Here is a 114,129-nt window from a genome sequence, read left to right as displayed (position 1 = left end):
AGCTACCACTACCTCGGATACGTGCCTCTCGCTGGGGCACAACTGCGATATCTGGTAGAAGCCGACTGTGGCTTTGTGTCTGCACTCTCCTTTGGTGCGTCGGCCTGGAAGTGCGCTCCTCGTGACACCCATATCGGCTGGGACGACAAGACTCGTCGTTCCCGGCTGCACCTCGTGGTGGGCAACGCGCGCTTTCTCATCCTGCCTTATATCCAGGTTCCCAACCTCGCCTCCAAGATCCTCGCCAAAGTTACCCGACGCCTGCGTGATGACTGGCAGGTCGCCTATGGCTATGCCCCGGTGCTCGTCGAGACCTTTGTCGAGACTGGTCGCTTTGCTGGTACCAGCTACCGAGCAGCCAATTGGATCCAAGTCGGCAAGACCCAAGGTCGCGGCAAGCTAGACCGCACCCATGCCAAAGCACTACCGGTGAAGGACGTCTATCTTTACCCGCTGCACCGAGCTTACAAAACCATTCTCAGCACTCAGACCAGCATGTGAGATCGCCCCGTCAACGTTACGAATCAAACCCTCTTCGGACGGGATCTCCGAATGTGTACGCTTGGTCAATCACATCCAACCAGGTGTGAGTGCATTTGTCGATAGGCAACTGGCGGCCCTTTGAATGAAGATCATGGGTTCCTTTAGCTAAGGTTGACTGCAGTGGCCGTTGTCTCGAGAGGGTTATCCGCCTGCGCAAAAGATCGGTCAGTCTGCCAGAGTGTTGGCATTTCATCGATCAGAGCCTCATCAACCAGCTGTTGCTGAATTTTGACTATTCTTTTCCCACGTTTTGTCGACCATATTGGGTAATTGTCTGAGAATCAATCTAAACCTTGACGAGTCTGAATCTTTTAGAAAATTAACTATTCTTCGTAAGCACTGGAACCGTAAGCACTGGAACCGTAACCACTGGAACCGTAACCACGTGTATTACCGATTGGTTTCATATTCGCGGCGCTACCACTATGACCACTTAGGAACTAGATAATCGTTGACAGTCCGACGATAGATGGAGCACCGAAACCAAGTGTAGCCAAGAACTCTTCGCGAGATACTTCAAGCTCTACTACTTCAAACTTTAATTTTTGTCACTGACGTGCATTCCGTTGTGATCAAACTCCTCTCCGGGAAGCCCACCAGAAAGACGATAGAGTCCTTTGACATCAAGTCCAGCACGTTTGCGTTCATTGACATAGCTTTGAAAAATTCTGATACCGCTATCGAAATCATCTTCAAAAGTACTGAGATGTAATTTTAATTCCCCGAGGCAAATGTTTAGGTTTGAGTATCTAAACCGCCAGCCTCGGCAAGAGAATTCGTACTTGATCTTTGTGAGCAGTTCGTCATCCGTCTGGTATTGCCCATAGGGATCGTTCATGCTTACCCCCCCCTCGTATGGGCCTCACGGGACCCATGTGACGCTGAATTGTTAAATAGTTTATCACAGTCAATGGAGTTTTAGAAAAGTGAAACTCTTTGGAAAGTTCGCAAGCCCAAGAAGAGTATCGCTTGCTACCTGTTTTGGCCTAAAGATGCACAGTCACTGCTTGTCTTGTGAGGGTCATTCTTCATTGCGATAGCCTTTGAAGAAAGTAAAGCGCGTATGGTTTACGTCGTATGATCTAAAATAAGCTTTAATTCAGTTTGTTTGTTCTTTGGGTTGGTAGTTGGTTCTTGATCAGAGTCATCGGTAGGAATTAATTTACAGGCTATGTAGCTTTCTGGTGATAATCTAAGAATTGACAATAGACGTGATGCCATAGCTTGTGCATCTTTTATTGCTTCAGCAATTGTATCACCGGGAGCGTCGCAGATAATAGATAAATCTTCTTTGTTTTCTATTGTGCCACAGGCTCGCCCCATCTCTTGACTAATACGATTATGTAGTTGTGGGTGTTGAACTGTTCCTTTTGGAAATCGAACTGTGATCATCGCTCCCCAGTTAGGCACGGGTGATTTTGGACTTATAGAGGCTGGAGAAGGTTTCCATATCTGAAGGTCTTTATCAGTAAAGTCAATGTGCTCGTTAAGACCTCTTTTGTTGAGAGGATTACTTTCGGATGGATCATGATAAATTTCCATGATGCCTAATGTTCCCTGATAACGATAATCTTGATAAAATTACTCTTGATATAATCATAAGGTTGTAGTTTCACTGATGTCATTATATACCTCATACTTACGATTATGCAAGTAACTAAGGGTACCGTCACTTATAATCGAGCTCGACGACATGGATTGGTCGACATGCAAAGCTCATAATATAGCAGAGATACCAACAAGTTGCAAATATTAGACCCAGTGGGTGGAGATTAACTTAGGTGTGGAAAAGTCGGACCGAGGAATACCGTCAGACGTTGGTAGTTGTCGGGACGTTGAAGAAGAAAATACCGCCACCACAGACAGCGGGGTGGCGACCGAAATTATCGTTGCTTGAACGGTTTGAACAATATTCAACCCGGTCTTTGGGCCAGAACAATCAACGTGGACAGTACACTTGACAAGCCAGTCTTCGCTGATATGTCTTGCAAGTAATAGAATGTTTTTATGACCACACCTACTGAGGGCAAAGAAGTCGTCCTTCTTGGGGCAGGATTTTCCCGGAATGTAAATAACGCCATGCCATTGGAACGTTGCCTCGGAAAGATGGTAAGTGAATACATCAGCAATAACAGCCAAAGTACTGGTGTTGTAACGCTCCCTAGTGTGGTCGAAAAGGGAAGACGGGGAGCAGAGTACGCAGCAGTCACCAGAGCATTGGTGGAAGTCCTACAAGAAGCTCAAATCAGTACCCTGAAAAACCCATTGCCGCGCTGGCTTGAGGAGTTTGTGGTTTTGATGCACCGAAGACAAACTACCCTAGTCACCCTCAACAACGACACTCTCTTCGAAACAGCGTTAGAAAGCGCTGGTGTGCCGACCGAAAGTGGCTCGGTTACCGCAAATAGTTGTTTTGGTGGATTGCCACCAACTGCTGAATCATCCAACGCAAATACATACCAAAATTTGAGAGTCAATGGTCAAAATATATCGTCCACCCCTGCTGTATCTAATAGTGTCAATACACTGAAGCTCCTCAAGCTTCACGGTTCCCTTGATTGGTATTGGGTGCCAGGAGATCTCACTGGCACCAGCCTCCTCCGTTATCCTATACTAACTCACTTTGGTCAGCCCACTCCGGACGATAACTCAGAGGATCGTCGAAGTGCAATACCCGGAAGAGAGCCATTCGTCGTACCGCCGCTCATGGCCAAGTCACGTTTTTTTACTAATGCCGTGATGCGCCAACTCTGGCAAGACGCAGCATCAGCTTTGTCAAAAGCTACGCGGATAGTGATCATTGGCTATTCTCTCCCCGAAGGTGATCTTGCTATCAGAAGTTTGCTCGCTGATACGCTTGCCGAGAAAGATGTCGACGTAGTTGTCGTCGATCCAAATTCTAAGGATATTGTATGTCGACTAAAGAAGCTCGGGCTTATGAACGTGTCTGCATTCGAACCAACGGGTGACAATGTTCTAAACGACTTCGTCGATAGAGAACGCGATTCAGCGACAGTCGCATTTGCTAGAGATTTAGCTTGTCGACCTCAAAATGAGCTCATAGACAACCACGTAAGAATCTCGATTATGTGCCCTGGTTACAAACGTTCATCAAACTCAGTCAACAACCGCTGCACCTCATGGATTGTTCAGGGCGCTGTTTGGACGCAAGGTGACCATACAATCCGTCTTCAAGTTGATGAATCTGTGTCACAGCTTTTAAATCCGATAAAATTTTCTCTTGCGCAGCTGTATGAAAAACTGAATAGCGCATCAGAGAATGGGGGAGGGTTTCAACTCGTGGTCCAAACCAAAAGTGGTAAACGAGTGCCGGTTATCGGGGGAGATCTTGAACAACTGAAGTACGAACCGTATAGACACCCGCATGGCCTGGACCTTCTAGCCAGTCACTGCTGTGTAACTCATGATTCCTCAACGTAGTATGAGATGGTTTCGTAGTTGAAACATCTTGGACATAGTGAGTTACTTCAGCTACTCACTCGGTTTCGTAACTCAACTCCCGCTTTTTTCAAGGCTCGTCGAATCGTCGATGCCCCTACTCTTAGTTCGAATGCAATACTTTCACATGACTGACCGAGTGTATAAAGACGTACGGCCTTTTCAATTTCGATCTGATTCATTCGCGAACGTCGCCGTGGTATTTGTTTGTACTTGAGGTGTCGGAGAACTGTCGTTCGATGGATGCCGAATGTTTCAACTAGGTCCAGAATGGTGGATCCATCTTGATAGTCTGCCACAAGCTCAGTAATCTGCTCAAAAGTCAGTCGATTTTGTACTTGTTGATTTGGACCTTCGGTCTTATAATTTGATGCAGGAGATCGAACAGGCCACTCTTTAACCATTTGCAGCTCTACGAACAGGGAAGATTGGGTTGACAAAGGGTTTGAAAGATGTCCTACAAGGTCCCCCCCAAGATCTGAGTTTATTTGAGGCTTGGTTACCCCTATGGTACGCCAGCTGTAAATTTAAATCAATAGTTTGTGTCCCATTTTATTGCACATGTGTCCCAAGACGTGTTACCATATGAGCATGAAGGAACAAATGCAAAAAAAAGACATACTAAATCTAATAAAATTCCATGCTGAGCATAACGAAGCTGGCTTTAGAAATGAAGCATACAGCATAGCTAGGTTCTTTGACCAAAGTGGAGATCCTCAATTGGCAGAATACATAATGGCGCTGCTGTCGGGCACTAATACTTTTGTGCCGCAGAGTAGTGATTACGATTTACCATTTTTTAGCAAGATTAGCTTGGTTGGTGATGCCCTGCCGTTGCCTACGCTAATCAAGAATGACGTGCTGGGTATAATCAACTCAATAAGCCATAACGCCGGCATCAACAAATTCTTGTTTGAAGGTGAGCCTGGGACCGGCAAGACGGAAACCGTTAAGCAGATTGCGCGCATTCTGGAACGTGATTTATACTCTATCGATTTTGACAGTGTTATTGATAGTAAACTTGGACAGACATCTAAAAATATAGCAGCAGTGTTCCAGGAGATACGTGCACTTCCTGACCCGAGCAAAGTAGTAATTTCATTTGATGAGATAGACGCAATAGCGCTGGACAGAGTTAACTCAAATGACCTTCGAGAAATGGGTAGAGTTACGTCTTCTGTTCTTAAGGGTCTGGACGGTCTTACTGATGGTGTAGTCCTTATAGCGACCACTAATCTTTTCGGTAAGTTTGATAAGGCTCTAACCCGGCGGTTTGACTCAATAATTAACTTTAACCGTTACAGTAGAGACGAGCTTATCGATGTAGCAGAATCAATTCTTAATGAGTTACTGTCTAAGTTTACGTTTGCTGGCCGTAATAAGCGTTTGTTCAGGAAAATAGTCGCGATTATGGATCACATACCCTATCCTGGTGACTTAAAAAACATCATTAAAACATCAATTGCTTTCAGCGATTCATCGAGTGAATATGATTATCTGAGGAAGTTCTATGAAGCCGTAAAGTCAGACACTGATGACCTAAAGAAACTTCAAGATGAAGGCTTTTCGGTGCGCGAAATTGAAATATTAACCGGTGTATCCAAGAGTCAAGTATCCCGAGAGCTAAAGGCGTAGATAAATGAACGATGTCCTGCAGTTACGAGGCACTTTTCAACAACGACCAAATGGTAACCGTCCAGGCTCGCGCAATGTGCCCAAAAATTCGCAGTCAGTTACTTCTGATCACCTAAAACAGCTGATAAAAGACCTGCAAGACCTCAGCAAGTACTGGGACAATCAGAAGCTCATTACAGGTGCGTTGATAGATGTGAACTATATACGCGTGGTTGCGAAGAGTAACAGAATTAGCGGCTATTTTACCAAGGGCACTGTTAAACCAAACGATTTGGTGCGAGGCGCTCGCTTTACCACTAGCGGTGACAAGAAGCACATTATCACCCACTACGTAAGTGACGGGCTTATTAAAGACACTATAGAGAAGGTAGAAAACACCGCCAAGATACTCGACAGTATTTTTAGCGGTACAGTGAGCAATGCCGACATTGAGAATATAGACGCGAAAGGAATAAAGTTTGCGGATTACGGTCTGAGCAAATCGGTGTTCCTTAACATCATTGTCGATTCATATTACGTTCAAAGCTTCAGTGTGCCAGACAACACTGCAAATGCAACAAACAATCAGATAGTCACTATTTATAAGACCGACGAAGACACGATTGCCATTATGAAAAATATTGGCATCAATATTACTCCCGACAAAATTATTGATAACACCACATTTTTGCTTTATCCGGACGAAATAAATTTACTGAAATCAAAAGCTCCGTATCTAATTGCCATGGCGGTGGAAGATATAACGAAGCTTAGTCTCGACGATATCGTAACGAAAGATGGTGATAAAGAACATATACCTGCAAAGATTGACTCACCTACAAATGAGCCTACCATAGGTGTTATAGATACCTTATTTGATGATAGGGTCTACTTCGCTGAGTGGGTTGATTTTCGCAATATGGTCGATCCAAATATTCCAGTAGATCAAGACGATTTTCGGCATGGTACGGCGGTATCATCAATAATTGTAGATGGTCATGTCATTAATCCTGATTTAGATGATGGTTGCGGTCGTTTCAGGGTCCGTCATTTTGGAGTTGCAACTAATAAACCGTTTAGCTCCTTTACTGTTGTAAAGCAAATTAAGCAAATTGTTGATTCAAACCCTGATTTAAGAGTGTGGAATCTATCGTTGGGTTCAGAGCGAGAAATAAATCAGAATTTTATATCACCTGAAGCTGCTATGTTGGATGAAATCCAATTCAACAACGACGTTATTTTTGTTATCGCCGGAACGAATAACAATACTAAAACAGAAAGGTTGATAGGCTCTCCGGCAGATTCCATAAACTCAATAGTGGTTAACTCGGTTAATAAGACTGGAAATCGCGCCTCTTACTCTAGGAAGGGTGTGGTATTGTCCTTCTTTAATAAGCCGGATGTCAGTGCATTAGGCGGAGATGGCAAAGACAGGATACGTGTATGCGAGCCTACTGGGGAGGCATTTATGGCCGGTACGTCGTTCGCGGCACCATGGGTAAGTCGAAAAGTAGCCTATTTGATGGAAGTCTTAGGCCTAAGTCGTGAGGTTGCAAAGGCACTTATAGTCGATGCCGCCGCCGACTGGAATGATACCGGTAATGATCCGGCGCTAGCGCCATTTGTTGGTCATGGCGCCGTACCTGTGCGTATCGAAGATATCGTTAGATCAAAAGACGATGAGATAAAATTTATTATGAGTGGGGTATCAGAACAGTATGATACATATACTTATAATCTGCCCGTACCACTGAATAAAGATAAGCATCCTTTTGTAACGAAGGCTACGCTGTGTTATTTCCCCAACTGCTCTATCAACCAAGGAGTTGACTACACAAACACAGAGTTAGATATATCCATAGGGAGGATGACCAACAAAGGCATAAAGCCTATCGATAAAAATATGCAAAGCGTTAATGACGGTAAGAGCCACTATATTTACGAATCTGATGCTAGAAGTCTGTATCGTAAATGGGACAACACTAAACACATACGAGAGAAGTATGGTGACCGCCTAACTGCTAGAAAGGCGTATAAAGATGGCCTATGGGGCGTGAGTGTGAAGACTAAGGAACGTCTGTCGAAACGAGATGGCAACGGGATTAAGTTTGGACTAGTCGTTACCCTGAAAGAAACAAGTGGCATCAACAGAATCAACGATTTTATTAGACAGGCGCAGATCCGTGGTTGGCTTGTAAATAGAATTGATGTTAACGCTCAGGTTGACATTTACAATAAATTGCAAGAGCAGATAACTTTTGATTCTTAAGTTTCAATCACCTCTTTGCATATCTTCAGGGGGCAGTTGAGCGGTTGTGTTAACCAACAATGATGCACTCCACTTACAATCACAACTGCACTCTAAAACTGCACTCCGTACCGTTAAAAGTGCACTACCGTTTGTTGCTAGGTCTGATTATCTGTAACCTTCCAGAGGCCTGCATACTAAAGCGAGTGGGTGCTAGCAAGATTGTTACAGGCATTACTTGATGTTACTTTAGAGATGCGTCAGCTTTTCAATGACCAGCAGTTTTCTCATACGGACGACGTTTCGCCCTGGGTCCCTGCATTATCCATCCATTCAACTGAGAATCTTGCCCGGCTTGTTCTGTGTCGGCAACTCGAAGGGCGACTTGTGCCGTTTGAGGACGAGTTGGCCATCGGGACATTTGCGCGAACTCTGGCGACTACTCAAGACTGGAGTTCTACATATTTGGAGGGAGCAATTGAAGAGGTTAAGGCTCTCTTGCGTTCGGTTGTTCGGGAGTAATTGTCCGGGAGTTAATTCAGACCTTGGCAACTATTCATAATCCAGAGAATTATTTATTCTCCGTAAGCGCTGGAACTGTAACCACGTGCGCGACCAACGGATTTCGTACTCACAGTACTACCGCTATGACCAGTCAAGAACTTGATTATTGAAGACAGTCCAATAATCGATAGGGCACCGAAGCCAAGAGTAGCCAAGAACTCTTTGCGAGATACTTCAAGCTCTAGTAGCTGGTGTAAGGGTGTTTGTTGTTTCATTGTTTGTTTGGCTTTACTTTATTTATTATCTACTTCTAAGCATAAGTCTTACTAATAAATGAGTCAATAGGTGCCTGTGGATAAGTGGAATGTAAGCTGAGTTTTTGAACACCGTAGCTTGACACGAACAGGTATGACGCTGTTTGTTGTTTACAACTGAGAACTGATTTAATATCAGGTAAGGAATCTTGCATGGTTGTTATGGCCACAAGTTTCTGGCTTAAATAATTAAGGTCTGGCTAAAGTTCGTGGAATAGTTATCGGTCGCCTCTTAACGAAATCAAAATCTGTAACTACTTGCCGTCGGGCTGGCTGCAGTGCAACCACTGGTCGGCGAGCTTGTCGATAGTTGTATCTTGCATCTGGAATACTGGGATTTGAGACTGCTTGTTGTCTTCGTTTCTCCTGTTTAGCACGGTCCTCTTCAAGAAGTGTTTGAATGTGCTTAGGACGATGTGGCTTTCGGTTAGTCCACCACACGAAGCCAATTCCTATTTGGTAGGCAAAAATCATTGGTCCAGCAATGACTAGCTGATCGATGATATTGACAGTAGGAGCCATCAACATAGCGATAATGAAAGCACCAGCTATCACCCAACGCTCAGCTCTAAACAAATGACGGGGTGACAAAGGTTTAATCCTGTTAATAATGACCAGTATTAGCGGTAGCTGAAACAGTAATGCCGAACCAGCCAGGTAAATCGTCACAAATGACATGTACTCAGATATAGTAAAGAGCGGTGCAATCTGGGTGGTAGTAAACTGGTGGCCCAGGAAATGCAATGCTAGTGGTAAACCCAGTTGATAGCCAAAAGCAACTCCTAGAGCACCAAGTATTGCTGAGATCATGGTTGAGCGAAAGATTAAGCGACGAGTCTGCACATCTAGCAGTGGTTCGAGGAAACGAAGCAGTTGATAAACAATAACCGGCAGGCTTAAAACTAAACCTACATCAACACAGACTTCGAATAAGAACGTAATACCTCCACCAGGCGATGTATAAATGAAACGTTGACCACGAGCTGGTCTAAGCAAGAGATTAACAATTGACTGCTGTACAAAATAAGCGAGCGTACCAAAAGTAAGTATAGAAATAGCTACGTAAATAGCTCGTTTACGTAGTTCGTGGAGATGTTCGATAAACGGTCGTCGTTCATCGACAGGTTTAGGCTGCCACGTCCTTGTCTTTGGGTTCGGTTTTTTCTTTCTTCTCATCTTTGTGATCGTCTTTTATGTCGCCACTGAGGCCTTTGCGCAGTTCACGCATTGACTCGCCTAGGCTACGAGACAGTTCTGGCAGCTTCTTGCCACCAAACAGTAGAAGTAAAATTGCTAGAATAACAACTAACTCTGGGGCTCCTAGATCAAGAAACGCAAATCGACCGAATAAATAATGAAGCATAATTACCTTCTTGTTACTTTATACAATTAAATGTATCATACTTGTATAATGCAAGTAAATAACAATAAGTTGAGTATCAAGTTATGGACCAACTAAGTGGATTAATTATCTTCGCAAATGTTTATGGTGGTAACCAATATGGCAGTAGTGCCTATTCAGCAACCGGTACTAATACCAATAGTAATAGTGGAACATCCTCACCGATCGGTAGTTCAACATCACCAGGAACAACTTCATCAGTAAACAGTCAGTCAGTTCCAACTACACAGTCAGCGGGAAGTCAAACTGCACCTACTCCTATCAATTCGCCACGTCCCGGAGGTATAAGCGCTGGTCTGTGGATTGCAATCATTCTGACGGTTATTGCTTTAATTTGTTTGTTGGCATTAATAATACGGATTTTAATTCGTAATAAACGTAATAAGTTAAATAGTCAGGTAATAAGTAATCAGCCAACAAGTGGTCAATCAACTAACAATATTAATCCAAGCACTATTAATCAACCGGTTACTTATCAGCCAACAAGTGGTCAATCGACTAATAGTATTGGTCAACCAGTAGATAGTCAATCGAACTACAGTGATCCCAAATTTAGTTGATCATACTTTGGAAAACTTAAGCAACATGACACAGTCAAGACTGACTAAATCCGTTTATTAAAAAGAAGACTTTAGTTTCCTATCCATACCCATGTAGGTGCTACTGAATAAGTAAGGGTGATCATCTCTCCGGCTGCAACGAACACCGATCCAGCCGTAAGGCCTGTCGTAGTTCCTCCTACTGCAATAGCTGTCACAGTACCGCCTGAAGTGTAAACATTGCAGTCGAATGGGAAAGGATTTGTTAGAGCGGTTCCTGATGCTGGAACTGTTGGAGCGGTTTGTGGGCCAGTGGGGTTGTAGCCGAGGTTGCCAGCAAACCTTACCCCAACGCCAAGAGGGAAACTACCAAATGGATCAACCGCTTGCGAGAAGTCATTATCAAGGACGCGTGTATATTCCAACACTGACCCGGTTCCAAACGTCGCATTAAACCCATACGTTAGAGCAGGGGGTGTTCCCCGATCATCCCTGTAGGTATTCCCCGAAATGGTGATGTTGCGGGAAGGTGCCGCGGTTCCGGTGTCCACCTGGACAACCGCCTGCTCAACACTAGTTCCACCAGTGTTGATGTTTTCAACGATATTTCCGCTGATGATACAGTTTTCCGTGAGAGTAACATCTATCCCGCCTCTTGGTACGTTGCGGATGTAATTATTACAGATCGAAATATCACGCATGGGGGTAGAGGCTGAGTTGTAAACATGAATCGCCGCATTAGCTGTTGAAGTAGACGGGATGGTGTCAATGATGTTTCCATCAATAATCACCCCACGAGACGGAGTAGTCGTGCAGTACAGATAGATGCCCGTATATGCCCCGTTGTTGATGACGTTGCCACGAATGTTCACGGAGTAATTGTACGCACCCCCGTTAATTGCGATTGAGTTGCCATTTACAAAAACGTTATCGTTAATGTCCAAGAACGAGCTTCCGTTAAAATCCATGTCCACCTCGTGGCTTCCGGAAAATAGGTTCCCCGAAATTTTTGAGTTGGTAACAGCGTCAATAACTGCGACTGGCCCTGCGTTCCTAGCACAGTTGGTGAAGTAGTTATCAACGATCCTGACAGATCCCATCAACGTGGGTGGCGCCGTATATATGAATAGGGCTGGACCCGAGGAATTAGAAAACGTCATTCCCTTAATGTCAGTCAGTTCCGGTGTCGCGTTGTGCATAACTAGCAGACTGTTCCCACCTGTCATAGCTGAACCGTCTATCCCTAACCCAAAGAACCCTACGTACCCGCTGAGGTTTACACCCACATAGACCAAAAAGTTTACGGATGAATCTTGCGGGAGGAGCGTTGCACCATAGCCGGAGAAGATCATGTTTGCCGCGAAAACTAGAGCCCCCGCACATAAATACTTACCGGGAGGAAAGAAAATGGTTCCAAACACTGTACTCGCCGCATTAATAGCCGCCTGAATCGCTGCCGTATCATCAGTAACTCCATCGCCCTTAGCTCCATAAGCCTTGACATTGAAGACTTGACCGCCTTTGTCCTCAAATCCGACAATCGGGCCAGTCATTGTTCCACCGGTAAGTGGAAGCTTGGTTGCCTCAGCAGTCTCAGCTCGCGTAGTTTCTGTGTCGAGATTGGTTTGCACAGTAGCGGCGGCGCCAGACGCATCAGCTCCTACATCGGCTGCCGTCAGACTGACAGCACCAGTCTGGCTATTGACTGATTGAACTGGAGCTGTCGGAACATTAGCGAGTTGACTCCTCGGAACATTAGCGCTCGCATCTAAGGCTGCATAACCACTTGGTTTACCTTTGTTGGCGGTTTGTTCAGCTCCAGCAGCAGCCACAGCTGATGGGATCAGCGAACCATCTTGGTTATGAGAAACATCAAGAAAACTATTGAGGATAGTTCCCCACGTACCATCATCACTACCAGGAATAGGGAGACGTGCCATTAGCAAATCTCTTTGAGAGTTTCACTCTTTTCTGATTGTGTGTGCTGATATTGGTTTGATTTATTTCTATACATCAAATATGCGCTTTTATATATTTAGCTATAAATATGAAGCATGAGCGCGAATAAGTCAATAGAGACTTAGAGCCAGTGGGTGGAGATCGGTATGGGTGTGGAAAAGTCGGAGAAGTGAATATGGCCAAACACTAGGCAACTTGTCTCAGCACGTAAGGAACTACAGGCTGCCCCATTGCTCTAATATCGCCACAATGAGATAATTTAAGTATGTTTGTCAACGCGTTGCCGGTGGAGCCGAGAAAAGGTATGACAGCTGTTCAAGGAATCTGCGAAGCCCAGCAGCACTCGGACACTGGTACGGTCAGTCAGTTTGTTAGGCCCGAGCTGAGAGTTGCTGCTTAGCCTCTCGGGGGGTCCATTGGGCAATTTCCTCTAATACGTCGCTATCCAAAGTCAATTGAGTATCATCTGTCGACTCAGTCATACCGTACTGAAACGCGATTTGACGAATTGCAGCGAGACGCCGTGCTGGAATTTTCCCCCAAACGTTCGAATATCGAGAGTCTGGATCAACGGTAACGTAAGTGTACAATACGTCCAGTAAGTACTGCCTTAAATCCAGTTTCGTTAGCATCTCTTCGTCTGCATTTCTCACAAAAGTATGGGCTGCTCTGACGAAAGAAGTTACCTCTTTGAACGAAGGCGACCGAGTGCCACTCACTTTTTCGTCAAGAGCGCTGAGGATCTTCTGTACATCAAGTCCTTGAAATTCCTTGCTTATCTGATTAGATGCTTGAGCAAGAATTTTCTGCTTATCGCTTTGAAGTTTGTTATCCCCTAGAGAATGCACGAGACGATTGCGCCAGACGATTGCGGCTGATAATAAATACGGAGCGGGACTGAGATCCTGGTTGGTATCGTGAGCGACGATCATTACGTTCGACTCCAGGGGCTTCTTTCCATCATACCGGTTGCATGTTGCCTGACTCATTATCCTCGGGCTACGCCGTGCAAGATGTAAATAGGTATCCACTGCATCCACCGTCCAAGCAAGCGTTGCCTTAAGAGCAAAGGAGCGACTTCGCATTGCCGATACTTTGGGATCGTGTGGATTCCAGGTGGTGGAAAATGTTTGGCTGAGTTTGGCGTTACCTTCTGCCACGGCATCGAGGCCAACGAGAAGTGTAATCAGAAAGTGGTTAGTCTGACCGAGTAGATTCTTGAATTCACGTCGTGCTGGACTTACGCCCATTTGCAGATCCATCGGGCGACCGGTGTGATTCGAACACACACCTCCTGCTTTTAGGTGCCCCAGGGCTACGAGGGCTTTTGAAGGCAGGCGTCTTAGCCACTGACCTCGGGCGCCATGCCCACTGTAGTACACGACTTGCATTCGCGTTCCAAATATGACCGGGACCTTAAGAATAGGCTAACGGTTCAGACATGGAAGAGTTCGTCGAACTCCTATGCCCAACTCCTGAAATGACCGGAGCGCCCGGCGAGCAATCGAAGCGCGTGGACCATTCGCCCTTTATGGTCCAACAATTGCAAGACTAGTCGTTTCCCTTCCCGGGAACTGTGACTTGATGGCTGGAGAGCGGGATATGACAACTGCAACGACCTAGACACTATTTTGATAGTTTGTCGCTAAACACTACAAAGTTGGTATAATAATACTGATACGTTGAGCTGGGTATCGCCTGGTTGGGTATCGCTACTTCTGGTGACGGCCACACTCGTTATTGTCCGCTATTTGAGCAACAGCGCAAAGAGCAAAACAAGAGCTGAGGAGGTACACTACATGAAAAATAGAAGCAACAAGCGACACAGTTTGCAACTGTTTGTGGAAGCAGCAACTGAGACCCTTTGGGCGATTGGGTGCAGCGCAGTCACCGGTGGGGCGCTGCCCAGCTGAACGTACCAAATAAGCGAACTTTAACGATGCAAATTAGCAATGAGTCACTTCTCATCTAACCCAGAATTAATACTTGCATGACGGGAGTCCTTGCGTCTTTTCATTAGCTTTGAGGCCGCCTAATTATCGATTGTCGCTGGGTTTCTAGTTATCATTTCCGATCTTAGAACCGGGATTTCCGACCAGTTGCCGGGACTGGGCTCTATTCTATTCAGCTTGGTTGGTCGAATTGGAGATCCCGAAGCCGCAGAAGCTGATGTAGCACAGGTATCGAACCTTTCAGACGTCTGGGTGGAACAGGTAATGGAGATCGAGCCATACGCTTCAGCACGGAGAGTCTTTTGGGTGGTCGGTAACGGCAGTAGCCATCGTGGCAATAAGTCAGTCGAGCGGCTTCGTGACCGCTGGCCAAGCTAATGGAGCGCTTCAGCACCAAGCCCGACTGTCAAGTGGACTAATGCTCAAGGAATACCTGATCGAAATTACGATCTAGAGTACTTAGTGAGGGCTTTATAAGAGTGGCAATTCGTCAACAATTGCATCCGTTATGCGAGTTAGTCGGGTAACCGTATCGATTTCTACACTGTTACTCGGGAAATTGGTCGTCAGAATCTGGCTTTTTGCGCGCCTTTTCGTTCCTCGCTGCTTCAGTGGCTTTCTCAATAATTTCATCAAGATCTACGTTGTCACCGGATTCTAACAACTTATCGAGTAGTGTTTCCCGAAACACATCTATAATCTCGCTATGTGTGCGATGGTATGCAAGCACCTCATCGAGTGCGATATGCAACAGTCTCGTATCTTCTGGTGAGGAGGGTTCGAAAGGGTAGTCAAATGTCTCGGCGGATTCAAAGACAATCTCACCTCCGACTGGTGTGACAAAGCGTGCGTTATCGATCCAATCGTCAATTTCTCGCGCACTGAGTTTGAATTTTGGCAACTCCCCTGGCTCTTGGTGTAGTTCCTCGTGATTTTTCATATGATATTCATTAATCCTCTAAAAGGATACACATAGCGTTCTCTTTTAATAGCCACCATTATATACCTTATTGGCTGACGAAACTGAGAGATTTATCACACCACCCTCCTCTATCAATTTTTGATTTTTCGAAAAGTGGCAATATTATGTCGACATATCAGTGCAAGCTTGACGCCGATATATATGCCCAGACCCGCTAGCACCGTCATTATACCCTGCAGCACCCAAAGTAGTGGCTTTGGTACTGGTGAAAACGCATCGGCGACCACGAGCAGTAGAGCAGAAGCATACGCAACACCTCCCGAAGCCAGAAGCCCAACCCTAGAGGAAAGCGGTGCAGTAACGAGGTCGCGTTTCTCGAACGTCGGTTGAAGCCAGAATGCGGCCGTTGCAGGGAGGGCGACAACTAGACCAGCAATCGCCGGTTGGCCGGATGGTGCCGCAACCAACCAGTGGAAGACAATCGTCAGGACAAGGAGTGCGAAGGCAGTGATAGACGAGATTATTGTGACGGTTCCAATACTCCCGGGTGGAATCTCGTAGAAGATTACTCGCGCGAACAGAGGTTCATGGTCAACCTTGTGAAGACCGTGTATATAGATGTGGGCATAGATCGTTGGGTGTGCGGTAGTGCTCCGATACTGGACTCGCTTATGTGGGGGTTCCCATTCCTCAAGATGATGGACCGGGTTCCCGTCTGGCCCGGTTAGAGCAGTACCGCTACGAGCTAGCACACGCTGTACCGCGCAATAACAGTTCGGCGGAGCATCCATACGAAAGTGGTAACTCTGAGCATTAAAAGCTAGTGGTATGCGGAAGCGTAGACTGTAGGGGCTTTGTCCCAAGAGCATTCTCATTCGAGAGATAAGGTTGGGGGTTTCGAAATCATCGCGATATTGGGCATCATCGCGATATTTTGAATCGTATGAATATTTAATAAGGACTTTTTCTAGCGGCCCAGCAGTCACTTCTGCCGTCGTGAGAAAGCTATAGACGAAGAACTCCGCAAGTTTTCGCAGGTCAGTCATATTGTCGTCCGTTATACCAATCATCTTGAGCTGATCCGTATTTCCGAAGTACTTGTCAAATATGATTTTAGCTATTGGCGGTTCCATGTACGGAATATTCGAGATTGTCTGTCCAATTTTCCATACGGTATCAAAGTTGGGTTCGAGGTTTCCAATGTTTGCTGGAACAATCTTACGAAACTGAGTTTCCAACATTAGAGAGGCGAGGAGTTTATTTTCCTCCTGGGCGAGTACGCTCAGTGAGGTACCAGAAGCTGATGTAACGTTGAGGTTGTCGAAGAGTCGGCCTCGCCGACCACGCATCAGCGGAACAAGTGACAATGAGGATCGACTACGCCGAGGTTCACCCGTCTTTGCATTTGGTTCTGGGAGATCATCTGGAATTGTGAGGTCAACACTAAGAGAGCGATTTACCGTGTCACCATTGATCTGTACCGTATCTGTGATGCGATGAATGTAGTCAGGTCCGTGCTGAACGAGCTCGAGATAACGGTGTACCAGCGACTCGTGATAGCGGTCCACAAGATAATTTATCGTCATGAATTAACTCCGCCATTGGGACGCGGCGGACCCCTTTTAGAAAGGATAGTCTAAGGAGATAAAAGCGTTGTTCACTGAAGACCAGATTGGTTTCCATTTTCCAGCTAAATAGGTCTAAACCTCATGATCAACAATGTAGACAGCGTGTGCGGGTGTGTAATCCCTAGGCACCATTCGAGTAGCAGTTGATGCCTACCAATGACTAATCGTCTCAGTGAGCTGGACTGCTGATTGCCATCAGTCATCACAGTTATCTAACGCTGATACACCAGTCAAGTATCATCAAACTGGGAGGCAATAGCTTGGAGAAAATTGTCCTAAATGAGATAATTGGATTGTTATGAAGTGGACTGCAAACGAGATCGCGCTAATAGGAACTGCAACGACAGTTGTTGTAGCGATTTTGTCTGCCCTCATTGCTTACATGGTGGCGAAGCGAGAGCGACGGCGTACCCTTTACAGCGAGGCGATTCAAGCAATTGTTGCTTGGAAGGAAATGCTCTACCGTGTCCGTCGCCGAAGTGGGAATCAGGTATACGACCTTGTTGCCGCGTTTCATGATCTGCAAGACAAACTGAGCTATTACGAAGCATGGATTGGAAGCGAGTCTAAGTACATGAGTCGTAGCTACAAGCGTCTTGTTAAGGCAGTCAAATCTAAGACCGATTTTCTGATCCGTGATGCCTGGAAAGAGTCGATCCGCGATCCCGCAGAGTACTCGCTTCCCAGCGATGACCATCCCGATCTAGCTCCGAACGTGGAGGCGTTCCTCAACGACGTGAGATCGCATCTGTCGCCATACTTCTGGCGGCGCATCGCTCTAGCATATCGGAACCGTGAGGTGAAATGATGAGCGTTGATCTTGGTGCATACTTCAATCAGTTTCTTCAGAATATTTCGCTCGGTGAACCCCAAATAAGTCGCATGAACAGTGCTGCTGAGGCAATATCACGGTTTCTCGTTCAGCAGTACGGCGTACCCTCAGCCAATGTCTTTGTCCAGGGTTCATACGCGAACAATACGGTGGTTGAACCAGTCGATGGCGGCGAATACGATATCGACCTTGTTGCAGTCTGTGTTGGTCCGAATGTGTCTAGTGACAAAGCGCTTGATGAACTTGAAACAGCCTTTCGTTCCACCGCACTCTTCAGTGACCGAGTGACTCGCAAGCAGCCGTGTGTCCGCCTCGAGTACGCGCACGATCATGTCGGCTCCTTCCACGTGGACGTTGTTCCTGTGCGATGGAGCGGTCAAGCCACGCCGCCGTTGGAAGCTCCTCGCCGAGAGGATGGTTGGCACGGCACGGCACCTGCTGAATACACGCAGTGGTGCCGAAATCAGGGGCCACTATACATCCGAACCGTGATGGCGATGAAACGCTGGCGAGACGAACAACAGCCAGTCCGTAATGCGGTCAAATCGATTGTTTTGCAGGTGCTCGTGTCTCAGTACATGCCCCAAACCGGAGATGATGCGTCTCGCATGGCTGAAACGTTCAAGGTGCTCCATTCCGATCTCAGTCGACTCAGAGTTCCGCCTGTCGTTCCCAATCCAGTATTGCCAAGTGAAAACTTGGCCAAGCGATGGACCGCTGAGAGCTTTAATAATTTTGTGGTCGAGTTGAAGGAAGCGGTGGAGTGGGCCACGACTATACAAAATACTACAGATATAATGGAGGCAGCAGATGCTTGTCGGGAGCTTCTTGGTAACGATTTCCCTGTACTTAGTCCGAAGGATGTCAGGCTGGAGTTACTTGATTACAGCCATGCGCAAACCCCAGCCCAAATGGGATGGCTTGAGGCTTACGATTCGCGCTATCAGATATCGATCAAGGCAGTTGTGCAGCGTGGCAAGCGAGGCCAGACTAGGCGACCACTTCTTCATGATGGCGAGCTGTTGCTTCAAGGCCATAACCTGCATTTCAAAGCAGACCTCGTTGCGCCGAACCATGTAGATGTATGGTGGCAAGTCGCCAATACTGGCGGTCACGCACGTAGCGTTAATGAGCTTCGTGGAGAAATCTTCAAAGGTAAAAACTTGCAGGGGAAACTGATTGCTGAAGACGAGAACTGGGAGAGTACGGCGTACACGGGAAGCCATCTCATTCGTTCGCTTCTGGTACGGGAGAATCGCGTCCTGGCTGTGAGTCCGTGGTTTCAGGTCAACATCTACGCCAAGGGGCAGCCGTTTCGGCGGTAGCGCGTCGGGCATTGTTATTTGGATGCTGGCAGACGTCTGATGAAGGAGTGCTTGTGCGAGAGCACGGGAATGCGAATTTGCCCGTCGCCTACTGCATAAGGGAACTCGGGACGTACCGATTGTAAATTAGTCCATCGTTGCATTCGTACTTGTTTGCTCGCATGGCCATGTGTGACGTTAGTAATATGGTAGCAATGCGTATCGATGACTTTTTTGAGGACAAGCCAGATTGGACAGGTGATCTAACAGGTAGAGGTGCTTTTAAAGAAGACTTTGTACGTTCATTCCTCAGTGGACCCGGGGATGGAATATCCGACGTTGAGGTGGCAATACCGCTTGCTAATCTGGTTCACGAAAATCTTATCTCGTGTGGGACGGACGGGATCGTATCAGTCCAGCAGGATGAAATTAAAGTCGCTATACGAGTACTTAAGGCTGTCCTTAACCGGCTCAGAGTCATAGTTGACATTCCCTTCCATGATTACAGTAGCTTTAAGGCATACTGGTTGAGAAATGGCTGCTCCGGTAGTTGGGCTGCTAGGCGAGCTATTTTGTCCCAGATCTTTGACCCAATCCATGAGTTTCTTGCTCAACTTGATGTTGAAACGCCTGCTGGTCCCACGTCTTCAATCCGTAATGAAGCAACAACAGGGTGGCCAACTGTAGACGAAGAGTTGCGAGAGCTTCGTCGAGCGTTTGCCAGTGCGACGACACCACAAAACTATGCGGCCATAGGTCTTCAATGCGTACGTGTTATCGGGGCTCTAGCAGATTCCGTATACGACCCGAGTGTCCATGTTCGGATAGGCGAGGAAGCACTTTCTTATGACAAAACTGATCTACGCATTGCCCGGTTTATTGAGGATGCACTGCCGGGTAGGGTTAATGAGAATTTGCGTGGGCTTGCCAAGAAGGCAACGGCGTTTGCTCACGAGGTAAAGCATTCGACGAATCCTGATGTGAACGAGACGGCTATTGTAGCAGACTCCGTCATCTTGCTTTGTGGCATTCTACGGAGTGTCCAGTGTCTTGCGTAGAATTGCGCCGAGATTAGCTCCGCTGACCCAACTTGATGCCTCGTCCCTTGAGATGCTGGCTTACCGTGTACCGATGGACGCCAAATTGGCGCGCAATTTCATAGGTGGTGGATCCTCCGACGTAGGCAGTCACAACTTTATCAACGTCCGCACATGTTAGTCGTTTCTGACGTTGTCGGATCTCGAAGGCTGTCTTGTAGTCCGCGCCTAGAGTGGGCTGATAGTCAGGTGCCAATAGTTGTGAATCTGTTGATAATAGGCTCGTTATGAGGATCCATTTTTCTGCATTAGCCTCTGATAGTTCCACCAGGTCAGAGGAGATATAGCCAATGCGTGTTAGGATTAATGTAACAAAAATCCAAAATTCATGTGCATCTTTTCGAAGTGCTCTCGCCGTGATTCGAGGAGTTTGTCGCCTCATTTGTTTATCCAGCCATCACCACCGAAGCGGAATCTTGGATTTGAGGATTTTGGCATTCTCTCGCAACCCTTGCGAGTCAAGAAGTAGCTCTATCGCACGCTCGGCTTCATCGCCCAGATTCGTCGGGCCAATCCATATTTCGCGAATCCTGCTTTTATCTCTTTTTCCTAATTCGATCGTTGTGTAGGGAATCACGCCGAGTCTTGGTGTTGATCGGAAATCGATCTGGTCCGGCTTGTCTGCCCATTTAGCAATCCGCCATTCATTTTCGTTGCTAAATGCAGCATTTTTGAAGCTAACTAGTTCACCAATTGCTTTGGTGATCAGATTGTCAAATTCGGATTCGTCCGGAGTTTCGTTCTGGAACTGCGAATTTTCGATCTTGCCCGATAGAAATTTGGCCGCCAAAGACCTCAACTTCTTTAGTTGAGCTTCATGCTTGTAAATGACCGATCTGAGAATCCCCGATGCTGGCTTTAGCCCGTCTATTGAAATTCCTACGCAGTAACCGCTTTCATGACCATATGTAATCCATTGTGTGAGTAGATCAGGTTTACTACACAGGCTGGCGACGAACCAAGGGAATGGTCCGGCTATCTGATGGAAATCTTTTACTCGCTTGATCCACTCCTCTCCAATTTCTACCGCTCGGTCTGAGTCAGGCCATTTTTCCTTTACTAAGGTGCGGACATCTGACTCGTGTTCTTCTAGGATATGGTCGCCGCGTGATACTTCGGAGCTATCATTAAGAAACTGTCGGTGAGTAGCCCAAAGTTGACCAGATTGGATGATCCCAATTAGGCCGCTCGCGGTTGTGTAGTGGTAGAGCATGTCTGGATATTTATCCATGTGTGTTTCCTTTTCTGGTGGACCCAATCCTTTGCACAGCCTGATATGGCCCCTGTTTATTAGACCACAGTCGTGTGAGTGTAAACGGGTTCCTCTCCGATTCTAGAGCTGTCAGGAATCCGGGGTCCACTCCAACCGTTACAGCCCGAGGTTGATCGGGATACCACGATTAAGCGGGATATCTTTCAATGAAAGCTCCGATCCCCACTATCATTGAGCTGACTGCGGAACGATCAAATGTGCTGTCCTCACCATGTGCTGCGTCGTTGCGAATTAGCCAGGCCGCAACTTGTTTAGCTTCGTAACTTTTTATGATGGATTTTGAGTAAAGGCTGGTTCGCATGAGTTCGGCTTTTATCCGTCTGCCGTCTGAGTTGACTATCGGTATGCTTTCCTTTTCACAAAGCTGACGAAGATGAGTTTCGAGTGCACAGCCAGCTATGACGGCAGCCGCACTTGTGAACGATTTGTTGAGGAGCTCTTCTGATTGCGAAAGAAAATCATGGAAGGTATCGCCGTGTGCAAGCGCTTCAATCGACTCGAACCATCCAGTCTTCATATCTTCATGAATTGCAAGTGCGACTGCGTAGAGAGTTCTTACCCGACTTACTAAGTAAGAATCTGGATCAATATTGTCGGCATTTCGCCGATAAGGAGAGTCAGTTGGAGCAATACGTTCTATTGCCGCCTGAAGTCGTACTAACAGAGTTTCCGCCATCTCCCATATAAATTGCTCGTGACCATTCTCGTCGAGCCAGAAAAGCTTCTGAAAGTCCTGTATGAGGATATCAAGGTGCTGCATGTGAGGTTTAGGATCAAGCATTCTTATCGAGATATTATCGCATTTGAAAGCTAAACGAGTGCGATCTTGTTATCCATGCTACGGGATGTCCTGGATGAACGACAATGTCTAATCCCAGAATTGTGCTTTCAGGTGGAATACCATGATGGGGAGTTATCAGTTGCTCTGAATACTTTCAAGAAGCAGCATTTTGATACCGAAGATATTGTGTTCCACGCTCAGGAGATGACTCATCCGCAAAGCGCCCATAGCGACCTTTACATGAGATTTTTAGACAGTGACTTTCGCCATGCGTTCTATCAGGATTTTGAGGTTTTTCTGAAACGTAGCAAGATCAGCATTGTGGCCTGTGTCATTATGAAAAGCAAATATTTTGCCAATTATGGACTCGAAGCCAAAGATTCGTATCTTCTTAGTTTTGATAATTTGGTGAACCGTTTGGTGTTTGATCTTTCAGATAATCAAAAAGAATGCATTGTAGCCGAGAGCAGAAATAGCGTTTTAGATAATCAGCTAGAGATTGCTTACCTCGCCGCCAGAGTTGAAGGCACTAACAAGGTTCAGCCCGCTGAGATTAAATTGAAACTTGACAGTGCTATTCAATTTCGGCAAAAATCTGACAATATAGCAGGTCTGCAAATAGCTGATATGGTAGCTTCGCCAATTGCTCGACATTACTTAAATAAGCCGGAACGAGCTGGGCATCAATTAAGTTATGACAGTGTCTTTTCAAAAGTTAGAAATATAAATGGACGCTGGGAGAATATCGGTATCACAATTTTGCCAAGAAAATAGACTGAAATAAAAATGGGGCCCGCATCCGCAGTCCCCATTTCATACTCTAAATAACTAGTCGATATTAATAAAGATGTCAACGATTACTTCGAGTTACGTCTCTCCCGTGACAATCTCTCATGTTCACACCTTCTCGCCTTAGTGTTCGCCAGATTGTGCTCGCATCCACTCCGAGCAAATCACCAATCATCTTGGAAGAGCTTCCAGCCTGATAAGCCTTGATCGCGTATTCTATCTGTTCAGGAGCGAGTGGACGATACCGTTTTGGAACCCCACGTCGTTCAAGTATCTTTGATACAGTTGTATGGTAGATTTGGAACTGGACAGCGAGTTCTTTGATGGTATTTCCTGATTGGTAGGCAACAACAAGATCATTGATTTGTTTCGGATCTAGGCGAGTCTGGCTCTGTTTGGGTACGTACTCTTTGACATGGATTTTCCCATTTGAAGATCCTTGGTGACTCTCTTCTCTTGTTTTCCATTCCATAATTAGCTTCTGACTAGGGTGAAGTGGGTTGGAAAGACCTCTTATCACCTCCACTCGTAATCTAACTAAAAACATTCCCCCTGTTAGACGCGCCATCTCTATTTCTGCTCGCGCTCATACCTAAACTTATTAGCTCCTAGGGAGGGACGAGTATCGCGCCTAACGGTTGCTATCGAATCTTCACAGAAGCGCCACTTTATTTGACAAATCCTAAAAACCCTTGGCTTCTAAACCCTATACGTTGCGGACTAACCACATCTGGGAAGTGAATCTCAAATTCGTGAGATCCTGGCTCAACTACCTTGAATGGAACATTTGAAAACCGGTGATTGCTACTGTGTGGTCGAGACCAAAAGCTTGAAAGCCCATTGGTCGATACCGTAAAAACACCATATCAAAAGGGCATGCGAGAGGTAAGGCCGGACTCTAGGGATCATTTGCGAGTTGAGGATTCTCTTCGGCTTCAAGCTCAAAAGACATATAGTTCTACTTGTGGCGGGAGATAAATCGAGAAGTTGGAAGAGGTGATATCAGTTTGCAAAACCTACCCGCAAGGCGTCCCGTCAACCTTGCGGTTGACGGGACGCTCACAAAAACGAATGCTAGAGGAAGTCCGGTCGTATCCTCGCGAGCTACGTGAGGCTTCTGGGATTGCCCATATCGCGTCTCACCGATCGACCATGGCGACATCAAACGCCTGCAGATCGACGCACTACGCAAATATGTCGAGGTGGTCGGTGGCAGAAAGTCGAGGTGAAAATTAGCGACGAATGTTTTTTGATCGCGTAATTTTCTACATAAGCAATCACCCAGACCGGATCCAACTGGGTTAGACGACGTTCTATCTTTGGCAAACGGTGGTAATTCTGCAGAAACGTGGTCACAATTGCTGGTGACGCCGTACGCGATTTTAGAGCCTAGAATCGCTCATGCCAAAGATTAACCCCAGTTCATCGGGCAGATTTGACTTAAGATTTGAGTAGATTCCTACTTTATCCACAATCATACGTTATTCACGATGAAGCCCACTTGCGGCTTCCGAACAATTCTTCTCATTCGCCAAGGATTCCGGATTTTATACTAACGGCTTCATACAAGATTATCACTCATCTTCAAGGTTTGTCACCTCAGGGTTCGCCAGATTGTGCTTTTATCCGCACCATTTACTTCGCCGATCATCTTCGAAGAGCATCGTCTTAAAATACTTTGATCGAATTTTCTGAGACCTCGAATCGACCTTCAGATGAGCTTCTTTGCCACGGTCACGCCACGAAACAGAGGCTCCGAATATATCCTCTGTTAAAAAAGAGAGCTCAAGGAACCGATCACGACCGGTCCTTGGGCTCTCTTAGTCCACTTGAATTGTCTAGCTAAAGCTCTGCCCCGCAAGGATAACGCTTTGATTCAGTCATGGAACCAAAATAATCAGTGATCACTACTAGAGGTCTTGCTCTTATCTACAGATGTCAAAACCTTAGGTTGACTCTCTGTGAGATGTGCGTTGATCACAGCATCATTGGCTTGTGCTACGGTAACGGCATATTCGTGCCCATTCCCACCAATTACATTGACATCAAAAACAGGTATATGCGATGAGCCTTCGGTATCCGGCTCAGTTTTTATAATTTGAACAGATCCTGCACCTGGTGCGTTAGCATTTACCCAACTTGTCGCTGCCTGGTCCGCTCCCGAAATTGTAGATAGCAAACTTGGCGCAACTGTAGAGCTAGTTGGCGCAACTGTAGAGCTAGTTGGCGCAACTGTAGAGCTAGTTGGCGCAACTGTAGAGCTAGTTGGCGCAACTGTAGAGCTAGTTGGCGCAACTGTAGAGCTAGTTGGCGCAACTGTAGAGCTAGTTGGCGCAACTGTAGAGCTAGTTGGCGCAACTGTAGAGCTAGTTGGCGATATCGAATTTTCAGCCAGATGCGCCGACAATATAGCATCGTTGGATGCCTGAACGGTAATTGAATATGTGTTTGCGTTGGCCGCAATCAATTTCACATCAAAGACCGGTGTGTTTAATGCCCCTTCGGTATCTGACTCGGTCTTTACAATAACGACCTGCCCTGTCCCAGGGGCATTGGTATTAGCCCAGTTAGTTGCAGCTTGGTCGGCGGCGACATTGGGAGTTAGCGAAGAAGTTCCGACAGTTGTAGCTGTCGAAGAAGCGAGCTGTATCCCAATGGTTGGTCCCGCAAAAAGGCCAACTGCTCCTAAAGCAGCTCCACCTACTAGAAAAACAAATGGCCGTCGCTTCATGGAGCTTCCAAGCCGATTAAAGCCGTGCGCTCTGGGCGCTTGTCCGTTTTTCATATCTTTCATTTATCAAACCTCTATCCACACAGGGGTCTAGGTCACAAAGACGAATCGATCCTCAAAAGATTCGATTGGCAAATTTCCTAGCCACTCTCATTATGCTCGCCCTAACAGTAAGAGACAGTGAACGACGTGTGAGAATCAATTTAGATTTGAAGTTATCATTTACTACCGGGTCCAGGCAAACACCAAAAACAATTAAGGATATAGAACCTTAAAAGCTTATCCATGGACTACATGCGGGCGAGTCCACTAAATTTCTACGTAATTTTATCTCTTCCAGCCATAGATAAAATTGCCAACGGCTCTCTCCAAAGGAAGAATCAACGTATTCCAAAGATAAATATTGCACCTAATGTCACATTGATCTCTTCTAAATGGAAGTTTCAACCCAAGCCATGAACCTTGTCCATCTTGGAGTAACTCAAAGTCTCAGTACATCCATGAACCGGACCAACCAAATTTGATACTCAAATTCTGCGCGCTTTCGGTCCAAAAATTACCGCGTCATTGGATGGTGAAAGCAATCTTCGATAGTCGTGAACGCAGCACAGGGCATCGTGGGACAGGACCGGACAACGTTATTTGTGCCCCCCATGCGAGTAGAATGCCCAACGAACTACAGCCATTTGGAAGAATCTATCTTTTCGCGATACATAAAAAATTACAAATCGAAATATCCCCGCAATAATCATTACGATTTCACCGAGGTAATGCGATAACGCTAACCAATCATGGGGTGAATTATGTAAAAATCACAGACTACCGATCCTCCTTTTGAAACAAGTCACGGCCATATTCATCGATGATCCATCGCTAAATGAGGATCGCTCCGAACAGGAAGAAGATAGGAAATTACAAATACCAACGACGGATATGGCCTACGAGAAGGAACAGCGGTCGCGGTAGCCGTTGCTTAGTCGAATGAAATTGAAAAGCAAACTGGAAACTACGTCTAACCTTGAACATTCATTATATAGGAACTGTGATTCACACAACTTACCTTGCGTCCCTAAATGTCTATCAAACAAATACGGCTCACAAGACATAGCTGAAAGGACTATCCGTCTCGCACAACCGGAGTGCAAGCAACTACTTCAACTGGAGAAGTAACCCTAGCAAATCAAGTATTGAGAAAGCTAGAAAGGTTATCCCAAACCTGAATAAAACCGCGCAGAACTAACTTAAGAGCACCCGAAGAGCACGAGGGAGCGGAAACTGGATCTCACCGACAACATTTCACTCTTCTCAGAAGGCTAACCCTCATTATTCATTGTTGCAGCGGGGAGACTCATCTAAATCATTGCGACAACGGGAAAAGATTCACTAAAACAAAGTGAAGAAACCTTAATAAGGGACGAATTGCGCGCCCGGAGGGATTCGAACCCCCAACCGTCTGATCCGAAGTCAGATGCTCTATCCGTTAAGCTACAGGCGCGTCAGACAACATCATAGCTGATTTACCCGGTGAATCCCGCTCACATGACATCTAAGAGACAAAGACGCAGCTATCAAAACGACTATTCAAATTGCCCCGAGAGCCTCAATCACCTCGGCGTTGGATATCTTTGGCAAGGAATTGATCCTATGTGTCATAACGATTATCATCACCTTAGAGCCTCTTATGCTTCAGATCTTCCCGAGTGAGATTTGCCTGCTCCTAGGGTACGATGGTTGGGTAAGATGGCACAATTTCTCGTCAACTCCCGAACTTGCTACCTCCTCGAAGCCAGACAATGAAGTCAACGGGAGGGCGAAGGTGTCTAAGGGAACGATAACATATCTCCACTTTGTCTCGAGATGCCTGCTTTGCAATCGCAATCTCTATTACAGGGCCAAAGCGTGCTTGCTCATTATGGGGTCACTAGCAGGAGTGTCAAATCCAAAGGGACAAGTACGACCGCTATGGCATTCGAGACATTGCCTCCAAAAGGTCCTGCCGAATTCTACGCTGAGTGACAACCCTTCGAGAGCAGATTTAGAGCAGTGGAAATCCTAAACTGGCTAAATGCTTATACTGGTAATCTCTCGATGTTGCCGAGCATATATCCATCACGTCGTTTAAAGATTATGCCAATGGTAGCATTTTTACCATAATACTTACCCCATTCTGAGTATCGACAAATCAATTAATCAAATCGTTGGCTGCCAAAACAACGCTGTGAAATTAAAATTACAAATGCGACTAACAGCCCAAACCCGAGCTCATCACCACGGACAGTTATTGATCCAGCCAAAGGAGCGGCAGCATTTCTATTGTAAACGAGATTAGAAGATTCGACTCGAGCAAGTTCTCACCAGGAACTGGACTTAGAGCAGCAGTTGGGATGGCTATTCCACTGGCCGTCGCAATATTAACTAAACATGTGCTTGGCGGCGTAACAATGGCTATTGGCGCACTAATTGCCGGAATGGCCTCGCTGCAAGGCACCTACCGCAGTCGAATTAACGTAATGCTTGCAGTAAGTCTGGGTATGGCAATAGTTGCATTCCTAGGTTCGACAATTGGTCGAACTGTAGGTATCGACCTCTTGGTTATTGCTTTACTGGGTCTTCTAGCAGGACTACTTAGTGCACTTGGTGCAAGCGCGACCACCGTTGGCGTACAATCAATTGTCGGCTTCGCCCTCTTTAGCCAAATTGTGCTAACTCCAAAAGCCGCCCTAATGCAATCGTTATGGATCTTTTCTGGTGGAGTTCTTCAGGCGGTCCTTGTCGCAATTATTTGGCCAGTTTCGCGCTTTCCGGTAGAACGAAAAGCATTGTCTGATGTCTTCAACTCGTTATCAAAATACTCCAGCGATCTTGGTGCTACACCAATTACAATGAACAGACTGCAACTCTCAACCGATATTCGAGCGATCCTAACTGATCCCAAGCCCTTTGGTGGGCGATCAGAGATGGCAGCCTATCGACAACTAGCAGATGTAACAGATCGCCTTCGAACCGAGCTCACAAGTCTGGCCCGTGCTCGAATAAGGTTAGATGACCTCGAGGGCGAAGCCGCTTCAGCCCTGGTGGGTGAACTTCTAGAAATTGTTGGCTCCATTCTCTCTGTGATCTCAGGTGCGATTGCCCAGGCTCGATCACCAGAATTACCTCGTGGGCGAATCGGAAGAATCATGGAAAAGCTAGACGAGTCTCTGGCTGCAAGTCAACAACCCTGGCTAAACGCTCAAATTAGCGAATCCATCAGAATCGCGAACTCGCTTACCGGCCAAGTTAGGCGTTCTGTAAGATTGGCCAAAGCAGCCTCTGGAATGACCTTGATCCCCTATAGCCCTGTCGGAAAAGCACCAACTTCGCCCAGCCCTCGATGGCTAAGAGCTAGTACCGTCTCCCTCTTATCCTCACTCTCCACTCTGCGTGCCAATTTAACACCGACATCTGGCCCACTGAGACATGGCGTCCGTCTCGCCGGAGCATTAGTAATAGCGCAGTCGCTTTCTCACATCTCCCCAATTGGTCATGGCTATTGGTTAATAGTTACGCTAGCACTCGTTCTAAAATCTGACTTCTATACAACTGTCACCTATGGTATTTCAAGAAGTCTAGGAACGGTTCTGGGGGTGACTTTACTAACCCTTTTGATTGCGCTCACTTCGCCATCACCTAGTGAGCTAGCCCTCATATCAGTGATTCTATATGCACTTTCAGTTAGTGTACTTGGCGCAAATTATACGCTATTTAGCGGATTAATGGGAGCACTGATCGTTTCTCTTTTATCTTTTACAGGGCAGCCGGACACGGCACTCGCTGGCGAAAGAGCGCTTTACACCCTCGGAGGCGTTGTGATAGCAATAATTGTCTATCTCGTCTTTCCCACCTGGGAGCGCGATTTCGTCCCTGAAATGTTAGCAACTGTTCTATCCAGCCACGGAATATACCTTCAACGGGTCCTAAATTACTGGCAAAGGGCCTCGGATGAAGATCGAGGAGCGATTCAAAGCGCTCGACTAGAGGCACGACTGTCCCGATCCAATGCAGATGCCTCTATGGAGCGCTGGCTCTTCGAACCAAAAAAACCAGCTCAGATCCAACCAAATATCGCAGCGAGTATCATCTCTGGTGCAGATCAGCTCGCATGGAGTTCTCTGGCGCTACGCGTCAGCGCTCCCAATTCAGATCTCAATCTCCCTACCCTTTTGGAACTCGCGAACGCAATAGATGAAGCACTTGGGATAATTATCGCGCGCATAAGAGATCAAAACGCAGCCACAGTCGTCTTCCCCGACCTCAGGTCCATTCAAATCGCGCTGTTTAGCGACCTAGAAAAAACAAGGAGAAACAGGAAGGACCTCGCAAAGATCGACTCACCAATTGCCGTACTATTGAGCGAAACAGACGTTATAGTCGACACCATCGATACAATCGCACATCTACTCAAATCTTGAAATCGGGCCAATTCTCCCTTGAATCAATAGTGACCCACTAAGTGCAATAAACCGCTTCCAACGCCAAATGGGCAGGCTCAACTATTCAAGCTCCACCGAGTACGACCAACCAACCTTTATCGGCCGCCCGCTAGACGCGATCTTTCAAGCAGCTCAGAAAATCATAGCCCGACCTCCTAAAAACTCAAGTACCAAAAATGTCGTCTTCCCCTTTTCAAATTCATAGGGAGGTCAGCAAAAGATCTCGATGTTGGCACCTGTTAATGGGCCACCGACAACGCAATAAAAGAATGATTTAGCCACATTAAAAGATATCGAGCGACACTACACCTTGTATCTCTTGCGATTGGCATAGAAATTAGTCCTTTGAATCAGCCTGCTTGTTCAATCGCACCTCTTCAAAATCTATTTTCAACTGCCGATTGTCCTAAATCAAATAGAATCCTCACGGTCTTTAGCCGCAATGTTAAGCACCAATTTTTCGGTTCTGACTCCCCCTCACCTTCCATGAAATCAAAAAACCAATCCCTAAATTCATAGGAATCTTAACTTGAATAATCGATCCAGCAAACCAGAAGAGCAAAAAGGCGGCCTTATAATTAGAGAATTACCCAAATAATCATCCCTAAGTTCAAGGGGGATACGATATCGGTCGACTACTTCAATTGTTGGACCCTTTTGAGCAGCTTTTACCCCTCGAGAGGTCCCAACTAGGAGAGCTTTATCGACTTGAAAGAATTATCAACCCAAATAGTCATAGGTGATTCGAGTCGCAATCGCTGAGCCATGGAGGAGGCATTTTGACAACAGACCTGATAGTAAGCGAGCGCGAATCAATGACTTGGCGCGCATTCATGAGAGCCAATCTTCTGCTTGACGCCTACATAGATGCCGGCCTGCAAGCAGCATCGGGAATAACTCACAGCGGATTCATCGTAATCTCCCTATTGGCTGAATCCAACGGATCTGGCAAGAGTATGACCGAGTTAGCAGCACATACCCAATTTTCAAGGAGTCGGCTGAGCCATCTTATTGGACGTCTCGAAACCTCTGGATGGGTGGAGCGTAAATCGTCGTCAAATGACCGCAGGTCACAAATCGCAGTTCTAACCGAAAGAGGGATGGCCATCTACGAAAACACGTCGCCCCTTTATAACTCCATAGTCAAGGAACTCTTTATCGATAAAGTGCCCTACGAAGGAGTGGAGCTTCTACAGCGGATCTTCATCAATATCGTAAACACCACTGGTCCAAAAGTAAGTGAAATAGACCGAGACCGGCCAACTTTTGAGATGGAACTCGGATGACTCTAGATCGATCTAAATGCCCATAAGTGCCAAACTTTAATTTACAAATCAAGGCGTGCGCCAAAGTAGTAATAGGGCTGATCTAATCATCCTAAATAAATCACGGAGACCAGGTCAAGAAGCTATAAGGTATCTATCCTTGCCGACAAGGTCACGCTCGATTCTCACAGATCGAAAACCAGCGCGATTGGCCAACGAGCAAGCAAGCTCCCCTTGTGATTCCCCAATCTCAAGAATTAAGATCCCATCTGGAGCCAGAAATTGAGGGGCACCGGCGACGATTGTCTCTATTTCAACCATTCCGGTACCACCTCCATCCAGCGCAAGGTGGGGTTCCATTCTCACCCGTGGATCTAAAAGATCCAACTCTGAAGTCGCGATATAGGGTGGATTAGAGACAATCATGTCGAATCGTTCGAACTCCCGGCCACTTAGCGCCTCGTACCAAGAGCCTTGTTCGAAGGCGACGCTGGCTCGAATCAATTCTCGATTCAGTTCCAAATTTTCCCGAGCGAGCTCAAGCGCATCATTGGAATAATCGACCAATACAACCTCTTCGCATCTGCCTGAGGCTCCAAGAGCCAGTCCGATCGCTCCAGTACCCGTGCCCAGATCTAAAACTGAATGAATTAATTTTGGCAGAAAACGATCCAATATCACCTCAAGGAGATATTCGGTCTCAGGCCGTGGAATCAAGGCCCGTCGATCACATTTAAGTTCAAGAGATCCAAATGGCCACGATCCAATCACGTATTGCAGAGGTTCGCCGCCGACATAGCGCGCTGAACGGTCTCTAACTTCTTTCTCTATTGCGCCATTCGACTCGATCTCACCAGAAACAACATCTTCGTATTGAATATGTGCCACTGCAGAGATAACCCATATAGAAGGCGTCAATCCATCAAAGAGATCGCTGTAGTGCCGCGCTAGATCAATCAATTTCAAAACATTCACCTAGCAGCTAAGGCCCATCGATAAGGTATAGGGATCAACGATACCGAGGAGGATTACTACCCCTCATTACCCGAAAGTTGCTTAGAGCGTTCGTCGATAAGAAGAGCATCAGAGACTTCGTCCAATTCACCAAGCAAGATCCTATCCAACTTGTACAAGGTCAGCCCAATACGGTGATCGGTTACCCTATTCTCCTTGAAGTTGTAGGTGCGGATCTTCTCACTTCGACCACCACCGCCAACTTGACTCTTTCTGGCACTTGAAAGCGCCTCAGCTTGCTTGTCTTGCTCCATCTTCAGCAGTCGAGCACGCAACACCTGGAGGGCCTTAGCGCGATTTTGAATCTGGCTCTTCTCATCCTGCATGGCAACCACCATTCCAGAAGGAAGGTGAGTAATTCGAACTGCAGAATCGGTTGTATTGACGCTCTGTCCACCAGGACCGGTTGAACGATAGACATCGATTCTCAGGTCATTTGGATCAATATGGACATCGACCTCATCGGCCTCTGGGAGAACTGTAACTGTCGCCGATGAAGTGTGGATCCTGCCTTGGGACTCGGTAACTGGCACCCTTTGCACTCGGTGCGGGCCACCTTCATGCTTTAGTCGGCGCCAAGCATCTTCACCTTTGACCAAAAGCGCTGCCTCGTTATACCCTCCACGCTCAGACGGGTCAGCCCCTAGCACTTCCACCTTCCAACCCATGCGATCAGAAAATCGGAGATACATATCGAGGAGATCCTTTGCGAAGAGGTTTGCCTCTTCGCCTCCTTCAGCTCCGCGAATCTCTAAAATAACGTTCTTGCCATCGTTGGCATCTCTAGGCAAGAGTAAGAGCTCAAGCTCCTCCTCTAGATTTCGTTGTTGGCCTTCGAGGTTTTTCAACTCGTCTTCCATGGCGCTAAGCTCGTCGGCCTCTGAGATCTGAATTATCTCTCGTGCTGAATCGATATCTTCCTTTATGGAGTTGAGCTTTCTATAGGTAAGGACTATCGCCTCTAGCTCTTTGTGGCGACGGCTCAACTCTTTGAAGCGCTTCTGATCTCCATAGACAGAGGGATCGCCAAGCTCTACTACGACGTTCTCATATTCTCGTTCGAGGCTCGCAACCCGATCACTGTATTCCAAAATCCACCACTTCCACTTCAAGCTTCTCTCGCCAAGAAGCCAAGATTTGCCAAAGTGTTACCTTCACCTTGGATAATTTTAATAAGTCAAAGAAGACGCCAACCTTAACTAACTCTACAGTTACGACAAGGTTAAGGCTCAAATCGCCATATAAAGAGCGAATCGAAGCGGCCGCTTGAAGCAGCTTGGCAAGAACAGATATGTCCATCGACGCGCTAATCGCAAATAGTTCAGCGTCTCCTTGGGCATTGACTCCGACTAAAAAATCTACAGGATCCCGACCCTGGCCAAAAAACCCCGACTTGATAGCTTCCAAGTCGCCAAACGGGTCCACGCCTTCGTGGCCTGCTAGATGAAAGTCAATTCGTCGAAACGAGACCATTGCAAAATCGCTCGGTTCCGAACACATACGAGATGCCAGCCACCGCGAACTTAGAGCTGTCGCAACTTCTCTAAAACCACCAGAGCGCCGGTCTCGTGCAATTACATCACGGCATGAACTCAATATTCGGTTCAAATTCCAATCATAGTTATTGACCTCTTCGATCAATTGAGCCTCTGCAAAGGAGACTCCTGGATAGATCTCGTTAGTTATTGCATCTATCCTGGCATAAGGGATACCCTCAAACTCTAGGTATCTCTCGCCAAAACGAATCGAGACGTCCCTGCGAAAGTCCTCTGGGACAAATGACAGCTCTAAGTCGGTAAAGTCTCGTGCTTCCAGCAGTGTAAGGCAATCGATCGGGTGAATAGATTCGATCGATCTGCCTTGATAAAATTGCACATCTAGGTCAAAGCCACTCATCTGAGCACGAAGCGAACCCGCCGCAAGTGTGATAGTCTGGCGATCAAAACGTTGAGCCCCAAGATCTAAAAATACTATCTCTAGCCGTCGAACAAAGCTTCTATGCGATGCGACCACCAAAGCGGTGGCATCAAATTTAATACGGCCACCCACTACAATAACCAAGGAGTCGCCACTGGCGACTCCGGCTATCTTTGAACTATTAATAAATTGCGATACATCGCCCGTGATACTTGAATAGCCAAGCTTGTTGGCCACAGATCGTGCAATGGATGCAAGGGCCAAGGCCGAAACATTGTTACCTTGCACGATGGACTTATCTCCCTTGAGCGCAATTTGACCCTAATAAAGAGTCACTTACTCAGCTGTAACAGGTGTCTGACCCCGACGAACACCATATCGACGCTGGAAGCGCTCTACGCGGCCTCCGGTGTCTACAAGCTTCTGCTTGCCCGTATAAAACGGGTGGCATTCATTGCAGAGTTCAACGTGCATTGAATCTTTGGTTGACTTAGTTGTAAAGGTGTTGCCGCATGAACACACAACCTGTGCGTCAGCGTAATGAGGGTGTATTTCCGGTTTCATAGCCTTAAGGAGTATAGTGGGAGAAATCAAAAAACCTTAGCTTTAGGGTCCAGGACTTCATTACCAACAAAAGTGACTCCTCCTATGCCCCTGGACTCTTAGCGATCTCAGCCAGAAAGTCGTTATTCGACTTGGTTTGCTTGATCTTGTCGATTAGCAATTCAAGGCCCGGAGCACTCGATCCTTCAGATGAAAGAGCATTGAGAACTCGGCGCAGCTTCCAGACTTGATTTAGTTGATCTCGCTGAAAGAGGAGTTCCTCATGACGCGTCGAAGATGAAATTACATCAATTGCTGGATATATTCGCCGTTCTGCCAAGCGGCGATCCAAACGTAGCTCCATATTACCGGTCCCTTTGAACTCCTCAAAGATAACTTCGTCCATCCTGGATCCGGTCTCCACTAAAGCAGTCGCCAAGATGGTGAGACTTCCACCCTCTTCAACATTTCTTGCCGCACCAAAAAACTTCTTCGGAGGATAGATCGCACCTGAGTCAACTCCACCTGACATTATACGACCGGTCGCAGGAAGAGCAAGGTTGTAGGCTCGGGTGAGCCTAGTTATACCATCCAAAATGATAACGACATCGCGCTTCATTTCAACCATTCGCTTAGCCTTCTCAATGGCTAATTCGACTACGGCTACGTGTTCCTCTGATGGTCTATCAAAGGTAGAGGAGACGACCTCACCACGCACAGATCGACGCATATCAGTGACCTCTTCAGGCCTCTCGTCAACGAGTAGAACCATTAGATATACGTCAGGATTATTCGCCTCGATACAATGGGCGATCTCCTTCATTATCGTAGTCTTGCCGGCCTTTGGAGGGGAGACTATCAGCCCTCTTTGACCCTTGCCGATAGGCGCTATGAGATCAATAATCCGAGCAGTAACATTGAGGGGGTCAATCGAGGATTCAAGTTTTAGCCGATCATCTGGAAAGAGAGGGGTAAGTTCTTCAAACTTTGCCCTCAGCTTCGCCTCATCTGGATCAAGACGATTTACCGTATCGAGGCGAACTAGAGCTGGATACTTTTCAGATCCTATCGCGCTTCGAGCACCACCTTCGAGCATGTCACCTCGCCTGAGGGAGTACTTTCGAACTAGGTTTACAGAGACATAGACGTCCTTTGGCGAAGGTAGGTAGCCATTAGCCCGGATAAACCCGAAACCTTCGTCGCGCAAGTCTAACAAACCAGAAAAATCGGTTAACTCTGCATTCGAAGCATCAACAGACCCCCTGGTCTCGCCATCTCGCCCTTCTTGTCTCGGGTTAGTCCTGCCATTGCGACGCTTTTCGCGACGCCTGGTTGAATTGGCATCAATGTCCCGATCGCCGCCACGGTCTGAATCCATCGAGCGATTTGAATCGTTCCTCTGACCATCATTTCTATTTTGGTTATCGCGGCTTTGGTTATCGCGGCTTTGGTTATCGCGGCTTTGGTTATCGCGGCTTTGGTTATCGCGGCTTTGGTTATCGCGGCTTTGGTTATCGCGGCTTTGGTTATCGCGGCTTTGGTTATCGCGCGAAAAACCCTCTCGAGCAAAACTCTCGCGGCCATTGGACTCCCTTTGGCTCTCACGTGGTGCCACTTCACCAAGGACGACCTCCTCGAGCGGTGAATTGCTTTCACTATCACCTTCGTTGGCCGACCGATCTTGACCACTTGTGCGATTATCGTTTCCACGGCGGCGAGGCTGCTGAGGATTCGAGTTAGTGCGATTGTGGTTACGTGACGGAGCGGTAGCTGGATCAAGCTCAACCACGATTGGAGGTAGAATCGCGACTGGTTCGAACTTTACCAGAGGCGATACAGTCGTCTTTACGAGATCGTCGTTCCAAACTGGAGCCGTCTCCACTACTGCATTCGCCGGTCGTTTCGAGCGAATTAGTCGTGCATTACGACTTTGATCCACAGAATCCTCTGAATCACCTACAACTGATGTCGTCGACGCCTTCTCTTGCTTTGGCTCAGTAGAAGAAAACAGATCGCCATCAGATAATTCAGCAACCGGGGCCCTCCTGCTTGCCATACCCGCTCGGGGCCTCGCAGGCCTATTAGCCTGTTCCTGGGGCGACTGTGAGGTGGAACCTTGATCAGATGAGGGAGAACCTACCGGCTGGGAGACAACTACCGTCGACACTATTAGCTCAACCAATTCAGCCTTTTTGCTTCTTGGAGATGGAGAAAGTCCCAACGAATTCGCTATTCCGATGAGCTCATCATTTTTCTTCTTCTCCAAAACGGCCTTATCGGAGATAGTAGGGGTTGTCATATATGAAACCTCAATTCACATTCGTCAGGCAAGAGATATTTGTCGTATTAGTTCTCTTAGCTCTGACGTCTAAACATAAAAAGTGCGTGTTCCAATGTCGCTTGAAAAACCAATTGAACTGTCCGTTTAGGACAAAGGAGCTTAGTGACTGATTCGACAGCCGCCAAAGACGGCTCGGTAAAACCGGGAGTCGTTCCAAATCAGGAACACTTACTATTTATTGAATATAACACAGTTTCTGAAAAAACCATCTTCTGGGAGGAAAAGTGGGGAATATTTTTAGTTCATCCGAGCACCCTGGCTCTGCGAAACAAACGAACAATTCAAAATTCTATCATTTGGAAAAGGTTTTCATTGGTCAGAGATAGGTTGCTTTGCTTAGATGCAACAGTTTGTGCGAAGGTTGAATAAGAGGCAAAGACCTGACAGCATTTACTTTCCACCGACAAGGAGTGTACGAATGTGTGAAGCTGTACAAGCAAGTCAAATAAAAACACAACACGCTATGGTCACCTTCGTCAAGTTGACCATAACTTTGGTCGCTCCATCGTGTCGCGAGAGGTAAATGTTATAAGCGATTGGCGCATCTGTTCAGTCTCTCGGTTGATGGTCTTTGGTGCCTTAGCACCACCAGAATCGGAGCAATTTCGCTATTTTGGATTGAACACTCCTGAGACCCCACAATTTAGACAACTAATTGACGATATGTCTCCTTCGTGGCCATAGTGAAGATAGATAGCAAATCGTCACCATTTAATCAAGGAAGACCCACCGAGTCCAACCCCTATGGCAAATATCCCGAAATCTTATTGGTTTACCACTTCAGCTGTACTCCTAAGTGACAGTGGGGCCTTCTTGGTCGATCAGTCTTTTAATCTTTGACTAGGTCTTCATGGGAAAAACTCAGTTCAAGAATACTAGATACCTACAGCTTCTGAAATTGCCTCAATAGTTGCATCCAATGCTGTAGGTACCTGAATTTGTGAGATCGCAGTATCGGGATCCTTCAAACCATTTCCGGTCAGAACACAAACAACCCTGGCACCCGCTGGCACCTTAGACTTCAATAGACCAGCTACCGATGCAGCGGAGGCTGGTTCGCAAAAGATGGATTCGCGACTGGCCAAAAGGCGATATGCAGCAAGTATCTCCTCGTCGGTGGCGGCAAAAATATCTCCGCCAGATTCATCGCGGGCAGCAAGAGCCTGCTCCCATGAGGCTGGATTTCCAATTCGAATCGCAGTGGCTATGGTATTGGGCTCCAAAACTGGATGGCCTAGAACGATTGGCGCAGCGCCTGCAGCCTGCACGCCAATCATCTTAGGCAACGAGTGACTTAGGCCAGCCTTTTCATACTCTTTATAGCCACGCCAATATGCAGTTATATTGCCAGCATTTCCTACGGGTATGAAATGATAGTCCGGGGCAAAACCAAGTTGATCGATCACTTCAAAGGCGCCGGTCTTTTGGCCCTCAATTCGAAATGGATTGATCGAGTTCACGACAGTTATCGCCTTAGTCTCGCCAAGTTCTCGAACGATCTCGAGCGCTCGATCAAAGTTCCCTTTAATCTGGATCACCTTTGCTCCATAGATCAAGGCCTGAGCGAGTTTTCCAAGGGCAATGTAGCCAGCTGGAATAAGGACAAGACAAGACATATCAGCTTTGGCAGCATAAGCAGCCGCCGAGGCGGAAGTATTGCCAGTCGAGGCACATACGACTGCCTTCGATCCAGCTTCTTTGGCCTTAGTAATAGCCATTGTCATTCCGCGATCCTTGAATGACCCAGTTGGATTGGCTCCCTCAAATTTAAGATAGACACTTGCATTTGTCATCCCCGAGAGAACTGGCGCATAAATCAGCGGAGTTGCCCCCTCTCCAAGGGTAACCACCTCTACATCTGGAGCAACCGGAAGAAAGTGCCGATATTCATTTATCAGCCCTCTCCAATTGAGAGAAGATGAGGACAATTTTCCCGTCGAACTTTGCATTTCACACCCTTTTGGCCTTCGCCATCGATCAAATTAAGTTTTAGAAGCTTACTGGCTACCTAGCTAGGATCAAAGACTCGAATAAACCCTGCAACCCGACGTACCGAATCCAGGCTCCTAATTCCTTCTAACGTCGCATTTATAGCGCTCTCTGGAGCCATATGAGTAATAAAGACCAGTCTTGCTTCTTCGTTCATATCTAGCTGCTCCATAGAACGAATTGAGACGTTGTTCTCTCCAAAGAGGGAAGCAACCCCAGCTAAAACGCCTGGCTTGTCCACAACATCCACAGCTATATAAAAACGATTCTCCATCTCATGAATAGAGACGAGATGTGCTGGTTCTCTATCGAGTTGCCTTTCAGTAACGCCGTATCGTAAATTATGGGCCGCATCGATCACATCGCCTAAAACCGCGCTTGCAGTTGGAAGCCCTCCGGCTCCTCGGCCATAAAACATCAGCTCGCCAACCGCTTCTCCGGTGACAAATACCGCGTTGAACGAATCTCTGACCAGTGCAAGGGGGTGATCCTTAGGAACGAGGGAAGGATGGACTCGAACTGCAATCTTTTGCGATGAGTCGCCAGGCTGATCCAGCACCTCACAGATAGCCAAAAGCTTGATCTCAAAACCATGTCGCTTAGCAAAGTCGATATCCATAGAGGTTATCTTGGTAATTCCCTCTCGATACACATCCTCAAAGCGAACCAGCCGACCAAACGCCACAGTCGCTAAAATTGCCGCTTTGGCCCGAGCGTCGTCACCTTCGACGTCAGCAGATGGATCAGCCTCTGCATATCCAGCCTCCATCGCCAGCGCCAATGCATCTTCATAACTCAAGTCAGAGTCAGACATCGCTGAAAGAATGAAGTTTGTAGTGCCATTGACAATTCCAGCGATACGTCTAACTCGCTCGCCAGCCAAGCTGACTCTAAGCGAGCGTATCAGAGGAATTCCGCCAGCTACCGCTGCTTCAAAAAAGATATCTCGACCTACACTATTTGCGATCTGTGTGAGTTCAGCTCCAACCACTGCCAAAAGCGCCTTATTGGCAGTCACAACCGTCTTGCCACTCAAAAGTGCCTTTTCAATCAACTCTCTCGTAGGAGAGATTCCCCCCATAACTTCGACAACGATATCCACATCACTGGAGGCGACTACGTCCTCAGGACGATCTGTAAGCAGTTCACGATCGACGTAATCGGGACGTGGCCGATTTAAGTCCCGAACGGCCACGGCAGTAACAACGAATCGTTCACCTGTTTGAGAGTGAATCAATTCACTATCTCTGGTAAGCAACTTCAGAAGCTCTGCTCCAACGTTTCCACAGCCAAGAAGACCTATACGTACTGGAATTTGACTCACCGCCTGATCGATGAAATTTTATTAATTAGCAACAATTTCGCTCCTACTGGTGAAAAATCATAATCGCCAAAGCTCTAGAGCATGGTTAGCCTTCTCCTAAGAGCGATACCCAACGGGCCAAAATCGATCTCTAGGCATAGTGACAAGTAACGCCCAAGAAGATAGGAGCTTCCCTCCGAGTAACAAAACTAAATCTCGAGTCGAAGCAGATCCTCGTAGGTCTCTCCGCGAATTGCAAGTCGCGGGCCATCGCTATCGACAAAGACGACTGGGGGGCGTGGAACTCTATTGTAATTTGAAGCCATGGAATATCCATATGCGCCAGTAACAGGAGTTGCGATGATATCGCCTTCCGCCAAAGTCCTTGGCAACCAGGCATTCCTAATCAAGACATCACCGCTCTCACAATGCTTTCCGACGATGGTTACGCAGCTATCCCTGATAGCGCTCCCATAGCCTGGCATAAATGCTTCATATCCGCTGTCATACAGGACAGGGCGAGGGTTATCACTCATTCCGCCATCCACAGATACATATGTTCTAAGACCAGGCAAAACCTTGATCGTTCCGACCCGATATAGGGTTAGGGCCGAGGATGCGATCAAAGAACGGCCGGGCTCAACGATTATCTGCGTCTTTGAATCAACCCTAAGATCGCTCAAGGCGCCATAGAGGACCCTCGCCCACTCGTCAAATGTCGGTGTTAGTTCATCACCAAGGTACGCGACACCGAGGCCACCACCTAGATTCACTGTAGCGGGTTGGTAGCGTTCGATGATCCCCGAGAGCGCCTCCACCTCTTTGTAGTACGAATCCAGTAAAAATATCTGAGACCCAATGTGTGCATGGATTCCAACAAAGTCAAGAAAGTCAGATCGGATCGACCTCTCGATCGCTTGTTCGGCCTCTCCTGATTTGAGAGAGAAGCCAAATTTGGTATCTTCCTGACCAGTCATGACGAATTCATGGGTGTGTGCCTCTACTCCAGGGGTTATGCGAATCAGGATCCGCGCCACAACACCCCGGCTTCGACAAATTGACTCGAGTCGCTCAAGCTCCGTCATGGAATCGACCACGACCAACCCAACTCCGTAGTCAATTGCCTCGCTCAGTTCCAACTGCGACTTATTGTTGCCATGAAATATAATTCGCCCTGGATCGAGACCTCCAGAGATGACCACCGCGAGTTCGCCTCCCGAGGCCACATCCATCGACAAGCCCATTCGATCCAAGACTCTCACGAGCTCTCGACATAGAAATGCCTTAGAGGCATAAGCTACAGTCCAAGGAGCAGCACCCCTAGCTTCATTCGCGCGAGCTTTGATGTGATCTAAGTCGTAGACAAAGCAAGGGGTACCAAACTCCTTGGCTATATCTAGGAGCGCCACACCATGCATCTCCACCCTTCCATCTTCACGAATCGAACAGCCTGAAGGCAAGAGATGCGGTGAGATCGCGGTCGAATTGGTCATCAGACTCTATCCATTCAAATTAATTTCAAACCATATATATTTGGCCATCGCCAATAAAAGTAACTTCGCCAGATTGGACCAAGGCACCTTTAGAATCTAGCTACATCCGCTCCAGAGCCTCGACTCCAACTAATGAAAGAGCTACCTTGATAGCGACCTGAGCGCCCCGCACCATGCATAGGCGTGCTTGAGTCAACTCCGGCCCGTCCCCCAAGACAGAGCAATCGTGATAGAAGCCGTGGAAGGCTCCTGCGAAGTCCCGCAGCCAAGTTACAATCTTGTAGGGAGCTCGCTCTGTAGCAGCTATCGAGACCACTTCATCTAGGCGAGATTGTATCTTGAGAAGCTCCAACTCTCGGGGGTGCACTAATAACGAAAGATCGACATCTTCTATCTGTGGCTCTGGAATCTCTCGCTCAATGCGCATCCTCTCTATCGCAGCCATTCGAGCATGCGCATATTGGATGTAGTAGACAGGGTTGTCCATTGACTTAGAGGTCACCACTGCCAAATCAACTACGCTAGAGCGATCGATTGAAGTCTGTAACGACAAAAGCCGCATCGCGCTAGCGCCAATCTCTTTGGTCACCTCTTGAAGATCCACAACGTTACCTTTTCGCTTTGAAAACTTGACAACCTCATCCCCTCTTTGGAGAGAGACCATCTGACCAAGGAGTATTTCAAGGCGCGACGACTCACAACCTAACGCACTCATCGCCCCAAGGAGACTCGGGACTTGGCCCTGATGGTCAGCTCCAAAGATATCAATCGCATAGTCAAAGCCTCGGCGGACAAGTTTGTCATAGTGATAAGCAATATCGCCAGCTAAATAGGTATAGTCTCCGTTTGCCTTTGTCAAGAATCGATCACGATTGTCTCCATAACGAGTCGCCATAAAGACCGACTTACCATCTTGAATCTCTATGGCGCCATTTGCCTTCAAAAGCTCAACTACTTCGCCAACAGCTCCAGACTCTTCAATCGAGGCCTGGGAATACCAGGTATCAAAGGTAATCCCCAAATCCGACAAACTCTCTTTGATCATTACTAGGATCTTGTCGGATGCGAACTTACCAGCGGCAGTGACATCATTGAGGTCGCCATCGTAACCTCTAGCCAATGTGGAGACGTACTCCCCGCTATATCCCCCCTCGGGAACCGCCTCCCCTTTTGCGAGCGCCAACAGAGATTCACCCAGTGCGCGAATCTGTCCCCCTGTGTCATTTACGTAATACTCAGTCGATACGTCATAGTTCACGAAGGCAAGGAGTCGTCCCAAAGAGTCTCCATAGGAAGCCCACCACCCGTTTCCAAGATGAAGTGGCCCCGTTGGGTTAGCCGATACAAACTCTAGGAGAAGTCTTTTACCCTTGCCGATATCGCTTCGTCCATAGCCATCAACCCCCATAGATAAAGCAGCGCTCACGTCCTCATAGAGCCAGCTGTTGTTGAGTCGAAAATTGACAAAACCTGGTCCCGCTAGTTCAGCTCCCTTTAGATATGGGCTTGATGAGTTGAGAATCTGTTCCACAAGTCTGCTGGCTAAATCTCGGGGGTTGGTTCCCAATACCTTGGCGCCCACCATGGCTGCATTAGTGGCGAACTCTCCAAATTCCGCCCGAGCGGGTTCTGTGACATCAAAATTTACGGTGGAAAGGTCGACTCCGAGGTCGCCCAACGCCTGAACAACGAGTCCTCTTAGATGGTCTTTAATCCTTAACAAAGCGGTCTTCTCCTAAACATCTAAAAAATCATCCTATTAGGAAATTGCCTCTTTTACGAAGATCGGACCCCGATGACAAAAAAGCGTTATTTGTCGAGGTGCATCCGGTGACCACACTTGGATGTTATCCTTGTAAAAAAGCAAAAGGCGGTAACTTATTTGTTAAATGACTGGGATTCAAAGACCTACTCGACCCTAGAACTACCCCATTTGAATTGGGGCAAAAAAGCTATAGGCCACCTCGACTTAGCTGGGAATGAGACCATTGCAGACCTAGGAGCCGGGACTGGTCGAGATTCATTTGCCCTAGCCAAACTTCTACCAAAGGGAAAAGTCATAATGGTCGAGCGATCCCGGGCGATGCTAGCGACCCTAAGAGAGCAGCTAAAGGACCACCCTGGCACCTTTGAAGTTATTGAGGCCGACCTATTGTCGCCATTTGGACTGCCAAATAGCTGCGATGGAGCAATTAGCGTTGCTGCATTTCACTGGATTCACGATCATCTCACTCTTTTTAAAAATATCGCCGCGATCCTAAAAGACGATTGCCCTCTAGTGGCTGACTGTGGTGGGGAGACAAATATCGCTCAAGTCATAGCTTGCTATGAAGAGGTCTCTAAAACGAGCGCAGATGCAAAAGAGATTTGGAACTTTTCGTCAGTGGCTGATGCTAAAGAAAATCTCCAAGCCGCTGGTCTTTCTCCGGAATCTGTAGTTCTGGAGGAAGATCCACTTTATCTAAAGAACAAGGACGAGCTCGAAACCTTTCTTCGAACAATTGTATTAAAAGATCAGATTGCCAAATACGAATCAATAGATCAAAAAAAGATTATCCAAGAAGTGGCTGAGAAGTTACCAAACAAATCTATCGACTACGTGCGCCTCAAGATAATCGCCAAAAAACTAGGATCCTAGCGAGAATTTTGGTCCTATCTCAACCAAATGGCACAACCCTAAATGCCTCTTGAAGCAGATCAATATCAAAACAAGTCGTTGATCTGGTCTTTAAGATCTCTACGGGAGATTGCAAAAAGGCTCAAGTCCAAGTCACGAAGCCATTAGGATTGAAAAGAGATACTCCAAGGACTATTACGATTGCCCTCGTAGCTCAGGGGATAGAGCACCGGCCTCCGGAGCCGGTGGCGCAGGTTCGAATCCTGCCGAGGGCGCACTCTCATCCATTAAGTCAATTGCGCCAATTTACTTAGTAGAGCTCCACAAATTAAAATCAGCAATTTTTCAATTCATAAATCAATTCCAACCATTCCACTCCGCTATTGGCCTCTTGCCCTGATCTTCACAAAATAAATCGAAGAGTCCCCTATTTGTAGGCAAGTCGTTGTTTTAAAAGCCAGATTTACAGATGGAGAAACGATCCTTGCCAAATTGCGATCAAGATATAAAAAATATACACCATTGCTTGAGTGAACTCCGACCTAAGCAACACCTTGCCATCAATTTCAACCTCTATCGTATTTTTATTTGGACTCTCAGCTAAGCGCTATATCAGATTCACCTGGCCTTTGATGAAATTGACGCTCCTGAGTAATTACCCTTATGACAACCGACTCGGCCCGTCCACGCGTAACACCGACTTCCAACAAGATCTCCCCAGCGAGCGAGGTCCCCTGAATAATTAGTCCAAGCGACAGATGCTCCGTGACGATCCAATCGTGGCCCAGTCCTCTCGCAGCGCGTGCGGTCAGCTCAAGAACCTTTTTCGCCTTAGTTGTAGATGCAGGCCTATCAGGCGCCTCACCATCTCGGTCATCATCAAAAACAGACACAACCAGTGAATTAATAGTTACCCGCTTCTCTGAGATAAAACAACTACATATTGTCTTAGCCAAAAAGTCAACCATTGATTGTTTTTACTGGAGAACTATCTTCGAAGCCGCATTAGCCTTTTGAATCGGCAAAGAAATCTCCATGCGAACTTGAAATTTAGCCATCGTCGCCTTTACAGCCAACCATCGCCCAAAGGTCGATCGCTGGCTATAAAGAACTCTCTCTCAATGAAAAGTCAAGCCATAACCGCTCAGAATTATCGGCAGTTCAGACTCTATTAGAGACCAAAGGCAGCCAAATCCCTTGACAAAAGAAGATAGACCCAAATCCTCCAACACGAAAATGGGCTAACCTTAGAACGGCCCGGCCGCCCTCACACAGAAAGAACTAGGTACGCTCTCTATCTAAAGCGCCTAGTCCATGTGAAATGTGCCATCTAAAAAACAAACCATATTGCTCGCAGAAAATGAGCTATGCCCATTGTGCGGATGACGGAGATTTAACTCTTGTCTGGCTTCATCAATTCTCTTAACCTGGTAACAAATAATCATCCACCGCCACGAATCCTTGTACCGCATTTCTATGACGGCCTTGCCTAAAGGTCAATGCCTTGACTTTTAGGCAAGACTCTAGAGGTGAAGAAAACATCGATTCTTCAATAAGGAACAGTTGGCATTACAATAAATTTGGGGTCTTATTTGTCACAACAAATATGGGAAGACAAAAGAGCTTGACCCTGTGAGACAAACCCTTCCACCCCTAATACTTATGCGACTGCTAATTAGGCTTCCTTTGTGGATCCACGAAAAATCATCTATCAACTTATGGAAAAATTGCGACTCGCCACCAAGCACATCCACCTATCGATGGGCTTTTATCGATAAAGAGAGCCAATAGCATCAAAAAAATGGACGAAATAGCCACTTATGCGAATCGAATCCATCATATAAGTCTCAAATGACGAGATTTTCAGCTAATTTTAAATTCAGACAATAGGCTAGATTGAAGTATAAGCTTGATCTAGTCGGAAGCGCAATAAGTGGCAATTCTACTCTCCGAAATAGCAGCTCTGATTGATGGAGCAAGACTTATCGGTAGTGATCAGGTCGTGCATGGGATATCACACGATTCACGCAAGGTCGAACCAGGCTTTGTTTTCGCTGCGATGAAAGGTTCAAACCAAAACGGCTATAACTTTATCCAAACCGCACTGAACATGGGGGCGGTTGGAATAGTCATCGCACAGGCAAATCTAGATACGATCTCTTTACTTGAGGAGATCTCAATCCTCATAGTTCCATCGGTTCGCCAAAACCTAGGTATTATCTCCTGTGCAATCTATGACAACCCATCCAAAAAGATCAACTTGGTTGGGATTACTGGTACTAACGGTAAGACAACAACATCTTTCCTTTTAGATTCAGCGCTATCGGCAAGCGGAATCCGCACTGGGGTAATCGGCACCATAGAAGTTCGATCGGCAAATAAGCGCTATGGCTCCACCTACACAACACCAGAGGCCCCTGATCTACAGGCGGTCTTGGCCGAAATGGTTGAAAACGATGTAGAAACCGTATCCATGGAGGTCTCTTCGCATGGCATTGACCAAATGCGCATCGAAGGCACGTCGTTTCGAATAGGAATCTTCACCAACCTATCCCCCGAGCACCTTGACTACCACGGAACGATGGAGCAATATTACTATGCAAAGTCCAGGCTCTTTGAAGCAAACCGTTGCGGCTTTGTGATCATAAACATCGACGACACATGGGGACGCCGCCTAGCTCACCAGGTCCAAGTGCCGAGGGTAACTTTTGGCACTTCAGCCGATGCTGACTATCGAATAGAAAACACCAAAGTAAGCACCGATGGCACTAAATTTTCATTGATCCATAAGGACTCAATCTTCGATCTCTCAACCCATATCGTTGGTTCAATAAATGCCCTAAATGCTACAGCCGCCTTCATCGCCGCCACCGAACTTGGCGCTCCTGCGGAGGTAGTCATCCAAGGAATCTCACAATGTTCTTCTGTCGATGGTCGATTCCAATTGGTTGAGGCCGGCCAACCCTCAATGGTCGTCGTTGACTACGCTCACACCCCAGACTCCATAGCAAATCTGATCTCAACGGTGCGCTCGCTCCTTCCACCCAATGGCAAGGTCTTTGCGGTTGGAGGCGCCAGAGGTGGCAGAGATCGCCTAAAACGACCAAGTCTCGGTGCTGCCCTAGCAAGTGCCGATTGCGCCATACTAACCACAGATAACCCAGGCAATGAAGACCCAGAAGCGATCATCACACAACTACTTCTTGGAACTCTCGATATGCCCCCACAAAAGGTCCACATCGAACTCTCACGGTCCAGCGCAATCGAATATGCCGTCATGAATGCATGCGAAAGCGACGGAGTAGTAATTGTGGGACGCGGCCACGAGACAACGATCAGAATCGGCGAAACCACCTCTCACCTCGACGACCGAGAAGAGGTGGCAAGGGCAGCTAGGTTGCTTGCCGCAAAAAACAAGAGCGACTTCAATTCAACATCGCAGCTCTCACAAAGCGACAACTGCGCTCATGCCTAATCCAGCCAGCGATCAAGAATCTATATCGGCCATAGTGACCTCCTATAATTCAAAAGGAACGATCGGCCCAGCAATTGAGTCAGTCCTAGCTCAGAGCTTCAAGCCCCAAGAGATTATTGTCGTAGATGACGGTTCAAGCGACGGCTCAAAAGAGATAATAAATAGCTATTCTGGCGAAATTCAAATTGCTTTTCGTGAAAATGGTGGACCCTCCAAAGCACGAAATCATGGGATAGAACTAGCCAGTGAAAGTTGGTTAGCCTTTCTAGATGGCGATGACATCTGGCACCCAAAAAAACTCGAATTACAGATAGAGGCATCCAGACAAAATCCCGATCTTCAAATAATTGCAACTGATTGGTCTAGAGAGATATCCAAGCTCGACGACCATATCAAATCACAAAGAAGATATTTTGCAGAAGATATTGCAATTCTAAATCGATTCCAGACCTCCACTGTAATGATGAAAAGAGAACTCGCTAGGTCAATCAATGGCTTCGATTCAGAACTGGACTCCGCCGAAGATTGGGACATGTGGCTTAGAGCTACTAAAGATAGATACTCTCTTGTCCTCGGAGCACCGTTGGTCTTTTACAGGGATAGCCCCCAAGGTGTATCAAAAGACCTTCGCAAACTGGCGCGCAAGGCAGATCAGATAATGCTCAGGGAATCTCAAAGCCAAGATCTAGATCCACAGTTGCTGAGAGAACTTCGAATCTGGCATCAACACCGCCTAATAATAGGTCAATTGCTATCAGAGCACCCCTTAGAAGCTTTAGGGATGATTCCCAATTCGATTCGGGCCGGTAGGCCCATGGACCAGATCGCCGCATTTAGACGATATACAGTTCCATTTCTGATGGAGCGGCTAAAGCGACGAACTAAACCAAAATCATAGATAACAAAACCCCAATGAGCGAGTGCAACCAGTCCACAACCTCTCTTGTAATCAACCCTGTGGGCTAAGATTGAAGAGTTATGAGCGACTACGAAGATAGAATTGGCCGAACAATCCGCCTGGAGCTATCAGACCCTGATCTATTGGAGTTCGAGGCCAAGGTGCTCCAAGCAACTCCAGAAGGTATAGTACTTGATCGTTCCGCTTTTTATCCCGGCGGTGGTGGACAACCTCCAGACGAGGGCACGCTAACCTTCGAGGACAAGACCACTTCAATAATCGGCGTCCAAAAAGAGAACGACCTCAGATTGATCCCAGCCCTAGGGGACCCCTTACCACAAGTCAACATGACAGTGACCGCTCGCATCAATGCTCCACGTCGGTTAGCTCTTATGCGCACTCACTCAGCGTTACACCTACTGTCAGGCGTCATCTTCCGTGACTTTGGAGCCTTGGTAACTGGTGGCAACATGGAACCACTATCGGCTCGCGCCGACTTTAATTTAACTGAAATACCTACGGGCTTCAAGGAGACGCTAGAGGAGACATGTAGTCGCGAAATTCTTGAGGACCACCAGATTCTAACCTCACGCCAACCCCGCGAAATCGCTCTTTCGATTCCCAACATCATAAGGACAGCCACCAACTTGCTACCGCCGGAGCTAGAGATCATTCGGATAGTAGATATTGTCGGTCTAGACACCCAAGCCGACGGAGGAACCCACGTAACCTCCACCTCCAAAATTGGCCAAATGACGATAACCAAGATCGAAAACAAAGGCAAGGGTTTCAGACGCGTGCGCTTCACATTGAGCTAACGGCGCCATCGAAGGCACTCCAAAATCACACCAAACGTACCTCAAAGGAGATGTCGACCAAGAACAGAAATCTAAGATATACCCTCTATCTGCTCAACTCTCCTTCGCCGAAGCCGCCTATTCCGCCTCGCTAGATCTCTCTTCGCCATCGTCTGGCCGACCGACGAAAATGGCTTCGGCCCCCAGCATTTTCCTGCCAACGCGCCGCTTTAGCAGGTAAGCAACGACCAAAATCACTAGTATCAAGGCCATGAGGACATAACCCGCAATCCCTGAAATCGATTGTACGCGATGAAAACTCGCTCCCGCTAAATATCCAGCTAGCGAAAATAAGATAGCCCAAGTAGCTCCGCCTAAGACATTAAAGATCGCGAAGGTCTTATAGCGCATACCCGTCATTCCAGCTAGACCAGGAACTATCGCTCGAAGCGTGGCAGCATATCGACCAATAAATATGCTCAGTCCTCCCCTGCGGGCGATAAAGTCTTCGGCCAGTTTAATATGGCGAGCTTTTACAAACCGACCGTATTTCGAAGCCAGGATTCGTCGTCCAAACTTCCTGCCAACGAAGTATCCAATTGAATCACCGATTATCGCTCCCATGACCGAGGCTAATAGTGCAGCCCATAGAGAGATATGGTGCTCATAAGCCAAGACACCACCGACTAGTACTGCTGTCTCCCCTGGAACGATAAAACCAAGAAATACCGAAGACTCCAATGCCGGCAAAAGAAAGATCAATGCAATGGCAGTCCAGCCGCTCAAGGTCAAAAGGTTATTTGTAATAAAAGACACATAGTAATGATAACCTAAAACAACTTTGAATATGATGAGAGGCTAAGGACGTATGTCCTTAGCCTCTCACTTGTCAATCGCCCAATCAAAAGGCGGACATAAAAGAAAAACCTAAAAGCCCGTGAGCAATCTCCAGTTAGGGCTACACTAGCCCGCCCCGCCTTGACTCAAGCACGACCGAGGTAGCTGCAAAGATCAAGAGCGCTCCACCTATAACTAGGGTCCAGGCTCCAAAGGCCAAGGATAGTGCACTAAAAAAGACACCCATACCGAGCACAAATGGCCAAATCGTATGACCTGGAAAGGTTCCGATAGTTCCTTGGCTCTCGGCGATCGTAGCATCCTTAGAATCCTCAGGACGAGGATCCATCCGCTTCCGCCACCAACCCATATAAAGGGCTGGCATAATTCCTAGACCTGCGGTGCCAAACAGCATGGTGGCACCACCATATTCTCTAGCCCAAAAGAGATAGATGGTAGTTATTACGAGGACAAAAAGCCCAATCCCTAGGTAAATTCGAAATTCTACCTTCATTGCTTCTTCGTCCTTTCTGAAGACTTCGAACCCTTGGGGTCGTGACTTTCGAGATAATCGGCATACTCGGGATGATTAGCATCCCAAACCGGCCTCTGGGATCGAATCGGAGGGATTGAGGTGAAGTTATGATGTGCCGGCGGAGAAGTTGTTGCCCACTCAAGAGTGTGGCCATCCCATGGGTTTCCACTCGCCTTCACCGGCTTTTTCCAGGAGACATAGAGATTTACCAACCACACAACGAAGGAGAGAAAGGTAATGGCCGCCCCAAAGGTCGAGACCCGATTAAGAAAGGTTACATGATCGCTAACTAGATAGACAGGTACGCGTCGTGGCATTCCCCGCAGTCCGATCAGATATTGCGGTATAAATGTAAGTCCAAACCCAATAAAGGCTAGCCAAAATTGGGCTTTGCCCAGTCTCTCGCGAAGCATACGCCCCGTCAGCTTTGGATACCAATAATAAAAACCAGCAAAACCGGCAAAGACCGCTGTGCCTGCAAGAACCTGATGGAAGTGGGCAACCACAAAATAGGTATCGTGAACTGCAAAGTCAATCGGCGGAGATGCGAGCATGACTCCAGTAATTCCACCCATTACGAAAGTTACGATAAATCCAATAACCCATAACATAGGAGTATCAAAGGCAATATTTCCACCCCACATTGTTCCGAGCCAGGTAAAGACCTTTATACCCGTGGGCACCGCAATCAAAAGAGACAACGCCGAGAAGAAGGGGAGCAGAACCGTACCCGTAGTGAACATATGGTGTGCCCATACCCCTGTGGAGAGAGCAGCTATAGATAAAGTCGCAAAGACAAGTCCTTTGTAGCCAAAGACAGGCTTACGAGAAAAGACGGGAATAATCTCAGATACGATTCCAAAATAAGGCAGCGCTAAGATGTAAACCTCCGGATGGCCAAAGAACCAAAACAAGTTCTGCCACATAACAGGAGATCCTCCGCCAGCCACCGTGAAGAAGTGAGTACCAAGGTGACGGTCAGCATAGAGCATTATCATTGCTGCGGTCAAAATCGGAAAAGCGATAAGAATCAGCATTCCGGTCACGATCATATTCCAAGTGAAGATAGGCAGACGAAACATCGTCATACCCGGCGCTCGAAGATAGAACGCGGTAGTGATCAGATTGACTGCAGTGAAGATACCAGAAAAACCCGTAAGCGCAATCGCTATAATCCAGAGATCCGGGCCAACTCCTGGAGCGTTAGTATAACTCGAAAGAGGAGCATATGCCACCCACCCAAAGGCAGCAGCACCACCAGCTGTAAAGAACCCCAGCAACATCGTCGTTCCACCGGTCAGATACAGCCAGTAAGAGAGAGCATTCAATCGTGGAAATGCCATATCTGGTGCACCTATTTGCAGTGGGAGTATGAAGTTTGCAAATCCACCAAAGGCAAAAGGACCCGCAAATAGATAGAGCATTATCGAGCCGTGAATCGTAAACAACTCGTTGTAGGCCTGTTGGGAGATAAAGTGGTTGTTTGGTCCGGTGAGCTGAATGCGAATCAACATCGCCATAGAACCCGCGATCAAAAGAAAGACCAACGAAGTATACATATAGCTCTTACCAATGACCTTGTGGTCAGTGGATGTCAGCCATTGATAGATGCCTCTGGGCTCGTTATGGCCATGGTCATCGGAGCCATGATCAACTCTTTTTTCCTCAGCTATCGTCATGCCGTTGCCGCCTTCTGCTGTGTAAGCCAACTTTGGAACTGAGCGGGAGTTACAACCCGCACACTAAATAACATCTCGCCGTGGTACAGACCACAAAGCTGGGAACAGCGTCCCACAAATGTCCCTGTCGTCGTCGGATTGAAGTCAAAATAATTCGTAACCCCTGGTAGCGCATAGCGCGAGAAATTAAATGCTGGAATATAAAATCCATGCACCACGTCCTGGGAGACCAGAGTGATCTTGGTAGTCTCAGTTTCGGGTAAAACCAATTGCGGATAGTTCGCACCTTGCGAGACGATACTTACACCATTTGCATATGTAAATCGCCATCCCCATTGAAAAGCCGTCACCTTCACAGAGACATTCGGCGTAGAACTCACCGCTGTGATCTTATTCTCGGATCGAACTGTAAAGACAAAAAGGGCAATCACGATCAATGTCGGTATGACAGTATAGATCACTTCAATTGGAACGTTCGAATGGCGTTGGTGTGGAATTGTATCGGTCCTGCGTCTAAAGCGTAAAACGACATACAAAAGGCCGGAAAAAGTAATTGCGCCAACGGCAATAGCAGTGTAGAAAAACCCTTGGTACAGATGGAACATACTCTGACCCTGGGTGGTAGCACCTCGAAAGGCACCAAAAGTTGGACCACACGCACTAAGAATCAACCCGCCCAAAGCCAACGTGCCAAGCGTTCGCGTACGTTTTAATGGTACCCCAGAACCATCCAAAGCCTCTGACGTCTCATCGAACGCTGATTCTCTCTTATAAGAATTCACAGTTCAAACCAAACCCTTTTATATTCATTTCGCAACTTATAATTCACTATTCATAGCATCTCAGCGTCCATAGTTCTAGAGTTGTTAAATCGAAAAGCTAAATTTAGCAACTCTAGAACGAATGTCCGTAGTCTCTTATTCTCTTTTATCTCGCCTAGAAATGCGCCCTCGGGGGTCGCCCGTTCCACCCCTTGGAGTTCGAGGAATCTGATAGACTCCCGTCCCACCGCTTTGTAGCGGTCCAAGGTCGACATCGTTTGTGGAGATCGTTGATCCTCCAGAAGGGGCACCAACGGCAATCGCCGAAGCCAACTCTTCATGACCGTCTTTGATGGCGTGATACCTAATCTCTTCAGGAAGTTCCTCTATAACTTCCTCGTGCATTGGAGCTCTTAGCGCAGTCTCAGTAGTGGAAAACTCACCCTCAGACGAACGAGAGATAATGAGTATCCGTTTGCGTCGACCCGTAGTCGATACCGCACCCGTTTCGGAGGCAACCTTGTATGCGACAAATGCCGCCAGAGGAGGAACCACGAACAACAGGACTCTAAAGGCCCACAGGACAAAGTTCAGCGAGAGGCTGTAGCTATTAGCCAAGACGTCTGTGGAGCTAGCAAAGAATAGCACTACGTAAAAGGCCAATATTCCAACTCCAAGCGACGTCCGCCACGGCACATCTCTCGGATTGTCGAGCAAATGGTGCTCTTCATAGTCCTTGGTGATCTTGCGCTCAATCATCGGCCACGCACCAAGAAGTGTGAAAGTAATACCCGGCAATAGAACCGCTGGGAAAAAGACATTAGGGATCATATGGCCAAAGGCCTGTATCTCCCAAGAAGGCATCAGTCGCAAAGCGCCATCCAACCAACCCATGTACCAGTCTGGCTGAACCGCATATGAGACCCGATAGGGAACGTACTGCCCGTAGAGCCAAATCGGATTAATCTGGACCAATCCACCCAGCGCAGCAATGACCGCCGCAGTTACAAAGAAAAATCCACCAGCTTGAAATGCATATGCAGGCCACATCGCCACACCTACAACATTTCGATTGGTCTTTCCTTTACCCTTGAACTGAGTGTGCTTTTGATGCCACATAATAGCCAAGTGTGCCGTCAGCAGTCCAATGATCAATCCCGGAATAATTAGAATATGCAATGTATAAAAGCGTGGGATGATGGCATTACCAGGGAATGTCCCACCAAACAAGAAGAATCCCAAGTAACTTCCGACCACCGGAACGCTCAAAACAATCGAATAGGCGATTCTAAGGCCAGTTCCAGAGATCAAATCATCCGGCAAAGAGTAGCCGAGGAATCCATTGACAATTGCCAATACCAATAGTCCCGTTCCAACGAACCAGTTGATCTCTCGAGGCTTTCGGAAGGCACCCGTGAAAAAGATACGACATACGTGCACGATTATCGCAGCTATAAATACGTTGGCGGCCCAGTGGTGCATCTGGCGCATTACCAATCCCGCTCTAACCGAGAATGAGATATTCAAAGTTGAAGCAAATGCCTCCGAGACTTTGTGGCCTCGATCTGGGAGATAGGCGCCATGGTAGGTAATCAGCTTGCTAGAGGGTACAAAGAAGAAGGTGAGGAATACCCCTGTGAATAGCAATATCACAAAGGAGTACATCGCGATCTCACCGAGCATGAACGACCAGTGGTCAGGGAAGATCTTATTTAGAGATTTCCTCGTGAACTTAGCAATTCCTAAACGCTCATCAAACCAATCTGTAGTTTGAGTAATCATGGGCGCTCCCAATATCCGGGGCCTACAGGTTGGTCATAACCAGCCTGTGCGTGCATATTACCGTTTGAATCAAAATAAATCGGAAGCTGAGGAAGCGGACGTGGGGCGGGCCCAAAGACTGGAGTTGCTCCAGTTAAAACGTCAAACAACGACTGATGGCAGGGACAGAGCAACTGCTGTGTCAATTCCTCATATAGTCCTACGGGACAACCAGCATGAGTACATACCTTGGAAAAGGCCAGATATCCCAGTGGCCCCCAGGTCTCGCGCCCCGGTCTTGTGGTCCAGTTTGCCGTGCCCACTCTGATCAAGACGGTTTGTGAGATGGCCCCACCTACGTCATTTGATGGAAAGACAGTCATAACGCCACCGACCTCAAGGGTAGAAGAGGTAACTTGCTTTCCGTCTGGGCCAACTACTGCCGACCCTTTCCTCCAAGGTGTAGTCGTCAAAGCTTTCTTAGGTACGGGACCCAGTGATCGCAGAAAAGGAAACAGGTTTATCAGCCCAAAGAGGGCTATCGAAGCTCCCATGAGTTTTCCAAGGAAGGGTCGACGCCCGACCGCCTTGGAACCTCGATCAAGACTTTCCAAGAGAGCTTGACGCTCCAAGATCTCGCTCTTGATGGTATCGCGTTCCTGGACATATGGTCCTTGTGGAACTAGATACTTTCCCCAAGCAACCATTCCAACGCCTATTCCACCAAGTGTGGCAAATAAAAGTCCACCTTCAACTTGGGGTTGTCCACCAAGCCAGTAGGTAACAGCTAAACCAACGGTTGCCAAAACCGAGATCACAAAACACACCGCCACTAAGATCTCAATCGATCTTGTTGAGCGCTCTGGCACCTGTGAATTGGCAACCTCAGGGGGAGTAGGGGATTCGTTATCGACCTTGCTCATTTGTTCTTTCCTCCGATCCAAAAACCTGCGAGCATGATAGAGCCAAGTCCAACAAGGATTCCAACAAAACCTTCGGTAACAGGGCCAACATGCCCTAGTGCAATTCCGCCTCGATCATTAGGATGTTGGAGGTAACCAACATACTTTGCTAGATCGGCAACCTGTTGGTTGGACAGAGTTAAAGGACCAAAGCGAGGCATGTTTCCTGGACCAGTTCGAATGGCTTCAGCGATCTGAGTAGGAGTTGCGACCGAGAGGCTTGGGGCGTAAACCCCAGAAGCTAGCGCATCCCCAGCTCCAGTAATGGTATGACAGGCGGCACAGTTCGTAGAGAACAACGTTGCGCCCGCGGACTCACTGGCAAGAGATAGATTTACGTTGGGTATCAGCGGACCACCACTCGATAGTGAAGCTACGTATGCGTCGATGGCGAGAGTTTGACTCCGTGAAAACCGAGAGGGTTTCTGAACAGCTTGTATAGTAGGATCAGCTAAGGGCATACGCCCCGTTGAGACCCAAAAATCGACAGTCGCTGCACCTAGGCCTTGAAGGTTAGGCGCCCTGGAACTTCCCTGGGCTTGAGTGCCATGGCAGCTCGAGCAGTTCTCCAGAAAGAGCGACTTCCCCAATGGAATCGAGGAGGCGCTTAGAGTCAAATTAGTGATGGCAGCACTATTGGATGATCCGCCACCTGTCTTAGAACCATAGATATACGAACCGGTATAACCGTAGTTTGAAGCGTTATTTGAAAGATGAGAAGTGTTATTTGATTGAGCTGAACTAGCTTGAGGATAAAGGGCCAAAATGCTCCCACCCACAGTCAAGGTCCCAACAGCAATTGGAATCAAACCTGCTCTTTTCAGCAACGTCTTAGAGGTCTTGCGTATTGACATTCGCCACTCCTAATGAGTCAAGAAAAGCACGGCATATAGAGCAATCCATACGATGTCTACAAAGTGCCAATAGTAACTGAGCGACTGGATAACAGGCAGAGCGCCTGGATCGTCTGTTCGACCAGCCAATCTGCCAATCAAAAAGATCATTGCCACTAGACCTAGAATGACGTGGAGACCATGAAGGCCGGTCATCACGAAAAACAAAGATCCAAAGGAGTTCGTGGATGCGCTAAAGGCAACGTGCGTCCACTCAACAACTTGGTTGGCCACGAATGAACCGCCCATGGTGATCGTCAATACGATCCACCAAATAGCGGACTTTCTGCGACCATGCTCGGCCTCAAATACAGCCTTTTGCATCGTCACCGAAGACATAACCAAAATTATTGTAAAGATACCCGACTGAATGACATCCAATTTGATGCCACCAGGAGGCCATGGTCCCGTTGCGTTGGAGCGCAAGGTGAAATATGCAGCGAACAGACCCGAAAAGAACATCAATTCTGACGACAACCATACCATCGTGCCAATTCCAAGCATCGATGGACGATTAAAGCGAATTGGTTCGCTTTCAGCGCCACTGCGCGTAGCGATAGTTTGAGACATATACCCCATTCTTACCCGTAAAATACGTTCAAACTGACCTAGACGGCCACAGTCACCCCTAAAGCTGACATTTTGTTCAGTATTGCAGAATCTAGACTAACCCGAAAGTCAGGATCTCTGTTCTATAAAATAAAATCGTACTAAATCAATCAAACCTCTTTATGCCTATCAAATCTTACAAATAATTTCATATCGACCTGATCAGAGCAGCCTTTCAGTTAACTTCCAATAATCTTCCATTCCAACAATTTCGATCTCTCGTATTCGCCATAGATAATCGTTAACCTCTTGGTGGCACGAGTTATCGCTGTAAAGAGGGCGGCTTTCGCCGATGCCTCATCTTTGACCAAACAAGTGGGCTCAACTATCACGACACAATCGAATTCAAGACCTTTGGCATAATCGAGTTCCCTAATCTCAATTAAAGCTGACTCTTGGTGATCTTGCATCCATAGAGCTCTGCAATTTTCCAAATCTTCATATAGCTCAAAATTGGAGGGAACCACTACTCCAACTAGTCCACTACCAATCTCAGTGGCGGCAGCTTCAACCCAACGCCAGATCGATTCACTTTCAACTTTGCCAGATATCTCTATGATCTTGGGCTCAACACCTGTAGAGCGAATCGACACCGTGGGCGCGAGACCCATGGAAGTTGGATCAAAGAGGCGATAGGCGAGGTCCGAGATCTCGATGGGAGTGCGATAGTTTATACTGAGCTCGTTATAGTTCCACTTTGAAATTGCGCCGCACAGCGGCGCTACTATCAAATTCCAATCCCGTTGACCATAGATTGATGTCGTCTGAGATAGATCACCTACCAAAGTAATAGAAGAGCTAATTGATCGACGCGCAAGAACGCGCGCCTCCATGTATGAAAGTTCCTGCGCCTCGTCGACGACTATATGGCCATAACGATTGACCTCAGACTGATGGCCCTTTCGTTTCAAAACTGGACCCAGATGCACATAAGCTTCGTCCGCCAGGGCAAGATCAAACCTCGAGAAGTAGCCTCTTTTGTGAGAAGAGGTCAAGACCTCAACCTCTTTCTCGTTTAGGACTCCTCTTGATGCCAAACGGGTCAATGCAGGGTGAGCAAAAAGGTCGTTCACCAATTCAAGCGAGGTCAGACGCGGCCAAATTCGGGTAACGATTCTAATAAATTCCGACTCAGATTTTATGGATCCTACGACCTCTGCTATCACGGCCTCGTCGTCTTCTTCGGGATCGACTGCCTCAATAATCAGGTCTTGATGCTCCTGGTCGTATGCTTGAGATTCTTCGTTAAACTTTGCTAGTTCATCTCTTTGAAACCTTGTTGTAAGCTCTATATAGATCTTGGCCAGCTGACGGGAGAGTACTGCCTCGACAATCTTTGCCCTCTCGTTGTGGCTTCCCGTTCTCCTTCTGGCCTGGCGTATAGCCTTCATCGACATCTCTCTGGTAACCCAAAGCTGAACCGAACCAAGATAAAAAGATAGATCCTTAGAGAGCGGGCGCTCTCGATCTAAAACTGCTTTAGAAATTACCGAAACCATCCTTTGGTCCGATTTAATCAGGGCCTCTTGATCGTTTGCCCGACGAAGCTCCACATTCAAGTCAATAAGATTCGCGATCGTTGTAATCTCTACACCAGTTTCACCAAGCGAAGGCAAGACGCGCTCGATATAACGCGCAAATGTGGCATTTGGAGCTACTACGAGAACCCCCTGATTTTCAAGCCTCGCGCGATAGGTATACAAAAGATAGGCTGCACGGTGCAGTGCGACTGCCGTCTTTCCAGTACCTGGGCCACCCTGAACGACAAGAACTCCAGGAAGTGGGGCACGAATAATCTCATCCTGCTCAGCCTGGATCGTAGCAACGATATCTCCCATTTGGCCAGTTCGAACACGGTCCATGGCGCTAAAGAGCGCACCTGCCCCCGAAAGTTCCACCCCTTGGCCACCAGAACTATCAAGATCACCTAGAAGTTCATCTTCTATCGCGATCAGCTCTCGATCCTTAATTTCAAAGTGGCGCCTTAGGGAAATACCCATAGGATTTCGAGCAGTTGCTCTATAAAAAGGTTCCGCGACCGGCGCCCGCCAATCGATTACCAAGGGCTCCATGTCAGAATCAGCGACAGCGACTCGCCCAAGATAAAAACTTTCAGATGGGCCAATGATATCTTTATCCCTGTCAATCCGGCCAAAGCACAGCGCCAAGATGCCAAATTCTAGATGTTCTAGGCGATCGAGTGTCGCTCGTACGACCATGTCTCGCTCCGTACGAGCCTGATGGGTTCCACCGCGCTCTTGCTCAAAAGCATCCGAAAGAGTGCTATTGAGGCCGGCACGGATCTCGTCCAAACGCTCATAGGCCCTTTTTATGTAGTCTCGCTCACGTGCGAGATCGGGATGAGTATTCAAACGAATTGATCCTCTCATGGGTCTTAAAGCCAAAACTCAAGCTGCAACCGATTTTCAAATAAATGCCCCGCGCTAAAAGAGGAGAGATGACCTCTTTGAAACCCCTTCAACAACACCGTCATAATTGCGCCATTAAAGGCTAGTTGAGCATTTAAAGTATCAGTCACTGACTTCTAGATGGCAAGGCCAGGCCGATAAGAGCAACTACAGGAATAGGCAAACAAAATGTCATGGATCATTTATCACTTGTTGGGCCTTGCCATCTAGAATATTGAAGATGGTTCTAAATGGCCAGGATCTCTTCGAAGATAGATAATTTAAAGACGTAGAAATCGAAGGCGCTCTTCAAAACTTTCTGATGGCACTCGCTCTCTAGAGGGTGTTTTGAATTTCGACCACCAATTTCCCATAAAAGGCAAGATACAGATGGATTCAACCAGCCAAATGGCTGACTTTAGCGAGTCAAACTTTATTCAGGCACTTAGCCTTGGCAAAACAGAAAAAACTCCCGTATGGTTCATGCGTCAAGCAGGACGTTCCCTACCTGAGTATCGAGCAATTCGGGGAGTAGGTTCGATCTTAGATGCAGTCGCAAACCCATCGCTCGCCGCCGAGATCACCATGCAACCGGTAAAAAGATACGGGGTAGACGCAGCAATATTGTATTCGGACATTATCGTTCCGGTCCATGCCTGCGGATTCGGTATCGATATTATTCCAGGTACCGGCCCAACTACCGATCGACCTTTTGAAGGCGAATCAGATCTAAAGCGCCTAGCCAATTTTGATGCCAAAACCGATACCGGGTATGTCCTTTCGACGATTGAGATTCTAAAAAAAGAGCTTGAAGTCCCGCTAATCGGCTTCGCCGGAGGTCCATTTACTGTAGCCAGTTACCTTATCGAGGGAAAGCCAAGTCGAAATTTCATAAAGACAAAGCAGATGATGTACACCCAACCAAAGCTCTTTGAATCACTCCTTTGGCGTTTGACAGAGATTACCGTGGACTTTCTCAGCGCCCAAGCTCAATCCGGAGTAAATGCAATTCAGCTCTTTGACTCTTGGGTGGGCGCCCTCTCTCCTAGAGAGTATCGTCGATTTATTACCCCCTGTGCCTCAGAGATATTCTCATCACTCTCAAAGTTCAACATTCCCATGATTTCATTTGGAACCAATACCTCTGAACTGCTCGGACTCTTCGTAGAGGCTGGGGCAAGTGCAGTTGGCCTCGACTCTAATACCGAAATTACAACTGCAACCAAACGCCTCGGCGACAAGGTGGCGATTCAAGGTAACCTCGATCCAGTAGTCTGTCTGACTTCAGTCGATAATATTATCTCACAGGCACGCCAAGTGCTTATGGATTCAGCGTTCGCACCTGGATATGTCTTCAACCTTGGCCATGGTGTGCTTCCAGAAACAGACCCCACAAAACTTGTTGAACTTGTGGACTTTCTCCATCAAAACGGAGAAGAGATTCGAAAAAACGAAAGGGCTAGCGCAACTTTAGCCAACAGGGAGGAACACATCAAGTGAACTACCTTGTAGTTGGCGCCGGAATCACCGGCATAGCAGCATCGATAGAGCTAATCTCTTTGGGAGTCGACCCTACCAAAATTACCCTAATAGAGGCTCAAGATCGCTGTGGTGGAAAGATCCGATCAAAGATGATCGCGGGCATTTCCATCGACGTTGGCCCCGATTCTTTCCTCACCCGAAGCCAGGCCGGAATCGACCTCGCCAAGAAACTTAATATCCTCGATCAAGTCGTTCGACCCAGCACTTTCTCAGCAACCATCTTCGCCAAAGGGCGTCTTCATGATGTGCCCTCGGGCATCATGTTGGGTGTTCCAGTCGATATCAGGGCCTTTCTGGGTAGCGCATCGATGCTCAGCTTAAAAGGTCGACTTCGCGCAGGGTTGGACTTTGTACTCCCTAAGACAAAGATCGGTGATGACGCCACAATATCTCATCTAATCCGTGCTCGCTTTGGCCACGAAGTTGACGAACTATTGGTCGACCCCATGGTGGGTGGGATCAACGCCGGCTCCACCAAGTATTTGGGACTCGCCTCAGTAGCGCCTGCATTTTTAAAGTCTTATAACAGCCAAAGTGGACGTTCGCTAGCAAAATCGCTAATAAAGATCGCACCGCCTAAACCTTCGGCCGATGGGACAAAGAGTGAGATACCCTTCGCATCATTTGGAGGCGGCCTTGAAACTTTAGTTCAAGGAGGTGTCGCCCATCTTCTCAAAGAGGGAGCGACCATAATGACGTCTACTCAAGCTATAGCTCTGGCTAGCGATGGCATTAAATTTCACGTTAGAACCAAATCAACGGCAATTGCAACCGAGAACGACTCAGAGATAGCACAAGAGTTGAGCGCCGATGCTCTAATCCTTGCGCTGCCAGCCCCTCAAGCCACCACACTTCTTGGTGGAGTATCTCAAGCGGTCGCAGAACTAATTGGGAGAATCGACTACTCACAAGTGGGAATCGTCCTATTGGCCTACAAGAAGGGAAGCTTCAAAGCCCCTCTCAAAGGAAGTGGCGTCCTAGTTCCCAAGATAAACAATAGGCTCATCACGGCAATCACATTTGCAAGTCGAAAGTGGAGCCACCTCGATAATTCAGGCCTTGAGATACTAAAGGTCTCGATTGGACGCCACCGAGATACTAGGTTCGAATCGATGAGCGATGAAGATCTCACTAGAGCTGTCAGCCAAGAAGTTGGGGAGGTCTTAGGTGCCACAGTTGCACCGATAGAATCGGTCGTCTTTAGGTGGAAGGATGCACTTGCGCAATATCGTCCTTTTCACTCCCAGCTAGTCGCCTCAGCGAGAGAAGAGCTTTCCAAAGTCGGAGCTATCGAAATTTGTGGAGCTGCATACGACGGCGTCGGTCTTCCGTCTTGCATTGAGTCAGGCCAAAAAGCAGCACAACGCCTTCATGCAACGGTCGGGGCCAATGACCTCTAGCTCCCTGAAAGTAAATCGCTAATGGACTTTATTGCTAATGGACTTTGGGGTCCTCGCCAGCAAAGATGTCGACCACAGCTCTAGCCCAGATCTGACTAACTCCTGGTATCTCTACCAAATCTTCAACCGAGGCTTCAGCAAGACTTCTCCCGGCGGGAAAGCCATCTAAAATGGCATATCGAACCGAAACGGGTAGCTCTTGGGCTTTTGCCATAACTCTCATTCCTCGTCCCGAGACCTGGCTCTCTTCGAGCCTGTGGTCGCGACGATCGAAGTTACCCCAGACCTTTGCGCACAGCGATATCCCAAGAAGGCCTTTGGCTACCTTTTCAAGAATCAAGAGATCGTCGGTCTCCATTGATCCCAAAAACTCTATTACCATATCGGCCTCAGTAGTAGAACAAGCACCCATATAGTCTTCGATAACCGCCCGATAGTTAAGCTCAAAACCACTTGAAAGTTCATTGAGTTGGAGCGAGACTAAGCGCCCATCGACACCAAGCTCGACGAGGGATGTCTCAATCTCCTCTGCAATCCGTCGAACCATCTCGTACCTTTGTAAGACAAGGACCACATCTCGAAAATGAACTTGGTTGGTATATTCCGATTGATCCAGTCGTGCCAATACCTCATCTAGGCGTTGTCCATAGCGTTCCAAGGTTGCTAGTGCTTGATTCGATTTCGAGAGCAGAGCCCCTATTGAGGCCAGAGAATGGCGCTTATCACCACGATATGCTGTTATTACCGACTGCTCCTCTGAGACGGATAATACCGGGATTGAAAGGCTTCTAGCGACTCTTTCAGCTGTGCGGTGGCGCGTTCCTGTCTCAGAGGTTACAACCTTTGGATCCGGCATCAAATGGACATTGGCCCGAGCGATACGGCGCGCATCCCCCGATAAAATTATGGCTCCGTCCATCTTGGCAAGCTCATAGAGACGCTGAGGGGAATACTCGGTGTCTAAGAGAAATCCGCCCGTACAAATCGAAAGAACGTCAGCGCTATCTCCAACGACGACCAAAGCTCCCATGCGGGCTTGCAGAATTCTATCCAAACCATCACGAAGAGGAGCACCTGGCGATACAAGTGCCAGCGTAGATGATATTTCGGGCCCCGTCTTAGAAAACATGTACAAGTATTCTAATGGTTTGTGGAGCTTTTATTCTTGATTAGAGAGAGCGACGCTAAGGCTTCATTCAGGGTTGTTACAGATCTTGCCCCACGGCTCGCCTCAGCGAGTCTCGGCACTATCGATCGATCAAAGCCGTGGCGCTGTAGTTCTGTAATACGCTCGGCGTCGCCGCTCACCCGCCGAACTTCACCCGTCAACCCCAATTCACCCAATACTCCAACATTTTGGGGTAGTGCAAGACCTAAAACTCCCGAAACAATGGCAGTTGCTATGCCAAGGTCCAATCCGGGATCGTCCGAGACAACGCCTCCGGTAAGTGAAACAAAGATATCGAACTTGTCGAGACGAATCTTTGCGAAATGTTCAATCAAACCTACTATCACCTGGCATCGTTGGCCACTGAGACCCAGAAAAGCTCGCTTTGGGATCTCACGCGAATTGAGGACAACTAAGGCTTGGATTTCAACCAACCTCACCCTAAGACCATCTCGAATGGCACTAATCACAGAACCGCTAGCACCCTCTAGTCTGTCTTGAAGCTGTGCTACTGAAGGATCAGGCTCATCCACAAGGCCCTGGTTGACCATCTTGAAATAACCGACCTCAGAGACGCGACCAAAGCGATTCTTCACGCAACGAATCGAGCGATCTTGCCCACTTCTCTCACCTTCAAGGACGAAAACGGCATCTACCAGATGCTCAAGCAACTTAGGACCTGCTATCGAGCCATCCTTTGTTACGTGGCCAAGAATCAAAACACATATCCCATTCGCCTTGGCAAGCTCATTTAGGGTTGTCGCACAGTGGCGGACCTGATTTACCGAACCAACCATTCCTGTATTCTCGCCGTCGTAAATAGCTTGTATGGAGTCCACTATGAGCAGATCGTAGTTAGCGACTACCCCTAAAATCTCCTGTAGCTCTACGGCATGCAAAAAGTCAACTGCCCCTGAATCAAGGCCCATGCGGCTCGCACGACCTGCCACTTGAGCGCCAGACTCTTCACCGCTTACATAAAGTACTCGAAAATTAGCATTACCAATTGAATTGGCAACCACTAGGGCCAAAGTCGACTTACCGATTCCTGGTTCGCCACCGATTAAGGTCGTCGAACCCATGACAATTCCACCAGAGAGCGCTCGATCAAATTCACTCAGTCCGCTAGAGATCCGAACACTCGGACCATTTGCAACCTGGGAAAGAACACTCGGAGCAACCGAAACTCTTTTGTCGGCTCCACTTATGTTATTTGGCCGCACTATGGGTGCTATGGTATTCCATCCCCCACAGACCCCGCACTGTCCAAGCCAAGTCGCATATCCTGATCCGCAATCGCCACATGCATACTTGGGAGAGTTTTTCGAATTAGCTTTCATTGCCTTAGACGCTATCAGCTTGTTGTAACCCAATGGCCAAAACCAATGCGACCTTTCACTCTCAAGAAGTTACAAAAGAGATCTTAAAGAAAGCTTCCCCTCTCACAGATGTGAGAGGGGAAGCAATCTAAACATATTGAAAACCTGACAAAAATTTAGATCCTAATTCATCTTTTGGTCTCAAAGATTTATCTGAAGATCCATGCAAACTATAAAGATGCCAATTTCAGCGGTTCCTAAATAATACCTATGATCTATTGCTGTTCTTGTCCAGAACCAGTTTCAGCTAGCTCGATCTCTGGCGGTTGTAGACCCTCAACTCTCCTAAAGACCAACTCATCACCTTCGACATCCACAACTGCAGTATCGCCGGCGTTGAACTCCTTCCAAAGGAGCTTCTCAGATAGCGGATCTTCGATCAACCTCTGGAGCGCTCTTCGCAACGGTCTGGCACCAAGTGCTGGATCGTAACCCTTCTTTCCCACATATTCCTTCGCGCTAAGGGTAAGGACCAATCCAATTCCCATCGCCTCAAGCTGCGACTGAACACGCATGATCATTAGATCAACGATCTCTGTAACTTCTTCTTGTGTCAGCTCGTGGAAGACGATCACGTCGTCAATACGGTTCAAAAACTCAGGCTTGAAGTGAGCCTTGAGAGCATCGTTCACTCGACGCTTCATCATCTCATAGGTCACATCGTCACTTGATTTAGAAAAACCGACGCTGGACTTGCGCAGATCGCCAGTTCCAAGGTTCGAAGTCATAATCAAAACGGTATTTTTGAAGTCAACTGTTCGCCCTTGCGAATCGGTAAGACGACCATCCTCTAAGATCTGCAAAAGAGCATTGAAGACATCAGGGTGAGCCTTTTCTACCTCATCGAAGAGGACGACGGAGAACGGCTTTCGTCTGACAGCTTCCGTCAATTGACCACCCTCGTCATAACCGACATATCCTGGAGGCGAACCAACCAACCTAGAAACTGTGTGCTTTTCCATATACTCGCTCATATCGAGTTGAATCAAAGCATCTTGATCACCAAAGAGAAAGTCAGCTAAGGTCTTAGCCAGCTCCGTCTTTCCAACGCCTGTCGGCCCTAAAAAGATAAAGGAACCGCTCGGTCGCTTAGGATCCTTCAATCCTGCTCTAGTTCTGCGAATCGCCTTAGAAAGTGCCTTTATGGCCTCATTTTGGCCTATAACCCTCTTGTGCAACTCGTCTTCCATACGCAAAAGCTTGGCTGTCTCAGCTTCAGTTAGCTTGTAGACCGGAATCCCTGTCCAATTGGAAAGAACTTCAGCTATTACATCCTCATCGACAATGTCAAAGAGATCTTGACCGGAGGCTTTCCATTCAAGCTCTAGCGCAGTCTTTGCCTCTTGGCGTTCCTTTTCACGAAGGGCAATCCTCTTGGCGTCATCAAATGCTTGACGCTCGATTGCTGCCTCCTTGTCACGCTTTAGACCATTTATCTCGTCCTCGATAATCTTTAGCTCAGGTGGCATCGACATACGACGAATTCGCAGGCGGCTCCCGGCTTCATCGATTAGATCGATAGCCTTATCAGGAAGGAAACGATCAGCAATATAACGATCCGCCAAATTTGCAGCTGCTACTATCGCTTGATCGGTGATAGTGACATTGTGATGGGATTCATAGCGATTTCTCAAACCTTTCAAGATCTCAATGGTGTGCTCAAGGGCTGGTTCTCCCACCTTTATGGGCTGAAAACGTCGCTCTAGGGCAGCATCTTTCTCAAGATGCTTACGATACTCATCTAGGGTTGTAGCACCTATCGTCTGCAACTCACCACGCGCAAGCATAGGCTTGAGAATCGAAGCGGCATCTATAGCCCCCTCTGCAGCACCAGCACCTACCAAGGTATGAAGTTCGTCGATAAAGAGAATGATGTCCTTGCGGGTCTTAATCTCTTTTAGAACCTTCTTCAGACGCTCTTCAAAGTCACCACGATATCTGCTACCTGCTACCAATGAACCAAGATCCAAAGTGTAAAGCTGCTTGCCTCTAAGAGTGTCTGGGACGTCGTTAGCCACTATCTTTTGGGCAAGACCCTCTACTATGGCAGTCTTTCCGACCCCAGGCTCTCCGATTAGAACTGGGTTATTTTTTGTACGTCGCGATAAGACCTGCATTACACGTTCGATCTCTTTATCGCGACCCACTACAGGGTCCAACTCCTTATCGCGAGCCATTTGCGTCAAGTTTCGGCCAAATTGATCTAGAACTGGGGATCCCGTTGAATTTTCGCCCTGAGAGGTCTGTCCGCCCACGCTAGCTCCAGCGGTCTCTCGATTCTGATAACCAGAGAGGATCTGTATGACCTGTTGTCTAACACGCGAGAGATCGGCTCCAAGGGAGGTTAGAACCTGAGCGGCTACACCTTCGCCCTCTCGAACCAATCCCAGAAGCATGTGCTCGGTGCCAATGTAATTATGGCCGAGTTGAAGTGCCTCACGAAGTGAAAGCTCGAGAACCTTCTTGGCCCTCGGGGTAAAAGGCGGAGAACCGGCTGCTGGGCCGGCTGCTGGGCCGATAAGCTCCTCGACTTTAAATCTAACAGCATCCAAAGATATCCCAAGGGACTCGAGTGCCTTTGCGGCCACTCCTTCGCCCTCGTGGATTAAGCCCAATAGGATGTGCTCAGTTCCAATGAAGTTGTGATTGAGAAGGCGAGCTTCTTCTTGTGCAAGCACTAAAACTCGTCTAGCTCTATCTGTGAATCTTTCAAACAAGACTTTGCCTCCCCGCTAGGGCTGATAGAACACTATCAATTGTAATTTCGATTTCGCTAAAACCCATATCAGACCTGTTCATTAACTATTCGTAAGTATTGAAACACTCACTTGGCTGTTTTCTTTCCCTATCGAGGAGATCTTTTCAATCAAAACCTCGATCTGACTCAAAAGGGTTAAAAATGCCAAACAAATTACCAAATTAGATCCTCTATGAATCAACAATAACGCACTATTCGCACCGGGCACCTACAGCTTTGCCATCGCCGAGAACCACCTTCTACCTAAGTATCGAACTTTTATCGACCTAGAGTAGAGCTCAGTTAACAATCAACTAACATTTTGCTGTGAAAGTTGACACACCTTTTGCTAGATAATCCATTTCAACGAGAAGTATTACCCCGATCTCGTCACTAAAACAATGGACTAAATGCTTTTTTTTCGCGCACGTTACTACTTTATGGTTAACTTCACATAGCCTAGAATACAGTGCATTTACTCTACGACATACCTATAGAAGGCTATCCCGCTCAAATGGATCGAATCGAAGCTTTACTAGCTCGATCTGTCGCATCTGATGATCCTCGCCTATCCGAAGTAGCCACCCATCTAATAAACGCTGGTGGCAAAAGAATACGACCTACCCTTGCGATGGCATCCGCGATCGCTGGCGGTTGTGAACTTAATGAATCGATACTCTTAGCCGGAGTGGCGGTTGAACTAGTACACTTGGCATCGCTCTACCATGACGACGTCATGGACGAAGCAACCACCCGTCGCAATGTAACCAGCGTAAATGCAAAGTGGGGAAACCTCATAGCAATCGTAGCTGGCGACTTCCTTCTAGCAAGAGCAGCTGGCATCGCAGCTCGACTTAGCCAATCGATAGCAGAACTCCTTGCAGACACCTTAGCTCGACTATGTGAGGGCCAAATCCTCGAAGTTAACTCGGCCTTTGAAACCAATCGGACCCAACAGGAATATTTCTCAGCTATCTCGGGGAAAACCGCCTCTTTGATGGCAACGTCTTGCAAGATCGGTGCGTTAGCTGCCGGGTTGGAGGACGATGTCGCTAAAAAACTCGATCGAGTCGGATATCTCTTTGGAATGGTATACCAGATAAGAGATGATGTATTGGACATTATAGGCTCTGACGACCAACTCGGAAAAGCCCCTGGCCAAGATCTACTTGAAGGAATCTACACACTTCCAACAATAATTGCCCTAGAAAACGCAGGCGAATCCTCAAAATTGCGACGGCTACTAGATTCCAACCGCCAAGGTGCCTTTGGTTTAGGTGAACTCTCCCTTGCGCGACGCGAAATTCTAATATCTGGGGCGCTAGAACAAAGCGTCGAGATCGCACGGACATATTGCGACGAAGCGGCCGAGATAGGACTCTCTCTCAATAACCCAGTTTCGCGATACTTGGGCGATCTCTCCCCAAATCTCCTAGATGGAATCGACGCTCTCATCAGCGCAAAACTTACAGCTGAGCTTGCTAGCTAAGACTAACCAAATCTAGTCAAATAAATGAATTGGTAACGGCCATTTGATCGATCCACCTATCCTAAAGATCTGCCAAGAAATAGCTTCGCTCCAAGCTCAAAGATTACTTTTCAAAGATTACTTTTCGGTAACTCCGGCTTGATCAAAGGTCGCCATATCCGCCAAGAGGTCTGTGGCACCTTGAATCAGTCCTAGCGCAAGGAGTGCGCCTGAACCTTCGCCCAAAGCAAGATCCAAATTCAAAAGAGGCTCCATGCCAAGCGCGGAATTAGCCACCTTGGCTCCAACTTCTCGTGATGCATGACCGGCAAAACAATATTGGAGAGATAAAGGAGACAACTCACGAGCAAGAAGTGCAGAGGAATTTGATATCACACCATCTAATACAAGTGGAACCTTTGAAAATGCAGCCCCGATTATAAAGCCAACGGTTGCGCCATGTTCAAAGCCTCCGATCGAACTTAGAACTCCCAATACGTCACTTCTATCTATCGAACTAGCAGTCCTAGAAACTGCGCTCTCAATGATTGCAACCTTCTTCTCAAACAACTCCGAAGAGATACCAGTACCATAGCCCGTCACCGATGCCACGGGGGCACCGACCATAAAGGCTACAATCGCGGCTGAAGGGGTTGTATTCCCAATTCCCATATCGCCCGCGATTAGAATGTCATGGCCATCTAAAACTAAGTCACAGGCGACATCAAAGCCAACTTGAATTGCTTTGGCTGCTTGTTCTCTTGTCATAGCAGCACCTTTAGCTAGGTTGGAGGTACCCTTAGCAACTTTCTGGATAATGAGACCCTCTGTTGGCACAAGGTCTAGAGCCACTCCAACGTCGACAACTAGGACCTTGGTCGATGTTCGCTTAGCCAGAACATTGGCAGCGGCTCCTCCGCTTAGGAAGTTTCCGACCATCTGGGCAGTCACTTCCATTGGCCATGGAGAGATCCCCTCTTCTAGCACACCGTGATCTCCGGCGAATATAGCCAGGGCTCCACGAGAGGGAGTTCTAGCCGGCACCAATGAGGCGATTCCACAAATTTGAGCCGCAACATCTTCTAAGGCTCCAAGCGCATAAGGCGGCTTTGTAAGGGTCAACTGCCTAGCTTTAGCTTCCTCGAAAGACTTGGTATCGATACCAACGACTAGCTTTGCAGCTTCAAAAACATCCATCAACTAACCTTAAAACAAACGCCAAAACTTTCGAATTTACCAGATCAGACCGCTTCAGCTTCAAAGGCACCACTGGCAACTAGGGTCGAGTTGATGTCATCATTGGTAAACATAAACTTATTAAAGATAAAGAACTTGCCAACCCAAAGAATTCCAAAGGCAAATATCGAAGCAAGATTTACCAAAATTGCTGTCTTAAAGTGGGTATAGCCATGAGTGGTAGCAAATCTTGTGGTCAGGGCGATCATACCCATCGATAGACCAAGGCCCAAAAACGCCAAGAACCAAAAAGGGAAGACTTCGCGCCAAAAGTGAGACTTTCCGCTTTTACCCCACGCCCAATTGCGATTCATGTAATAAGCAGGAACTGCCGAAACCCCAGTTGCGATGAAATTTGAGGTGGTGGCGCTAAAACGTCGAGTAAGACCAAAGCAAACAAAGAGAACGACCTGGGCAACTACTACGGAGACGCCAGAGGTCACAACGTATCGAAACGCCTTTACATATTTACCGGATGCTCGAACCTCAAGCAGCAGGGAACTTAACTTTTTCAAATTAAACACTTTCGATAAAACCTCGTCGGGCCCAAGATTCCATTACCACATTTTTGCGCCCACAGATATATGAATAATATCAGTCTAGATCAGAGTCGACAACTTTTGCGATTTTCTATAGCGATAATGTGAAACAATTCACGACAAAATGAACTCTTTATATCCTAAACACGGCGGTAGGAAGGTAACGAGTTGGAGAGTTGGAATTGAAAAACTCCTTATAAAGATTCACAGGTATGAACCATCTTGGAGTTTGGTTCTAGGATTGATGGCTGTAGGACAACAAAGCCACATCTTTTTGCAAGTCGCTCTACCAATGACGTTTCGCTGTCCATCGGTTAGGGCGATATCTAAAATTCCCCAATGGGTAACTTGCATATCTTCTTTTGCGGTCAGTCCGTGACGGTCTGACGATAAATTTTTAGTAATTTCCAATTTGAGGTGCTGCTCCATCTAATTATTGCATGCAACGATTCGTCCTTTGACAAAGTAGCCCATTGTGCAAATCCAAGTTCTTTGAAAACATTAACCACGCCTTAGATCGCATCAGGCTGGTCGGCTTCGTGTAGAAATAGTCTTGAAAATATCGACCCTTGACAAAAACATCTTCAGGTGATTTTGCAGAGGTACCTAGGGTGACCTGAACATAGCAAAGCAACCGCCACCCCAAATGCTAATTCATAGGCCACTGGGGAAATTGGTTTGGGTCGCCACTTTTCTTGCCCTTTTTACCCTGTCTTCACCTACGACTGATCCCTCAAGGCAAGAGCTCATCCACCTAGAAGACAATTGCAAAAGTAGATATTAAACCTTTTTGAATTCTAAGCCCCGCACCCACTGGCACAAAAGGAATAGCAACGGTAACTTGAGCCAAAAACTATTCCGAAATAATTAATCTTGGAATTGTGTACCGGTCCCATATGGGATTTTCTCCAAGTCCCTGTCAATAAATGGTTCTCTGCCACTGCAATATCTAGCTTGCTTAGCGTCAACCAGCCAGTATTGGATAAAGAAAAGTCAGGAAAAGACGCCACTTGGAGGGATTTGGCAGGTCGGGTCGACAACCTACCACGCTTGTTGTTAGATGACAGAAAGATGACAAAGATGTCTATCGGATATTGGGGTATGACTTTCTTGAAAGATAGCCCCGACGTCACACAACACTTGACTTGAGAAACGTTTGAAGTGTGGCGATCGAGGTGTCGCGTTTGTGGTAACGGACTACCTTCAGCTGAGGCAATATGGCCGGAGTCGCACTTTAGGTGACTAACGCCCATTTTTTATCGAAATCGAATCAAAAAATCCTTTGTACTTCTTACAAATCTAAGAGTGCCATAGGACCTCACCTATCCACTTGCCAGCTTCATCGAATATCTGATCAATCACGTCCAGCACCATTTTGGTCTCAGCAGAGGTAAGAGTTAGAAAGGTTGAAATGCATTTTGCAAAATATCCGTAAATTGATTGAACCTTTTGGCCACCTAAGACGTTGTTGGCCTATGAGAATAAAACCACACTCAACAACGCGGGCTAGTTCTGTCTCGAGGTTCGGCTTAATGCCGACCCTTGCTGCAGCTGGCCTTACATCTATCGCTGGGCTAATTTCAGGCGCAGCTACTTTGGTGGCTGCCCCACAGATAGCATCTGCGACAATGGCTTCACCTAGCTCGATTCTTTCATCACTAGTTGATGTAAATATTGGCTCAACTATTTCGGCAAATGGCGATACAAATCCTTACGGTATCGCTATCGTACCTCAAAACTATGTGCCTACTTCAAATTCGCTTTGGCAACCTGGCGACGTAATCGTAAGCGATTTCAATAACAGCGCCGGTACTAATGGAGCAGGCAGTTCTATTGTCCGGATTAGAAATGGTGTTACGACAACCATTTCACAAGGGCAGCTCTTTGGAACAGCAGGGCTGGCCTTCAACGCTAATGGTGCGGCCCTTTGGACGAGTAATATTGGTCCAACTCCGAGTGGGATGCCAAGCGGCGACGTATCAATCGTTCTAGGCAACAATAACCCAAACGGAGCAGCGTTAGCTTCTACCAATGGTTCTGGAACCATAAATAACAAAACCACTGCATCCAATAAGGTAACCAACTCCTTCAACGGGCCATGGGGTCAGGCATTCAACGGCAACGGGTCATCTCCCGTCTTTTACTGGAGTAATGTCAACGACGGGAAGGTCTACTCTATCTCCAACCTCACCGCGCCAAACTTTGGCGCGGACAGAGTTACTCTTCTCGCCAGCCTTCCATGGGGACCAGCCCCTGGAAGTTCAAGTTCGTCGGCTACAAATTTAGGGCCATCGGCGATCGTCTACTCCAAAGCCAACGACACCCTCTATGCGACTGATGCATATAACAACAGCGTCTATGCAATTTCTGGGGTATCGACGTCGTCACCCACAACAAGCTTGGTTGTTAGCAACGGTGCTTTGAATGTGCCAGTTGGGATTACTATAAACCCCCTCAACGGTGACCTCCTAGTTGCAAATGGTGGAGTCAATACAATCGTTGAGATCAACCCCATGACCAAAATGGTTGACGCCATGAGAAATGTTGCTCCAAACGAACCACCAGGCAGCCTCTTTGGAATCCAAGCTGTCACTTTAAGCGATGGTTCGCTAGCTATCTACTACTTAAATGATACTCAAAACAGTGTCCACGAACTTGTAACTCGCAGTACTCCCGGTGGGTATCGATTTGCAAGTAGCGATGGCGGAGTATTTAGTTACGGAGATGCAAGCTACTATGGCGGGGCCGCCTCAATGAAGCTAAATAAGCCGATAGTTGGCATTGCTTCTACTCCAGATGGCAAAGGCTATTGGTTGGTCGCAGCAGATGGCGGCGTATTTAGTTACGGAGATGCAAGCTACTATGGCGGGGCCGCCTCAATGAAGCTAAATCAGCCGATAGTTGGCATACTCGCAACCCCGTATGGTGGCGGATATTGGCTAATTGCCCAAGATGGCGGCGTCTTTAGTTACGGAGATGCAAGCTACATGGGTTCGACTGGTGGAATGGTTCTGGCTGCCCCAGTAGTCGGCTAATCAATTTTACCGTAAATCTTTAGCTAGATTGAAATAGGACACCCGTTTCGAGGTTAATCTCCACAACGGGTGTTCTATTTTCTTATACGGCACTCTGCGAGACGTTTAGGGGAACAATTGCTAGCATCAGAACGGGTGGATGTAGTTTGGAGGTCATGTTCAGATGATCTCGTTGGATATGCATTCTCACTCTGCGGTGATCGCAGTCAAGCTCTCGACGTCGTTCAGGAGAGTTTTGTGAGATTGATCTCACAACTTCAACGTTCGCCAACGCTATTAAATGAAGATAGCGCTCGACCGTGGCTCTTTAAGGTGGTCCGGAATTTAGTGGTGGACAACTTTAGACGTAAAGAAAACGTCTCGACTGCCACGACCGATACTGACCCAAACCATAGTCGTAACGGTGACAATGCTACAGAGTTGGATGGCTTCTACAACCTAGATACGATGGTTGTTGACCGTATCGTGATCAATAACGCACTAGATGCTCTATCGAGCGACCATCGCATAGTTATTGATTTAGTCGTAGTTGAGGGCCTATCGTTGTTCGACGCAAGTGAGATCTTGAAAGTTCCAATTGGGACAGTCAAGTCGCGCATTTATTATGGCTTGAAGAAGGCTCGAGAAAATATGGGCGAGGAGGTGAGGTAGGTGCAGATGGACGAACACCTCAAGTTCAAAGAGTCTCTTGGCGGCTATGTGATAGAAGGGCCGGGAAGCAATCCTGAACTCGAAGATCACTTAATGAGTTGTACTGAGTGCCAGAGCGAGATAGGTGAAATACGCTCCACAATCGCTATCATTCGAAGGTCGCATTCAGCGACACCTGCTTCTGTAGCACTCATAGTGCCACCTAGGGCTATTGAAGAACGATCATCTAAGGTCGACCGTGATCTGGCTCTCGTCGAGATTTCGAAGTTGCGAAGGTCAAATAGAAATATGAGATATGGAGCAATAGCAGCTTCGATAGTTGCAGTAGTCTCGCTGTCAACGCTTGCCCTGAGACCAAAGGCACCGTCTTACCTTGCAACAGTAACGTCCTCTCCATCATCGATGGTAGTAAATCTCGTCTCTAACAATAAGGCGGCTTCACCCGTGGGAACAATTGTGGCTGAACCGCGAGGATGGGGGTCGCAGTTGGTCTTGACAGTGGATGGGCTAAAGGCTGGCAAGACCTATCAGATTGTCGTTGAAAGCGGTAAAGTACAAGATGGGGCAGGTAGCTACATGGTTCCAAAAGCCGGAACTCTTCACGTTATCACGGCTTCATCCATACGCACTCCGATGATCACGGCCATAAAGATAATCGCTAACAATGGCTCAACTTACGCCAAGAGTCTTTGACTCCTAAAATTAGGTTGCCCAAAGCCTCTCTTTCCTACTCTCATAAGCAAGTGCTGCTATCTTTACTAGATAATTTCTCTTAGAAAAAGTTAGACAAGTTCCTTCGGACGCTCAGTTAGAAGGGTAGGCCATCTGTCTTCCTAATGACCAAAGAGATACCTATCAAAAGACTGAGCACCTCGCATGAATCATCTCTTGGCGCAGTTATGAAGCTTGAGAGTAGGCGACCTGTGGTCTCCTCAATTTTTTCTTTGGTAATTGCTCCCACTTTACCGATGAGGCTCTCCTTCGTAATTAGTCCCTTTTCTTTGATGTTGACTAGAGCTTCGTCTCCCTCTTGTTAGCTAAAGCCTCAAGTGACGGCGACGAAATCCTTTGGAATTCATCGATCAGTAATTATTGATGTGGATAGGCTTTGTCCAATGCCGGAAATTTCCTCGGTGGTTAGCGCACTGAACTGGCCAACATCCCAGTGTTTAAACAAAAGGCTGACCAGATGCCAGAGTAAGGCAATGCGCCATCCTCAACTCGCATTTGAAGAACTCTTTGGCCCGCCTGCCAACTTCGTAGCCGATCCGCTTGCGATGAAACGGAGTACAAAAAAGAACATTTCACCCGCTGCGTACACGCCAGCTTAAAAGATTCCAAAAGGATCTCTATCTACTCATCCCAAGGGAGGTGGATCGCTCAATATTCTAAATTGAAAGTGAATAAAAGATAGAAAGTGTCAATTTAATAGACGCCCTGTCAAGTGATGAAATTCGAAATACCGCACGCGTGGTACAAGTTTGGGTTAAATAAGGCGAATGGATGAAAGTCATATCGGTGGATGCAAATATGGTAGGCGGCAAAAGCTCCCTTACCACTGCAATTTGATCTCATGAACTTTTATCGGCTTCTTGCTAAGCGAAGTGCTCCATAGGTGCCAGAAATATCTACCTTGCCGCCTTCTTCAATCATATCCTCCAGTAAAGATAGGCTCCATTTTGCTTTCAGTACAGATAAAACTTACGAAACTTAGTAGTCATTTTGTAAAATATTAATTATTGAAGCGCAAAATCTCACCATGTTCTGAGTATTCCGACCGATGCTGCAGATTTTTAGGCAAAGATGTAGGTGTGACAGATTCTCTCGATGCGCTAATTACGCTACTTGATTTAGACCAAATAGAAGAAAATATCTTTCGGGGCTATTCGCCCGAAGAGCACAGAATGAGGGTCTTTGGCGGACAGGTGGCTGGACAAGCTCTTGTGGCCGCAGGACGAACCGTTTCTAAGGGAAACGTACACTCCTTACATGCCTATTTTCTAAGGCCCGGCGATCCCAGAATCCCTATCGTCTACCTAGTCGATAGAATTCGTGATGGCAAGTCCTTTACGACCCGAAGAGTCATCGCTCTCCAAAGAGGGGAAGCGATCTTTAACCTCTCTGCATCCTTTCATATTCAAGAGCCAGGAATCGATCATCAAAGCGAGATGCCCGACGTGCCAGATCCACTTTCGCTGCCTACCTTTAAAGAAAAGATGGCGCCATATGCCAAGAGGATGGGCGAGTGGTACTCTAGGCCACGGCCATTGGACCAGCGCTACATCACCGAACCAAACATGTTCAAGACCCAAGAAAAGCGCGAACCCTATCAAAGGGTATGGGTACGTGCAGATGGAACTCTTCCAGATGACCCACTTTTACATGCATGCGTGATAGCCTACGCCTCAGATATGACCCTTTTGGATTCAGTGATGCTTCCACATAAAGTATCTTGGGATCAACCTGGCGTAATGGTAGCGAGCCTCGATCATGCTATGTGGTTTCACCGCCAATTTAGGGCCGATGAATGGTTCTTGTACGACCAGGAGAGCCCAACCGCCTCTGGATCACGAGGACTCGCTCGCGGTCAGATCTTCTCGAGCGATGGTCGATTGGTCGTCTCTGTGGTTCAGGAAGGGTTAGTGCGAATCATAAATCAAGAGATTCAGGACTTCTAAATCACGATCCACCTAAAAACGCCAAAAGACCAGCGATAGTTGCAATTAAAACTATAGGGCTCCTTCAAAGACAAGGAGCCCTATAGCATTTAACTCACAAATAGGGCTACATCAACAAGTTGGCTCGAGGCTACCTCTGCTCAATAGTTACATAATTTCGCTCAGGAGCACCCGTATAGAGCTGGCGTGGCCTAACGATTTTAGCGTCTTGGTCCAAGAGCTCAGACCAGTGAGAAAGCCACCCAGAAATTCGCGGAATAGCAAAAAGGACTGGGAACATGTCAATTGGAAAGCCCATCGCCTGATAGATCAAACCAGAATAAAAGTCAACATTTGGATAGAGCTTTCGCGAGATAAAATAATCATCGCTCAATGCAGTCTCTTCCAACTTCAATGCGATATCTAGAAGCGGGTTCTTTCCCGTTACCTCAAAGACGTCATAGGCGACCTTCTTGATGATCCTCGCACGAGGATCATAGTTCTTATAGACACGATGGCCAAAGCCTTGAAGACGGGTCTTACCGGCTTTCACGGATTCAACAAAGGCGTCGACATTATCGATCGAGCCAATCTCGGTAAGCATCCTCACGACCGCCTCGTTGGCTCCGCCGTGGCGTGGGCCATAGAGAGCCGCACAAGCTGCGGCAGCTGAGGAGTATGGATCGGCATGGGCAGATCCTGCTGTACGCATCGCTGTCGTAGAACAATTCTGCTCGTGGTCGGCGTGAAGGATAAACAAGACGTCAATCGCTCTTACCAAAACCGGGTTCGCCTTGTAATGCGGCTCCGCAACCTTCCACATCATGGACAAGAAGTTAGCTGGGAATGGAAGCTCGTTATCTGGATAGACGAAGGGCATTCCAACGCTAAAACGGTGCGCTGCAGCCGCCAAAGTTGGCATCTTTGCTATCAAGCGCACGATCTGCTTCTCACGCACCTCAGGATTGTGAATATCCTTGGCATCAGAGTAGAAGGTAGACAGGGCGGCTACCGCAGAGACAAGCATACCCATCGGGTGTGCATCGTAATGGAACCCTTCCAGAAAGCGCTTTCTAACGTTTTCATGAATAAATGTGTGATGGGTAATATCATTCACCCAGGCGTCGTATTGAACTTTATTGGGGAGTTCTCCCTTCAGCAACAGATACGCTACCTCGAGATAAGTTGACTCTTCGGCTAATTGCTCAATTGGATAGCCGCGATAACGCAACACTCCCCCGTCGCCATCTAAGTAGGTTATCGCGCTCTCGGTCATGGCCGTAGTGGTCAAACCAGCGTCGAAAAACCAAGTACCGGGAAGAATACTTCGCCAAGCATCTGAAGATATTCCACCGTTTTCAATAGGGATCTCAACCGACTTACCGCTGCGGTTATCGGTGATCGTGATCGATTCTGGCACGACTAATGGCCTCCGTTTACTCTTTACGTGGAAATGCTCAAAACTTTTTTGAGTATAAACAAGTTTGGAATCACTCTGCAAATTACCGTATGATGTCCACTCCTAAGACTAAACACATTTGACGCATTTGACCAATTTGTCACAAAACATTTAAAAAAAAGGAGTCGGCATCAGGTGAAAACACCCAGTCATCCACTTTGAACAAGGATGCCAAGATCTTGGTTCAATGCGTCTTACCACGCGCTTGCTCTTGGATCTATCGACCATAACTTTCCTGAGAGTAATATATTATTTGCCAAAATGGCGACCCGTTAAATCAAGTTAAGCTTCTTTCCTCAAAAATCCTCATGACCAAGCCACCGGCTGATTAAGCATCGTCGTACCTTTACCTGTAACCATGAGATCCAATGGCCTGCAGCAAAAAAGCGCTGGGTGGCGAAAGATGCGAGAAAGAACATTCCAATCAGAATAACTCTACGGCAAATACCATTCCGACTCCCCTAGAGTCAGGATTCACCAAAAAGTCAAAGTTCGCTTTGGCAAAGCCGCCCGACCATCAAAAAGGGATCTAAAGCACTAAAAGCCATCGCCGATGACCCAAGGCTCATCCAAGGGAAGTCCTAGGCTCAAAATCGAGATAACTTTCATTCTTTGAGAAAAAATCAATAGCGCAAATTGTTGCAGAAGGCCCGATCAGAAAATCGCCCAAACAGCATTCGAGCTTTACTGCAAGTTGACGAATTAAAAACAGTTAATACAATCTTGCATTAACCCATCTACAGCAGACGCGGTCCCACTCTTTTTGAACCTAGCCCATTAAGTAAAGATATAGTTGATTCGAGCCGCACCTTCTTGGCGCCCAAGAATTTGGTCATTTGCGACAAAATCCACCACCTAAAAGTTACTTTATCGAATTAAATAGACAAATAGGTCAATAATATTGACACACATCTAGTCTCATCTATCAAAGTATTCGACACTAAATTACGCGAATTATTTATCCCTTATCTTATCCTAGACACTTTATCATTGGCCCTACTCCGACTGAAGCCTATGGACATAATGCGCCAAAGAAACCCCTGGCCATCAACGTAGTTTATCCTTCACAATGTTAGCCAGGGCACCCTTTATGAGGCAAATAACAGAGATAACAAGTACTGGCCGTAACCTCATCCCGCGGCAAAAGCCCAGCATTTTCCAGTCACAACCGCACTAGACACAACGTCACAAAATTCAACTAAGAGCTCCTAGTCGAATCACACTCTAGGATTCTGCAGGTTTATTCTGAATATAATGCTTGAAATTCAGCCCTTATCATTAAAAAGAAAAACGATAGACATTGGTCTCTCTGATCTGAAATCCCTTTCGGAGATAAAGTCGATTTGCTGACTCTCGATCCGGACGCGAAGTTAGGTCAACTGTCTTTGCACCCAACGAGAGAGCAAGATCAAGTGCAAAATCGACCAACTTGGCACCAATCGACATGCCACGCTTTTGACCATCCACAACCACATCTTCAATGATGGCCCGAATACCCGTAGGGATCGAGAAGGTTACCAACGTCAACGTCCCGGATATTTCACCGTTGCGATCGCGGGCCAAAAGGAGCGAGATATTACCATCATCGATCAACTTTTTTAGGTCTCCAACTTCGAGCGGCCTCGCCGAAGAAGAAAGTTGAGGAATCAAAGCGTTAAGCGACGCTAGAGTCTCACCATCAGCTGACCTCGCCAACTCAATCATCACATCTTCGGCCACCACTACCACCTTGGTAAATCACTTACTATCTCTAGATTCTCTCGGAGCGATTCGCTCTCGCATTGAATCAAACTTAGCGCCTCTTACTCATCTATAAGACTCTCTAGCGCCAGAGACTGACACTCTAGAGATCCAATAGATTGATGCCATTTAAAGTAGCCAGACCAAGAGATGTCCAACACTTCAAATACCACTCCAGATCCAAAGGCCGCAATATGGCCGATCTGGTTTACAAAATCTAACCGACCACCTGTGCAATCGGTCCCAATGGCGGTCATAGCACCTCGGGAATATCTCAAATTGAAAACTACCTCGGTGCAAATTTCTCCTTGTCTATGAGGATCCACACTTTTCATTCAGATCCCACAGGGGCCCAAACCATATTTCAGATGAAAACCATCCATTCATTGAGAACACCTAGCCATGGCTGAGCAAAGCTCCAAGAATCAGTGCCACTGCCACAAAAGAATGAACCATCTCTGCCACGATTAGAACCAAAAGAGGTAGTTTTCAATTCAGCGGGCAAGGATAAATGGCCTTTGGGTCCTGGCCGACAGCATTTGCATAGAGACTGGTTGATCAAACTGGAGGTTATTGCTTTATCTTATAAGTCGTCTGGGTGGCTTTATCCAAAGATGGCTTTTGAGCGATCCAGCCTAAATCGTTTGAGCCCCAAGATCGAATGGTAAAAAGTCGTCAATGACAGTATCGATTCAAAAATCCTAGTTGGGACGCTATCTGGAGATCTCTGGAATTATTGGACCGCAATTATAAAATCGTTGGTAGTTTTTGAGTTGTGGATATTTCTAGAACTACATTGCTACGATGGGCCGAAGCCCTCGGAGGATCAGCTCGGACTGGTCTCGGCTTTACAAAAAGCCTTTATGAGATCGAGAGGTTCGAAGAGATATTAAAGATTGCATCAGAGATACGAAGTTGCGCCCAAATCAGTGGCCTTGGTATAGACCCCGAGTCGAGCGGTGATGAGATTTTTGACCATTGGCTCCAATCCGTAGGGGATGGAATTCCAGGTTACGTAACTCCCAAAAGTGCAATCGCCACGATCGTCGGCAACGAAAAGGGCGAGATCCTCCTTATCCAAAGGTCAGATTCTGGAATTTGGCTATACCCTACTGGATGGGCTGACGTTGGATATTCGCCATCCGAAGTAGCCACAAAAGAAGTCAAAGAGGAGACTGGAATCGATATCGAGGTAGTTCGGGTCTTAGCCATTATCGATGGTATGCGAAGGGGATATACCGCGGTTCCCTTGTATTCAACTATGTTCTACTGTCGAAGCATAGGAGGAGAGCTCAAGGCGCATCCTCTTGAATGCCGGGACGTTGGTTGGTTTTCTCGTAACAACCTCCCTTCTCCAATGGTTCGCCCTGAATCGTGGATCCCTATGGCCTTTCGCGCAATAGACGGAATTATAGATGAGACCCATTTTGACACGGTGAGAACCCCCTTCTGGCGCGAAGAGTAAAGTAATAGAGCCAATACGAAGTTCATAATCAACCATGGCTACATGGCTATCTATGAACCATTGCTAATCATGAACAAAGAGTCACATCTCCCAAAGATAGATAGCTCCAGCAACAAGCCATCTTCCAAAAGGTCGCTTCGACCATCTAGCACCCGAGCTGCATCACCCGAATTGCATCACCAGATGAATCGAACTATCACCTATCACCTATCCGTATCACGCAGGATATAACGCAAATAGCTCTCGGCCTCATCAATCATTTCAGAGGCGTATGCAGTCGGATCCATGGCTGCAAATTCATCTTCGTCAGCCTCGTCATCATCGGTCTCAGAAATTCCGAGTCGGGCTAGATAATTAAATACTTCATCGTCGGATTCCACCAATTTGGTAATGGAATCTTCGTAATCGCTAACCGCCCCATCTAGCTCCGATGCATCAAGGGCGAGATGGAAAAGCTCGCCGATCTTTGCCACCAAAGCCTGAGCGGCCTTGGGTGAAGGCGTCTGTACTAAATAATGAGGAACAGATGACCACATGGTAGCGACAGAGGCACCTTTGCCATCCAATATTATCTGGGCGGCGCCCATCATAGTTGTAGGACCTACGAAGTTATCTGACATCAACCCCAAGGATCTCATCAGCCGAGGGCTATTTGATCGAACCGAAACTTCAGATGGCGAGGTATGTGGCGCATTCACAATTTGGCCACCCAAAAATATCGTGTCATTTGGATTAAAGGTATTGATGACATCCACGACCAACGCACAGTAGCTACGCCATTCAACGCGAGGCTCCAAAAAATGAACCAAGATAATATCGCGATTGCTCGAGACATCCTTGCCTTGGTAGATCTCAATCTTGGGCCATTCTATATGACGGTCGATCCCATCGGTAGTTGATATAAATGGGCGTGTTGAATCATAGTCCACGAAACGATCGACGTCGACTTCTGCAATTCTCACAGCATCAAATGCATCTCTCATGTACGCCAGCGCCATGAAACCACCGCGTGCCGGATCATCCTCCCCTTCAAAGGCCGCGATAAGCAAAGGATTCACCAATGCTGTCGGGTTCTGCCTAATCCACGAGACTTCAGTCATAACTACACGATAGCAAGAAGTTGGGAATTGAACTTGGAGTTGTGGGTGCAAAATAAGATATCCACCGACCCAGCCAATTAGACCAGCACCATGCATGCCATAAAAACCACTCTAAAGCGATCTAAAGCGATCTAAAGCGACCATCGGCTATGCCAAGAAACGACGGCTACGTCTGTGAAACCCATCTAGGTAAAAGCCGACCACGAATCAGGATTCGACTACGTCACCCAAGGATTCCACCTCAACGCCAATCTCAACCAGCCATGCCAATCCAGAGGTAAGGTCGATAGCATCGCCTTCTAGCTCGCATACCAACCAACCGGTGCCGTCTTCAACGTTGGCCCTTCTAATGTCGGCCATGACCCTGTGATCCAAAGCCAAGTGAGCCAATACGGGCTGAGTAACCAGACCAGGGGGGTAGATCAATTTAACGCGCTGATGTGCCATATTCAAGAGCTTAAACGGTCACGAGTCGCTTCTCTCACCTTATTTGTTATCGACCGATAGCTCGGTTAAGATTTCCCGAAACAAACCCCTCTAAGCTCAAGGTAACGTAGAGATAACCCAGCTTCTTTAGGGCCCGAACGACTTCATCTGCCTCCTGTATCAGCTGTGGCATCATCTCTATTTCAACCTCAATCCTCGCAGTCTCGTCAAAGTCCCTGACCCTTACTTGACGATAGCCCCGCAATCGAAGCTCCCGCTCAGCACGCTCAACCCGGCTAAGAACTGCGATTGTTATAGCAGTACCATATGGTACACGAGAGGATAGACAGGCAGAGGCTGGCTTATCATGAATAGGAATTCCCAGGGCAAGAGCGTGCTGACGAATCATCTCTTTAGACATCCGTGCCTCCAGTAGTGGAAACCTGGCTCCGGCCTCTCTTGCTCCAATTTGGCCCGGCCGATAATCACCCTCGTCGCTAGCGTTTACGCCCAGAATAACGACTGCGTCACGACTTTTAGCTATCGGACCCAGTCGATCCATTAGCGCTGACTTGCAGTAATAACATCGCAATTCATCATTGACTAGGTATTCCGCCATCTCAAATTCCCTCGTCAAGACTGCCTCGAAAGATAGACCTAGCTCCAGAGCTAGTGACTTAGCCTCTTCAAACTCACTTCTTGCCAAAGAGGGTGAATCCGCAGTTACAACGAGAACGTTCTCCGGGCCGAGCACCTTATTCGCAAAGACACCAAGATACGTGGAATCAATTCCTCCCGAAAATCCGACCACAACCGACCCCATGGCTAGAAGAATCTCCTCTAGCACATCAAGGGCACTATCTAGTTCATCAACCACGCCCCAAAACCCACTTTCTAAATAAATTTGCCCCTAGGGTGCTAATCCAGGGGCAAAAGGAAAAATCAACCACTATCTAGGGCTAGAAAGAGGCGGCTAAGACACTCTCGATGTCCCCGATCACTCCGGTGTAAAATGGGCCAAACTCGCCATAGAGTGCAGACGCTTCGTCGAAGCGCATCGTGTAGACAACTTCCTTTAGATCGTCGGGGCGAGCTCCAAAAAGGGTCACTCCCCACTCATAGTCATCCACTCCCGTGGAGCCAGTAACCAACTGGACGACTCTACCGGCAAAAGCTCTGCCAGATGCACCATGACCAAACATCATTCGCTCGCGCTCCTCGTATGACAAGGAGTACCAGTTATCCTTCTCGCCTCTCTTTTTCGACATACCATAAAAGCAAATATTGTACATCCCACTCGGAGGTAGGAGTGGATGAAGTCTGGGCTCCTTGCGATCCTTTGGCATGCCGCTCGCATACTCAGAGACCTCGGTCATAGAGACATAGGAGTCCACCACAGACAATCCAGAGCGCTCTAAATCACGTTGAAACTCCTTTAGTCGAACAAAACTAGGCCCTAGTGCTAGAAAACCAATCTGCGCCTTATGCCCCAAAAGGCCAAAGGGGATAATCTGATATCCATCGGCAACAGCCGACTTATGAGCTACCATGACGCTCGCGAAATCCAAGTTTGCAGTGCCTTTACAAAAAAGATGCAAAACAGACCAGCCCTCCTTGGGGCTAAACGATTCATCTTGGGAACTTAGGGGCGGAAAGACCACTTCAGACATAACTGTCTCCTTATAATATTGCGATCGATAAAATAACCTTGGTCACCCGCAATAACAGGGCGACCAAGTGCCTTGTAACTCGAAAACCTAGCTCGAAACCGTCTGTCCGCACCATGTAAATACTGTAGCTTCGTCTAAATGACACTGACTTACCGTCTAAGCCTCTTCAGGCTTAGTCATTGGAGCAACAACATCAAGAGCAAAGTCTTGAACAAGAAGGGTCGAATCGCCAGATATCAATGCCGCAGTATTAGGCGGCATAGGAAGGCTTACATCAGGAGTCCTATGGTCGCGATGAGCTGCTAACACAGCATTGTGATAGTGCTCCAACTTGGCTATAAAGGCTGAGTCACCATAGACCGATCCGTCAAGCAAAGGACCGCGTCGTCCTTCGATTATCGCGGTGATGTCCTCTCCTGTAACGGTCTTGTATGCCTCGAGTGCATGGGCTACAGAAAAAACTTTATCCCTATTGTCCTCGAGCAAAATCCGAACCCGACGGTAGAGTTCGTCCAATTTAGCCTCTATACGATCGCCAAGCATTACTGGAAGATCCTTGCCTTCGCGCCTACCGGAACCCTTGCCCCCTGGCCGTGCCGATCCGGTCCCTGATTTTTGAGATATAGCGTGAGAGGAGATCGTCGACCCCATTCCCCAATAGCCCTCCATGAGTGTCGCCACGGTTGTAGCCGACTCAAGGTCTCCAGAGACGCCCGAAGAGTTATCGCCATCAAAGAACATTCTCTCCCCGACCAACGAAGCTAGCGAGACCATAATGTCGGCTTCGTATTCGCTTCTCCAACGAGTGAACTGATCCTCTGGTGGAATCGATGCGACCAGACCAAGGAAATTACTTCCTTTTTCAATGGTTGCAATATCAATAGTTAGGTGCTGTCGAATCTTGACGGCAGCTACAGCGTGACACGCCTCATGGATGGCCACAGCATGGCGATCACGTTCGATATACTCGACATCGTCAGGCGGTCCGAACTCCTTGAGTTGCTTAGCTCGAACGACATCCCTCCAAGTTATCGAATCCCTGCCATCGCGAATCGAAATAATCAAAGACTCATTTACCAAATCCTTGATCGTAGCTCCGGTGGCATATGGAGTAATGGTTGCCAAGCGATCGATCTCGTCCTCAGTAAGTTCATGATTGACCTTTTCAAGATAACCTTTGTATGTTCTAATACGTCCGACCTTAGACGGATAACCCACTCGATATATTCGATCAATACGCCCAGGTCTAAGCAATGCCTCATCAAGAGACTCAGGCATGTTGGTGGCCATCATAATCAACATACGATACTTGGGCGGATCCTTGGGCTTTAGGCCAAAGGCCCGTCGTACTGTACGATTAAAAAATCCACGAGGCTTCTTGAGGCCTGAAATCTCAGTCAGAAGGGCCTGAAGGGTCCCGGAACCACCCATGCCACCCCCACCCATGCCACCTGCGCCAGCAATAAATCTGGATAACCGACCCCTAGAATCTGGCTGGTCTGCTATGGAATCGCCTTGATAAGAACGCAAAACTTCTGCTAGAGAGGCTGGACTTAAGTATGAGCTGCCATTACAGGCCGTTACATGGGACGAAAAAGAGTGTCTGTTGCTTGCATTTCCCTGCACACCAGATAGCGACCCTCTAGAACCAAGGGAATCCGCTTCATCGAAGAAGACAACGACCCCGCCGTAACGTACCGCCAATCGGCGCAGTTTGCGAAAAAGGCCTTTGACCTTCATCACGCCTACGCCCATAAACATGTTGATGAATGCTCCTGGGTCTACAAAGACAAAGGGATTCTCGGTCTCACCGGCCACCGCTTCAGCCATGAGGGTCTTACCGGTTCCAGGCGGACCCCATAAAAGGATACCTCCTGGGACGTATCCACCCTTTTCTTCTATAGCATCAGGATCTTTTAGAAAGATGATGTTCTCTTTGATGCGCTCCAAAACAGCATCTTGGCCCCAGACGTCAGAAAAACGAGTCTTTACGTCACCCGGAAAATAGACGTCTACTCCACCCTTGGAGAGAAACCAAAAGAGGCCTACAAATTGAAGAATGACAAAGACGAAGCCGAAGGCCAATTGCAATACCAAGGGCATAGAGGAGGCTAGAGCAGCTGGAGCTTGGAACAGAGCAGTAAAGACCGAAAGGTGGTAATGAGCTGCTAGAAAGATATCGAGAATCGCTAGAACCCCAATGTATTTTAGGGCTCTGCTCATCCTATATTTAGTCCAATCGTTCATATTCGCGCTGCGTCGCTGAACTCCTGAAGAAAGTACTTGGCTAAAAAAGGTGTTCCATTCTGGGGACTGCTCGGCCACGAGGTAGTGAAGTTGTCGAATCCCTTCGATGGCAAATAAAAGAACCAACCACCAAGCGGCGTTAGCCTCATGGATTATCGACTGCCACGTTGACATTAGCGGATTCGCCGAAGAAGCCCCAACAGTTAGAAACAAAAACAGAATTCCTAAAATCAAAAGAAACTTGATTCGGTCCCAAAGCTCCATCTTGGGGCGTGTCTTCATCTCTACGTACTCTGGCGAGTCGAAATCGTCATCGTCATCGTATGGATTACCCATACCTCGACGACCATTTTTTGGCCTCATCAATTTCAGCTCCTAACATTCCAAGAGTTAACTATTACATTGATCGTTGCCTTATTAGCTTTGTAACACGTCAAATCGCATCCAACGCCAATTAGGTAGACCCAATTTGTTCCGGAATCAACTTCGGCGACCTGATCTAGCACTGCGGTGGGCTTCCCAGCTTGCTTTATGTAAACAAGCATCTTCGACCCCCGCATTCCCGATGGTGTCACAAATTCACTATAACTTTGTGACGAATATGTTGCCCCAGAGTATGTATTACTCGAAGAGAGCGGGTCAACTGGCAACAACAACTTCCTCATACCGGCCAATGAGAAGGTGTCTCGCTGGCTCGCAGAAAGTTTTGTGGCTTGGCTGATTCCAAAAGGCTGATTAGAAAAGACACCGTTCAAATTGGCTATGTTGCTAATTTTCTGCGCCGTGAATACATTCGCCCAGTTACCCGTCTCGATAGCCGACAGTTGACTTTGAGAGATCGTCGTCTGGGTAGTAGAAAAGACTTGCCTTGGTCCAAAGTCGGTCCAATTCGATGGAACCTTAAAGTACATATCGGCGCCAGCCGCGCTTTTGAAGTTATAGAACCCAAAGCTAGAACCACATGCGCTCAATATTACTGGGGCCAGGCCAAATAGACCCACGCCAAACAGTGGGCGCCATAGGGGCCGTAGCGGCAAAAACTTCTTTGTCACCTTGCGGATCCTATAGTCGGACAAATTCAACCTTTTCCGAAACCCTTGTGTCGAATATCATAACTCAACGATACTCAACCCTGCACACTAATAGATAGTGGCATTTACTGTAATTCTGCTGAAAAATCAATCAAAGTTAAAAAGACTTTGTGGGTAGGAACAAACAAGTTCCTACCCACAAAGATCAAGTAATTTCGAATAAAGAAGCGCTCAAAAAAGCACTTGAGCTACTCCTAGTAGTCTTCCATGCCACCTTGAGGCATTGCTGCACCCTTTGGCTCTGGCTTGTCTACAACAACTGCTTCAGTTGTCAAGAACAGTGCGGCGATCGAAGCGGCGTTTTGAAGAGCTGAACGAGTAACCTTGACGGCGTCGATAACACCAGACTCAAAGAGATCCTCGTAAATTCCAGTTGCCGCATTTAGCCCCTCGGCACCCTTGAGGTTCTTAACCTTGTCAACTATTACGCCACCCTCGAGGCCAGCGTTTATAGCGATCTGCTTCAATGGCTCTTCTACAGCCTTTGCTACGATTCGAGCACCAGTAGCTTCATCGCCTTCAAGCTTCTCAGCTCGCTCTAGAATAGCCACTTGCGATCTTAGAAGGGCTACGCCGCCGCCAGGAACAACGCCCTCTTCAATAGCAGCCTTTGTAGTAGAAACCGCATCTTCAATGCGATGCTTCTTCTCTTTGAGCTCTACTTCAGTAGCGGCGCCTACCTTGATGATTGCAACGCCGCCCGAAAGCTTCGCTAAGCGCTCTTGCAGCTTCTCTCTATCGTAGTCAGAATCGGTATTGTCAATCTCTGTCTTGATCTGGCTTACACGACCCTTGATGTCATCCTCTGAGCCTGAGCCTTCGATTATCGTCGTCTCGTCCTTGGAGATTTCAACTCGTCTGGCATGACCAAGAAGATCTAGAGTTGTATTCTCAAGCTTCAATCCAACTTCTTCGGAGATCACTTGACCACCCGTAAGGATTGCTATGTCTTGCAACATAGCCTTACGTCGTTCGCCAAAGCCTGGAGCCTTGACCGCTACTGACTTGAAGGTTCCGCGAATCTTGTTCACTACTAGAGCTGCTAGTGCTTCACCTTCGACATCTTCTGCGATAATGACTAGTGGGCGCGAGGTCTGCATTACCTTCTCAAGCACGGGCAGAAGGTCTCTAACCGAAGAGATCTTCGAAGAAACCAACATGATATAGGGGTTATCCATTGCGACGGTCATCGTCTCTGGATCGGTAACGAAATAGGGCGAAACATAGCCCTTATCAAAACGCATACCCTCTACAAGATCCATCTCCATGCCGAAGGTCTGAGACTCTTCAACCGTGATGACTCCATCTTTTCCAACTCGATCGATCGCCTCAGAGATAAGGCCACCGATTTCATTGTCTGCAGCTGAGATCGATGCGACCTGTGCGATTTGGCTCTTGGACTCGCTTTGGCGAGCAAGCGCCTTGAGAGAGATAACAGCTGCTTCTACAGCTTCCTCAATACCTCGCTTGAGCGACATTGGGTTCGCGCCAGCAGCAACATTTCGCAGACCTTCACGTACCATCGACCATGCAAGCACGGTCGCCGTGGTAGTTCCGTCTCCGGCAACATCGTCGGTCTTCTTGGCGACTTCTTTTACGAGTTCAGCGCCGATTCTCTCATATGGATCCTCAAGCTCTATCTCCTTGGCAATAGAGACGCCGTCATTAGTAATAGTGGGAGCTCCCCACTTCTTTTCGAGAACAACGTTTCGTCCCTTTGGTCCAAGGGTAACACGTACGGCATCAGCTAGCTGATTCATTCCGCTCTCTAGGGCTCTTCGAGCCTCTTCATCAAAAGCAATCAATTTTGGCATTTATTGCTCCCTCCATTGGGTCACCGTTTAGCACTCTCAATACTAGAGTGCTAATTAAAATTTAATGTAGCTTTCTCTAATAAAAGCTCGCCAACGCTACTTCCTCTGAAATCTAGATATGTGCAACCGACACTGCAAAACCGACTAAATCCCAGTGGTGCTTACAACTTCACCCACACCACTGGCATGCGACACCCATTGCCACCATGGAACTTACCTAAAAAAGTTGATAACAACGCCGAAGGTTCTGAGATAGGAACTATGGATCACCATGGTACCTTCCATGTGCCTGGATCTTTAATCACCCAAGAGAGTCAGAAATTCTTCGCTCAAGGCCGCTCAAGGCCGCTCAAGGCCACAAATCTCAAAGCAACTCGATCTGAATCTCAATGCTTGACAATCAAGGTCAAAAAGCACCGCCAGCCACCGCTGGCACTATTGAGATAACTTGGGAATCGCTCACCTTGGTTTGTGGGCCATCGAGAAATCGCACATCTTCATCGGCCAAAAAGATATTGACGAATCTCCGGATCGCACCTGAATCATCAAAGATACGATCACTCAATCCCGGAAATTGATCTCCTAGATCGGCTAGTGCTTCACCTACATTTTCGCCATTTACTGTTACCTCTGACACACCGTTAGTAAGACTTCTAAGTTGAGTAGGTACACGAACCGTAATAGCCATTATTTTGAGCTCCTTCTTTGTGAATTTAAAAAATCAAAAAACCCATCGAGTGAGGGGCCAACTGTGATGGTGGGACCCGTCGTGGGGGCCAACGCCTCTACAGTCTTTAGGCCATTGCCTGTCACGTAAGCAACGGTCTTTTCCCCCTTTTGCACAACGCCCGCCTTGACCAACTTGGCTAACGTCGCGATAGTTACACCACCTGCGGTCTCTGCGAAGATTCCCTCAGTTCGTGCTAGAAGCCGGATACCATCTAAAATTTCATCATCGCTTACCGATCCAAAGGCTCCGCCGGTCTTTCGCACAATATCTAACGCATAGTAGCCATCTGCTGGATTACCAATCGCTAGCGATTTAGCGATTGTATCTGGTTTCACTGGGCGAATAACATCCACGCCTTGATCAAATGCCGATGCCACCGGTGAACACCCGGCGGCCTGAGCTCCAGATATCCTGACCTTAGGTTCCTTATCCAAGAGGCCTACGCGATAGAGCTCGTTGAACCCCTTGTGGATCTTTGTCAGCTGACTTCCAGATGCAACCGGAACAACAACATGGTCAGGACTTTGCCAGCCAAGCTGCTCTGCAACTTCAAAGGCTAGAGTTTTAGAGCCTTCAGAGTAATAGGTTCGAACATTTACATTGACAAAAGCCCAATCTGGAACTTCAGATGCAATCTCTGCACAGAGTCGATTTACATCGTCATAGTTTCCATCAATTGCAATTAAGTTGCCGCCGTAGATGGCGGTAGTAATAATTTTAGCTCGCTCCAAATTGGCTGGCACAAAGACGTAAGAGTCCATATTCGCCCAGGCTGCGTGCGCTGCTACGGAGTTAGCCAAATTTCCAGTCGACGCACAGGCGGCGACCTTTAATCCGAGTTCTCGAGCTCTAGTTAATGCAACTGAAACTACACGATCCTTGAAAGATCCAGTCGGATTCAAGGTGTCATTCTTGATCCAAAGGTCATCTAGGCCAAGGGCCCTCCCCAGACGTTCAGCTCGAACCAGCGGTGTAAATCCTGCCCCTAATGAGACATAGTCGCTCCCCTCTACGGGAAGAAGATCACGATAGCGCCAAATCGAAAGCGGTCCGCTTGCAATTGATTCACGAGATATAGAACGAGAGATCGCATCGTAGTCGTAACTAACCTCAAGAGGTCCAAAGCAAAATTCACATACGTGATACGCCTTAGCCTCGTAATTCTGACCGCACTCTTTACAGGTCAATGATTTTACGTATGACAAGTACGTCTACCTCCTCATCGGTCGGGCATTGGCACCTGGTATTAACACTGGTTGCCGCGGTTTCTTCGGGCCCGTCCCTCAACCGCTCTGGATGACATTTAGTTTTATTTGACCAAATAGTTTACTGCCTGATTTGGCAAATGATGCACACTATACCTCCATGGAAAGATGCCTCAAAAACGATCTAAAAAGCCTCTCGATTCACGCAAATGAGCTGAGACAAACATCAAAGATGGCATAAAACCCTAGATCCAAAACCTCAAAAGCGAGCTAGTCTAACGAGACGGCGCCAATGGCATCTCTCAAGCATTCTTTGGTATGGATAATAGATCGATCCTCGCCGTAGCGTTCTGCCAAAGAGACAAGTTCGACACCCTCACTTAAATGATTGCGATCAAAATCACTCGCAATCATTCCAACGACTACTACAATCCTGCGAGACAGGTAGGTACATCTCTCGATGATTCGCCCAACCACCTTGCCGTTGAAACTCTCATTGTCCAAGCACCCCTCGCCCGTTAGGACTAAGTCTGCCTCCAATATCAGCTCCTCTAGGCCAAGAAGCTCGCTCAAGTAATCAAAGCCAAGTTCAAGGTCACCCCCGGCGCAATAGAGCATTCCAGCAAGCCCACCTGCGGCGCCCGTCTTGGGAAGACCAAGGGGACTTCTTCCGAATCGATCCAAAAGTTGACCGGCAATAGCCAGCTGACGTCGCTCCAAAAACCGAACCTCTAGAGGCGTGGCCCCTTTTTGGGGAGCAAAGTCAGCCGGTGCATCCAAAAAAGGCGTCTCTACGTCAACCAACGCAGTCAATTTCAAGCCTGGAAGATCGATCTTTGGCCCCAACGCCACAAGCGCGCCCCAGCCTCCATCGGTTGTTGCCGATCCACCACAGCCCACCACAATATGAGTAGCACCGTCCTCGATCGCAGCCCTAATAAGCTGCCCTGTCCCATAGGTAGAAGCTGCAATAGGATCATTTTTTGTTGCCCCGCCGATAAGTGCCAGCCCTGAGGCCAGTGCCATCTCAACAACTGCGTCGCCATTTCGAAGCAGATGGTAACGGGATTCGACATCTTTCCCTAGCGGACCTCTTACCACCAAGGGGCGCGATCTACCACCAACTGCCTCTAAAAGTCCTTCCCCGCCATCGGAGATCTGCCTTGCGATCACACTATGGCGTGGGGTCAAAGCTGCTGTCGCCACTTCAATAAAGTCACCTGAAGTCAAAGTGCCACGAAACTTGTCAGGAAGAATCAAAACCTTCACTCATCTAAGGCTATTCGATTCCAAAATGACATTCGTGGTTCGAGTCACTAGTGTGTCGTGCTTTTAATAAATTGAACCTCAATTGCGTTTGCGAATGGATCGAGTGGTGATTGCACTAGCTTTTAGGGGATATGGATCCATTAGTTATCGTTTCAAATCGTGGTCCCGCTTCGGCCAAAGTCACTCCCAGCGGGGATGTTATTCTCTCACGGGGCGGCGGCGGACTTGTGAGCGCGCTTAGCCCTCTGGCACAAGATGGCGCCATAAAATGGTGCTTTCCGATCTCATCCCAAGCCGAACTCGACGCACAGAGCCATGGTCTCTTTGGCAGATTCATGCAAGGGCTAGAGCCAATTGAAGTAGCCCCTGACGTTTACGACGCCGCCTATAACGACATCTCCAATAAGGTTCTTTGGTATCTCACCCATGGAATGTTCCAAACCTCAAGAAATCCCTCCTTCGACAGTGTCTTTTACTTAAGTTGGAAAAAGTACCTCGAGTACTCCAGCGAAATTGCCAAAAGTGTCGCTGAAATCGCTCCAAAAGGAGCGCGGATTATCCTTCAGGACTACCACATGTTCATGGTGGCACACTTTCTTGCACCACTTCGGCCTGACTCCTCCCTGGCGATGTTCTTACATACACCATTTTCGTCTCCGTCTGAACTTGACGTCCTTCCTAATGAGATAGCAAAACAAATTCTAGAATCGCTTTCAAACCTTGATCATCTTGGCTTTCACGCTGCCAAATGGCAGCAAAATTACTTAGACTGCGTAAGTTCCTTTGGGGCAAACCGGGCCAAACATTCTTGGGTTAACCCACTCGGTACCGACGCTATCGACATAGTCAACTTAGGCAACACGCCCCAAGTTGAAGAGGCAGCAGACAAATTAGGGGCCTTGGCTAACGGACGGAGAATAATTGCACGAATAGACAGGATGGAGCCATCCAAGAATATCCTCCGGGGAATCGATTCAATAGTTGAGATGTATAAGTTCTATCCGTACCTTCTAGCTACCACAGTGCACTTTGCAAACTGCTACCCGAGCCGGGAGGCTATTCCTGACTATGGCGAATACGCCAGAGAGGTCCACGAAAAGGTTGAAAGCGCCAATAAGTACCTCCGTGAATTGGCACGACCGCTTAAGATAGAGTTGGAGAGCGACCCAATCGTACTTTTCTCGGAAGATAATTTTGCCCTATCGTTAGCAATCCTTCGAAGCTACGACGTCTTATTGGTCAATCCAATCAGGGATGGCCTCAACTTAGTCGCAAGCGAGGGCACAATACTGAACGAGCACGATGGAGTACTGGTCCTTTCCAAAAACGCCGGAGTTGCTGAGATCGTTTCCGAGATCATCCCCCTCGTCAACCCATTCGATATCAAAGAGACAGCTCTTGCAATCTCGCAGTCGCTTGCGCTCAACAAAGAACAAAGAAAGTCTCACAACTCGCATTTGAAAACTCGATTCCTAGAGTTCAATCCACAGTTGTGGCTTTCTAACCAGATCAATTGGTTCAATGCACCTTAGGTAAAAGCAAAGCCATCACAACATCCTGGGGCTTTTAACTAGTTAGCTTTGGTCCAAAAGCCCCAGTAATCGATCGATAACCAAAGCCAATTCAGCAGGCGACTGTGTCTTTAAATCGCACGTCTCGGCCAATTCGTCTGGGGTCTCACTTGCATTCGCCACAAGGATAGACAAGCATCGCTTCGAGTAGTTATCGAGGCGTAGCAATCTAAAGACTCCCAGATCTCCATAGTCATCACCACTAAATACAACCCTCGGAGTAAAGCTAAGCAACTCATTTACGACGACTTCTTTGGATGGCATTGATGCTGGAGCAACTTCAAAGACCATCTTGCCGGGACGAATTATCAATCCTTGCAGTTGTGCGAGCTCTTGAGAGATCCATGCGCCCAAAGGCTGGCGTATCTGTGGGGCGCCTCGATAGTGAAGACCAAAAGAGACTCCCTTATCCTCAAAGGCAACTTCGGGGAAGCTCATGCGCTTCCATCGATTCCTAAATTCCTCTAGTTTCTCCAATTCTCCAGCAGGGATCACTCGACGCTCAATCGAGAGACCCTCTAAATCAGAACTTTCAAAGCCATAGTGGCCAAAGAGACGAACCCGAAAATTACTCGTTTGCGAAGCTAAAAATTTGAACTGCTCGAGGAGAAAATCTATCGGCCTACCCGAGACAATTGCTAGATCATACGAAGAAATTATCCTTCTCAGCAATGGGACGAAGAGAGGGTGCATTCGAGCCTTAGATGGCGATTCAACAATAGGCGCCAAGGTGCCATCGAAATCGAAGATAAAGCCTACCGACTCACCCACAGTTCTTGATGCATTGGCAAATTCCAAAAGCACCGCATCTAGGTCATCCAGCAATGTCTGAGCCTAACACAACGTTTATATCTGAAGGACTTGCAGCGCCGATTGGAGCTTGGGTCGAATATGGAACGGCATCAGAGGCTGGAAGACCCAAAATCCTAGCAACAGCCTGACCCGCTACAACAAAACCCGAATAATAATAGACCGTAGTTGTGCTCAGATTTGACGCTCCTGCATTTGTGGGAGCTAAAACATTAAAGCCAAGCGCCGCCAACTTGGAAGTTATCGTACCAGCTGCTCCCGCAACCGATGTTGCGTTGGCAACCCTTACCGTTATCAAGGCGTTCGCCGGATTAACCCCAGCCGCAAGAGAAGTAGTCGGAGAGGTAGTCGGAGAGGTAGATCTCGATGATGCCCCTCGAGTTGAGCCCAAAATTCCAGTAGTTGTCGGGGAGGATGCAACTCTTGGAGAAGAAGTGGTTGCATGCTGTGGCAAGGTCGTAGGCGCAGAATCTTTGGCACCTCCAGCTACGGAGGAAACCGATGAAGTACCACTTTGAACGCTCGATTTAGATGACGAAGACGACGGGGAGGCGGAAACAATCGTAGGCGAAGGTTGGAGAGGTGGAGCGGCCGACAGCACGGTGCTGGTTGTTGTTGTTCGACTTGACGAAGCGTTAATATTGGGTATGCCAAAGGCTAAAAGGGCTATAAAGGCCAAGATAGCTACCCCTGTAACGGCTGATCCGGAGGAGACTCCCACCTTACCCAAACGGGAACGAGAAGGGTTAGGACTAAGATGCTTCGGCCTTTTTCCGGGATCCAACGGATTCTTGAAGATCTCGTCGTTGGGGAACCTACCATCAACCATTTACTTCCCCCTGTTTCACCGTCAAATTAAAAACAGTCAGATTTACCGAACTTTATAAGCATATTTAAAAATGAATATTCAATAATAACAATACTGTAATTTGAAAGACACTAGACAGCCAAACCAGAGATATTAAAGCCAAACCGAAAACGATAAGAATAACGCTGGGTCGATAAAAGCAAAAGTCGCAACGCCACCAAGGCGCTATCACCCAAGAGTTGGCCTTAGGGAAAGAATTTACTTTGATGTCTACGGAGCCAAAGTGGTCACCTAACGCTAGAATATTTTTCTCAATGCCGGTGTGGCGCAGTTGGTAGCGCAGGCGATTTGTAATCGTCAGGTCGTCGGTTCGAGTCCGACCACCGGCTCATTCAACCAATGAGGCCGACAACTAAACAGGGCAGATGCCACCCTCGGCTCGCAACCCAAACAATTCTGACCAAAATAACTATGACCAAAATAACTATGACCAAGTGACTTGACGGCTCCGCCATAACCGCTTAACAATGGCATGAGAAATAGGCCTTAGACTAGATCGCTAAAGTTCAGAGTCAAGGCCATCACGCTAAGGCCACCTTATAGGCTCAGTGATGGACAGCGACGACTGAACTTTCAATTTCACATAGCTGCTTGGGATATCTAAGGTTGACTAAGGGACTATCAACCACGCCGAGAAAGCAACATCCCCCCCTCTTCGCCTCGGAGGTATCGACAATGACCCACCAAAAGACTTCAAGGGTTCGCGTGTTCCAAAATATCTCTACATTGGTGGAGAATTAAAGAGTGCTTGAATTGATATTAATAAATCAAAACAGACGACCAAAGGCTAGGGCTGCAAAAGACACGCCCTCGCCCAAATCGATACCTTGGCAATCAACAGATTATCCGGGGGTGGCGGCTGACCTCAATCTGGCCACCTCAAAAAGTGAAATCGCGGCCGCCGCTGACACATTCAGAGAGTCCAATCGACCCGCCTGGGGAATTCGAACCAACTCGTCGCACCGTTCAGATGTCAAACGCGACAATCCTTTGTCCTCTGAACCCAAGACTAGCGCTAGTCTATCCACCACCATAGGACTTATCGAAAATACGCTGGATTTTCCTCTTACATCAAGTCCTGCTCTAAAAACACCCAGCTCTTCAAGGCTACGAAGGGCACTAGGGACTCCAGAGACCAAAGAAAAGTTCAAGTATTCAACAGCTCCAGCTGCTGCTTTGGCTACAGTGGGGGTTATATGCGTAGTACGATGTTGTGGCAAAACAATACCGGTTACACCTGCTAACTCGGCAGAACGTAGAACTGCGCCAAGGTTGTGTGGGTCTGTAATTCCATCTACAACTACCAAAAACGGCGATTCCACTCCATTGACTAGATCCTCAAGATCAACGTCACGAAGTGCTGCCGCCTTTGCTAATATTCCTTGGCTACCTTCAGATCTAACCTCAGATTCGAACTTGCGTCTTGAGACTGTGAGTAGCGGAATTCTACGATTTAGCGCCAACTCTACAATCTCGGTGACTATACCCTTTCGCTCTACAGTCTCTTCGATCCAGATGTATTCGACAGTTCGCCGCTTGGCGATCAACAACTCTCGAACGGCCTGACGTCCCTCGACTTGTTCACCTCCCAAGGAGCGTCGTTTTTGAACGAAAGATTGTTGATCTCGGCCCCGACGATCTCTGTTTACTGGAGGTCTATTACGTTGTGCCATTGACTCTAAGTTTCCTAACGATTGAGTGGAGCCATAGGGCCCATGTTTGAAAATGGTCCTTAATGGCCATGCGCTACAACACAACCAAAAAGTAATAAGCGACGCCAACCAGAGGTTTCGCTTATTAAAAAATATTTAGATAGATCCTAATGTCCTAGATAGCATTGTCTCGACCTCGTGGAATTTAGGGGTTGAGATACCCCAGAGCGACAGCTTGGGCTACCACTGCCTCATTTCGTCCGAGCGAACCCACGTGTTCAGGGCTCTTAGCCTTTAGAGATACAGGGACCTTCAACAACTCGCTCAATGCTCCCTCGATCATACTTCTATAAGGCGAGATCCGAGGTGTTTGAAGGATAACCGTTACATCCACATTGATTACATACGCACCACGATCTGTCACCATATCAAGACATCTCGCCAACATCAAGGTACTCTTGGCATCCTTCCACTGTGGATCACTAGCTAGAAAATGATCACCGATACCTCCAAGGCCGACCAACCCCAAAATGGCATCTGCTATTGCATGGCAGACGACGTCTGCATCGGAGTGGCCCATTGGCCCACTGCCCGAGGAGATCTCCACTCCTCCAAGGTAAAACTTGCGTGTTGGATCATCTGAAATCGGGTGCAAATCATACCCAGAACCAATGCGCAACTTTGAGAAATCCACCATTACCGCCTCTCAGCTTCCGGGTTGGGCGCCTGATTCTTTTAGTCGGAGGTAGTCATAGAGAGCTCTGGCCACTACCAAATCAGAAGGCACCGTGATCTTAATATTTGTCGTCTCACCCTCTACGTAGGAGACCTCCAAGCCAAGTGCCTGTGCCGTTGAAATATCATCTGTCTGATCCAAAGTCGCCTGGGCAATTGCTCGTGCACTATTAAAATCAAAACCTTGTGGTGTTTGTGCCCCAAAAAAACCACTGCGCGAAATAGATTTTACGTGCCCGAAGTCGTCAATTGACTTGAGAGAGTCCGTGATTGGAACAACGGGAACAACCGCTAAAGCTCCATCGTCAATCTTTGCTATTACCCTACGATAAAGAAGCGAACTAGCTAGGGGTCGAGCCCCATCATGAATAAGAATGCTCCTAGCGCTTTGTGGAACAGCCATGACTCCATTACTCACCGAAGCACTGCGGCTTGGACCGCCGCTAACGACAATGTCAGCCATAGAGTCAAAGGTAGCCAATAAGTTCCCAGGCACAACCAAGACCACCCGATGCGAGTTATTTCGTGCCTGTTCCATCGAGATCTCCAGAACCGATTTTCCCTCAATCAGCTCAAGCATCTTTGGAGAACCAAACCGTATGGAAGATCCTCCTGCCACAACCACGGTCCAGACTTCACCCCTTGTGGAAGTTTGAGCCATTTGTCAGCCTCTTCTAGGCCAATGCTGCGTCGAGCTTAGACTCGGCTTCGGCCTCGGCAACGCCTAGAGCGAACGTCAATTCAGAGACTAAGATCTGGCGGGCCTTCGAGAGCATCCTCTTCTCCCCTGCACTGAGACCTTTATCGTTATCACGAATCGTCAGGTTCCTAACGACTTCGGCGACTTGATAGATATCACCGGATTTAAGTTTTTCAACGTGGTTCTTATAACGACGCGACCAGTTAGTTGGCATACGCGCGTCTTTCTTCTTCAAAACGGCAAAAACCTCTTCAACTTCTTCGTCGTTGATTACCTCGCGGATTCCCACTTCTTCGGCCTTATCAACCGGGACCTTCAATGTCAGATCCCCAAAAGCTAACTTTAGTACGAGGTACTCCTTGGTTTCTCCAAGAAAGTCCATCTCCTCGCGCTTTAGAATTATGGCAGCTCCGTGGTGGGGGTAGACAACTTTGTCGCCAACCTCGAATTTCATATTTCTCCCGAAGCTAGATAGATTTACCCCTTAATTTTAGAGCTAAATTTCCACCTTGATCCCAAATACTTCATCTATTCGTCAAGGATATCCAATCATATACTCTTTTTTGCCACCTTAATCGGAAAAAAGTCGCTAACGTGTCTTTGTGGACATTGTGGAGCTTCTAGCCAATACATCGCTCTTTAGATCGCTAGACAATCAAACGATGGCACTCGTCCTAGCGAGCCACCGACGTATCAAACTCAAACGTGGGGACGAAATCTTCCATGAAAATGATCTCGCCGACTCGCTTTACATAGTAACTTCTGGAAGAATCGCAATCTTGAAGGCATTTTTAGATCGCAAGGAGTCCATGGTGGCGATCATGGAAACTGGAGATCTCTTTGGCGAACTGGGCCTATTCGATGGACAAGGACGATCTGCTACCGCAAGGGCAATTGAGCGCTCAGAGGTGGCTGCCATCTCCTACACGCCGATACGAAGCGCAATTGAGCATCGACCCGTCTTACTCTGGTCACTCCTTGAGCTATTGGCGAATCGCCTACGCCAAACCGATGACGCCCTCACAGATGCAATGTTCCTAGATGTCACCGGTAGAACCGCAAAACGACTCCTGGAGCTGGCAGCCAATTTAGACGAGTTCATAATTCCACTCACCCAAGAAGAACTCGCGGGGCTAATCGGAGCTTCAAGAGAACGAGTCAACAAGACACTTGCGGCCTTCGTGCGGGCTGGTTACATCGACATAAATGACCGACTATATAGGATCAAAAATAGACCACAGCTAGAGATCATCGCCGGATAAATTTTGCCCTATCGATTTGATAGGGCAAAATCACCTCTACTCGATTGCAATCAGGTCATCCCAAACGACCGAGCTTGTCTTTTGTAGATCTATAGCGTTTCCTTGCGCAGAGCCGGAAAAGCTATCACTTCGCGAATCTGAGAGGCATCACACAGCAGCATCGCCAAACGATCGATGCCAATTCCAAGTCCTCCAGTTGGAGGGAGGCCATATTCGAGGGCGCGAATATAGTCTTCATCCATATTCATTGCCTCATCGTCTCCGCCTTGAGCAAGTTCAACCTGATGGGCAAAACGCCTTCTCTGTTCGATTGGGTCATTTAATTCAGAAAATGCGTTTGCTAGCTCTCGCCCAGCTACTATGGCTTCGAAACGCTCGACCCGATCCGCCTTGGACCTGTGGTCCCTAGAAAGTGGTGAAACCTCCCTGGGGAAGTCCATAACAAAAACAGGATCCCAAAGGCTTGACTCTGTCGTTCGCTCGTATATCTCCAGTAGATATTTCCCGGAACCCCATTTGCTATCGCCCACAATTCCAAGTCCATCGGCGATCTCTTTGAGCTTTTCAATCGGGGTCTCGAGCGAAATCTCATACCCAAGAGATTCACTCGTTAGGTCTTCTAAGGTAGCTCTACGCCAAGGCGTTGTAAAATCAATCTCTCTGTCTTGATATGAAATCTTTGTCGTACCAAAAGCATCAAATACCAAATAGGCAACCAAGTTTTCAGTCAAGGTCATCATATCTTGATAGTCCGCGTATGCCTCGTAAAGTTCTAGCATGGTAAATTCAGGGTTATGACGAGGAGAAATTCCCTCGTTCCGAAAGACCCTTCCAATTTCAAAAACTTTATCGAAGCCACCAACGATCAATCGCTTTAGGTAGAGCTCAGGAGCAATCCTAAGGTATAACTCCATGTCTAGAGAGTTGTGGTGAGTTATGAATGGCTTAGCTAAAGCGCCTCCGGCAATTGGATGCAATAGAGGAGTCTCTACCTCTATAAAATTCAGGTCCTCGAGGTAACGTCTCATCTTCGACACCATGCGAAATCGTCGAGTCAGTGCGACTCGGGTCTCTGGGTTAGCCCAAAGATCCACATAGCGCTGGCGATATCGAGTATCTACATCTGAAATTCCGTGCCATTTATCGCCAAAGCTCCGTTGCGCTCTTGCAAGCAAAACAAAGCTATCTATAAAGAGTGAAAGTTCTCCCTTTTTGGTCTTACCTACAAAACCCCGAGCGCCGATCCAGTCTCCCAAATTCAAATCGCCAAAAGCATCAAATCGCTCAAGATCATTCGATCGCGCAAAGAGTTGGATTGCTCCGTGCTGATCTCTCAGTTCAGCAAATGCAACCTTACCTTGTCGACGAAGAAGCATTACACGCCCTGCTAGGCTATGGCGTTGCGTCGTAACCTCGCCATCGGCGATATCTCCGAAGGTGTCACGAATTTGCTTTGTCGTCATGTCGGGGTCGAAAGTATATGGAATCTCAATATCAGAGATATTCTGCGCCACAGGAGCCCCTTTGGAATACGAAATTAACTGTCATCTAGCTTTAACTGCCAGTCTAAAACGCGTACGAGCCAAATGAGCAAAATCGTCAACGCACTGGTGTGAAATTCTTCTCGTATAAAAGTCGCAGTCCGTGCAATGTAAGCCATGGCTCCACCGCATCCACCTCTTCGCAATATGGCGCTACCACCACTGCAAGACCTCCGGTTGCAATCACTTTAGCCTCTTGACCCAACTCCGCTTTAAAGCGCCGGGCCATTCCATCGGTTTGAGCAGCAAAGCCATAGAGAGCACCGGACTGGATCGATTCAACGGTGGATTTGCCAATGACACCCCTTGGAGCGACCAACTCGACCTTTCTAAGTGCCGCAGCCCTCGATACCAGCGCATTCATGGAGATCTCAACCCCCGGACAGATTGCTCCCCCTAAATATTCTCCTTTGGCAGAGACCGCATCAAAGGTCGTGGCTGTCCCAAAGTCAACGACTATAAGTGGCGAACCATAGAGATCCATTCCGGCCACAGCATCTGCTATTCGGTCAGCTCCTACCTCTTTAGCGTTATCGTACAAGATCGGCATGCCTGACCTAACTCCAGGTCCAATTATCAGGGGTACGACACCGAACCAATTATCCGTCATCTCCCTCATGGTCTGAGTGACCGAGGGAACCGTAGAGGAGATTACAACTCCACTGATCGAGCTCAATCGATCGAGCCCTTTCATCCCTAGGAGTTGCACCAATAAGAGCGCGTATTCATCCGCGGTCTTCTCTGCGACTGTAGCGACTCGGAAATGATGAGTCAAGCCGAAATCAGCACTCCGCCCAACCTTTACCTCACCCATTACGAGGCTTTGAGACTCATAAACTCCAATTACGGTGTTGGAGTTACCAACATCTATCACGAGAAGCACTGACGCCTAGCCTCCAAAACTTACTTATCGAATACCCCAATGTTATCGATAAGACGAACTCCGTCGTAACTCGCCGCTATAAAAAAGCGAGATCCATCTTCAAATAGCGAGATCTCTTCGAGACTCTCACCTCGCACATGTGCAACATAATCGACCTTGCATTGGGCACCTTCGCCCCCAGCGCGATCGATCAAAATATTAGTCATCGATTCAAGTACCTCATCTGAAGGTTCGTTTTGAATCGCCAAGCCACGGCCAAATGAAAAAGCTGCATAAATTCCAGCTGCAGCTTTCCTTGCTCGAGGCGTCAAGAGAAGGTTCCGCGAAGACATAGCCAAACCATCCACTTCGCGTAGAGTTGGCACCACAAAAATCTCAATGGGAAAATGAAACTCGCGCACCAGCCGATTGATCACCTTGACCTGCTGGTAATCTTTTTCGCCAAAGAACGCCGTTGCGGGACCAATACAATTGAAAAGCTTTCCAACCACATTGGCTACGCCATCGAAGTGACCCGGCCGAAACTTACCTTCGAGGCCCTCAGAGATGCCCTCTACTCTAAAACCTATCTGCATTGGCTTTGGGTGCATCTCATCTTCGCTTGGGGAAAAGACCAGCGCAACCCCAGAATTCTCAAGCAAACTTAGGTCGTGTGCCAGATCTCTTGGATAGCGCTCAAAGTCCAAAGGGTTATTGAACTGCAGTGGATTCACAAAGACCGAGACAACAACCAAATCGCACTTTTGCTTAGCGGCCAAGACTAAGGAAAGATGGCCTCGGTGTAACGCTCCCATTGTCGGCACAAAGCCGATCTTCAAGCCTTGGGCTCGGCTCTCCTGAGCAAAATCAAAGAGCTCTTCGCAATTGTCTATTACCTGCAACCTTTATCGCCTACCTAAATCAATTGGATTTAACCAAATAGCACACAAGGATCATTGTTCGCCAGGACTCTAGCTATACCAGCTCGAATCCGAAGACCTAATCACATAGGAATCTGCCATCGCCGGCTCATCGTCGGTAATTGCCATCGTAGCCGACAAGTCAAAACGCCCCTTGAGGTCCAGCCTAAGTGCAATCTCGGGCGACAACTCATAGAGTGGCGCCAATACAAAGAGTCGCTCATGAGCTCTAGGGTGTGGAATCACAAGATCACTATCGTTTAGCTCACCGCCACTCCAATAGATAATGTCGATATCCAAAGATCGCGGAGCATTAGGATAGGGTCGAACTCTTCCTGCGCTTTCTTCGATTCGATGCAACATCTCAAGCAAGAGATGAGGTTCCATGTCGCACTCGATCTCAACGGCGATATTGTAAAACTCCGCCGCCTCATCGCGCATTTGCATCGGTGAGCTTCTATACAAAGAAGAGACGGCAACGAGGAAGGGAATTTGATCCAAACCCAACCGTAAAAACTTCCTGCGATCTCCTAAATTGGAGCCCATGGACAGAAAGTAAGTCAATCGGATTCTCCATTTCTGTTCAGGGTCACCTCAACACCCACATAGGCCAAATCAGAAGGCATAGGTGGGCGCAGTTTCTTGACCAAGACCCAAATCGACAAGATAGTATCGAAGCGTTCCATCAAAGTCAGGGCAATTACGTAACCCAACCTTTCGACCAGATCAAAGCTCATCCCTTGGACGATCTCTTCTACTATCGTCGCTGCTAGCGAATAGTCTACGGTGCCACTGATATCGTCATAAAGAGCCGCATCTTGGATGCTCAGCCTCATCTTGAGACTGATGGAAAAGTCCTGGGGTGTCAGGCGCTCCGAGGGTAGCAACCCGTGAATTCCCCTTACAACTAAGTCCCTGACCTCAACGACTCCTAATTCAATGGCAAAAGAGGAGCTGTTAGTACCTTTCGTCATAAACAATTAACGGTAGCCGGCAAGACGACAAAGATCGATGGTCTCTTTGACATCATGCACCCTCATGGCTGATACACCGTGGCGATAACACCATGCCGCGGTGGCCAGCGACCCCTCCAAACGATCCTTTGGCGGGGGGATCTCACCTTCATATCGCGCCGCTACTTTTCCTATAAATGTCTTACGCGAGGTGCCTACCAGAACCGGAAAGTCACAATCAGCAAGAAAGTCAATCTCCCTCAGCAAGGCTAGATTATGCTCAATTGTCTTGCCAAAGCCAATCCCTGGATCAATCCACACTTCGGAGATTCCTAGACGTCTCCCATATTCGCCGCGTTCAATTAGAAAGTTCCTAACTTCGAAGACGACGTCACTATAGCGAGGATCGCGCTGCATTATCTCCGGTGAAGCTTGCATGTGCATGGCCACCCATCCCACCCCCAAATCTGCGGCCACGTGCGCTAGCCCTGAAGAAATGTCGTTGATCAAAGTTGCACCTGCCAAAACGGCACGCCTTGCCACTTCCTCCTTGGTGGTATCAACTGAGACTCGCACAATGGGGCTAAGTGCCTCAACGACTGGAATTATCCGTCTCATCTCTTCGCGAGCATCTATCGAAAGCGCCCCTGGACGGCTAGATTCCCCGCCAATATCCAAGATATCTGCACCGGCTTGAGCCAAAGAAAGCCCGCGAGAAATCGCCTTTTGTGTATCGAAGGTCTCTCCACCATCGGAAAAAGAGTCGGGCGTGACATTTACAACGCCCATAACTAACTTCATCTTTAATCACCCCTCAATTGACCTTTAGCCATGGCTCTGACCAACCATCGGATCTCTTCTTCCAATTCCATAAACAACTCGACAAAGGAGCCAGAGTTACTTCCTTGCAAAATCACAATTCCAATCCAAGTGAAAAGCTAAAGATCATCTGAGTCAGATCGGAAATCATCCATGATAAGAGATCTAGCTTCACGGCGTAGATCGCTATTACTGGTTAACACTCCCCTGGATGCCACAGTCACAAGGCAAGAACCTGTGTCTTTAGTCTCACGCATTGTCATGCAAAAATGAGTACCTCGCACCACTACCAAAACTCCGGCTGCACCTATTCCATCTTCAATAGCCTGGGCAATCTGACTTGAAAGTCTCTCTTGAATTTGGAGGCGTTTTGAAACTACTTCGACGACTCGGGTCAGGTTTGATGCACCCGCGATCAACCCTGCCTCTCCCGGAAGATAACATAAGCTGACTTTGCCGTAAAATGGCAGCAAATGATGTTCGCACACTGAATGAAAGGTAATGTCATTGACTGCGATCATTTCATGGAACTCACCGCCAAATCCGCCGTTTAGGTATCGTGATGGGTCATCGCTCTCTCCTGAAAGCAAATCACACCAGAGCTCGCCTACCCGTCTGGCAGTAGCAGTACGCGCCTCATCGTCGAGGGGAACCCCTAGGGCGTCCAGAAATGCATCTGCCGCCTGAACGACACGTTTAACATCCACTGGTAACCCCTAACCGTCTCATAGAGCAACCCTGGAGCTTTTAGTAAATAGATCCACAATCAATCGGTCTTATGCGTTGCAATATATGGCAAATTCCTATATTTCTCCGCGACGTCTAAACCATACCCAACGACAAATTCATTTGGAATTGTAAATCCAACAAAGCCAAGATCCAATTCGGTCGCGTCAACACCCTCTTTTACCAACAAAGCGCAGACTGACAAAGAGGCCGGATTACGAAACTTCAGATTACGAATCAGATATGACAAAGTAAGGCCGGAATCAATAATATCTTCGACGATCAGGACATGGCGATCTGTAAGATCGATATCTAGATCCTTTAAGATTCGAACTATTCCCGAGGTCTTCGTAGCCGATCCGTAAGAGGAGACCGCCATGAAATCAAATTCCACCGGTACTTCTATCTGGCGCGCCAGATCTGCCATAAATAGGAATGCTCCTTTGAGAACCCCTATCAAAAGCAGATTCTTGCCTTTATAGACCTCTGAGATCTCTTTACCAAGTTCTCGAACGCGGCGATTCAAATCTTCCTGCGAGACTACAACACCAACCAAATTGGGGTCGTTGCGACTCCACACTTCAGGACCGGACACCATAAAAATCCCAACTGCTCATCATAAATGATTAATCCTAGAAGATCCTAGGCAATATCCGCGGACGATCTCTTGTTCAGATCCTCAAATCCCAACATCTCGAAGAAGAATTCAACAATTACGCATTGATTTTTCTGGCGGAACTCTCGCTTTAGGAGAAAACTCATCGCCTAAAGCTAAGGACCCCCATCCCGAATACTTTTGCTTAGAGAGTCTCGTCGCTTTATGAACCTGCTACAACGCAATGAGCCCATAAATCTTAATTAGTTCAAGATCAAGGCAAAGAAGAGTCTCGGCTATTTGAACGCAGATTTAATCTACTCAATCGTCTTATAGTCAATGACTCCTCGACGCCCCGCTATCTCCAAGCCCCGGGGCAATTGAATCCTAAAATCCAAACGTCCCAAAACTTTACCTTCTAGCTCCTCTATCTGTGCTAACGATGGCGGGTATCCAGTTCGCCGTTCGATCTCCAACCGCAGAGCTCGACGCCTCAGAATTGAATCGGCACCACAAAGCGCTATTGTACTTGTCACATCAAGGCAAAGAGCAAGACTATCTAGATACCGATCTTCATCGAATAGAAGAGTTGCGGTTCTATCAAAAATCGGAACTATGTCACGGTGCGCAATTTGCGCCAATAGAGGAATGACCTCATTTCGAATTCGGTTCCGTAAAAAATCAGGTGAAAAATTAGACGAATCTATAACTGGATTTAGTCGAAGTGCAGAACAAATAGCGATGGTCTCGGACTTCCTCAACGTTAATATAGGCTTAGTCGGATCTCTCGCCATTGCGCTCAAGCCTCGCATCCCACTTCCTCTGAGCAGATTTAGCAGTAGCGTTTCAGCTTGATCGTCCATGGTATGACCCGTCGCGATCCCCTGGGGAAATGCACTTTTACGTTCGTTGCGAGCACGAGCTTCAAGATTGGATCTCCCTTTAACGCTTACTTCAACCAGTTGGAATTGAGCCCCAATCATCTCAGCAAACTCGCTCACAAAGTGTGCTTCTTCGAAAGAGGAGTCCCTAATCTTGTGATCCAAATGCCATATTTTGATCTTGTGACCCGCCGCGACCGCCAAAGAGGCTAGACAGAGCGAATCTGAGCCTCCCGAGACTGCCACATTCAAAATCCCATTCGATGGATCGGGGAAAAAACACCGTTTCAAGATCTGATCGATGGGCTTAACCTCAAGGGAGATTGCCATTCGAATGACTCTTTGCGATAAAATTCGGCTTTGGCTCGATACGATCGACATAACTCAACCATGCTAATGCAAGTAGTGTGAGATGTGAGGAAAGGCGAACTAAAAACGGCGGATAAAAGGCTAGATCAAATCAAAATCAGGACTTGACCAATGGCGTCAAAACTCGCTCCATCCAGCGATCTGGCCTAGAAATCTCATCCAAAGTCGGCATATTTTCACTCGCCATAAACAGAGTTTTGATGCCATCTCTGCCAGCTGCGTCGTCGATGGCTTCAAGGAACGATCTTCCGGCCGCATACTGTTTCACCTTGGCATCTAGTCCATAGAGCTGCGAAACGATTTTGCTAACAAAGTTCGGAGATTCACGTCGATCATGAAGTACCTCCTCGAAGTGATCGGCCTCTTCAATTATCCCTCTTGCTGCACGCGCCATTACAAAATCGGCATGTCCTTCGAGAACGCTCATGAGGCCACCTATCTTCGAGAGCGACTTACGTTGTTCTTCGGAGACAAAGATTCCCGCTAAACCCGCCTCGGCAAGGGGATTTCTACCCACTCTAATGTCCTCTGCTACGCGTACAATCGCCCCAAAAAGATCCGATGGACCCAAGTTGACGCCGTCAATCAAGGAAGATATCAGTGAACGATAATAACTATTCATCCAGCTAACAGATTCAAATTGGACCTTGTGTGTTAACTCGTGCAACAGAACCCATCGCTCAAATTGAGCTCTTGGGAAGCCAAATTTAGCCTCTAGATCCAATATGTTAGAACCAACCATATAAATTGGCACAGTCGTATTCTCGTCAGGGTTTACGTTGGCAAAGAGCGCCGCATCATATTGTCCCAATACCCTTTTGGACATCCATCCAAACAAGAGACCAAACTGAACCGCACCTGCGTTGGCGGAAATGGTTGAAAGACCGCCTGGAAGCTTGTGTGCAAACTTATTCAACATTGGATCCATTAGCGAAGCCATGGACAAAACATTTGAATCTACCCACTCGGATCGAGTAGTACATCTTACGGAAATAGTCTTATCCAAAAGAGTTAGCCCGCTCACATTCTCAACGAGATCAAGCGCTTGACTTCCAAAATCGGATAACGAATCGCTCATTCGCTCGAGCGCGACCTTATCCTCTTTTGGAAAAGTTGAAATTAGACCTTTGGCAACCTTGGCTGCCGTATCCCACGCTATCAAATTAGCACCTCCGTTGCTTTGCCTAAACTAGTCTCGTAGGAGCCAACGAGGCTTATCTAATTGATCTTACGCCCCCTAGTGCGCGGCACTGTAAGGGGCTGATGAGAGTAACAAAACTTTCCACTGTTGTATATGGATAACTTTGTGTCGCAGTTTACCTCTTTGCATATCCGATCTTTTGGATATGCCTTAGAAGGTCTCGACAGTCCGCTTGCCGGGGCTCCACCCACCGCTTCAGTTCTATTTGCCATATTAGGACTAACTCAAACTAAATAAAAATATTCCGCCTTTATCGGGCGGATCCTCGCTCCGAATCGATCAAATTAGAAATCCTTATCCGGAGGCTATCTGGCACTCGATCTCGGAGTCGATTGGCGACCATCTGTCTCAACTCGGATTCAAATTCAAAGGCTTCTAGACACGGTGAACACTCATCTAAGTGATGACGAATCTTAATGCGACGCTCCTCCGTGAGCTCCCCATCTAGAAATGTATACAACCTAGATATCACTTCTTGACACTCGATCATAGAGTTGCTATTAAAACTAATTCCCACTTCGGCCTGCTACCAATCCTCGATTCGTACCAAACTGATACAACTCTTTTTGAAGCGCTTTTCTTCCACGATGAAGCCTCGACATTACGGTTCCAATTGGAACATCCATAATTTCAGCTATCTCTTTGTAGGAAAAACCCTCCACGTCGCTCAATAAAACGGCTAAACGAAACTGGTCAGGAAGCGATTCAATCGCCGCCTTTACCTCATCGTCGGTAAATGACTCTAGCACTTCCTCTTCGGCGGAGCGCCCTGCTTGGGCTGCCTCCAATCCTCCGAGTCTACGATATAGATATAGGTCCTCTACGTCGTCTAGATCACTTTCGTCTGGTCGTCTCTTTTTTGCTCTGTAGGAGTTGATAAATGTATTTGTCAGAATTCGATAGAGCCATGCCTTCAAATTCGTGCCTTCTTGAAATGAACCATACCCCCTGTAGGCTTTAAGGTAAGTTTCTTGAACGAGATCTTCGGCTTCAGCCGCATTTCGCGTCATACGTAAAGCTGCTGAAAATAACGCGTCCATAAACCCCATCGCGTCTTCAACAAACTTGATTTGTTCTGCCATGGTTAAACATCCTACGGTCTTTTATAAGCAGATCCTGTGAAAGGTACCGGTCGTCCAAAATTCATAAAGGCGCTCTCACCTTTAAAAAATCCTCAAATAAACATTAAAGCTGATCCTGAGCCTTAAAGTTCCCACTATTGGAAGCTAGTGCTAATTTCTCGCAATTTGGTCTCACTTTATTTCTTCTCAACTATCAAAATCCCAAGGATCCCGTCGTGTACATTCCGCCAAAACTCAAAGTTGATCCGCATAGGACAAAAGACGACTTGGGTGACTTGATTGGTTTCCCACCAAGACTAATCCGGATTTTTATCCCAAGCAACTACGCCATTTGGTTCCAAAACCTCGCTCTAGAATGGATGACGTGTTTAATTCCCCCGCTCGACGTGGATTCGTATCTCTTGCCAGTGCATCTGTAATTTGGGGTGGGATGTACGTAGCAAGCGATGCGCTAATGCGACAAATTCCTCCCTTTGTCGCTTTAGAACTAAGGGAGTTATTAGCTGCAATAGTTCTAATCGCCATTGCAAAAAGGCGTGGCCTGTTGCACGTGCAGCGCGAAGACTATCTTTCGTTCTTTGGAGTTGGCCTCGTGGGATTTACCATCTCTATCGGGTTTCAATTTACTGGAACCCACGATGCCGGTGCGGGCCTTGGATCTCTGGTCACTGCATCCTCACCTATCCTGATCGCAGTGTTGGGCGTGTTGGTGTTAAAAGAACACGTTCCACTATTGCGGTGGATCGCCATTGCAATAGCCTTTGTGGGAGTGATAGTCGTCCTTGGAACCCCCTCTGGAGGTAGCCAAGCGACCAAAGGTATCGTACTTTTATTAATTGCCATGGTTGCCTGGTCGATCTATACGATATGGAGCCGTCGCCTTCTCGATCGCTACCACGCAATCACGGTCGTTGCCTTAGCGTCGGCAGTCGGAGCAATCACCAGTTTGCCTTTGGCCCTTATATCTGCCGCCAACACCAACTCGCCACTTCCAACGACCCTTTTAGGTTGGGGCGAAGTCGCCTACATCTCCATAATGGGCATGGTCATTGCCTTCTTTCTGTGGGTTTCGGGCTTCAAACACGTTGACGCTTCAAAAGGCGCCGTGATGCTACTGTTCCAGCCATTGACTGGAGTCATCCTGGGAGCAGTAATCCTCGGTGAACATATCAGCCAAGGAACGATCATCGGCGGTCTCCTGATTAGCTTGGGCGTTGCTGGCGCGATCCTTGTGCGAGATAAAAAGGTTGAGCGCCAAGCGTCTCCAACCTTAAATTAAAGACTGAACGCTCGACCCCTATACTGTGACCAAAGTTATCCCGGCATCCAAGCTAGCGTAGCTTTAACCTGAATCCACAGAAATGGACCAGCTTGAGCCCCTCGGTGTGACTCTGAGTCGGTTTTTCGGATCTGATTTAGGTTTGACGGAGGGTCTATGGCTTAAATCTGGTTTCAGAGTGCCAAATATGACCTATTCCCTTTGTGGTTGAGCCTGTTTGGTCATTTTTGAGATTGTGAAATCTCATTTTGGGTATAGTGACCTAATCCCTTGTCTTCTAGAGCAGTTCCTTCAAGTAATATTCAGTGTGTTAGGTAACCAGATCTTCAGGTGATGGCGATCTCAAACTTTCTGATCCGATCAAGAGCCTCTAAGAACTTATCCTTATAGGGCCAGTGTTCTTCAAGATGCAGTATTACTTTTCTAGCTGAACGAGTGATATGTCCTGCGATCTGAAAGTAACACCGTCGAAGCTTTGGTGTGGTGATAACAGTTTCTGTAATAGCACCTATTCGCGCCAGGTTGTGCAGTTGCACCGCGCCAGGTTGTGCAGTTGCACCGCGCCAGGTTGTGCAGTTGCACCGCGCCAGGTTGTGCAGTTGCACCGCGCCAGGTTGTGCAGTTGCACCGCGCCAGGTTGTGCAGTTGCACCGCGCCAGGTTGTGCAGTTGCACCGCGCCAGGTTGTGCAGTTGCACCGCGCCAGGTTGTGCAGTTGCACCGTGCCAGGTTGTGCAGTTGCACCGCGCCAGGTTGTGCAGTTGCACCGCGCCAGGTTGTGCAGTTGCACCGCGCCAGGTTGTGCAGTTGCACCGT

At 47.6% G+C, this 114,129-nt stretch carries 99 protein-coding genes, 4 tRNA genes, 1 pseudogene and 1 riboswitch; of the genes and pseudogenes, 31 read left to right on the top strand and 73 right to left on the bottom strand.

The genetic code is table 11. The annotated features are described in order from the left end of the window. Positions 1-501, top strand: a 501-nt coding sequence (locus AXFE_RS05660) for a Druantia anti-phage system protein DruA (RefSeq protein ID WP_152625892.1), incomplete at its 5' end; no start/stop codon positions are given. Between the two features lie 580 nt (positions 502-1,081). Here the strand turns inward: AXFE_RS05660 and AXFE_RS05655 are convergent. Together AXFE_RS05655 and AXFE_RS05650 are read right to left on the bottom strand one after the other, a co-directional pair. After that, a complete protein-coding gene (locus AXFE_RS05655; RefSeq protein WP_052604928.1) occupies positions 1,082-1,381 on the bottom strand; it encodes a hypothetical protein in 300 nt (99 codons plus the stop codon). A 230-nt stretch (positions 1,382-1,611) separates the two neighbouring features. Next, positions 1,612-2,085, bottom strand: a complete 474-nt coding sequence (locus tag AXFE_RS05650; RefSeq protein ID WP_052604927.1) for a hypothetical protein — start codon at positions 2,083-2,085, stop codon at positions 1,612-1,614. Between the two features lie 465 nt (positions 2,086-2,550). Here AXFE_RS05650 and AXFE_RS05645 point away from each other — a divergent pair, with 465 nt between their 5' ends. Beyond that, positions 2,551-3,984 (top strand): hypothetical protein, encoded by a 1,434-nt coding sequence (locus AXFE_RS05645; protein ID WP_052604926.1) that lies wholly within the window; start codon positions 2,551-2,553, stop codon positions 3,982-3,984. A gap of 47 nt (positions 3,985-4,031) precedes the next feature. Here AXFE_RS05645 and AXFE_RS05640 read toward each other — a convergent pair whose 3' ends face one another. Next, entirely contained in the window at positions 4,032-4,406 is a 375-nt protein-coding gene (locus AXFE_RS05640; RefSeq protein WP_052604925.1) for a helix-turn-helix domain-containing protein, read from the bottom strand. Positions 4,407-4,605: 199 nt separating this feature from the next. Here AXFE_RS05640 and AXFE_RS05635 point away from each other — a divergent pair, with 199 nt between their 5' ends. The 3 genes from AXFE_RS05635 (at position 4,606) to AXFE_RS05625 (ending at position 8,386) form a co-directional block, all read left to right on the top strand. Next, complete coding sequence (locus tag AXFE_RS05635; RefSeq protein WP_052604932.1) at positions 4,606-5,637, top strand: ATP-binding protein; 1,032 nt, start codon at positions 4,606-4,608, stop codon at positions 5,635-5,637. 4 nt (positions 5,638-5,641) lie between these two features. Then, positions 5,642-7,885 carry a S8 family peptidase gene (locus AXFE_RS05630; protein WP_052604924.1) on the top strand — a complete coding sequence of 748 codons (2,244 nt, stop codon included), beginning with the start codon at positions 5,642-5,644 and terminating at the stop codon, positions 7,883-7,885. 189 nt (positions 7,886-8,074) lie between these two features. Continuing rightward, entirely contained in the window at positions 8,075-8,386 is a 312-nt protein-coding gene (locus AXFE_RS05625; protein WP_052604923.1) for a hypothetical protein, read from the top strand. A 53-nt stretch (positions 8,387-8,439) separates the two neighbouring features. Here the strand turns inward: AXFE_RS05625 and AXFE_RS19090 are convergent, their stop codons facing one another. The 3 genes from AXFE_RS19090 to tatA form a co-directional block, all read right to left on the bottom strand. Next, positions 8,440-8,643, bottom strand: a complete 204-nt coding sequence (locus tag AXFE_RS19090) for a hypothetical protein (protein ID WP_152625891.1) — start codon at positions 8,641-8,643, stop codon at positions 8,440-8,442. A 228-nt stretch (positions 8,644-8,871) separates the two neighbouring features. Beyond that, entirely contained in the window at positions 8,872-9,858 is a 987-nt protein-coding gene (gene tatC / locus AXFE_RS05620; RefSeq protein ID WP_082058514.1) for a twin-arginine translocase subunit TatC, read from the bottom strand. Then, positions 9,809-10,045 (bottom strand): twin-arginine translocase TatA/TatE family subunit, encoded by a 237-nt coding sequence (gene tatA, locus AXFE_RS05615; RefSeq protein ID WP_052604921.1) that lies wholly within the window; start codon positions 10,043-10,045, stop codon positions 9,809-9,811. Before tatA ends, tatC begins: the two co-directional genes overlap by 50 nt. 83 nt (positions 10,046-10,128) lie before the next feature. Here tatA and AXFE_RS19085 point away from each other — a divergent pair, with 83 nt between their 5' ends. Then, on the top strand, positions 10,129-10,644 hold the full coding sequence (locus AXFE_RS19085; protein ID WP_152625890.1) for a hypothetical protein: 516 nt from the start codon (positions 10,129-10,131) through the stop codon (positions 10,642-10,644). A 71-nt stretch (positions 10,645-10,715) separates the two neighbouring features. Here AXFE_RS19085 and AXFE_RS05610 read toward each other — a convergent pair whose 3' ends face one another. The 3 genes from AXFE_RS05610 to AXFE_RS19080 all read right to left on the bottom strand — a co-directional run bounded on the left by AXFE_RS05610 (position 10,716) and on the right by AXFE_RS19080 (position 13,946). Then, positions 10,716-12,563: a right-handed parallel beta-helix repeat-containing protein gene (locus AXFE_RS05610; RefSeq protein ID WP_052604920.1), complete on the bottom strand. Its 1,848-nt coding sequence runs from the start codon at positions 12,561-12,563 to the stop codon at positions 10,716-10,718. 390 nt (positions 12,564-12,953) lie between these two features. Then, positions 12,954-13,832: a hypothetical protein gene (locus tag AXFE_RS05605; RefSeq protein WP_152625889.1), complete on the bottom strand. Its 879-nt coding sequence runs from the start codon at positions 13,830-13,832 to the stop codon at positions 12,954-12,956. A 13-nt stretch (positions 13,833-13,845) separates the two neighbouring features. Next, positions 13,846-13,946, bottom strand: a tRNA-OTHER gene (locus AXFE_RS19080). Between the two features lie 765 nt (positions 13,947-14,711). Here AXFE_RS19080 and AXFE_RS05600 point away from each other — a divergent pair. Further along, positions 14,712-14,912 (top strand): hypothetical protein, encoded by a 201-nt coding sequence (locus tag AXFE_RS05600; RefSeq protein WP_200891195.1) that lies wholly within the window; start codon positions 14,712-14,714, stop codon positions 14,910-14,912. A gap of 169 nt (positions 14,913-15,081) precedes the next feature. On the opposite strand, the gene AXFE_RS05595 is transcribed toward AXFE_RS05600, so the two are convergent. Further along, entirely contained in the window at positions 15,082-15,474 is a 393-nt protein-coding gene (locus tag AXFE_RS05595; RefSeq protein ID WP_052604917.1) for a hypothetical protein, read from the bottom strand. 113 nt (positions 15,475-15,587) lie between these two features. Continuing rightward, positions 15,588-17,042 (bottom strand): hypothetical protein, encoded by a 1,455-nt coding sequence (locus tag AXFE_RS05590; protein ID WP_052604916.1) that lies wholly within the window; start codon positions 17,040-17,042, stop codon positions 15,588-15,590. 340 nt (positions 17,043-17,382) lie between these two features. On the opposite strand from AXFE_RS05590, the gene AXFE_RS05585 reads away from it, so the two are divergent. From AXFE_RS05585 to AXFE_RS05575, 3 genes are all read left to right on the top strand, one after another. Next, entirely contained in the window at positions 17,383-17,892 is a 510-nt protein-coding gene (locus AXFE_RS05585; protein WP_052604915.1) for a hypothetical protein, read from the top strand. Then, the gene (locus AXFE_RS05580; RefSeq protein ID WP_052604914.1) at positions 17,892-19,241 is read left to right on the top strand and encodes a nucleotide-binding domain-containing protein; all 1,350 of its coding nucleotides are present in this window, start codon (positions 17,892-17,894) and stop codon (positions 19,239-19,241) included. Before AXFE_RS05585 ends, AXFE_RS05580 begins: the two co-directional genes overlap by 1 nt. A gap of 185 nt (positions 19,242-19,426) precedes the next feature. Then, the gene (locus AXFE_RS05575; protein WP_152625887.1) at positions 19,427-20,278 is read left to right on the top strand and encodes a hypothetical protein; all 852 of its coding nucleotides are present in this window, start codon (positions 19,427-19,429) and stop codon (positions 20,276-20,278) included. Positions 20,279-20,291: 13 nt separating this feature from the next. On the opposite strand, the gene AXFE_RS05570 is transcribed toward AXFE_RS05575, so the two are convergent. The 3 genes from AXFE_RS05570 to AXFE_RS05560 all read right to left on the bottom strand — a co-directional run bounded on the left by AXFE_RS05570 (position 20,292) and on the right by AXFE_RS05560 (position 22,371). Further along, on the bottom strand, positions 20,292-20,699 hold the full coding sequence (locus AXFE_RS05570) for a helix-turn-helix domain-containing protein (protein WP_052604912.1): 408 nt from the start codon (positions 20,697-20,699) through the stop codon (positions 20,292-20,294). Between the two features lie 15 nt (positions 20,700-20,714). After that, the gene (locus AXFE_RS05565) at positions 20,715-21,548 is read right to left on the bottom strand and encodes a DUF2971 domain-containing protein (protein ID WP_052604911.1); all 834 of its coding nucleotides are present in this window, start codon (positions 21,546-21,548) and stop codon (positions 20,715-20,717) included. A gap of 169 nt (positions 21,549-21,717) precedes the next feature. Beyond that, the gene (locus tag AXFE_RS05560; RefSeq protein WP_152625886.1) at positions 21,718-22,371 is read right to left on the bottom strand and encodes a hypothetical protein; all 654 of its coding nucleotides are present in this window, start codon (positions 22,369-22,371) and stop codon (positions 21,718-21,720) included. 111 nt (positions 22,372-22,482) lie between these two features. Here AXFE_RS05560 and AXFE_RS05555 point away from each other — a divergent pair, with 111 nt between their 5' ends. Then, a complete protein-coding gene (locus AXFE_RS05555; RefSeq protein ID WP_160291745.1) occupies positions 22,483-23,145 on the top strand; it encodes a DUF3800 domain-containing protein in 663 nt (220 codons plus the stop codon). 76 nt (positions 23,146-23,221) lie between these two features. Here the strand turns inward: AXFE_RS05555 and AXFE_RS05550 are convergent, their stop codons facing one another. The 3 genes from AXFE_RS05550 to AXFE_RS05540 form a co-directional block, all read right to left on the bottom strand. Then, complete coding sequence (locus AXFE_RS05550; protein ID WP_235347636.1) at positions 23,222-23,728, bottom strand: helix-turn-helix domain-containing protein; 507 nt, start codon at positions 23,726-23,728, stop codon at positions 23,222-23,224. 1,329 nt (positions 23,729-25,057) lie between these two features. Next, on the bottom strand, positions 25,058-25,954 hold the full coding sequence (locus AXFE_RS05545) for a hypothetical protein (RefSeq protein ID WP_052604907.1): 897 nt from the start codon (positions 25,952-25,954) through the stop codon (positions 25,058-25,060). A gap of 1,359 nt (positions 25,955-27,313) precedes the next feature. After that, a tRNA-Arg gene (locus tag AXFE_RS05540) sits at positions 27,314-27,386 on the bottom strand. An 889-nt stretch (positions 27,387-28,275) separates the two neighbouring features. Here AXFE_RS05540 and AXFE_RS05535 point away from each other — a divergent pair. Together AXFE_RS05535 and AXFE_RS05530 are read left to right on the top strand one after the other, a co-directional pair. Then, positions 28,276-30,342 carry an FUSC family protein gene (locus AXFE_RS05535; protein WP_052604906.1) on the top strand — a complete coding sequence of 689 codons (2,067 nt, stop codon included), beginning with the start codon at positions 28,276-28,278 and terminating at the stop codon, positions 30,340-30,342. Between the two features lie 800 nt (positions 30,343-31,142). Then, complete coding sequence (locus AXFE_RS05530) at positions 31,143-31,649, top strand: MarR family winged helix-turn-helix transcriptional regulator (RefSeq protein ID WP_052604905.1); 507 nt, start codon at positions 31,143-31,145, stop codon at positions 31,647-31,649. A gap of 114 nt (positions 31,650-31,763) precedes the next feature. On the opposite strand, the gene prmC is transcribed toward AXFE_RS05530, so the two are convergent. From prmC to rho, 5 genes are all read right to left on the bottom strand, one after another. After that, positions 31,764-32,594, bottom strand: coding sequence for a peptide chain release factor N(5)-glutamine methyltransferase (prmC, locus tag AXFE_RS05525; RefSeq protein ID WP_052604904.1), 831 nt, complete (start codon positions 32,592-32,594; stop codon positions 31,764-31,766). A 65-nt stretch (positions 32,595-32,659) separates the two neighbouring features. Then, entirely contained in the window at positions 32,660-33,733 is a 1,074-nt protein-coding gene (gene prfA / locus AXFE_RS05520) for a peptide chain release factor 1 (RefSeq protein ID WP_052604903.1), read from the bottom strand. Continuing rightward, positions 33,720-34,847: a hypothetical protein gene (locus AXFE_RS05515; protein WP_052604902.1), complete on the bottom strand. Its 1,128-nt coding sequence runs from the start codon at positions 34,845-34,847 to the stop codon at positions 33,720-33,722. The genes prfA and AXFE_RS05515 overlap by 14 nt, the downstream gene beginning before the upstream one ends. Before the next feature lie 48 nt (positions 34,848-34,895). Then, the gene (rpmE, locus tag AXFE_RS18340) at positions 34,896-35,123 is read right to left on the bottom strand and encodes a 50S ribosomal protein L31 (protein WP_082058518.1); all 228 of its coding nucleotides are present in this window, start codon (positions 35,121-35,123) and stop codon (positions 34,896-34,898) included. 82 nt (positions 35,124-35,205) lie between these two features. After that, positions 35,206-37,401 (bottom strand): transcription termination factor Rho, encoded by a 2,196-nt coding sequence (gene rho / locus AXFE_RS18335; protein WP_082058512.1) that lies wholly within the window; start codon positions 37,399-37,401, stop codon positions 35,206-35,208. Positions 37,402-37,545: 144 nt separating this feature from the next. On the opposite strand from rho, the gene AXFE_RS05505 reads away from it, so the two are divergent. Continuing rightward, the gene (locus AXFE_RS05505; protein ID WP_052604901.1) at positions 37,546-37,812 is read left to right on the top strand and encodes a hypothetical protein; all 267 of its coding nucleotides are present in this window, start codon (positions 37,546-37,548) and stop codon (positions 37,810-37,812) included. Between the two features lie 506 nt (positions 37,813-38,318). On the opposite strand, the gene thrC is transcribed toward AXFE_RS05505, so the two are convergent. The 4 genes from thrC to argS form a co-directional block, all read right to left on the bottom strand. Next, positions 38,319-39,392, bottom strand: coding sequence for a threonine synthase (thrC, locus tag AXFE_RS05500; protein ID WP_052604900.1), 1,074 nt, complete (start codon positions 39,390-39,392; stop codon positions 38,319-38,321). A gap of 59 nt (positions 39,393-39,451) precedes the next feature. Continuing rightward, complete coding sequence (locus tag AXFE_RS05495; RefSeq protein WP_082058511.1) at positions 39,452-40,756, bottom strand: homoserine dehydrogenase; 1,305 nt, start codon at positions 40,754-40,756, stop codon at positions 39,452-39,454. A 188-nt stretch (positions 40,757-40,944) separates the two neighbouring features. Continuing rightward, entirely contained in the window at positions 40,945-42,228 is a 1,284-nt protein-coding gene (gene lysA, locus AXFE_RS05490; protein ID WP_052604898.1) for a diaminopimelate decarboxylase, read from the bottom strand. Positions 42,229-42,328: 100 nt separating this feature from the next. After that, the gene (argS, locus tag AXFE_RS05485) at positions 42,329-43,951 is read right to left on the bottom strand and encodes an arginine--tRNA ligase (protein WP_052604897.1); all 1,623 of its coding nucleotides are present in this window, start codon (positions 43,949-43,951) and stop codon (positions 42,329-42,331) included. Between the two features lie 159 nt (positions 43,952-44,110). Between argS and AXFE_RS05480 the strand changes: the two genes are divergently transcribed. Then, complete coding sequence (locus AXFE_RS05480; RefSeq protein WP_160291744.1) at positions 44,111-44,866, top strand: class I SAM-dependent methyltransferase; 756 nt, start codon at positions 44,111-44,113, stop codon at positions 44,864-44,866. A 182-nt stretch (positions 44,867-45,048) separates the two neighbouring features. Then, positions 45,049-45,120: transfer RNA gene (locus tag AXFE_RS05475), tRNA-Arg, on the top strand. Between the two features lie 321 nt (positions 45,121-45,441). Here the strand turns inward: AXFE_RS05475 and AXFE_RS05470 are convergent. Further along, positions 45,442-45,801 carry a Clp protease N-terminal domain-containing protein gene (locus AXFE_RS05470; protein WP_160291743.1) on the bottom strand — a complete coding sequence of 120 codons (360 nt, stop codon included), beginning with the start codon at positions 45,799-45,801 and terminating at the stop codon, positions 45,442-45,444. Positions 45,802-46,778: 977 nt separating this feature from the next. Between AXFE_RS05470 and AXFE_RS05465 the strand changes: the two genes are divergently transcribed. The 3 genes from AXFE_RS05465 to AXFE_RS05455 all read left to right on the top strand — a co-directional run bounded on the left by AXFE_RS05465 (position 46,779) and on the right by AXFE_RS05455 (position 50,036). Beyond that, the gene (locus tag AXFE_RS05465; protein ID WP_052604894.1) at positions 46,779-48,320 is read left to right on the top strand and encodes a UDP-N-acetylmuramoyl-L-alanyl-D-glutamate--2,6-diaminopimelate ligase; all 1,542 of its coding nucleotides are present in this window, start codon (positions 46,779-46,781) and stop codon (positions 48,318-48,320) included. Next, complete coding sequence (locus AXFE_RS05460) at positions 48,313-49,218, top strand: glycosyltransferase family 2 protein (protein ID WP_052604893.1); 906 nt, start codon at positions 48,313-48,315, stop codon at positions 49,216-49,218. Before AXFE_RS05465 ends, AXFE_RS05460 begins: the two co-directional genes overlap by 8 nt. Before the next feature lie 80 nt (positions 49,219-49,298). Beyond that, positions 49,299-50,036, top strand: a complete 738-nt coding sequence (locus tag AXFE_RS05455; protein WP_052604892.1) for an alanyl-tRNA editing protein — start codon at positions 49,299-49,301, stop codon at positions 50,034-50,036. A gap of 117 nt (positions 50,037-50,153) precedes the next feature. On the opposite strand, the gene AXFE_RS05450 is transcribed toward AXFE_RS05455, so the two are convergent. The 9 genes from AXFE_RS05450 to AXFE_RS05410 all read right to left on the bottom strand — a co-directional run bounded on the left by AXFE_RS05450 (position 50,154) and on the right by AXFE_RS05410 (position 60,424). After that, complete coding sequence (locus tag AXFE_RS05450; RefSeq protein WP_082058510.1) at positions 50,154-50,831, bottom strand: DedA family protein; 678 nt, start codon at positions 50,829-50,831, stop codon at positions 50,154-50,156. Positions 50,832-50,973: 142 nt separating this feature from the next. Further along, a complete protein-coding gene (gene ctaF / locus AXFE_RS05445) occupies positions 50,974-51,366 on the bottom strand; it encodes an aa3-type cytochrome oxidase subunit IV (RefSeq protein WP_052604891.1) in 393 nt (130 codons plus the stop codon). After that, positions 51,363-53,066 (bottom strand): cytochrome c oxidase subunit I, encoded by a 1,704-nt coding sequence (gene ctaD, locus AXFE_RS05440; protein WP_052604890.1) that lies wholly within the window; start codon positions 53,064-53,066, stop codon positions 51,363-51,365. The genes ctaF and ctaD overlap by 4 nt, the downstream gene beginning before the upstream one ends. Continuing rightward, entirely contained in the window at positions 53,063-53,848 is a 786-nt protein-coding gene (gene coxB / locus AXFE_RS05435) for a cytochrome c oxidase subunit II (protein WP_052604889.1), read from the bottom strand. Before coxB ends, ctaD begins: the two co-directional genes overlap by 4 nt. A 135-nt stretch (positions 53,849-53,983) precedes the next feature. Next, entirely contained in the window at positions 53,984-55,609 is a 1,626-nt protein-coding gene (qcrB, locus tag AXFE_RS05430; RefSeq protein WP_052604888.1) for a cytochrome bc1 complex cytochrome b subunit, read from the bottom strand. Further along, positions 55,606-56,511 carry a ubiquinol-cytochrome c reductase iron-sulfur subunit gene (locus tag AXFE_RS05425; protein ID WP_052604887.1) on the bottom strand — a complete coding sequence of 302 codons (906 nt, stop codon included), beginning with the start codon at positions 56,509-56,511 and terminating at the stop codon, positions 55,606-55,608. Before AXFE_RS05425 ends, qcrB begins: the two co-directional genes overlap by 4 nt. After that, positions 56,508-57,404 (bottom strand): cytochrome bc1 complex diheme cytochrome c subunit, encoded by an 897-nt coding sequence (qcrC, locus tag AXFE_RS05420; RefSeq protein ID WP_052604886.1) that lies wholly within the window; start codon positions 57,402-57,404, stop codon positions 56,508-56,510. Before qcrC ends, AXFE_RS05425 begins: the two co-directional genes overlap by 4 nt. A 9-nt stretch (positions 57,405-57,413) precedes the next feature. Continuing rightward, positions 57,414-58,013, bottom strand: a complete 600-nt coding sequence (ctaE, locus tag AXFE_RS05415) for an aa3-type cytochrome oxidase subunit III (RefSeq protein WP_052604885.1) — start codon at positions 58,011-58,013, stop codon at positions 57,414-57,416. 218 nt (positions 58,014-58,231) lie between these two features. Further along, the gene (locus tag AXFE_RS05410) at positions 58,232-60,424 is read right to left on the bottom strand and encodes a HelD family protein (protein WP_160291742.1); all 2,193 of its coding nucleotides are present in this window, start codon (positions 60,422-60,424) and stop codon (positions 58,232-58,234) included. 426 nt (positions 60,425-60,850) lie between these two features. On the opposite strand from AXFE_RS05410, the gene hemE reads away from it, so the two are divergent. Together hemE and hemG are read left to right on the top strand one after the other, a co-directional pair. Next, positions 60,851-61,960, top strand: coding sequence for a uroporphyrinogen decarboxylase (hemE, locus tag AXFE_RS05405; RefSeq protein ID WP_082058517.1), 1,110 nt, complete (start codon positions 60,851-60,853; stop codon positions 61,958-61,960). Continuing rightward, on the top strand, positions 61,957-63,402 hold the full coding sequence (gene hemG, locus AXFE_RS05400; protein ID WP_052604883.1) for a protoporphyrinogen oxidase: 1,446 nt from the start codon (positions 61,957-61,959) through the stop codon (positions 63,400-63,402). The genes hemE and hemG overlap by 4 nt, the downstream gene beginning before the upstream one ends. 34 nt (positions 63,403-63,436) lie before the next feature. Here hemG and disA read toward each other — a convergent pair whose 3' ends face one another. The 3 genes from disA to AXFE_RS05385 form a co-directional block, all read right to left on the bottom strand. Continuing rightward, the gene (gene disA, locus AXFE_RS05395) at positions 63,437-64,531 is read right to left on the bottom strand and encodes a DNA integrity scanning diadenylate cyclase DisA (protein ID WP_052604882.1); all 1,095 of its coding nucleotides are present in this window, start codon (positions 64,529-64,531) and stop codon (positions 63,437-63,439) included. An 11-nt stretch (positions 64,532-64,542) separates the two neighbouring features. Continuing rightward, on the bottom strand, positions 64,543-65,910 hold the full coding sequence (locus tag AXFE_RS05390; protein ID WP_152625883.1) for an ATPase domain-containing protein: 1,368 nt from the start codon (positions 65,908-65,910) through the stop codon (positions 64,543-64,545). Between the two features lie 254 nt (positions 65,911-66,164). Then, the gene (locus tag AXFE_RS05385; protein WP_052604880.1) at positions 66,165-68,666 is read right to left on the bottom strand and encodes an ATP-dependent Clp protease ATP-binding subunit; all 2,502 of its coding nucleotides are present in this window, start codon (positions 68,664-68,666) and stop codon (positions 66,165-66,167) included. A 534-nt stretch (positions 68,667-69,200) separates the two neighbouring features. Between AXFE_RS05385 and AXFE_RS05380 the strand changes: the two genes are divergently transcribed. Then, positions 69,201-70,175, top strand: a complete 975-nt coding sequence (locus tag AXFE_RS05380) for a polyprenyl synthetase family protein (protein WP_052604879.1) — start codon at positions 69,201-69,203, stop codon at positions 70,173-70,175. Positions 70,176-70,292: 117 nt separating this feature from the next. Here the strand turns inward: AXFE_RS05380 and cobT are convergent, their stop codons facing one another. Then, a complete protein-coding gene (gene cobT / locus AXFE_RS05375) occupies positions 70,293-71,351 on the bottom strand; it encodes a nicotinate-nucleotide--dimethylbenzimidazole phosphoribosyltransferase (protein WP_052604878.1) in 1,059 nt (352 codons plus the stop codon). Between the two features lie 44 nt (positions 71,352-71,395). Beyond that, positions 71,396-71,905, bottom strand: coding sequence for a GtrA family protein (locus tag AXFE_RS05370; protein ID WP_052604877.1), 510 nt, complete (start codon positions 71,903-71,905; stop codon positions 71,396-71,398). A 1,556-nt stretch (positions 71,906-73,461) separates the two neighbouring features. On the opposite strand from AXFE_RS05370, the gene AXFE_RS05355 reads away from it, so the two are divergent. From AXFE_RS05355 to tesB, 4 genes are all read left to right on the top strand, one after another. Further along, positions 73,462-74,964 (top strand): NHL repeat-containing protein, encoded by a 1,503-nt coding sequence (locus tag AXFE_RS05355; RefSeq protein WP_052604874.1) that lies wholly within the window; start codon positions 73,462-73,464, stop codon positions 74,962-74,964. Between the two features lie 117 nt (positions 74,965-75,081). Further along, the gene (locus tag AXFE_RS05350) at positions 75,082-75,615 is read left to right on the top strand and encodes a sigma-70 family RNA polymerase sigma factor (RefSeq protein WP_052604873.1); all 534 of its coding nucleotides are present in this window, start codon (positions 75,082-75,084) and stop codon (positions 75,613-75,615) included. Next, positions 75,616-76,308: an anti-sigma factor gene (locus tag AXFE_RS05345; RefSeq protein WP_052604872.1), complete on the top strand. Its 693-nt coding sequence runs from the start codon at positions 75,616-75,618 to the stop codon at positions 76,306-76,308. 1,118 nt (positions 76,309-77,426) lie between these two features. Further along, positions 77,427-78,293: an acyl-CoA thioesterase II gene (gene tesB / locus AXFE_RS05340; RefSeq protein WP_052604871.1), complete on the top strand. Its 867-nt coding sequence runs from the start codon at positions 77,427-77,429 to the stop codon at positions 78,291-78,293. Positions 78,294-78,423: 130 nt separating this feature from the next. Here tesB and AXFE_RS05335 read toward each other — a convergent pair whose 3' ends face one another. From AXFE_RS05335 to AXFE_RS05325, 3 genes are all read right to left on the bottom strand, one after another. Beyond that, entirely contained in the window at positions 78,424-79,692 is a 1,269-nt protein-coding gene (locus AXFE_RS05335; protein ID WP_052604870.1) for a citrate synthase, read from the bottom strand. Between the two features lie 1,317 nt (positions 79,693-81,009). Then, positions 81,010-81,450 carry a GNAT family N-acetyltransferase gene (locus tag AXFE_RS05330; protein ID WP_235347633.1) on the bottom strand — a complete coding sequence of 147 codons (441 nt, stop codon included), beginning with the start codon at positions 81,448-81,450 and terminating at the stop codon, positions 81,010-81,012. 83 nt (positions 81,451-81,533) lie between these two features. After that, positions 81,534-81,749, bottom strand: coding sequence for a hypothetical protein (locus tag AXFE_RS05325; protein ID WP_052604869.1), 216 nt, complete (start codon positions 81,747-81,749; stop codon positions 81,534-81,536). A gap of 497 nt (positions 81,750-82,246) precedes the next feature. On the opposite strand from AXFE_RS05325, the gene AXFE_RS05315 reads away from it, so the two are divergent. Further along, positions 82,247-82,936, top strand: a complete 690-nt coding sequence (locus tag AXFE_RS05315; protein ID WP_052604867.1) for an NUDIX hydrolase N-terminal domain-containing protein — start codon at positions 82,247-82,249, stop codon at positions 82,934-82,936. A 203-nt stretch (positions 82,937-83,139) separates the two neighbouring features. On the opposite strand, the gene AXFE_RS05310 is transcribed toward AXFE_RS05315, so the two are convergent. The 10 genes from AXFE_RS05310 to AXFE_RS05265 all read right to left on the bottom strand — a co-directional run bounded on the left by AXFE_RS05310 (position 83,140) and on the right by AXFE_RS05265 (position 94,488). After that, positions 83,140-84,036 carry a PAC2 family protein gene (locus AXFE_RS05310; protein WP_160291741.1) on the bottom strand — a complete coding sequence of 299 codons (897 nt, stop codon included), beginning with the start codon at positions 84,034-84,036 and terminating at the stop codon, positions 83,140-83,142. Positions 84,037-84,243: 207 nt separating this feature from the next. Then, positions 84,244-84,483, bottom strand: a complete 240-nt coding sequence (locus AXFE_RS05305) for an NIL domain-containing protein (RefSeq protein WP_152625882.1) — start codon at positions 84,481-84,483, stop codon at positions 84,244-84,246. Between the two features lie 46 nt (positions 84,484-84,529). Beyond that, a complete protein-coding gene (larE, locus tag AXFE_RS05300) occupies positions 84,530-85,339 on the bottom strand; it encodes an ATP-dependent sacrificial sulfur transferase LarE (protein WP_052604864.1) in 810 nt (269 codons plus the stop codon). 82 nt (positions 85,340-85,421) lie between these two features. Beyond that, entirely contained in the window at positions 85,422-86,132 is a 711-nt protein-coding gene (locus AXFE_RS05295; RefSeq protein WP_052604863.1) for a chlorite dismutase family protein, read from the bottom strand. A 156-nt stretch (positions 86,133-86,288) separates the two neighbouring features. Then, positions 86,289-88,742 (bottom strand): AAA family ATPase, encoded by a 2,454-nt coding sequence (locus AXFE_RS05290; RefSeq protein ID WP_200891194.1) that lies wholly within the window; start codon positions 88,740-88,742, stop codon positions 86,289-86,291. A 5-nt stretch (positions 88,743-88,747) separates the two neighbouring features. Beyond that, positions 88,748-89,455, bottom strand: coding sequence for a hypothetical protein (locus AXFE_RS05285; RefSeq protein ID WP_235347631.1), 708 nt, complete (start codon positions 89,453-89,455; stop codon positions 88,748-88,750). 209 nt (positions 89,456-89,664) lie between these two features. Continuing rightward, positions 89,665-91,284, bottom strand: a complete 1,620-nt coding sequence (gene groL / locus AXFE_RS05280; RefSeq protein ID WP_052604861.1) for a chaperonin GroEL — start codon at positions 91,282-91,284, stop codon at positions 89,665-89,667. Between the two features lie 406 nt (positions 91,285-91,690). Next, positions 91,691-91,972, bottom strand: a complete 282-nt coding sequence (locus tag AXFE_RS05275) for a MoaD/ThiS family protein (protein ID WP_052604860.1) — start codon at positions 91,970-91,972, stop codon at positions 91,691-91,693. Beyond that, positions 91,972-93,219 (bottom strand): threonine synthase, encoded by a 1,248-nt coding sequence (locus tag AXFE_RS05270; protein WP_052604859.1) that lies wholly within the window; start codon positions 93,217-93,219, stop codon positions 91,972-91,974. Before AXFE_RS05270 ends, AXFE_RS05275 begins: the two co-directional genes overlap by 1 nt. An 11-nt stretch (positions 93,220-93,230) precedes the next feature. Beyond that, a riboswitch (SAM riboswitch) is annotated at positions 93,231-93,317 on the bottom strand. A 172-nt stretch (positions 93,318-93,489) separates the two neighbouring features. After that, complete coding sequence (locus AXFE_RS05265) at positions 93,490-94,488, bottom strand: glycerate kinase (protein ID WP_052604858.1); 999 nt, start codon at positions 94,486-94,488, stop codon at positions 93,490-93,492. 131 nt (positions 94,489-94,619) lie between these two features. Here AXFE_RS05265 and AXFE_RS05260 point away from each other — a divergent pair, with 131 nt between their 5' ends. Beyond that, on the top strand, positions 94,620-96,020 hold the full coding sequence (locus AXFE_RS05260; RefSeq protein ID WP_052604857.1) for a trehalose-6-phosphate synthase: 1,401 nt from the start codon (positions 94,620-94,622) through the stop codon (positions 96,018-96,020). Positions 96,021-96,062: 42 nt separating this feature from the next. Here AXFE_RS05260 and otsB read toward each other — a convergent pair whose 3' ends face one another. Both otsB and AXFE_RS05250 read right to left on the bottom strand, forming a co-directional pair. Next, positions 96,063-96,884 carry a trehalose-phosphatase gene (otsB, locus tag AXFE_RS05255; protein ID WP_052604856.1) on the bottom strand — a complete coding sequence of 274 codons (822 nt, stop codon included), beginning with the start codon at positions 96,882-96,884 and terminating at the stop codon, positions 96,063-96,065. Continuing rightward, the gene (locus AXFE_RS05250) at positions 96,874-97,698 is read right to left on the bottom strand and encodes a LytR C-terminal domain-containing protein (protein ID WP_052604855.1); all 825 of its coding nucleotides are present in this window, start codon (positions 97,696-97,698) and stop codon (positions 96,874-96,876) included. Before AXFE_RS05250 ends, otsB begins: the two co-directional genes overlap by 11 nt. A 295-nt stretch (positions 97,699-97,993) precedes the next feature. On the opposite strand from AXFE_RS05250, the gene AXFE_RS05245 reads away from it, so the two are divergent. Further along, positions 97,994-98,066, top strand: a tRNA-Thr gene (locus AXFE_RS05245). Positions 98,067-98,579: 513 nt separating this feature from the next. On the opposite strand, the gene rlmB is transcribed toward AXFE_RS05245, so the two are convergent. The 4 genes from rlmB to AXFE_RS05225 form a co-directional block, all read right to left on the bottom strand. After that, a complete protein-coding gene (rlmB, locus tag AXFE_RS05240; protein ID WP_052604854.1) occupies positions 98,580-99,410 on the bottom strand; it encodes a 23S rRNA (guanosine(2251)-2'-O)-methyltransferase RlmB in 831 nt (276 codons plus the stop codon). Positions 99,411-99,594: 184 nt separating this feature from the next. Beyond that, positions 99,595-100,086: a 2-C-methyl-D-erythritol 2,4-cyclodiphosphate synthase gene (gene ispF, locus AXFE_RS05235; protein ID WP_052604853.1), complete on the bottom strand. Its 492-nt coding sequence runs from the start codon at positions 100,084-100,086 to the stop codon at positions 99,595-99,597. A gap of 9 nt (positions 100,087-100,095) precedes the next feature. Continuing rightward, a complete protein-coding gene (locus tag AXFE_RS05230; RefSeq protein WP_052604852.1) occupies positions 100,096-100,785 on the bottom strand; it encodes an IspD/TarI family cytidylyltransferase in 690 nt (229 codons plus the stop codon). A gap of 13 nt (positions 100,786-100,798) precedes the next feature. Then, positions 100,799-101,278, bottom strand: coding sequence for a CarD family transcriptional regulator (locus AXFE_RS05225; protein ID WP_052604851.1), 480 nt, complete (start codon positions 101,276-101,278; stop codon positions 100,799-100,801). A 148-nt stretch (positions 101,279-101,426) separates the two neighbouring features. Here AXFE_RS05225 and AXFE_RS05220 point away from each other — a divergent pair, with 148 nt between their 5' ends. Next, positions 101,427-102,086, top strand: coding sequence for a Crp/Fnr family transcriptional regulator (locus AXFE_RS05220; RefSeq protein WP_235347629.1), 660 nt, complete (start codon positions 101,427-101,429; stop codon positions 102,084-102,086). A gap of 89 nt (positions 102,087-102,175) precedes the next feature. On the opposite strand, the gene lysS is transcribed toward AXFE_RS05220, so the two are convergent. The 12 genes from lysS to AXFE_RS05160 all read right to left on the bottom strand — a co-directional run bounded on the left by lysS (position 102,176) and on the right by AXFE_RS05160 (position 112,035). Continuing rightward, a complete protein-coding gene (lysS, locus tag AXFE_RS05215) occupies positions 102,176-103,600 on the bottom strand; it encodes a lysine--tRNA ligase (RefSeq protein WP_052604850.1) in 1,425 nt (474 codons plus the stop codon). An 85-nt stretch (positions 103,601-103,685) separates the two neighbouring features. Then, complete coding sequence (locus AXFE_RS05210; RefSeq protein ID WP_052604849.1) at positions 103,686-104,510, bottom strand: type III pantothenate kinase; 825 nt, start codon at positions 104,508-104,510, stop codon at positions 103,686-103,688. Between the two features lie 20 nt (positions 104,511-104,530). After that, a complete protein-coding gene (gene panC / locus AXFE_RS05205; RefSeq protein ID WP_052604848.1) occupies positions 104,531-105,391 on the bottom strand; it encodes a pantoate--beta-alanine ligase in 861 nt (286 codons plus the stop codon). Positions 105,392-105,460: 69 nt separating this feature from the next. Continuing rightward, positions 105,461-105,973, bottom strand: a complete 513-nt coding sequence (folK, locus tag AXFE_RS05200; protein WP_052604847.1) for a 2-amino-4-hydroxy-6-hydroxymethyldihydropteridine diphosphokinase — start codon at positions 105,971-105,973, stop codon at positions 105,461-105,463. Then, positions 105,970-106,383, bottom strand: coding sequence for a dihydroneopterin aldolase (gene folB, locus AXFE_RS05195; protein WP_152625881.1), 414 nt, complete (start codon positions 106,381-106,383; stop codon positions 105,970-105,972). Before folB ends, folK begins: the two co-directional genes overlap by 4 nt. A gap of 6 nt (positions 106,384-106,389) precedes the next feature. After that, positions 106,390-107,163 carry a dihydropteroate synthase gene (gene folP, locus AXFE_RS05190; RefSeq protein ID WP_052604842.1) on the bottom strand — a complete coding sequence of 258 codons (774 nt, stop codon included), beginning with the start codon at positions 107,161-107,163 and terminating at the stop codon, positions 106,390-106,392. Between the two features lie 137 nt (positions 107,164-107,300). Next, the gene (gene folE / locus AXFE_RS05185; RefSeq protein WP_052604839.1) at positions 107,301-107,888 is read right to left on the bottom strand and encodes a GTP cyclohydrolase I; all 588 of its coding nucleotides are present in this window, start codon (positions 107,886-107,888) and stop codon (positions 107,301-107,303) included. Between the two features lie 59 nt (positions 107,889-107,947). Continuing rightward, positions 107,948-108,505 carry a hypoxanthine phosphoribosyltransferase gene (hpt, locus tag AXFE_RS05180; RefSeq protein ID WP_052604837.1) on the bottom strand — a complete coding sequence of 186 codons (558 nt, stop codon included), beginning with the start codon at positions 108,503-108,505 and terminating at the stop codon, positions 107,948-107,950. Between the two features lie 314 nt (positions 108,506-108,819). Continuing rightward, positions 108,820-109,764: a tRNA lysidine(34) synthetase TilS gene (gene tilS / locus AXFE_RS05175; protein WP_082058504.1), complete on the bottom strand. Its 945-nt coding sequence runs from the start codon at positions 109,762-109,764 to the stop codon at positions 108,820-108,822. 85 nt (positions 109,765-109,849) lie between these two features. After that, positions 109,850-110,914, bottom strand: a complete 1,065-nt coding sequence (locus tag AXFE_RS05170) for a zinc-dependent metalloprotease (protein WP_052604833.1) — start codon at positions 110,912-110,914, stop codon at positions 109,850-109,852. 289 nt (positions 110,915-111,203) lie between these two features. Continuing rightward, positions 111,204-111,443 (bottom strand): mycothiol system anti-sigma-R factor, encoded by a 240-nt coding sequence (gene rsrA / locus AXFE_RS21340; RefSeq protein WP_152625880.1) that lies wholly within the window; start codon positions 111,441-111,443, stop codon positions 111,204-111,206. 16 nt (positions 111,444-111,459) lie between these two features. Next, the gene (locus AXFE_RS05160) at positions 111,460-112,035 is read right to left on the bottom strand and encodes a sigma-70 family RNA polymerase sigma factor (RefSeq protein ID WP_052604828.1); all 576 of its coding nucleotides are present in this window, start codon (positions 112,033-112,035) and stop codon (positions 111,460-111,462) included. A gap of 364 nt (positions 112,036-112,399) precedes the next feature. Between AXFE_RS05160 and AXFE_RS05150 the strand changes: the two genes are divergently transcribed. Next, positions 112,400-113,314 carry a DMT family transporter gene (locus AXFE_RS05150; RefSeq protein ID WP_160291739.1) on the top strand — a complete coding sequence of 305 codons (915 nt, stop codon included), beginning with the start codon at positions 112,400-112,402 and terminating at the stop codon, positions 113,312-113,314. A gap of 326 nt (positions 113,315-113,640) precedes the next feature. Here AXFE_RS05150 and AXFE_RS05145 read toward each other — a convergent pair. After that, positions 113,641-114,129: pseudogene (locus AXFE_RS05145) on the bottom strand (hypothetical protein); the annotation flags it as partial.

The organism is Acidithrix ferrooxidans (genome assembly GCF_000949295.1).
GTDB lineage: Bacteria > Actinomycetota > Acidimicrobiia > Acidimicrobiales > Acidimicrobiaceae > Acidithrix > Acidithrix ferrooxidans.
This window is presented reverse-complemented; position numbering and strand designations above follow the sequence as displayed.

Bases quoted from the DNA above. Each gene is read 5' to 3' on its own strand.
- AXFE_RS05655 (WP_052604928.1), bottom strand. From the start codon at position 1,381: ATGAACGATCCCTATGGGCAATACCAGACGGATGACGAACTGCTCACA.
- AXFE_RS05650 (WP_052604927.1), bottom strand. From the start codon at position 2,085: ATGGAAATTTATCATGATCCATCCGAAAGTAATCCTCTCAACAAAAGA.
- AXFE_RS05645 (WP_052604926.1), top strand. From the start codon at position 2,551: ATGACCACACCTACTGAGGGCAAAGAAGTCGTCCTTCTTGGGGCAGGA.
- AXFE_RS05640 (WP_052604925.1), bottom strand. From the start codon at position 4,406: ATGGTTAAAGAGTGGCCTGTTCGATCTCCTGCATCAAATTATAAGACC.
- AXFE_RS05635 (WP_052604932.1), top strand. From the start codon at position 4,606: ATGCAAAAAAAAGACATACTAAATCTAATAAAATTCCATGCTGAGCAT.
- AXFE_RS05630 (WP_052604924.1), top strand. From the start codon at position 5,642: ATGAACGATGTCCTGCAGTTACGAGGCACTTTTCAACAACGACCAAAT.
- AXFE_RS19090 (WP_152625891.1), bottom strand. From the start codon at position 8,643: ATGAAACAACAAACACCCTTACACCAGCTACTAGAGCTTGAAGTATCT.
- tatC (WP_082058514.1), bottom strand. From the start codon at position 9,858: ATGAGAAGAAAGAAAAAACCGAACCCAAAGACAAGGACGTGGCAGCCT.
- tatA (WP_052604921.1), bottom strand. From the start codon at position 10,045: ATGCTTCATTATTTATTCGGTCGATTTGCGTTTCTTGATCTAGGAGCC.
- AXFE_RS19085 (WP_152625890.1), top strand. From the start codon at position 10,129: ATGGACCAACTAAGTGGATTAATTATCTTCGCAAATGTTTATGGTGGT.
- AXFE_RS05610 (WP_052604920.1), bottom strand. From the start codon at position 12,563: ATGGCACGTCTCCCTATTCCTGGTAGTGATGATGGTACGTGGGGAACT.
- AXFE_RS05605 (WP_152625889.1), bottom strand. From the start codon at position 13,832: ATGGGCGTAAGTCCAGCACGACGTGAATTCAAGAATCTACTCGGTCAG.
- AXFE_RS05595 (WP_052604917.1), bottom strand. From the start codon at position 15,474: ATGAAAAATCACGAGGAACTACACCAAGAGCCAGGGGAGTTGCCAAAA.
- AXFE_RS05590 (WP_052604916.1), bottom strand. From the start codon at position 17,042: ATGACGATAAATTATCTTGTGGACCGCTATCACGAGTCGCTGGTACAC.
- AXFE_RS05585 (WP_052604915.1), top strand. From the start codon at position 17,383: ATGAAGTGGACTGCAAACGAGATCGCGCTAATAGGAACTGCAACGACA.
- AXFE_RS05580 (WP_052604914.1), top strand. From the start codon at position 17,892: ATGAGCGTTGATCTTGGTGCATACTTCAATCAGTTTCTTCAGAATATT.
- AXFE_RS05575 (WP_152625887.1), top strand. From the start codon at position 19,427: ATGGTAGCAATGCGTATCGATGACTTTTTTGAGGACAAGCCAGATTGG.
- AXFE_RS05570 (WP_052604912.1), bottom strand. From the start codon at position 20,699: ATGAGGCGACAAACTCCTCGAATCACGGCGAGAGCACTTCGAAAAGAT.
- AXFE_RS05565 (WP_052604911.1), bottom strand. From the start codon at position 21,548: ATGGATAAATATCCAGACATGCTCTACCACTACACAACCGCGAGCGGC.
- AXFE_RS05560 (WP_152625886.1), bottom strand. From the start codon at position 22,371: ATGCTTGATCCTAAACCTCACATGCAGCACCTTGATATCCTCATACAG.
- AXFE_RS05550 (WP_235347636.1), bottom strand. From the start codon at position 23,728: ATGGCGCGTCTAACAGGGGGAATGTTTTTAGTTAGATTACGAGTGGAG.
- AXFE_RS05545 (WP_052604907.1), bottom strand. From the start codon at position 25,954: ATGAAAGATATGAAAAACGGACAAGCGCCCAGAGCGCACGGCTTTAAT.
- AXFE_RS05535 (WP_052604906.1), top strand. From the start codon at position 28,276: ATGGCTATTCCACTGGCCGTCGCAATATTAACTAAACATGTGCTTGGC.
- rpmE (WP_082058518.1), bottom strand. From the start codon at position 35,123: ATGAAACCGGAAATACACCCTCATTACGCTGACGCACAGGTTGTGTGT.
- rho (WP_082058512.1), bottom strand. From the start codon at position 37,401: ATGACAACCCCTACTATCTCCGATAAGGCCGTTTTGGAGAAGAAGAAA.
- thrC (WP_052604900.1), bottom strand. From the start codon at position 39,392: ATGCAAAGTTCGACGGGAAAATTGTCCTCATCTTCTCTCAATTGGAGA.
- lysA (WP_052604898.1), bottom strand. From the start codon at position 42,228: ATGACCAATTCGACCGCGATCTCACCGCATCTCTTGCCTTCAGGCTGT.
- AXFE_RS05460 (WP_052604893.1), top strand. From the start codon at position 48,313: ATGCCTAATCCAGCCAGCGATCAAGAATCTATATCGGCCATAGTGACC.
- AXFE_RS05455 (WP_052604892.1), top strand. From the start codon at position 49,299: ATGAGCGACTACGAAGATAGAATTGGCCGAACAATCCGCCTGGAGCTA.
- ctaF (WP_052604891.1), bottom strand. From the start codon at position 51,366: ATGAAGGTAGAATTTCGAATTTACCTAGGGATTGGGCTTTTTGTCCTC.
- ctaD (WP_052604890.1), bottom strand. From the start codon at position 53,066: ATGACGATAGCTGAGGAAAAAAGAGTTGATCATGGCTCCGATGACCAT.
- qcrB (WP_052604888.1), bottom strand. From the start codon at position 55,609: ATGATTACTCAAACTACAGATTGGTTTGATGAGCGTTTAGGAATTGCT.
- AXFE_RS05425 (WP_052604887.1), bottom strand. From the start codon at position 56,511: ATGAGCAAGGTCGATAACGAATCCCCTACTCCCCCTGAGGTTGCCAAT.
- qcrC (WP_052604886.1), bottom strand. From the start codon at position 57,404: ATGTCAATACGCAAGACCTCTAAGACGTTGCTGAAAAGAGCAGGTTTG.
- ctaE (WP_052604885.1), bottom strand. From the start codon at position 58,013: ATGTCTCAAACTATCGCTACGCGCAGTGGCGCTGAAAGCGAACCAATT.
- hemE (WP_082058517.1), top strand. From the start codon at position 60,851: ATGGATTCAACCAGCCAAATGGCTGACTTTAGCGAGTCAAACTTTATT.
- disA (WP_052604882.1), bottom strand. From the start codon at position 64,531: ATGTTTTCTAAGACGGGGCCCGAAATATCATCTACGCTGGCACTTGTA.
- AXFE_RS05390 (WP_152625883.1), bottom strand. From the start codon at position 65,910: ATGAAAGCTAATTCGAAAAACTCTCCCAAGTATGCATGTGGCGATTGC.
- AXFE_RS05380 (WP_052604879.1), top strand. From the start codon at position 69,201: ATGGATCGAATCGAAGCTTTACTAGCTCGATCTGTCGCATCTGATGAT.
- cobT (WP_052604878.1), bottom strand. From the start codon at position 71,351: ATGGATGTTTTTGAAGCTGCAAAGCTAGTCGTTGGTATCGATACCAAG.
- AXFE_RS05355 (WP_052604874.1), top strand. From the start codon at position 73,462: ATGCCGACCCTTGCTGCAGCTGGCCTTACATCTATCGCTGGGCTAATT.
- AXFE_RS05310 (WP_160291741.1), bottom strand. From the start codon at position 84,036: ATGACTGAAGTCTCGTGGATTAGGCAGAACCCGACAGCATTGGTGAAT.
- AXFE_RS05305 (WP_152625882.1), bottom strand. From the start codon at position 84,483: ATGGCACATCAGCGCGTTAAATTGATCTACCCCCCTGGTCTGGTTACT.
- AXFE_RS05295 (WP_052604863.1), bottom strand. From the start codon at position 86,132: ATGTCTGAAGTGGTCTTTCCGCCCCTAAGTTCCCAAGATGAATCGTTT.
- AXFE_RS05290 (WP_200891194.1), bottom strand. From the start codon at position 88,742: ATGAGGCCAAAAAATGGTCGTCGAGGTATGGGTAATCCATACGATGAC.
- groL (WP_052604861.1), bottom strand. From the start codon at position 91,284: ATGCCAAAATTGATTGCTTTTGATGAAGAGGCTCGAAGAGCCCTAGAG.
- AXFE_RS05275 (WP_052604860.1), bottom strand. From the start codon at position 91,972: ATGGCTATTACGGTTCGTGTACCTACTCAACTTAGAAGTCTTACTAAC.
- AXFE_RS05260 (WP_052604857.1), top strand. From the start codon at position 94,620: ATGGATCCATTAGTTATCGTTTCAAATCGTGGTCCCGCTTCGGCCAAA.
- AXFE_RS05250 (WP_052604855.1), bottom strand. From the start codon at position 97,698: ATGGTTGATGGTAGGTTCCCCAACGACGAGATCTTCAAGAATCCGTTG.
- rlmB (WP_052604854.1), bottom strand. From the start codon at position 99,410: ATGGCACAACGTAATAGACCTCCAGTAAACAGAGATCGTCGGGGCCGA.
- ispF (WP_052604853.1), bottom strand. From the start codon at position 100,086: ATGGTGGATTTCTCAAAGTTGCGCATTGGTTCTGGGTATGATTTGCAC.
- AXFE_RS05230 (WP_052604852.1), bottom strand. From the start codon at position 100,785: ATGGCTCAAACTTCCACAAGGGGTGAAGTCTGGACCGTGGTTGTGGCA.
- AXFE_RS05225 (WP_052604851.1), bottom strand. From the start codon at position 101,278: ATGAAATTCGAGGTTGGCGACAAAGTTGTCTACCCCCACCACGGAGCT.
- folB (WP_152625881.1), bottom strand. From the start codon at position 106,383: ATGACGAAAGGTACTAACAGCTCCTCTTTTGCCATTGAATTAGGAGTC.
- folP (WP_052604842.1), bottom strand. From the start codon at position 107,163: ATGAAGTTAGTTATGGGCGTTGTAAATGTCACGCCCGACTCTTTTTCC.
- hpt (WP_052604837.1), bottom strand. From the start codon at position 108,505: ATGGTGTCCGGTCCTGAAGTGTGGAGTCGCAACGACCCCAATTTGGTT.
- tilS (WP_082058504.1), bottom strand. From the start codon at position 109,764: ATGTCGATCGTATCGAGCCAAAGCCGAATTTTATCGCAAAGAGTCATT.
- rsrA (WP_152625880.1), bottom strand. From the start codon at position 111,443: ATGATCGAGTGTCAAGAAGTGATATCTAGGTTGTATACATTTCTAGAT.
- AXFE_RS05160 (WP_052604828.1), bottom strand. From the start codon at position 112,035: ATGGCAGAACAAATCAAGTTTGTTGAAGACGCGATGGGGTTTATGGAC.